The organism is Hyphomonas sp. UBA4494, from assembly GCF_002388935.1.
GTDB lineage: Bacteria > Pseudomonadota > Alphaproteobacteria > Caulobacterales > Hyphomonadaceae > Hyphomonas.
Genome location: NZ_DGNK01000022.1, coordinates 56786 through 147122, shown reverse-complemented (window position 1 = coordinate 147122; position 90337 = coordinate 56786). Strand labels below are relative to the sequence as shown.

The 90337-nt window shown below is 58.2% G+C and carries 82 protein-coding genes (1 of these 82 only partly in view); 31 read left to right on the top strand and 51 right to left on the bottom strand.

What is annotated here, in order from left to right; all coding sequences use genetic code 11:
* Positions 1 to 352: hypothetical protein (locus tag B2P82_RS08835; protein ID WP_290496573.1), on the top strand; the 352-nt coding region annotated here is incomplete at its 5' end.
* Positions 342 to 872 carry a flavin reductase family protein gene (locus B2P82_RS08830; RefSeq protein WP_051607883.1) on the top strand — a complete coding sequence of 177 codons (531 nt, stop codon included), beginning with the start codon at positions 342 to 344 and terminating at the stop codon, positions 870 to 872. The genes B2P82_RS08835 and B2P82_RS08830, both read left to right, overlap by 11 nt.
* Before the next feature lie 42 nt (positions 873 to 914).
* Here the strand turns inward: B2P82_RS08830 and B2P82_RS08825 are convergent, their stop codons facing one another.
* Positions 915 to 1733, bottom strand: coding sequence for an SDR family NAD(P)-dependent oxidoreductase (locus B2P82_RS08825; RefSeq protein ID WP_290496571.1), 819 nt, complete (start codon positions 1731 to 1733; stop codon positions 915 to 917).
* A 167-nt stretch (positions 1734 to 1900) separates the two neighbouring features.
* Between B2P82_RS08825 and rpsD the strand changes: the two genes are divergently transcribed.
* Complete coding sequence (gene rpsD, locus B2P82_RS08820; protein ID WP_034815539.1) at positions 1901 to 2518, top strand: 30S ribosomal protein S4; 618 nt, start codon at positions 1901 to 1903, stop codon at positions 2516 to 2518.
* 76 nt (positions 2519 to 2594) lie between these two features.
* Positions 2595 to 3422, top strand: coding sequence for a PPK2 family polyphosphate kinase (locus B2P82_RS08815; protein ID WP_290479555.1), 828 nt, complete (start codon positions 2595 to 2597; stop codon positions 3420 to 3422).
* Positions 3423 to 3460: 38 nt separating this feature from the next.
* On the opposite strand, the gene B2P82_RS08810 is transcribed toward B2P82_RS08815, so the two are convergent.
* The 3 genes from B2P82_RS08810 to rimO all read right to left on the bottom strand — a co-directional run bounded on the left by B2P82_RS08810 (position 3461) and on the right by rimO (position 6582).
* Entirely contained in the window at positions 3461 to 4111 is a 651-nt protein-coding gene (locus B2P82_RS08810) for a GIN domain-containing protein (RefSeq protein ID WP_290496569.1), read from the bottom strand.
* Between the two features lie 25 nt (positions 4112 to 4136).
* Positions 4137 to 5066 (bottom strand): GIN domain-containing protein, encoded by a 930-nt coding sequence (locus tag B2P82_RS08805; protein WP_290496567.1) that lies wholly within the window; start codon positions 5064 to 5066, stop codon positions 4137 to 4139.
* Between the two features lie 148 nt (positions 5067 to 5214).
* On the bottom strand, positions 5215 to 6582 hold the full coding sequence (gene rimO, locus B2P82_RS08800) for a 30S ribosomal protein S12 methylthiotransferase RimO (RefSeq protein ID WP_290496565.1): 1368 nt from the start codon (positions 6580 to 6582) through the stop codon (positions 5215 to 5217).
* A 172-nt stretch (positions 6583 to 6754) separates the two neighbouring features.
* Here rimO and B2P82_RS08795 point away from each other — a divergent pair, with 172 nt between their 5' ends.
* On the top strand, positions 6755 to 6997 hold the full coding sequence (locus B2P82_RS08795) for a hypothetical protein (protein ID WP_290496564.1): 243 nt from the start codon (positions 6755 to 6757) through the stop codon (positions 6995 to 6997).
* A 3-nt stretch (positions 6998 to 7000) separates the two neighbouring features.
* Here B2P82_RS08795 and grxD read toward each other — a convergent pair whose 3' ends face one another.
* The 3 genes from grxD to B2P82_RS08780 all read right to left on the bottom strand — a co-directional run bounded on the left by grxD (position 7001) and on the right by B2P82_RS08780 (position 9587).
* Positions 7001 to 7339, bottom strand: a complete 339-nt coding sequence (gene grxD / locus B2P82_RS08790) for a Grx4 family monothiol glutaredoxin (RefSeq protein WP_290496559.1) — start codon at positions 7337 to 7339, stop codon at positions 7001 to 7003.
* 81 nt (positions 7340 to 7420) lie between these two features.
* Positions 7421 to 9280 carry a M2 family metallopeptidase gene (locus B2P82_RS08785; protein WP_290496557.1) on the bottom strand — a complete coding sequence of 620 codons (1860 nt, stop codon included), beginning with the start codon at positions 9278 to 9280 and terminating at the stop codon, positions 7421 to 7423.
* A gap of 70 nt (positions 9281 to 9350) precedes the next feature.
* Complete coding sequence (locus B2P82_RS08780; protein WP_034815527.1) at positions 9351 to 9587, bottom strand: BolA/IbaG family iron-sulfur metabolism protein; 237 nt, start codon at positions 9585 to 9587, stop codon at positions 9351 to 9353.
* 135 nt (positions 9588 to 9722) lie between these two features.
* On the opposite strand from B2P82_RS08780, the gene B2P82_RS08775 reads away from it, so the two are divergent.
* Together B2P82_RS08775 and B2P82_RS08770 are read left to right on the top strand one after the other, a co-directional pair.
* The gene (locus B2P82_RS08775; protein WP_290496554.1) at positions 9723 to 10721 is read left to right on the top strand and encodes a M28 family peptidase; all 999 of its coding nucleotides are present in this window, start codon (positions 9723 to 9725) and stop codon (positions 10719 to 10721) included.
* 280 nt (positions 10722 to 11001) lie between these two features.
* Positions 11002 to 11619: a porin family protein gene (locus B2P82_RS08770; protein ID WP_034815756.1), complete on the top strand. Its 618-nt coding sequence runs from the start codon at positions 11002 to 11004 to the stop codon at positions 11617 to 11619.
* A gap of 62 nt (positions 11620 to 11681) precedes the next feature.
* On the opposite strand, the gene purL is transcribed toward B2P82_RS08770, so the two are convergent.
* From purL to gltX, 7 genes are all read right to left on the bottom strand, one after another.
* The gene (purL, locus tag B2P82_RS08765; RefSeq protein ID WP_290496552.1) at positions 11682 to 13958 is read right to left on the bottom strand and encodes a phosphoribosylformylglycinamidine synthase subunit PurL; all 2277 of its coding nucleotides are present in this window, start codon (positions 13956 to 13958) and stop codon (positions 11682 to 11684) included.
* A gap of 48 nt (positions 13959 to 14006) precedes the next feature.
* Positions 14007 to 15185: a DUF3089 domain-containing protein gene (locus B2P82_RS08760; protein ID WP_290496549.1), complete on the bottom strand. Its 1179-nt coding sequence runs from the start codon at positions 15183 to 15185 to the stop codon at positions 14007 to 14009.
* 43 nt (positions 15186 to 15228) lie between these two features.
* Positions 15229 to 16239: an adenosine deaminase gene (locus B2P82_RS08755; RefSeq protein ID WP_290496545.1), complete on the bottom strand. Its 1011-nt coding sequence runs from the start codon at positions 16237 to 16239 to the stop codon at positions 15229 to 15231.
* Between the two features lie 67 nt (positions 16240 to 16306).
* The gene (locus B2P82_RS08750) at positions 16307 to 17503 is read right to left on the bottom strand and encodes a DUF418 domain-containing protein (RefSeq protein WP_290496543.1); all 1197 of its coding nucleotides are present in this window, start codon (positions 17501 to 17503) and stop codon (positions 16307 to 16309) included.
* Between the two features lie 104 nt (positions 17504 to 17607).
* The gene (gene purQ, locus B2P82_RS08745; protein WP_290496541.1) at positions 17608 to 18276 is read right to left on the bottom strand and encodes a phosphoribosylformylglycinamidine synthase subunit PurQ; all 669 of its coding nucleotides are present in this window, start codon (positions 18274 to 18276) and stop codon (positions 17608 to 17610) included.
* A 118-nt stretch (positions 18277 to 18394) separates the two neighbouring features.
* Positions 18395 to 19699 (bottom strand): citrate synthase, encoded by a 1305-nt coding sequence (gltA, locus tag B2P82_RS08740; protein WP_206990612.1) that lies wholly within the window; start codon positions 19697 to 19699, stop codon positions 18395 to 18397.
* 49 nt (positions 19700 to 19748) lie between these two features.
* On the bottom strand, positions 19749 to 21218 hold the full coding sequence (gltX, locus tag B2P82_RS08735) for a glutamate--tRNA ligase (RefSeq protein WP_290496538.1): 1470 nt from the start codon (positions 21216 to 21218) through the stop codon (positions 19749 to 19751).
* Between the two features lie 21 nt (positions 21219 to 21239).
* On the opposite strand from gltX, the gene B2P82_RS08730 reads away from it, so the two are divergent.
* Complete coding sequence (locus B2P82_RS08730) at positions 21240 to 23360, top strand: ComEC/Rec2 family competence protein (RefSeq protein WP_290496535.1); 2121 nt, start codon at positions 21240 to 21242, stop codon at positions 23358 to 23360.
* On the opposite strand, the gene lexA is transcribed toward B2P82_RS08730, so the two are convergent.
* The 3 genes from lexA to trpD form a co-directional block, all read right to left on the bottom strand.
* On the bottom strand, positions 23357 to 24037 hold the full coding sequence (gene lexA, locus B2P82_RS08725; protein WP_034815518.1) for a transcriptional repressor LexA: 681 nt from the start codon (positions 24035 to 24037) through the stop codon (positions 23357 to 23359). The genes B2P82_RS08730 and lexA overlap by 4 nt on opposite strands.
* A 61-nt stretch (positions 24038 to 24098) precedes the next feature.
* Positions 24099 to 24902 (bottom strand): indole-3-glycerol phosphate synthase TrpC, encoded by an 804-nt coding sequence (gene trpC / locus B2P82_RS08720; protein ID WP_290496531.1) that lies wholly within the window; start codon positions 24900 to 24902, stop codon positions 24099 to 24101.
* The gene (trpD, locus tag B2P82_RS08715; protein ID WP_290496529.1) at positions 24899 to 25930 is read right to left on the bottom strand and encodes an anthranilate phosphoribosyltransferase; all 1032 of its coding nucleotides are present in this window, start codon (positions 25928 to 25930) and stop codon (positions 24899 to 24901) included. The genes trpC and trpD overlap by 4 nt, the downstream gene beginning before the upstream one ends.
* A gap of 213 nt (positions 25931 to 26143) precedes the next feature.
* Between trpD and B2P82_RS08710 the strand changes: the two genes are divergently transcribed.
* Entirely contained in the window at positions 26144 to 27151 is a 1008-nt protein-coding gene (locus tag B2P82_RS08710; RefSeq protein ID WP_290479540.1) for a class I SAM-dependent methyltransferase, read from the top strand.
* A 129-nt stretch (positions 27152 to 27280) separates the two neighbouring features.
* Entirely contained in the window at positions 27281 to 27757 is a 477-nt protein-coding gene (locus B2P82_RS08705) for a pyridoxamine 5'-phosphate oxidase family protein (RefSeq protein ID WP_034815510.1), read from the top strand.
* Here the strand turns inward: B2P82_RS08705 and B2P82_RS08700 are convergent.
* Genes B2P82_RS08700 through B2P82_RS08690 form a run of 3 tightly spaced genes read right to left on the bottom strand, consistent with a single transcriptional unit; the run spans position 27754 to position 31660 of the window.
* Positions 27754 to 28338 carry an anthranilate synthase component II gene (locus B2P82_RS08700; RefSeq protein WP_290496524.1) on the bottom strand — a complete coding sequence of 195 codons (585 nt, stop codon included), beginning with the start codon at positions 28336 to 28338 and terminating at the stop codon, positions 27754 to 27756. The two genes, B2P82_RS08705 and B2P82_RS08700, sit on opposite strands and share 4 nt — an antisense overlap.
* On the bottom strand, positions 28335 to 29762 hold the full coding sequence (trpE, locus tag B2P82_RS08695; protein WP_290496522.1) for an anthranilate synthase component I: 1428 nt from the start codon (positions 29760 to 29762) through the stop codon (positions 28335 to 28337). Before trpE ends, B2P82_RS08700 begins: the two co-directional genes overlap by 4 nt.
* Positions 29759 to 31660, bottom strand: coding sequence for a peptidylprolyl isomerase (locus B2P82_RS08690; protein WP_290496520.1), 1902 nt, complete (start codon positions 31658 to 31660; stop codon positions 29759 to 29761). Before B2P82_RS08690 ends, trpE begins: the two co-directional genes overlap by 4 nt.
* Positions 31661 to 31757: 97 nt before the next feature.
* Here B2P82_RS08690 and tpiA point away from each other — a divergent pair, with 97 nt between their 5' ends.
* From tpiA to pyrG, 3 genes are all read left to right on the top strand, one after another.
* Positions 31758 to 32507 (top strand): triose-phosphate isomerase, encoded by a 750-nt coding sequence (gene tpiA, locus B2P82_RS08685; RefSeq protein ID WP_290496518.1) that lies wholly within the window; start codon positions 31758 to 31760, stop codon positions 32505 to 32507.
* Between the two features lie 83 nt (positions 32508 to 32590).
* Positions 32591 to 33064: a preprotein translocase subunit SecG gene (gene secG, locus B2P82_RS08680; RefSeq protein WP_290496515.1), complete on the top strand. Its 474-nt coding sequence runs from the start codon at positions 32591 to 32593 to the stop codon at positions 33062 to 33064.
* A gap of 63 nt (positions 33065 to 33127) precedes the next feature.
* On the top strand, positions 33128 to 34765 hold the full coding sequence (gene pyrG, locus B2P82_RS08675; protein ID WP_034815501.1) for a CTP synthase: 1638 nt from the start codon (positions 33128 to 33130) through the stop codon (positions 34763 to 34765).
* Positions 34766 to 34970: 205 nt separating this feature from the next.
* Here the strand turns inward: pyrG and B2P82_RS08670 are convergent, their stop codons facing one another.
* The 5 genes from B2P82_RS08670 to B2P82_RS08650 all read right to left on the bottom strand — a co-directional run bounded on the left by B2P82_RS08670 (position 34971) and on the right by B2P82_RS08650 (position 40597).
* Positions 34971 to 35657 carry a hypothetical protein gene (locus B2P82_RS08670; RefSeq protein WP_290496512.1) on the bottom strand — a complete coding sequence of 229 codons (687 nt, stop codon included), beginning with the start codon at positions 35655 to 35657 and terminating at the stop codon, positions 34971 to 34973.
* A 134-nt stretch (positions 35658 to 35791) separates the two neighbouring features.
* Positions 35792 to 37015 carry an SAM-dependent methyltransferase gene (locus tag B2P82_RS08665; protein ID WP_290496510.1) on the bottom strand — a complete coding sequence of 408 codons (1224 nt, stop codon included), beginning with the start codon at positions 37013 to 37015 and terminating at the stop codon, positions 35792 to 35794.
* Entirely contained in the window at positions 37012 to 37833 is an 822-nt protein-coding gene (locus B2P82_RS08660; RefSeq protein WP_290496508.1) for a DUF1365 domain-containing protein, read from the bottom strand. The genes B2P82_RS08665 and B2P82_RS08660 overlap by 4 nt, the downstream gene beginning before the upstream one ends.
* On the bottom strand, positions 37830 to 39146 hold the full coding sequence (locus tag B2P82_RS08655; RefSeq protein ID WP_290496505.1) for an NAD(P)/FAD-dependent oxidoreductase: 1317 nt from the start codon (positions 39144 to 39146) through the stop codon (positions 37830 to 37832). The genes B2P82_RS08660 and B2P82_RS08655 overlap by 4 nt, the downstream gene beginning before the upstream one ends.
* Positions 39143 to 40597: a cryptochrome/photolyase family protein gene (locus B2P82_RS08650; RefSeq protein ID WP_290496503.1), complete on the bottom strand. Its 1455-nt coding sequence runs from the start codon at positions 40595 to 40597 to the stop codon at positions 39143 to 39145. The genes B2P82_RS08655 and B2P82_RS08650 overlap by 4 nt, the downstream gene beginning before the upstream one ends.
* Positions 40598 to 40757: 160 nt before the next feature.
* Between B2P82_RS08650 and rfaE2 the strand changes: the two genes are divergently transcribed.
* Both rfaE2 and B2P82_RS08640 read left to right on the top strand, forming a co-directional pair.
* Positions 40758 to 42224: a D-glycero-beta-D-manno-heptose 1-phosphate adenylyltransferase gene (gene rfaE2 / locus B2P82_RS08645; protein ID WP_290496501.1), complete on the top strand. Its 1467-nt coding sequence runs from the start codon at positions 40758 to 40760 to the stop codon at positions 42222 to 42224.
* The gene (locus tag B2P82_RS08640; protein ID WP_206990593.1) at positions 42221 to 42400 is read left to right on the top strand and encodes a hypothetical protein; all 180 of its coding nucleotides are present in this window, start codon (positions 42221 to 42223) and stop codon (positions 42398 to 42400) included. The genes rfaE2 and B2P82_RS08640 overlap by 4 nt, the downstream gene beginning before the upstream one ends.
* 4 nt (positions 42401 to 42404) lie before the next feature.
* Here B2P82_RS08640 and hspQ read toward each other — a convergent pair whose 3' ends face one another.
* Positions 42405 to 42734 (bottom strand): heat shock protein HspQ, encoded by a 330-nt coding sequence (hspQ, locus tag B2P82_RS08635; protein ID WP_349677876.1) that lies wholly within the window; start codon positions 42732 to 42734, stop codon positions 42405 to 42407.
* A 144-nt stretch (positions 42735 to 42878) separates the two neighbouring features.
* Between hspQ and B2P82_RS08630 the strand changes: the two genes are divergently transcribed.
* Both B2P82_RS08630 and B2P82_RS08625 read left to right on the top strand, forming a co-directional pair.
* The gene (locus tag B2P82_RS08630) at positions 42879 to 44042 is read left to right on the top strand and encodes a Ppx/GppA phosphatase family protein (RefSeq protein ID WP_339798088.1); all 1164 of its coding nucleotides are present in this window, start codon (positions 42879 to 42881) and stop codon (positions 44040 to 44042) included.
* Positions 44032 to 44739 carry an RlmE family RNA methyltransferase gene (locus B2P82_RS08625; RefSeq protein WP_290496498.1) on the top strand — a complete coding sequence of 236 codons (708 nt, stop codon included), beginning with the start codon at positions 44032 to 44034 and terminating at the stop codon, positions 44737 to 44739. The genes B2P82_RS08630 and B2P82_RS08625 overlap by 11 nt, the downstream gene beginning before the upstream one ends.
* A gap of 13 nt (positions 44740 to 44752) precedes the next feature.
* Here the strand turns inward: B2P82_RS08625 and B2P82_RS08620 are convergent, their stop codons facing one another.
* Positions 44753 to 45049, bottom strand: a complete 297-nt coding sequence (locus tag B2P82_RS08620; RefSeq protein WP_290496497.1) for a dodecin family protein — start codon at positions 45047 to 45049, stop codon at positions 44753 to 44755.
* Between the two features lie 140 nt (positions 45050 to 45189).
* Here B2P82_RS08620 and B2P82_RS08615 point away from each other — a divergent pair, with 140 nt between their 5' ends.
* Positions 45190 to 45600: a GFA family protein gene (locus B2P82_RS08615; RefSeq protein WP_290496495.1), complete on the top strand. Its 411-nt coding sequence runs from the start codon at positions 45190 to 45192 to the stop codon at positions 45598 to 45600.
* Positions 45597 to 46013: a hypothetical protein gene (locus B2P82_RS08610; protein ID WP_290479526.1), complete on the top strand. Its 417-nt coding sequence runs from the start codon at positions 45597 to 45599 to the stop codon at positions 46011 to 46013. Before B2P82_RS08615 ends, B2P82_RS08610 begins: the two co-directional genes overlap by 4 nt.
* A 1-nt stretch (position 46014) precedes the next feature.
* Here B2P82_RS08610 and B2P82_RS08605 read toward each other — a convergent pair whose 3' ends face one another.
* Complete coding sequence (locus B2P82_RS08605; RefSeq protein WP_290496492.1) at positions 46015 to 46383, bottom strand: PrnB family protein; 369 nt, start codon at positions 46381 to 46383, stop codon at positions 46015 to 46017.
* 73 nt (positions 46384 to 46456) lie between these two features.
* Between B2P82_RS08605 and guaB the strand changes: the two genes are divergently transcribed.
* Entirely contained in the window at positions 46457 to 47914 is a 1458-nt protein-coding gene (guaB, locus tag B2P82_RS08600) for an IMP dehydrogenase (protein ID WP_290496489.1), read from the top strand.
* Positions 47915 to 47977: 63 nt separating this feature from the next.
* On the opposite strand, the gene B2P82_RS08595 is transcribed toward guaB, so the two are convergent.
* On the bottom strand, positions 47978 to 48586 hold the full coding sequence (locus tag B2P82_RS08595) for a GNAT family N-acetyltransferase (protein WP_290496488.1): 609 nt from the start codon (positions 48584 to 48586) through the stop codon (positions 47978 to 47980).
* A 94-nt stretch (positions 48587 to 48680) separates the two neighbouring features.
* On the opposite strand from B2P82_RS08595, the gene B2P82_RS08590 reads away from it, so the two are divergent.
* Positions 48681 to 49583, top strand: coding sequence for an NAD(P)/FAD-dependent oxidoreductase (locus tag B2P82_RS08590; RefSeq protein WP_290496486.1), 903 nt, complete (start codon positions 48681 to 48683; stop codon positions 49581 to 49583).
* A 72-nt stretch (positions 49584 to 49655) separates the two neighbouring features.
* Entirely contained in the window at positions 49656 to 50960 is a 1305-nt protein-coding gene (locus tag B2P82_RS08585) for an RsmB/NOP family class I SAM-dependent RNA methyltransferase (protein ID WP_290496484.1), read from the top strand.
* A 1-nt stretch (position 50961) separates the two neighbouring features.
* Here B2P82_RS08585 and B2P82_RS08580 read toward each other — a convergent pair whose 3' ends face one another.
* Positions 50962 to 52008 (bottom strand): aspartyl/asparaginyl beta-hydroxylase domain-containing protein, encoded by a 1047-nt coding sequence (locus B2P82_RS08580; RefSeq protein ID WP_290496482.1) that lies wholly within the window; start codon positions 52006 to 52008, stop codon positions 50962 to 50964.
* Positions 52009 to 52106: 98 nt separating this feature from the next.
* On the opposite strand from B2P82_RS08580, the gene guaA reads away from it, so the two are divergent.
* The 4 genes from guaA (at position 52107) to B2P82_RS08560 (ending at position 56007) form a co-directional block, all read left to right on the top strand.
* Positions 52107 to 53648: a glutamine-hydrolyzing GMP synthase gene (gene guaA / locus B2P82_RS08575; RefSeq protein WP_290496481.1), complete on the top strand. Its 1542-nt coding sequence runs from the start codon at positions 52107 to 52109 to the stop codon at positions 53646 to 53648.
* A 100-nt stretch (positions 53649 to 53748) separates the two neighbouring features.
* Positions 53749 to 54084, top strand: coding sequence for an ArsR/SmtB family transcription factor (locus B2P82_RS08570; protein WP_290496480.1), 336 nt, complete (start codon positions 53749 to 53751; stop codon positions 54082 to 54084).
* 75 nt (positions 54085 to 54159) lie between these two features.
* Entirely contained in the window at positions 54160 to 54570 is a 411-nt protein-coding gene (locus tag B2P82_RS08565; RefSeq protein ID WP_290496478.1) for a hypothetical protein, read from the top strand.
* 45 nt (positions 54571 to 54615) lie between these two features.
* Positions 54616 to 56007: an alginate export family protein gene (locus tag B2P82_RS08560; protein WP_290496474.1), complete on the top strand. Its 1392-nt coding sequence runs from the start codon at positions 54616 to 54618 to the stop codon at positions 56005 to 56007.
* Positions 56008 to 56367: 360 nt separating this feature from the next.
* Here the strand turns inward: B2P82_RS08560 and B2P82_RS08555 are convergent, their stop codons facing one another.
* Complete coding sequence (locus tag B2P82_RS08555) at positions 56368 to 56877, bottom strand: EF-hand domain-containing protein (protein WP_290496472.1); 510 nt, start codon at positions 56875 to 56877, stop codon at positions 56368 to 56370.
* A gap of 30 nt (positions 56878 to 56907) precedes the next feature.
* Positions 56908 to 57705 (bottom strand): DUF4198 domain-containing protein, encoded by a 798-nt coding sequence (locus B2P82_RS08550; protein WP_290496469.1) that lies wholly within the window; start codon positions 57703 to 57705, stop codon positions 56908 to 56910.
* A gap of 161 nt (positions 57706 to 57866) precedes the next feature.
* Here B2P82_RS08550 and B2P82_RS08545 point away from each other — a divergent pair, with 161 nt between their 5' ends.
* Positions 57867 to 59351: a DUF2271 domain-containing protein gene (locus B2P82_RS08545; protein WP_290496467.1), complete on the top strand. Its 1485-nt coding sequence runs from the start codon at positions 57867 to 57869 to the stop codon at positions 59349 to 59351.
* A 27-nt stretch (positions 59352 to 59378) separates the two neighbouring features.
* On the opposite strand, the gene tolA is transcribed toward B2P82_RS08545, so the two are convergent.
* From tolA to B2P82_RS08495, 11 genes are all read right to left on the bottom strand, one after another.
* Entirely contained in the window at positions 59379 to 60086 is a 708-nt protein-coding gene (tolA, locus tag B2P82_RS17060; RefSeq protein ID WP_414652026.1) for a cell envelope integrity protein TolA, read from the bottom strand.
* A 137-nt stretch (positions 60087 to 60223) separates the two neighbouring features.
* Positions 60224 to 60604: an ExbD/TolR family protein gene (locus B2P82_RS08540; RefSeq protein ID WP_206990574.1), complete on the bottom strand. Its 381-nt coding sequence runs from the start codon at positions 60602 to 60604 to the stop codon at positions 60224 to 60226.
* Positions 60601 to 61002, bottom strand: a complete 402-nt coding sequence (locus B2P82_RS08535; RefSeq protein WP_206990573.1) for an ExbD/TolR family protein — start codon at positions 61000 to 61002, stop codon at positions 60601 to 60603. Before B2P82_RS08535 ends, B2P82_RS08540 begins: the two co-directional genes overlap by 4 nt.
* Positions 60980 to 61630, bottom strand: a complete 651-nt coding sequence (locus B2P82_RS08530) for a MotA/TolQ/ExbB proton channel family protein (RefSeq protein ID WP_290496464.1) — start codon at positions 61628 to 61630, stop codon at positions 60980 to 60982. Before B2P82_RS08530 ends, B2P82_RS08535 begins: the two co-directional genes overlap by 23 nt.
* 122 nt (positions 61631 to 61752) lie before the next feature.
* Entirely contained in the window at positions 61753 to 63747 is a 1995-nt protein-coding gene (locus tag B2P82_RS08525; RefSeq protein WP_290496462.1) for a TonB-dependent receptor domain-containing protein, read from the bottom strand.
* A gap of 272 nt (positions 63748 to 64019) precedes the next feature.
* Positions 64020 to 66329 carry a Tex family protein gene (locus B2P82_RS08520; protein ID WP_290496460.1) on the bottom strand — a complete coding sequence of 770 codons (2310 nt, stop codon included), beginning with the start codon at positions 66327 to 66329 and terminating at the stop codon, positions 64020 to 64022.
* 268 nt (positions 66330 to 66597) lie between these two features.
* Positions 66598 to 67689: an alanine dehydrogenase gene (ald, locus tag B2P82_RS08515; protein ID WP_206990570.1), complete on the bottom strand. Its 1092-nt coding sequence runs from the start codon at positions 67687 to 67689 to the stop codon at positions 66598 to 66600.
* Between the two features lie 44 nt (positions 67690 to 67733).
* Positions 67734 to 69053, bottom strand: a complete 1320-nt coding sequence (locus B2P82_RS08510) for a putative porin (RefSeq protein WP_290496457.1) — start codon at positions 69051 to 69053, stop codon at positions 67734 to 67736.
* On the bottom strand, positions 69053 to 70525 hold the full coding sequence (locus B2P82_RS08505; RefSeq protein WP_290496455.1) for an NAD-dependent succinate-semialdehyde dehydrogenase: 1473 nt from the start codon (positions 70523 to 70525) through the stop codon (positions 69053 to 69055). Before B2P82_RS08505 ends, B2P82_RS08510 begins: the two co-directional genes overlap by 1 nt.
* 1 nt (position 70526) lies before the next feature.
* On the bottom strand, positions 70527 to 71900 hold the full coding sequence (locus B2P82_RS08500) for an aspartate aminotransferase family protein (protein ID WP_290496453.1): 1374 nt from the start codon (positions 71898 to 71900) through the stop codon (positions 70527 to 70529).
* A gap of 121 nt (positions 71901 to 72021) precedes the next feature.
* On the bottom strand, positions 72022 to 72666 hold the full coding sequence (locus B2P82_RS08495; RefSeq protein ID WP_290479508.1) for an FMN-binding negative transcriptional regulator: 645 nt from the start codon (positions 72664 to 72666) through the stop codon (positions 72022 to 72024).
* Between the two features lie 200 nt (positions 72667 to 72866).
* On the opposite strand from B2P82_RS08495, the gene B2P82_RS08490 reads away from it, so the two are divergent.
* A complete protein-coding gene (locus B2P82_RS08490; RefSeq protein ID WP_290496451.1) occupies positions 72867 to 74015 on the top strand; it encodes a serine hydrolase domain-containing protein in 1149 nt (382 codons plus the stop codon).
* On the opposite strand, the gene B2P82_RS08485 is transcribed toward B2P82_RS08490, so the two are convergent.
* Positions 74012 to 74998, bottom strand: a complete 987-nt coding sequence (locus B2P82_RS08485; protein WP_290496449.1) for a LysR substrate-binding domain-containing protein — start codon at positions 74996 to 74998, stop codon at positions 74012 to 74014. The genes B2P82_RS08490 and B2P82_RS08485 overlap by 4 nt on opposite strands.
* A gap of 123 nt (positions 74999 to 75121) precedes the next feature.
* Complete coding sequence (locus tag B2P82_RS08480; protein WP_290496447.1) at positions 75122 to 76204, bottom strand: PepSY-associated TM helix domain-containing protein; 1083 nt, start codon at positions 76202 to 76204, stop codon at positions 75122 to 75124.
* A 246-nt stretch (positions 76205 to 76450) separates the two neighbouring features.
* On the opposite strand from B2P82_RS08480, the gene B2P82_RS08475 reads away from it, so the two are divergent.
* The 3 genes from B2P82_RS08475 to B2P82_RS08465 are packed head-to-tail and all read left to right on the top strand — an operon-like array spanning position 76451 to position 82102.
* Positions 76451 to 79705, top strand: coding sequence for an amidohydrolase family protein (locus B2P82_RS08475; RefSeq protein ID WP_290496438.1), 3255 nt, complete (start codon positions 76451 to 76453; stop codon positions 79703 to 79705).
* Positions 79706 to 79742: 37 nt separating this feature from the next.
* Positions 79743 to 81179, top strand: a complete 1437-nt coding sequence (locus B2P82_RS08470) for a peptide MFS transporter (RefSeq protein ID WP_290496436.1) — start codon at positions 79743 to 79745, stop codon at positions 81177 to 81179.
* The gene (locus B2P82_RS08465; RefSeq protein ID WP_290496434.1) at positions 81179 to 82102 is read left to right on the top strand and encodes a right-handed parallel beta-helix repeat-containing protein; all 924 of its coding nucleotides are present in this window, start codon (positions 81179 to 81181) and stop codon (positions 82100 to 82102) included. The genes B2P82_RS08470 and B2P82_RS08465 overlap by 1 nt, the downstream gene beginning before the upstream one ends.
* Positions 82103 to 82308: 206 nt before the next feature.
* Here B2P82_RS08465 and B2P82_RS08460 read toward each other — a convergent pair whose 3' ends face one another.
* From B2P82_RS08460 to B2P82_RS08435, 6 genes are all read right to left on the bottom strand, one after another.
* Positions 82309 to 84444: a TonB-dependent receptor gene (locus B2P82_RS08460; RefSeq protein ID WP_290496433.1), complete on the bottom strand. Its 2136-nt coding sequence runs from the start codon at positions 84442 to 84444 to the stop codon at positions 82309 to 82311.
* A 192-nt stretch (positions 84445 to 84636) separates the two neighbouring features.
* Positions 84637 to 85887 (bottom strand): CaiB/BaiF CoA transferase family protein, encoded by a 1251-nt coding sequence (locus tag B2P82_RS08455; RefSeq protein ID WP_290496432.1) that lies wholly within the window; start codon positions 85885 to 85887, stop codon positions 84637 to 84639.
* Position 85888: 1 nt separating this feature from the next.
* Entirely contained in the window at positions 85889 to 87067 is a 1179-nt protein-coding gene (locus B2P82_RS08450; RefSeq protein WP_290496430.1) for an acyl-CoA dehydrogenase, read from the bottom strand.
* A 32-nt stretch (positions 87068 to 87099) separates the two neighbouring features.
* Positions 87100 to 88536 (bottom strand): P1 family peptidase, encoded by a 1437-nt coding sequence (locus B2P82_RS08445; protein WP_290496428.1) that lies wholly within the window; start codon positions 88534 to 88536, stop codon positions 87100 to 87102.
* Between the two features lie 98 nt (positions 88537 to 88634).
* Positions 88635 to 89495 (bottom strand): formylglycine-generating enzyme family protein, encoded by an 861-nt coding sequence (locus B2P82_RS08440; RefSeq protein WP_290496427.1) that lies wholly within the window; start codon positions 89493 to 89495, stop codon positions 88635 to 88637.
* A 2-nt stretch (positions 89496 to 89497) separates the two neighbouring features.
* Positions 89498 to 90337, bottom strand: partial view of an amidohydrolase family protein gene (locus tag B2P82_RS08435; RefSeq protein ID WP_290496425.1) — the 3' portion only. 2400 nt of this gene lie beyond the right edge of the window; the window shows 840 of its 3240 coding nt (coding positions 2401–3240); the start codon falls outside the window, past its right edge; it ends in the stop codon at positions 89498 to 89500.

The following is a 90337-nucleotide window of genomic DNA, read 5'->3' as shown; positions in this document are numbered from 1 at the left end:
AACCTTGCCAAGGTTGGGGTCGAGAGTTCGAATCTCTTCGCCCGCTCCAATTTTTCTCAAGACAGCTTGGTTTCAAGCTCGCCATTCTGGGCGCAGCGTGTTGTTGGCGTTGTTTGTGTACCAAGCAAGCCTCACCGCACGTGTGGGCCTCAATAGATTCTTTTTTCCAGCCGGGCTGATGACGAATATTTTGTGCGTCTCGTGTAAAGAGTTTGGCTGCGGCCTGGTCTTCAACCATATCTTGCCGGTCCCTTGCTGCGTCTGTGGTGTAATCAATGCGCTGCAACCTCTTGTCGGCGCCCGTCCACGCCATACTACTGATGTGACCGAAAGTGATGACCATGACAGATGACTTGCAGCCCCTCACAGACCGCGCGCTTCTCAAGCAGCGTTTCCTGGAAGGAATGAGCCTGGTTGCAGCGACCGTGAATGTCATTACGACAGACGGCGCTGCTGGTCGGGCGGGCACGACAGCAACCGCAATGTCCTCAGTCAGCGCCGATACGCCCAAACCGACCTTACTTGTCTGTATCAATGAATCCTCGTCGCTAACGCCGGTTCTGCTGGGCAATGGCACGTTTTGTGTGAACGTCTTGAAGGACAATCAGGCGGATGTGGCAGATGTTTTTGCCAGCCGCATGACCCACAAATTCAAGGACAAATTTGATGGGGCAGACTGGACGCCGGGCAGGTCTGGTCAGCCTGTCATCTCAGGAGCGCTCGTGGCATTCGAGTGCAAACTGGTTTCGCACAATCAGGTCGGCACGCATCATGTCTGCATCGGTGAGGTTGTTGACGCTGTGCTCGGCGACAATGGCAACTCTCTGATCTATGCGAGCCGCGAATACCGCACCACCGTCAAGCCGGACTAGGCTTTTGGGGGCAGTTTCGCGGTTGCGTATCACTACTGGCCGCTAGCGCGCCGTCATGGCGCCATCGACCACGTGCTCCTGCCCGCTGATATAGCTGGAAGCATCCGAGGACAGGAACAGGACCAATTCTGCGACTTCCTCTGGCCGTCCGGCCCGACCCATTGGGCTTGACTGGGTCGCAATCGCCTCAACGTCCATCTGATTGGCGCCCGAATGCGCCGTAAGCGCGGCGACGCGTTCTTCATCCATCGTTTCGGTCATGCGAGTGATCGATTTCTGCCAGATCGGCGTATCGATGATGCCCGGATGCACCGAGTTGACCCGAATGCCCGTACCCATCTGGGCGCACTCGACCGCCGCTGCCTTTGAAAAGAGTCGAACGGCCCCTTTCGATGTGCAATAGGCGCTCGCCCCAGCTGCGCCACGCAGGCCGGCCACCGATGAAATGTTGACTATCGAACCACCTTTGGAACCCATGTACCGCATCGCTGCGCGCGTTCCGAGAAACACGCTGTCGACATTCACGTTCATCTGCTTGCGCCAATCATCCAGCGTAAAATCCGTGATCGCGCCTGCGATGGCGATGCCGGCATTGTTGACCAGCACAGATGGTGTCCCGAATGCGTTCTCGGTTTGGCTGAAGATTGCTTCCCACATGCTCTCATCCGTCACGTCCTGATGCGCGGTGATGATGCGCCCTCCGGCGTCTGTGACGAGTCGCTCGGTGACCCTCAGACCTTCGTCATCAATGTCGGTCGCCATGATGGCGGCACCTTCGCGAGCAAGCACGAGTGCGCATGCCCGACCGATACCGCTGCCTGCACCCGTTATAATTACGATTTTGCCGTCGATCTGGCCCATGTTTTCCTCCCGCTTTTTGCATTGTATGTAGCAGTGGAATGGCTTGACCTGCCAATGGTTTTGAGGTTTACCCCGCGTCTCTAAACGGGATGGTGCAGGGCCGCCGTTGAAATCGTGGGTGCGAATGAGCGCCGCCCACCGACCTGCGTCGATAATGAGGTACTACCATGTCACGTCGCCACAGCGCGAAGTACAAGATCGACCGTCGCGTCGGTGAAAATATCTGGGGCCGTCCGAAGTCCCCCGTCAACAAGCGTAACTACAAGCCCGGTCAGCATGGCCAGAACCGCCGCAACAAAGTCTCTGACTTTGGTCTGCAGCTGATGGCGAAGCAGAAGCTGAAAGGCTACTACGGCGACATCACGGAAAAGCAGTTCCTTCGCATCTATGAAGAAGCGAACCGCATGAAGGGCAACACGTCCGAGAACCTTATCGGCCTGCTGGAATCGCGTCTCGATTCCATCGTCTACCGCGCCAAATTCGTGCCGACGATCTTCGCAGCCCGCCAGTTCGTCAACCACGGCCACGTCATGATCAATGGCCGCCGCTGTAACATCGGCTCCGCGCGCGTGAAGCCGGGCGACGTTGTCCAGATTCGTGAGAAATCTCGCAACATGGCCCTCGTTCTGGAAGCTCTCGGCAGTGCCGAGCGCGACATCCCGGAATATGTGGACGTCGACCCTAAAGCCATGAGCGCGACTTATGTCCGCGTTCCTGAACTGTCTGACGTGCCGTATCCGGTCCAGATGGAACCAGCTCAGGTGGTCGAATTCTACTCCTCGTAAGAGGACTGAATTCCTTGAACATTCTAGAAGGCCGCGCCAGACTGGTGCGGCCTTTGTTTTTGGAGATACAGACCGAATGAACATTCCCGATATCGCGCAAGTCCGCCAGCACCTCATTGCCAAGCCGGGCGAACCCTTCTCGCTGGCAGCGCGGCCGACCCGGGACCCTGATCTCTTTGCTGACAAGGAAGACGCCAAAACCAGCCTGAAAAAGGACGCGGCCGTCATCAACGAATTGAAGGACATGCTCTACGCCCACAAGAAGCAGTCCGTGCTTGTCGTGCTGCAGGGCATGGATACGGCAGGCAAGTCGGGCACCATTCGCAATGTCTTCGCCGACACCACGCCGCTTGGCATGGAGGTGAAGGCGTTCAAGGCGCCAAGCAAGAACGAACTGGCCCGCGACTATCTCTGGCGCGTTCACAATGCCGTGCCCAAAAAGGGCAATGTCGGCATCTTTGATCGTTCGCACTATGAAGACGTGCTGGTCGTGAAAGTGCGTGGCTTCGCCAGCCCGGAAGACGTGGAACGGCGGTACGAGCAAATCAATGCGTTCGAAAAACACATGACGGAGAACGGCGTCGTCATCGTCAAATGCATGCTGAATGTAGGGTATGAGGAACAAGGCGTCCGGCTAGCAGAGCGCCTTGTCGAGCCTCACAAACTTTGGAAATTCAATCCGGCGGATCTGGATGATCGCAAGGATTGGGCAAAATTCATGTCGGCCTATGAGACCGCCGTTGAGCGATGCTCGACACCGCATGCGCCTTGGTATGTTGTGCCCGCAGACAGCCGGACTCGTCGAAATGCCATGATCGCCCGTCTCGTACGTGGCGCGCTGGAAGATTTGAACCTTGAATGGCCAAATCCTGGATTTAACCCGGAAGACTTCGACATCGGGTAGGACCGGAGGGACTTGTTTCCCTCCGATACTTAACTCGATCAGCCGCCATGGAACGCGGTAGATCCGCCGCTCATGGACTTGTTGGCCGAGCGCGACTCGGGATTGCCGTAGATATCGACGCCGCCACCGCTGGACGTCTTGCTCGATGCGGCGTCGCTGGCATATGCCTTGACTGATCCGCCGCTGCTGGCCTTGGCCTGCACAGTTTCACAGGTGAGCCCTTTTGCGTTGGCACTGCCGCCAGACGAGGCTTTTACCTCAAGGCGTGTGCATACGCCGTGGACGGAAACCGCTGCGCCGCTGGAAACGTCTATCTCCATAGGGCCGGACTCCAATCCTTCCGCGAGCAGGGACGAGCCAGAGCTGGCTTCGATCTCGTTGAGCTCCGGGCCGGTCACCGTGAACTTGACGCGCACCTTGTTACCCCACCCCTTTGTGGATTTCCGGGACAGATACAGGCGGTCTCCATCGAGGCGCACTTTGACATCTTCAGGGCCACCCCGTTCAAAGTCAGCGGTGATCGAATGCTGAGGTGCACGCACGAATTTGACGGAGACACCGGCGGAGATATCGAGTTCATCAAATCCGGAAAGATTGTACACTTGGGTTGTGTCGGCGGACGCGCTGTAGAGTGACGCGGACAGAGCAAACGCAGCAATGCTGGATGCGATGATAACTGATTTTCTCATGGTCTGATTCCTATAATGCTCGGTGTCAGGATTTTATGGAAATATCGCCGCCGCTCGACTCGGTGATATCGACCTGGGTCGGTGCGCCGTGAACGTTGATGTCGGCGCCACTGGACGCTTTGGCTTCCAGCGCTTCAGTCACGCTGACGGACACGTCCGCGCTACTGGATGCGTCGATCTCGGCGGACTTGCACAACAGATCCTTGGCTTCAACGTCGGCGGATGACGATGCATCCACAGTAATCTCGTCGCATGTTCCGGTGAGCACAATATCGGTGCTGGATGAGGCATCGACATCGATATCTGTTGTGCTTTCCAGAACCAGCTTAACGTCAGAGCTGGAGGAAGCGTCGATTCTGGCTCGACTATTGGTGACCGCATGGGCGATCACATCCGCGCTAGATGTTGCCTCGATTGTTATTGCCCCGACAATGAAGTCGGATGCGTCGATACTGGAGGAAGACGATGCGTCCATGTCGGCCGAAGCGGCGCGACCGGAAACGATCAGTTTAGCGCTCGAAGAAGCGTCCAGTTCGATTTCTCCCGCATCGATCCCGGAGGCTTCAAGAATTGAGGATTGCGCCACGTCCAGTTCGGAAATGCTCGGCGACGTTACACGTACCGTGTAGGACGGCATGCGCTTTCCGTTCACCTTCACCCGCAAGTCGCCTTCGACGAGATCCACGTGAAGGTTGGCCCGTAAGGATTTCAGGAAGCCGAGGCTTTCACGGCTGATTTGCAGCTCTCCATCATCAGTTTCGATGCTGATATCTGAAAAGTCGCCTTCGGCCTGTTCAACGATGACTGTGGTCTCAGCGCCGGTTTCGTACAGGACCTTGATACCACCATTCACATCAATGCTGGAGAAGGAGCCGACTGGGAAGTCCTTAGTCTCGGCCAGAGCCGGCAAGGCTGCGATGGACAGGGCGGACAGGGATATGAGCGCGCGTTTCATGGGGGTGCCTCCAATTTGATGAGGCAAGTATGATGTATCGAATAACGATAAGTCAACATATTGTTTTTCAATAATACAAAAAACCCGTGCGTGTGCTCTGTTACCCGGTGTCGGCATTGCAGAAGACAAGTTGACGACGATTAAGGGGTTAGCCGTCCTTGCTGGCAAGCTGTCCGAACAGGTCGTAATCATCTGCTCCAGTGATTGCCGCCGAGACGATGTCGCCCGCTTTCAGGTGACTTGCATTTTCCAGATAGACCACGGCATCGACTTCCGGCGCATCAGCCTTGGTGCGGCCTATCATTTCGCCGGTCGAGTCAGATGGGCCGTCAATTATGACGTCCTGAACCGTTCCGACCTGCGCAGCGGCGCGATCAGCAGACACTTTCGCCTGCACTTCCATGAAGCGGTGCCAGCGCGCTTCCTTGACCTCATCTGGCACATGACTGGGCAGGTCACGGCTGTCAGCATGGGCGACGTTTTCGTATTGGAAGCACCCTGCGCGATCGATCTTCGCTTCGCGGATGAAGTCCAGCAAGATCTCGAAATCCTCTTCGGTCTCGCCCGGAAACCCAACGATAAAGGTTGAGCGGATGGCGAGGTCAGGCACATCCCGGCGCCACTGAAGGATGCGTTCAAGTACGCGGTCCTGTTTGGCGGGCCGTTTCATGGCCTTCAGCACCGGCGCGGAGGCGTGCTGGAATGGAATGTCGAGATAGGGTGTAATCAGGCCTTCGGCCATCAGCGGAATAACCTGGTCCACATGCGGATAGGGATAGACATAATGCATCCGCGTCCACACGCCGAGGCTGCCCAGCCCCTTGGCCAGATCGAGGAAGCGCGTCTGGTATTCCGTGCCACGCCAAGTTTCCGGCTTGTAGCGCACGTCCAGTCCATAGGCGGACGTGTCCTGACTGATCACGAGCAATTCCTTCACGCCGGCCCGGACCAGTTGTTCGGCTTCGGTCAGCACATGACGGATCGGGCGGGAGGCAAGATCGCCGCGAAGTTTCGGAATAATGCAGAAGCTGCACCGATTGTTGCAGCCCTCCGAGATCTTCAAATATGCGTAATGGCGCGGTGTCAGGCGCAGGCCACTTTCAGGCACCAGGTCGGTGTGAGGATTGTGCGGCGGGGTGAGGTGCGTGTGGACCGCGTCCATCACGGCCTCATACTGGTGAGGCCCGGTGATCGCGAGCACTTTGGGATGCGCTTTCTCGATCACGTCCGGTTCGGCGCCAAGACAGCCTGTAACGATGACCTTGCCATTCGCTTCAATCGCTTCACCGATCGCCTCAAGGCTCTCATCACGCGCGGAATCCAGAAATCCGCAAGTGTTCACCAGAACCAGGTCTGCGCCGGAATAGTCCGGGGCGATCTGGTAGCCTTCTGCGCGCAGGCGCGTGATGATCCGCTCGGAATCGACCAGGGCTTTCGGGCAGCCGAGGGAAACGATGCCGACCTTGGGGGCCTTGGCAGGCCGGATCGGAGCAGGGGCAAGGGATGTCGTGGTCATGATCGCCCTGCTATAACGAATGCTGCGAACTGGAAAGGTCGGGCGCACATCGGGCCGTTTTTTTCAGTTACCAAACCCTTTCGCTCACTAGAGCAAATTTCCAGCAAATATTTGACACCCGGAAATGCAGGTCGCGTAATCTGGGAACCGGTAGTTAAGGGAGGGGAGACCCATGACGCACCTGATGATTCTTACCGCAGCCTGGGGGGCGGCCATGCTGGGCATCTATCTGGTCATATATACGCTGATTAAGTGGCGTCGAGCCGCGCGGGCCTGCCATCCGATGCCGTTCAGGCGTCGTAAGGGCTATTTGAGCGGGCTAGCCTTCAGCGTCATGTTTGTTGCGTCACCAGCGCTGGTGCATGCTGACGGACACATGATCCAGGCCAGCATCACAGGATTCTTTCAGGCCTGAGCCTCAGGCGTCTTCCAGCTCGACACCCTTGTCCTTCATGAAGTCGCGCAGTTCGCCGCTTTCAAACATCTCTTTGACGATGTCACAGCCGCCAACGAATTCGCCCTTTACATAGAGCTGTGGAATGGTCGGCCATTCCGAATAGGCCTTGATGCCTTCCCGCACGGCCTGATCTTCCAGAACGTTCGTCGAGACATACTCCACGCCAAGATAGTCCAGAACCTGCACCACAACTGATGAGAACCCGCACTGCGGGAACGTCGGTGTACCTTTCATGAAAAGTACGACGTCATTGGCTTTGACGGCCTTTTCGATGGCGTCGAGCGTGGCTTGATCGGTCATTCTGGTATCTCCGCTGTTGTCACAGCATGTGTGGTGGATACCCGGCAGCGTCAAGCTTTGATGCTGCCGGGCATGTTTCTGCTACCAGCCGCAGCTCTCGGTGGCGTTCTGGTCTTTCATATAGAGCATCAGCGGATCGAAATACTCGATGATCGCGCTGCCATCCATTTCGCGAGTGCCGGTGAATTCTTCCAGCGTGTCCGGCCAAGGCTGTGACGCGCCAGCTTCCAGCATGGCATTGAAGCGTTTGCCCACTTCCTTGTTGTCATAGATCGAGCAGCGATGCAGCGGTCCTTCCCAGCCAGCCTGCTCACAAGCGGCCTTGTGGAACTGGAACTGCAGGATGTAGCTCAGGAAGTAGCGCAAATAGGGCGTGTTGCCCGGAATGTGGTACTTCGCGCCGGGATCGAAGGCGTCTGCCGGGCGCGGGGCCGGTGGTACGAGGCCCTGATTTTTCAGGCGGAGATCCCACCATGACGTGTTGTAGGCCTCTGGCGCAGTTTCACCAGACAGGACATCCCAGCGCCAGCCATCAACGGTCAGCGCAAACGGCAGGAAGGCGATCTTGTCGAGCGCGGTCTGCATCAGAAGTGCCGTGTCGGCATCAGCGCCCGGCTTTTCCTCAGCGGTGATCAGATTGATCTGTTCGAGGTATTCCGGTGTGATCGACAGGCCGACAAAGTCGCCGATGGCCTCATGGAAGCCATCATGTGCGCCGGTTTTGTACAAGTAGTCCTGATCCTTGTAGGCGCGATGGTAGAAATTGTGACCCAGTTCGTGATGGACCGTATAGAAGTCTTCCGAGTTCACTTCGGTACACATCTTGATGCGTACATCTTCCTCATCGTCCAGATCCCAGGCTGAGGCGTGGCAAACGACTTCGCGGCCCTCTGGGCGCACGATCATGGAGCGCTCCCAGAAAGTTTCCGGCAGCGGCTCGAGGCCGAGGGAGGTGAAGAAGGTTTCGCCTGTCTCGACCATTTTAATGGCGTCATAGCCCTTTTCGTTGAGGCGTTCGGTCAGGTCGTAGCTTGGTCCCGGCACGTCAGGCTTCACGACGTCATAGATGGATGACCATTGCTGGGCCCACATATTACCCAACAGGTCAGCGCGGATCGGGCCGGTGCGCGGCTGCACATCGTCGCCGTATTCTTCATTCAGTTTGGCGCGGGTGAAGCAGTGCAGCTCTTCATAAAGCGGCTCCACCTGCGTCCACAGACGTTGCACTTCAGCTTCCATCTCTTCCGGTGCCATGTCGTAGCCGGACAACCACATCTGATCGAGGCTTTCGAAGCCAAGCTCATTTGCGCCTTCATTGGCGATCTCGACCATGCGGGCATAATCGTCCTTCATCGGCACGGAGATCGTGCGCCAGCCTTCCCAGACAGCTTTGAGCTCTTCCGGGTCGCGGCTGGTTTCAATGATCGTCGACAATTGGTCGAGGTTCAGCGCGTCGCCCTTATAGGTGAATTTCCCGGTGCCGTAGGTCGCGTCGAGATTGGTGGTGATCTGCGAAAGCTCCTCGGCTGCGCCCGGCGTCGACGGGGCAGGGATCGTGATCCCGGTACGCAACATGGTCATCTTGCGCGCCAAATCAGCTGGCAGGACGCTGACATCGAACTGCTTGGACTCATTCGCGAGTGAAACGGCGAGGATGGTCGATGCCGCACCAGCTTCAGCTGCGAGCGCGTTGGTTTCGGGCGTGATGTTCGTGGCCTGGTTCCAATAGGCTTGCGCGGCAATACGGCTCTGCGCGGCGAGTTCAGCTTCGGCGCGCTCCAGGAAGGCGCGGGCCTCTGCGATTTCTACGGAATGATCAACTTCAGCGACCACTTCAGGCGCGGTGTCGAGAGTTGTTTCATCTGAAGCTTCAGGCGCGGCGCAGGCCGCAATCATGAAGCTCAGCGCGATGGCGCTGGTGGTTAAGGTCAGGCGTTTCATGGGGTCGTTTCCTCATCCTTGGTTGCGGATGAAACAATAACGAACCGACCGTATCGTCAATGCGTCAGATTCAGGAATCCGGTGCCCGCGTTTTCAGGGCCAGCGCATGAAGTTCGCCCCCCATCGTGCCTTTCAGGGCAGAATAGACCAATTGGTGCTGCTTCACGCGGGGAATGCCTGCGAACTGGCTGCTGACGATTTCGGCCTGCCAGTGATTGTCGTCGCCCGCCAGATCGGTCAGCGTGATCTCGGCTTCCGGGAAAGCGTCGGTGAGGTATCCGAGCAGCGTCTCGCGTGACATGGCCATGGGCAGTTCCTTCCAGTTGCGTGGCAGAACTGGCGTTTAGCACCTGCGACGTCAAGCATCCGGCTGAACCGATTGTGACATCAGGAGGGCAACTCTAAAGTGGAGATACCAGAAATCATTATTGGATTCGCCCCCATGACCAGAATGCGCGCCTTCATTCTCGCCGAAGTTCTTTTCATTGTGATGATTGTCGCGGGCGTCTTCTTCTACATGAACCGCGATGACGACGTGGCGGACCGTCTCACGGAGTATCGCGCGATTTATATAGATGGCCCAGCCATGCTGAACCTGACGGAAACACTTTCCTCGGACGCACTGGAAGGCCGTGCTGCGGGATCATCGGGCAATGCCGCCGCACGGGGGTTCATTCTGAAGCGGTTCGAGACGATGGAGCTGCGCAGGTTCCACGGAACATACGAGTACGCCTTTCCAATCCTGCCGGGGCCAATGGACGGGCTATCGGAACCGGCAGACGGTGTGAATATTGTTGGCTGGATCGCCGGGGAGACGCCGGGGCGGGGCCCCATGCTCGTGGTTACGGCCCATTATGACCATCTCGGCATCGTTGACGGAGAAATATATAATGGCGCTGATGACAATGCCTCTGGTGTGGCCGCGCTTGTCGGTGTCGCAGAATATTTCGAGCGAAATCCTCCCACACATGACATCGTCTTTGCCGCGCTGGACGCCGAAGAAATCGGCTATCAGGGCGCAAAGGCTCTGGTCGAATCTGGGCTGATTGATCTTGGGCGGGTCGCATTGAACATGAATTTCGACATGGTTGGGCGATCCGACGCGGGAGAACTCTATGTCGCTGGCACCACGCCTTACCCGCAGCTGAAGCCCATGATTGATGATTTGGCCACCCTAGTGCCGGTAACCCTGCTCACAGGACATGACTCGCCTGAACTCGGACAGGATGACTGGACCAACCAGTCCGATCATGCCGTCTTTCACGAGATCGGCATTCCATTTCTGTATTTTGGGGTCGAAGACCATCCCGGATATCACGCCCCTTCGGATGATTATGGCGATCTGACACATGATTTCTTTGTGCGGGCGGGCGACACGCTTGTTATGGCGGTGAAGGCGGTGGATGCCTGGCTCATCTCGTCCAAGCGGCAGGAAAACTAATCCTCTCAAGGAGGAAAGGGGCGTGAGAACGTCGGCACCGCGGGTTGGTTCCAAACCCACTGTGTGTCACCGATTTGCAATGCTGCACGAAAGTCTCTGAGCACCGTATTTCAATAAATAAAACAACGGTAAGGGTGGTTAATCCGCATTAAGAACATGTGACTTTCCGGCAACTGCTGAGGGTTGCGGATTTGTCATGGGAACAGACACAGTTCAGACACGGTTTTCTTGTGGTCTCGCCGATCTGGCGGGAGCTGAACACGTCTTTAAAGGAGACCACATGTTTAAGTATTTTCTGATCGCATCTGCAGCCACGGGTCTGGCTGTGTCCGCTCAGGCGCAGTCCTATGAGAGCGACACGGGCTTCTATCTTGATGGCGGGTACCAGTACCTGGAAATCGAACCCGATGGTGCAGAGCAGGGTGTTGACACGAACGGCATCGCCGCGCGTCTCGGCTACAAGTTCAACAATGTCTTTAGCCTTGAAGGTGAACTGGCCTCGGGCATCGATGATGGCGAATTCGACTACAATGTTGACGAAGACGAATTCAATCTCGACGACAACAATGATGGCGACTTCAACGACTTGATCGGCGCTTCCGGCGACATCGGCCTGAACTATCTGGTTGGCCTGTATGGCCGCGCAGATGTGCCGCTTACGGAGCGCCTGAGCGCCTTCGGTCGCGCCGGTTATGCATATATCGATCTTGATGCGTCGCTGGCCACGCCGGGCGGTACGCCGATTACGGTTGAGGATTCCGAGGAAGGCCCGGCCATCGGTGCAGGTCTTACCTATGACCTGACCGAAAATTGGGAGCTTCGCGGCGACTACACCTACTATTCGTTCGAAGATACCGACACGAATGGTGTGATGCTGGGCGTTGGCTACAAGTTTTAGCCTGACATAAAGTCACCAGAGTGAGCACCCCTTTTGCAGAATGCAGAAGGGGTGTTTCTCGTTCAGTCCACGGAATTCATATAGGCCGGCAGCCACCCCTCATGGGCTTTTCTTAGCTCTCCGACGGAAACCACGCCGTATGTTCCTAGGACCAACAGGTCATCGTCTGGGGACTCGGTGAGCTGGCCAAGTACGTCTACGTGAACGTCAGCGACTGCCGCTCTTCCAATTAGATCTGATAAACAGTCCTCGGAGACGGAAACGAGGGTTCGCGCCTGATCTTCGCCAAACAACCAAGTGCAATTCGTAAGGTCTTTGTGAATAGTTGGATCAATGATGATTCCAATTCCGGTGGCCAGCGCCATATCGATGGCGGCACATATCAAACCACCCTCGCTCACGTCGTGAGCGGAGGTGACTTTCGCTTGTCGTATCATCTCGCGAACGAATGCTGCATTCTTTGCTTCAATCGCGAGGTTCACTTGCGGCGGAGTACCTAGATCGTCACCCTTGAGTCCGAGCCATTCCCGAGCGTAGAGCGAAGCGCCAAGATGACCCTTTGTTTCGCCGACTACAACCAGGGTGTCCCCGGGCTGCGCGCCGTTGAGCGTCGCCACCTTTGACAAATCCTCAATCAGGCCCACGCCGCCCACAACGGGTGTCGGCGGAATGGCAATGCCATCGGTCTCATTGTAGAGGGACACGTTGCCCGACACGACCGGGAAATCGAGTTCGCGGCAGGCTTCGGCCATGCCTTCGATGGCCTTCACGATATAGCCCATCGTGGCCGGCTTTTCCGGGTTACCGAAATTGAGATTGTCCGTGATTGCAATCGGCGTCGCGCCGACGGCGGAGAGGTTTCGGTAAGCCTCGGCCACGGCGGCCTTGCCGCCTTCATACGGGTCAGCGGCGACATAATGCGGGTTGCAGTCGGAACAGATGGCGAGCGCCTTGTTCGTGCCGTGGATGCGGACAATGGCTGCGTCGCCTTGCGACTGCGAGCTGTCCACCGTGTCGCCCATGACGTGCCGGTCATATTGTTCCCAGATCCAGCGCTTTGACGCCATGTCAGGCGACGAAATCAGCTTGAGCAGCACTTCGCCGTAATCTTCAGGCTCGGGATATTTTGAAATGTCCAAAGGCGCGCGCTTCGGCGGCTCTGTCCAGGGGCGGTCATAATTCGGTGCGTCTTCGGCGAGTGGGGCGACGGGGATGTCACAAACTGTTTCACCAAACTGCGTCAGCACGAGATGGCCGGTATCGGTCGTGTGACCAATGACTTCTGCGGAAAGGTCATACTTGTCGAACACCGCTTTCGCGACATCGATCTTGTCAGGATACAGCACCATGAGCATGCGCTCCTGGCTCTCCGACAGCATGATCTCGTAGGCTGTCATGCCTTCTTCGCGCTGGGGCACCTTGTCGAGGTCCATGACCACGCCGATGCCTTCGCCATTCTCGCCGCCGCTGGCGGCCATCTCGACCGAGGAGGAGGTCAGGCCAGCAGCGCCCATGTCCTGGATTGCCTGAATGGCGTCTGTCGCCATCAGTTCGAGGCAGGCCTCGATCAGAAGCTTCTCGGTGAACGGGTCGCCAACCTGCACGGTAGGGCGCTTCTCCTCGTCGCCCTCGGAGAATTCGGCAGACGCCATGGTCGCGCCATGGATGCCGTCGCGCCCGGTCTTCGATCCGACATAGAAGATCGGATTTCCGGGCGTCGCGCCGCGGGCATAGAAAATCTTGTCCTGATCGGCGAGGCCGACGGCCATCGCATTGACGAGGATGTTGCCATTATAGCCTTCGTCGAACTGGGTTTCCCCGGCCACGGTCGGCACGCCAACGCAATTGCCGTATCCGCCAATACCCGCCACGACGCCCGCCACGAGGCTGCGGGTCTTGGGATGGTCCGGGGAGCCGAAGCGCAATGCATTGACCAGCGCGATCGGGCGCGCGCCCATGGTGAAGACATCGCGCAGGATGCCGCCCACGCCCGTCGCCGCGCCCTGATAAGGCTCGATATAGGACGGGTGGTTGTGGCTCTCCATCTTGAAGATGGCAGCCTGGCCGTCACCAATGTCGATGACGCCGGCATTCTCGCCGGGGCCCTGGATGACGCGGTCATTCTTGGTCGGGAATTTAGACAGATGACGGCGCGAGGATTTGTACGAGCAATGCTCTGACCACATTACCGAATAGATGCCGAGTTCGACGAGGTTCGGCTTGCGCCCGAGCCGCGTGACGAGGCGCTCCCATTCGTCGGCCTTGATGCCATGTTCCAGGCCGGCAGTGTCATCCTGCTCGGCGGTGAGGTGGGCGAGGATCGCAGTTTTGTCAGTCATGACCGGCGCTTTAGCGGCAATTGCCACGAGTCGCCAGCCTCATTGTGCTCACTCTGCGTTTTGGGCGTCCAACCAGGCCTGCCCTTGCGTTCTGGCAAGGCCCACGAGGTTGCCCATTGCGAGATTCATGTCGACAAGGTGCAGGCCCCAATCGGGGACCACTTTGCCGTTGAAAACAAGATCGCCTGGAATGTCATCGGCGCGCGGATCCGCTGGATCAGCGTGAATCGTGACAGCCAGCCAGTCATGGGTGTCGTTGGCCAGGCATTGGGCTGAGAGCAGGCCGGGTAGCGAAACAAAAGGTGTGTCGACCGCGACGCCGTAGTCATTTGGAGCAAGTCTTCCAAGGCTTTGGCGGGGCATGTAGGCTTTCAAATCACCCTGGCCACCGCCGAGCGCCGCCGGATTCGTACAGACCGCGCGTTTGCCGTCCTGCGCCTTGCCGAAAAAGGAATCTTCGGGCGGTGGCGAGGCTCCGCGGAAACTGGCGAAACTCACGATGCATCCGGTTTCGGACGGGGAGGAACAGACTGGCAGACCGGATGCGCGCCCGGTGCTGGGATCGATCACAGTTTCATAGCCGATTGCGTGGACTGCGATCAGCTTTTCCTCGGCAGGCGAGCCGACGATGTCATTCTCCAGCATCTGGTAGATCATGCTGGCACCTTGGGAGTGGCCGATCAGGACGACACCGCGTCCATTGTTCTCTTTGGCCAGGTAGGTGTTCCAGCTGCCGATCACATCGGCGTAGCGCATCGCGTCGTCCGCCCCTGTTTGACCGCTGGTCATCTGCTTTTGCAGTTCCAGCAATGTGGTCTGTCGGTAGATCGGGGCGAAGAGCCGGCACGTTTCGCCGTATCGGGCGAACTGATTGGCAACAACGTTCAACTCTTCAGGCCCGGCAATCATGTCGCTGTTTGGCGTCACGTCGAAAGAGACTGTTGGGTAGATGTAGAAGCAGTCGAAGGCGGGTTCAGCCGCCGGGGTGTGGGGCAATCGGGTCGTGGTGCCGTCCGCCAATATTTCGGTGGCTGTCAGGTCGATGGAGCAGGCATCGTCACTCTTGTCCGGATGACAAAGCCAGTTCGCCGTATCGGAATAGTCATTCACCGCGAAGGCAGACGGCTCAATAGGTGGGTCCGCTGGGGCGTCAGTCACTGAGCCGGCGTCGTTTCCACAAGCGGAAATCGCAAGCGCGGCCGAACCGAAAATGAATTTCTTGAGCATTGCGGATTTCCTTGAATGTTGGAATGGACGGATCGAACCTGGGTTAGCTATCCCGCACCCGGTCGATTTCTGAAAGGTGCCGGCTTTTGTCGGCGTCGCTCAGGAACGAGCCGGTGAAGCTATTGCGGGCCAGCTGGACGATCTGATCGGCCGACAGGTCCAGCGCTTCGGTGATGGCCTCGTAATTCTGGCCGATATAGCCGCCGAAATAGGCCGGATCGTCAGAGTTCACGCACACCAGCAAGCCTTCTTCCAGCTGACGTTTCACCGGGCTCTTGCGCAGGTCGTCGAGCACGCAGAGCGACAGGTTTGACAAGGGGCAGTTGGTGAGCGGCGTTTGGGTGTCGCGCAATACGGCGATGAGCGCGGGATCTTCCATCGCGCGGTTACCATGATCGATCCGGTCCGCACCGATGTCCAGAAGGGCCTCTCGCACATATTCCGGAGGGCCTTCCTCGCCGGCATGCAGGCAGAGTTTGAAGCCAAGCTCGCGGCAACGCGCAAACAGTTTCTGGAATTTCGACGGTGGATGCCCGACCTCGGAACTGTCGAGGCCCACGCCGACAAAATGGTCGTGCCAGGGTGCGGATTCTTCCAGCAGGGCAAACCCATCCTCTTCGCTCAGATGGCGCAGGAAGCTCATGATGAGTTCGGATGTGATGCCCAGCTCTTCCTCGCCGCGCTTCAGCGCCGAGATTGTACCATCAGCGACAGTTCCAAACGCCACGCCGCGCTCTGTATGCGCCTGCGGGTCGAAGAACATCTCGACATGGACGACATTGTCTTCCTTGGCGCGCTTCAGATACGCGAAAGTCATGTCATGGAAGTCCTGCTCGGTGCGCAGCACATTCATGCCCTGATAATAAAGGTCCAGGAATTCCTGAAGATTGTTGAAATCATAGGCCGCCTTGGCCTCTTCCAGCGTCTTGAACGGAATCTCGATCTGATTGCGCTCGGCCAGCGCCATCATCATCTCCGGTTCGAAACTGCCTTCGATGTGCAGGTGCAGCTCAGCCTTGGGCAAGCGCGCGATGAGATCTTTATGGGCGGTCATGGAAGCCTCCTGTCGGGTCAGTCCCATAGAACCGCATCGGACGCGAAGGGCAACCGGTCGAACGCGGCTAACGTGCGCCGAGATAGGTCCAGTTGCGCAGGATGGCCTCCATCGGGCCGCGCTGGAACTTCACCCGCCAGAGGCTGACAAAGGCGACGCTGAAGAGTGCGGTGAGGAAGGCAACGCCAATGGTCTGTGCCGCGGTCAGGCTCGCGAAGTAACCAAAGCCATACGCGGTGAACAGCAACGAGAAGATCAGGCCCTGCATCAGGTAGGCGGTGAGCGAGGACGTGCCGCCCCGTGCGAAGAAAACCGTGACGGGCCCCGGTGTACCTTCGGCCCATTTCGCGATCACGCCGAGATATCCGAAAGTCGAGAACGGACTGCCGATCGTGACCAGGACGAGGCCGAGCAGCATTCTCGGATCGGTCATGCCGTGGCTGTCGACCAGCAACCAGCCGCCTGCGCTGCTGAGCAGCAAACCGACAGGCAGTGCGTAACGGCGCGCAGGTTTCCAGATAGGGGCCGAGGCGCGGGCGATGATGCCGCTGCGTACGGCCGCAAGGCCAAACAGGAAGAAGGCGAACGCACCAAATCCCTGGAACATGATCATGAAAGGGAAGCCTGAGAGATATTCAGACACGCGATAGGCCGCGGTCTCGGCAAAACCGGCAGACCCGAAGATTTCCAGCGCCTTGGCGTCTGCCACTGCGAACTCTTCCGTGACCGCCACCATTTCCTCTGGTGCAAAGGTGACCCCTAGATACATCATGAGCGCAATCGCTGAGACGAGCAGGATCTGGATTGCGTAGATGATGCAGCCCCAGACGATCAGCGTCTTCTGCGACGCATTGCGGAACAGGAACAGGATTGAGCCGAGCACCGCATAGATCACGAGAATGTCGCCGATGAAGAAGCAGGCAATGTTCAACGCACCAAAGGCCAGCAGGCCCACGATGCGACGCCAGTACCGCCCTGCGAACCCGACCCCGCGCCGTTCAGCGGACTGAATCTGATAGGCGAAGCCGACCCCGAACATGAAGGAGAACAGTGAGTAGGACTTCATCAGGAACAGGGCGTTGACGCCGAACCAGGCCGCGTCATCGATGCCGCTCACCGTTGCACCATCGGCATGATAGCTGCTCATCATGGGCCAGGACAGGACGCCGACATTGACCAGCGCGATGCCGAACAGTGCCCATGCGCGCGCAAGGTCAGGAAAGATTTCGCGGCCCGCAGCCTGGCTTTCTTCAAGATATGTCATGGTGTTTCCCAGCAGCCCCAGAATTATTGATTATCGATATATTCATGCGCTTATCGCGTCAAGAATAATCTTGGGTGGGGGCGGGCCGTCAGGGAGGCCCAGGGTCAGGCCGCGCTGAGCAGGCTCTCGAACACGCCAAGACCGTCGGTGCCGCCTTCATGCCCGCCAATGGCGCGCTCTGGATGGGGCATCATGCCGAGGATGCGGCCATTTTCGCTGAGAATGCCGGCGATGTCCCGCGCAGAGCCGTTCGGGTTCTGGCCGCTGGCATAGCGGAAGGCCACGCGGCCTTCGCCTTCCAGCGTATTGAGCGTGGTGTCGTCAGCAAAATAATTGCCGTCATGATGGGCGACGGGGATCACCACATTCGATGCGCCGGAATAGGCGCTTGTATAGGCCGTGTTCGTCGACTCGATCTTCAGGGCCTGAGGGCGGCAGACAAAGTGGAGCGAGGCATTGCGCATAAGCGCGCCGGGCAGGAGACCCGTTTCGCAAAGGATCTGGAAGCCGTTGCAGACGCCGAGCACATAGCCGCCGCGCGCGGCATGATCGTGCAATTGCGAGATCACGGGTGAATTGCCTGCCATCGCGCCGCAACGCAGGTAATCGCCATAGGAGAAGCCACCGGGAACCATGACGAGGTCAGTGCCCTCCGGGATCGTGCCATCCTTGTGCCAGACCATGGCCGGCGCCTGGCCTGTTACCTCGGCGAGGGCGTCATGCGCGTCGCGGTCGCAGTTCGATCCGGGGAAGACAATCACAGCGGTTTTCATGCGCAGGCCTTTAGCAGGGAGTCGGGTGAAAAGGGAACAGGCATTTGCGGTATTGCCTGTCCCGAAACCAAAAAAAGCCCCGGACGCTGCCGGGGCTTTCTGAATAGTGGAGGGCGGATTAACGCTGATCCATTGGTACATAATCGCGCTGGGCAGCGCCGGTATAGATCTGGCGCGGGCGACCAATGCGCTGGGTCGGGTCGACCAGCATCTCGTTGAGCTGGGCAATCCAGCCAACCGTACGGGCCAGCGAGAACAGGACGGTGAACATCTGCTTCGGGAATCCGATCGCGTCGAGAATGATGCCGGAATAGAAGTCGACATTCGGGTAGAGTTTCTTCTCGGCGAAGTACTCATCTTCCAGGGCAATCCGTTCCAGCTCCATGGCGACTTTCAGAATCGGCTGATCCTTCAGACCCAGCAGGTCGAGCACTTCGTGCGCCGACTCGCGCATCACGGTCGCGCGCGGATCGTAGTTCTTGTAGACGCGGTGACCGAAGCCCATCAGGCGGAACGGGTCAGATTTGTCCTTGGCCTTTTCGATGAACTCCGGAATGCGGTCCACGGTGCCGATTTCGTGCAGCATATTGAGGCAGGCTTCGTTTGCGCCGCCATGGCTCGGGCCCCAGAGACAGGCCACGCCAGCGGCCACGGCCGCGAATGGGTGCGCGCCCGACGAGCCGGCAAGACGCACGGTCGAGGTCGAGGCATTCTGCTCGTGGTCGGCGTGCAGGATGAAGAAGCGGTCCATTGCTTTCGCAATCTTCGGATCAACCTTGTAGTCTTCAGCGGAGACCGAGAAGCACATGCTGAGGAAGTTCTCAGCATAGGACAGCTCGTTGCGCGGATCGACGAATTTCTGGCCCATATTGTACTTCAGGATGCGAGCGCAGAGCGTCGGCATCTTCGCGATCAGGCGGATCGAGGCGAGGCGGCGCTCTTCCGGATCTTCGCTGTCCATGGCGCCAGGATAAAATGACGCCATCGCGCCAACCGTTCCGGTCAGCATGGCCATTGGGTGGCTGTCACGACGGAACCCTTCGAAGAAGCGGTCCATCTGGGTGTGAAGCAGCGTGTGCTGCTTGATTTCGTCATTGAAGCTGTCGAGTTCGGCCTTGGAAGGCAGTTCGCCATTCAGGATCAGGTGGCAGACTTCGGGGAAAGTCGCTTGCGCAGCCAGCTGGCCAATCGGATAGCCGCGGTGCAGCAGGACGCCTTCTTCCCCGTCAATGAATGTGATCTGGCTTTCACAGCTCGCCGTGGAGGTGAAGCCCGGGTCAAAGGTGAACTGGCCGGATTGCGCGTAGAATTTGCGCACATCCATGACGTTCGGCCCATGCGTACCGGACAGGACGGGCATGTCATACGATTTGCCGTCAATTTCGATCTTCGCTGTACCAGCGTCTTTGGTCTTGTTTTCCATCAGCTTTAGCCCTTCCAAATCATGTTTTTGTCCAGCGCGGCGTGGGAGTTTAATCCCTTGCCTTCGCCGTTTGATCTTCAATACGTCCCAGCGCCTCATCCTGTCCGAGCCATTCAAGGACCGGTGCAATGTCTGGCGCGGGCAAGCCGCCTGTCAGCGCAGCCCTTAGCGGTTGACCCACCTGTCCCATGGAGAGGTCGTGGTCAGCGCAATAGGAACTTATGACGTGCGATATAGTTTCTGCCGTCCATTGGCGCAATTGCTGCAGTTCGTCGCGCAGACCGGCGAGCCGGTCAAGTCCTTCTTCTGACAGCGGCTTTCGCGCTTTCTTGTTCATCTGGATTGGCCGGATGTCGCGCAGGAACGCGAACGCCTCAGCCAGTTCGGGGAGCGTCGTGCCGCGATCCTTCAGGCCGGCCATCGCAGCGCGGATGCGAACAGTCTCGGCGTCGCTCATTGGGGAATTGGATTCAAGATAGGGCAATAGAAGATCGAAGAGGCGCGCGTCATCGGTCGCGCGCATGAAATGGGAGTTGATCTGACCCAGCTTTTCAAGGTCCAGCCGGGCGGGCGCCTTGTTGATACCCTCGATATCGAAAAGTGCCGTCGCTTCGGCTTCGGTGAAGATTTCCTGGTCACCATGGCTCCAGCCAAGGCGGAGCAGGTAGGCTTTCATGGCTTCCGGCAGATAACCCATCTCGCGATAGGCCAGCGTCGAAAGGGCGCCGTGGCGCTTGGACAGTTTCGCCCCGTCCGGTCCATGGATCAGGGAGACGTGAGCGAATTTGGGGATATCCCAGCCCATCGCCTCATAGATCGGGATCTGGCGGAAAGCATTCCTCAGATGGTCATCGCCCCGGATCACATGCGTCACGCCCATATTGTGGTCATCCACCACCACGGCCAGCATGTAGGTCGGGGTGCCGTCGGCGCGCAGCAGGATCATGTCGTCCAATTCACTCGCCTGAATGGTCACGCGACCCTGAACGCCATCCTCAAGTATTCGGTCGCCGCCATCCGGCGCGCGCAGGCGCACGGTATAGGGCGCATCCTCGGAAGGCGCCGGCGCACCGTTGCGCCACGGAGAGCGATAGGGGGCGAGCAATTCGTTGGCCTCGGTCAGCAGCGCAGCTTTCGCATCTTCTGAAATACCGTCGGCCTTGGCAGCTTGGCGTTTCTCCTCACCGAGGTTGCGGCGCGCTTGCAGTTCTTCGGGCGTCGCATAGCATCGGAAGGCGGTGCCGCGCGCGATCATGTCGAGGGCAATTTCCGTGTGGCGCGCGGCTTGGTCAAACTGCATGACCGGAGGGGCGTCCGGTGTCAGGCCCAGCCACTCCATGCCTTCCAGAATGGCGGTTGTCGCCTCGTCAGATGAACGGGCGCGGTCGGTATCCTCGATCCGCAAAAGAAACTTCCCGTTGTGCCGTTTCGCGAAGAGGTAGTTGAAAAGTGCCGTCCTTGCCCCTCCAATGTGCAGCATGCCAGTGGGAGAGGGGGCAAAACGCGTGATGACGCTCATGGGACAGGCAGGCTCCGATTGATGGACGCGGGTGAGGCTCTTGCGCCGCAGAAACACAACTCCCCTGCCAAAGGCAAGGGGCGCGCCGCGCAGGATGCAGCGCAGCCACGTCAGATATGGTCAATTGCGACCGTCGATGCACTGCCCCTGTTGCTCGCCTTTGCTATGGCAAGCGGCGCTGGGGCGTATTTTCTGGCTCCCGCTGAACCAGACTTTGAACCGGTATTGCTGGCGCCGCTTGCCATGTCGATCCTGATCGCGCTGGGGCGACGATTCCTGTTGCCATCCCTGCTTCAACTTTGCGTGTGGCTTGCCTTCGGCGCGGCGCTTGGGATGAGTTCTGCAGCATTGCGGGCGCGGCTGGTCGCAGCGCCCGTGATCGTTGCAGAGACCGGGCCGGTCATGGTCGAGGGCTGGCTGTCGGAAATCGAGACTGGCGCCAAGGGACCCCGTTTGCGCATCGATGTGCACGCCATCGCAGGGCTGACGCCGGAAACGACACCCAAGACCGTGCGCCTGACGCATCGCTCCCGGCTGGAGGTTTCCTCCGGACGCTTTGTACGATGCTGGGGTGTGCTGAGGCCGCCGCCCGCCCCGAGCATGGAGGGGGAATATGATTTCCGGCGGCAGGCATGGTTCGAACAACTTGGAGGCGTCGGCTATGTGCAGGGCCGCTGCCGGGGTGGCACGCTTGGCGCGCCGGATGGAATACTGCCAGATATCCGGATGAAGGTCGCAGCCTTTCGCAGGCAATTGGCGGCGCATGTAAACATTGCCGCGGGTGATCGGGCGGGTGGCTTCGCGGCTGCGCTCGTTTCGGGCGACCGCAGCTATATGCGCGTGGAGGATCAGGTCGCCCTGCGTAATTCCGGCCTGGCGCACCTTCTGGCAATCTCCGGTCTCCATATGGCGATTGTGGGCGGGCTGGTTTTCTACCTCATGCGGCGACTGCTCGCCTGTATCGAGCCATTGGCGCTGCGCGTGGCGGTGCAGAAACCCGCAGCGATCATCGCACTCGCGGCGAGTTTGGCTTATCTCATCCTTTCCGGCGCGGGCGTTTCCACCCAGCGGGCTTTCATCATGCTGGCGGTCGTGTTCGGCGCGGTCCTGTTCGACCGGGCAGCGCTTAGCCTGCGCTCCTTTGCAATTGCGATGATCCTGGTGATCCTGTTGCAGCCGGAAAGCGTCATGACGCCCGGCTTCCAGATGTCGTTCGCAGCGTCAGGCGCCCTGATCGCCACCTACGAGGCGTGGACAGCGCGCCGATCCGCTTCTGACAAGATGCTGGGCAGCTTCAGCTATAGCTGGGCCTCGCTCGCGGTCACGTCTCTCGTCGCCGGCACGGCAACGGCCCCGTATGCACTCTACCATTTTGACCGGCTCGCGGGGCTCGGCCTGCTGGCCAATCTCGCAGCCATGCCGGTGATCACGTTCGTGAGCGCGCCCGCCGCTGCGGCCGCGCTGATCCTCACACCATTTGGATACGGAGATCTGGGCTTGCGTGTCTTTGGCTATTCGCTGGAGGCCATTCTCTGGATCGCCCAGACGTGTACCGAACAGGCACCAGGCGGGCTGTCTCCCGGCAAGCAGATGCCGGGTGTCTCACTCGTCCTGTTCAGTGCGGCGTTGGGACTGGCTGTGGTTGCAAGGGGCATATGGCGCTGGCTGTTTGTGGTGGCCCTCAGCGGGCCGGCAATCTGGCTCTGGATCGCGGCCCCGGCCATGGCGCTGCATTGGTCGGCTTCGGGCGACGTGTTCGTGCGGCTGGCTGGCGGCGAGGTGCACAAGATCCGCTACATCGATGGCGATGGTTTGTCGCCGATGCGGTTCAGCACGTTGGAGCCGTCAGGCCTGTGTGCAGACTGGCCGTGCATTCTGGATGCCGAGATCGGCCGGATAGCGCTGCCGCGCCCCGACGCCGATGCCACAGCCTGTCATCCTCGCGCCGATGCCGCGTATGAACTTGTCCCACACGCCCTGACGGATACGGGCGAACGATCCGTCAGTTGCGCTGAGCCTGTCTTGTGGTCTGACGTGGTCCGGACAGGTGCCATCACTCTCAACACGAAAGGTGCGCCATCAAAAAAGACCGCGCCTTGTAAAGCGCGGCCCTGGAAACCTTGCGGTGTGGAAACCGATTAGTCGTAGCGACGGATCAGAGCGACGAGGCGGCCCTGAACCTGCACCCGGTCTGGCCCGAAAATGCGTGTTTCAAACGCCGGGTTGGCGGCTTCAAGCGCCACGGAGGCGCCTTTGCGGCGAAGCCGCTTCAGTGTGGCCTCCTCACCGTCGACCAGCGCGACGACGATGTCGCCGGTATTGGCTGTATCCGTGCGGCGGCAGACCACGATGTCACCTTCAAGGATACCCGCGTCGATCATCGAGTCGCCCTGAACTTCGAGGGCGAAGTGTTCTTCCCCATCGGTCAGGCCATCCGGCGCGTTGACGTGACCATTGTCCTGCTGGATCGCAGAAATCGGCAGGCCAGCGGCGATACGGCCGATCAGCGGCACGGTATGTGCGCTCTGAGTCGGGGCGGGCTGACCGGAGGATACGAGTGCCGGCTTGAACTCCTTGCGGCCGCGAGGGGCGCCGGGCGAAACCGATTCCGGTAGTTTCAGCACTTCAAGGGCGCGGGCCCGATGCGCAAGACGCCGGATGAACCCGCGCTCTTCAAGCGCTGTGATAAGACGGTGGATGCCGGATTTGGACGCCAGGTTCAGCGCATCCTTCATCTCGTCAAAGGATGGCGAAACGCCGGTTTCCTGAATGCGCTCATTGATGAAGAGCAGCAATTCCTTTTGTTTACTAGTCAGCACGGGTGACTCCCTTCGGGCGAATCTATGTTCACTTATGTTCTACATGTGTTCATGCTTCGGGTCAATTCGTGCCAGCTACCCTCATTTGTGTAACGCTTTTGTGGCGGTTTATGCCCATTTTCATAAGGCTTTCCCCGATAAGAAAGCGCCGGGCGCCTGTTTCGCGCAATCTTTTGATATGTTCGGGCGATGAGACGCCACTTTCGGAAATCAGCACCTTCTCAGCCGGGACCAGCGGCGCGAGGCGCTCGGTTGTGCCCAGATCGGTGACCATGCGCTTCAAGTCCCGATTGTTGATGCCAATGAGCGGAGACGGCAGATCGAGCGCGCGTGCCAGCTCTTCCTCATTGTGGGTCTCGAGCAGGACGTCCATGCCGAGGTCGAGTGCCGTATCCGTCATCTCGCTGGCCTGAGCGTCGCTGAGGCAGGCCATGATGACCAGGACGCAATCGGCGCCATGCACGCGGGATTCGATCACCTGATAGGGATCGATCATGAAATCCTTGCGCAGCATGGGCAGGCCGACAGCGGAGCGAATTTGAACGAAATCCTCCAGGCTGCCGCCAAAGCTCGGCCCATCCGTCAGGACAGAGAGGCAGGCCGCGCCACCGGATTCATATTCGCGGGCAATCTGGATAGGGTCCGCGCCCGGCAGGATGTCCCCGGCGGACGGGCTCTTGCGCTTCAGCTCGCAGATCAGTGCGTTCTCGTCGAGGCCGGCAATCATGGACATGGATTGAGCGAAGCCGCGCGGCGGGCTGGCCTCGGGCAGGCGTGACTCCAGCGCGGTCAGCGGGGTCTCGCGCTTGGCGGCGGCGACTTCATCGACCTTGTAGGCGATGATGCGATCAAGGGCGGTGCTCATTCCGGGTCCTGCCCGTTGGAGAGGGCGGCCAGTGCTCGCAGGGTTTGCCGGGCCTTGCCGCTATCGATGGCCTCGACGGCCATGGCGGCGCCCTGTTTGAGCGTGTCGGCCTTACCATATATGTGGAGGCCAGCGGCTGCGTTGAGCAGCACGACATCGCGGAACGGGCCTTCCTGGCCCTCCAGCAATTCGGTGATGGCGAGCGCATTGTCTTCCACGCCTCCGCCCTCCAGGGTCGAAAGCGGGCTCGTTTCCAGTCCGGCATCGGCGGGGGTCAGCTCGAATTCGTGTAAATCGTCGCCCGCCACTTCACAGACTTTCGTTGTGCCGGCGATGGAGATCTCGTCGATGCCGTCCAGGCCGTGCACGACCCAGGCGCGCTTGGTGCCGAGACGCGACAGGGTCTCGGCCATTGGTCGCACCCATTCGGGCGCGAATACGCCCAGAACCTGGTATTCGGCGCCGGCCGGATTGCTGAGTGGGCCGAGCAGATTGAAGATGGTGCGGATGCCGAGTTTTGCGCGCACCGGCGCGACATGGCGCATGGCGCTGTGATGGCTGCGCGCGAACATGAAGGCCACACCGCAGCCATTCAGGCAGTCGAGGAAGGTTTCTTCGTCCATGTCGAGATTGACGCCGAGGGCTTCGAGCACGTCGGCCGAGCCGGTCTTGGGCGGCACCGAGCGATTGCCATGCTTGGCGACCCGTCCACCCGCCGCCGCGATGACGATGGCGCTGGCGGTGGAGGTGTTCAGGCTCTTCCAGGGCAGGCCGCCTGTGCCGCATGTATCGAGGACAGGCCCTTCCACATGCACCTTGCGGGCATGCTGTCGCATGATGCGGGCCCCGGCCGCGAGCTCATCAGCTGTCTCGCCCCGCACGGTCAGGCCCATGAGGAACGCACCGATTTCTTCAGGCGCCGCCCCGCCGGACAGGAGCTTGTCGAAAGCCCCCTCAAGCGTAGCGATGTCCAGCGGCTGGCGGCGGGCAATGGCCAGCAGGGCGGTGGTGAGACTGTCTGATGGCATAGGAAGGTCATCCGGGTCTGGTTCGCGTCTGCATAGGGTGTGTGGGGGCGTCAGATCAAGTCTGACGACGCCGCAGGGCGAGGTTTCACTGCATCCGCCACAAAGGCTTCAAGCAGGATACACGAACACGTGATCGCATTTGCAGGAAGATTGGGGTAGGTTCGCCGAACAGGGGAACTTCAAGAGAAAACTGACCTGATTGAGGAGGACATTATGAAACCCAATTTGTTGCTCGCGAGCGTTGCTGGCATGGCCTTGCTGGCCGCCTGTCAGACCGCACCGGCTGACGATATGTCAGACAACCTGACCGCCGAAGAGACGATCGAGGTGGAAAGGGTGATGGAAGCTGAAGGGTCAGTGGAAATTGACCAGTCTGCCGAAGCCGAGATGGCGGAGATGGCCGAGACAGCTGATGAGGCGATGGATGTTTCCTCGTCTGTCGCGCTTGCCGCGGCGCTCGCATCGCAGCCCGAAGACGTTCAGGCCCGCTACGAGGCGCGCAATCCGGGTGCGACGCTGGAGTTCTTCGGCATTGAGCCGGGTATGACGGTCGTCGAGGCCCTGCCGGGCCGTGGCTGGTACTCCAAGATCCTGCTTCCTTATCTCGGCCCTGAGGGCAAGCTGATCGGCGCGCACTATCCGGACGAGATGTGGATCCGCATCCTTCCAGGCGCTGACGAGGAACGCGTCGCGGGCATCCTGGCCCAGCTTGAAGGCTGGACCGAGACCGCAGAAGGCTGGGCTGGCGAGAATGGCGCGAAAGTCTATGACTACAAGCTGACGACACTGCCGGACGACAAGGCCGAGAAGGCCGACGCCGCATTGTTCATTCGCGCATTGCACAATCTCTACCGGACCGAAGCAGAGCTTGGCACGTTTTCAGCTACCATTGCTGAGACGTATCGCATTCTGAAGCCAGGCGGCGTCGTCGGCGTGGTCCAGCATCGCGCGTCGGAAGACACGCCGGATGAGTGGGCCGATGGAAATGCAGGATATCTGAAGACCAGCTTCGTGGTCGAAGCTTTCGAGGCTGCCGGGTTCGAACTGGAAGAGTCGAGTGAGGTCAATGCGAACCCAGCCGACGATGCCGGTCCGGGCGACATTGTGTGGCGCCTGCCACCGAGCTTTGGGACGTCGGAAGAAGGCTCTGCAGAGCGTGCAGCTTTTGCCGAGATTGGCGAATCCGACCGGATGACGCTGCGCTTCCGCAAGCCTGAATAGGCGCGTCATCATCCGTATCGGGAAGGGGCCCTGACCGGGCCCCTTTTTCATTGGAGCGCGAACCGTCTTCCGGAACCGGCTGCCCGGAAAGGCGTTGAGAGGGAAACACTGAAAGGAACTTCCCCTCCCATGACCCAACTCGCTGACAAAGACCTCACCGAAACTTTCTGGGACCGTCTTGAAGACTGCCGCACAGGCATGCTCGTGATTGATGGCCGGGCTGTGCCCATGTCCCACTATGTTGATGAGAACAAGCGCGAGCTGTGGTTCATCACCGCCAAGGGTACGTTCATGGCCGAACATGCCAACGGAACGAACGCGCACTATGTTCTGTGCAATGACAAGGAAGGGCTTTATGCCAGCCTGTCAGGCCGCCTGACGCCTGAGATCAACAAGGAAAAGCTCGACGAATACTGGAGCTTCATTGCCGCCAGCTGGTACGAAGACGGCAAACAGGATCCTGATGTCCTGCTGCTGAAACTGTCGCTTGATGCCGGTGAAGTCTGGACGTCAAAAGGCGGCGCGAAGTTCTTCTACGAAATTGCCAAAGCCAATCTCACCGACGACAAGCCGGACATTGGCGAGCATTTCGAAATCAGCTTCTAGAGCTTGTCGAGCCAGTTCTTGAGCAAGGCGTGGCCGTGCTCGGTCAGGATGCTTTCCGGGTGGAATTGCACGCCATAGATCGGCCGTGTCTTGTGGTGCAGGGCCATGACTTCGCCATCCTCGGTGAAGGCGTCGGCTACCAGAACTTCCGGCAGGTCTTCGGGCTTCACCGCGAGTGAATGGTATCGCACCACTTGATAGGTTTCGGGCAAACCTTCGAAAAGGTCCCCGCCGGTCTGGCGGATCTCTGACAGCTTGCCATGCCGGATTTCCCTGGCGGTGATGACCTCGCCGCCAAAGGCTTGCCCGATGGACTGATGGCCGAGGCAGACGCCGAGGATCGCCAGGTCTTTGGGCGCCTTCTGGATCAGCCCCACACAGATGCCGGCCTCGTTGGGAGAGCAGGGGCCGGGAGACAGGAGAATGCCGTCCGCACCGGTGGCGAGGGCATCCTCGACCGTCATTTCATCATTGCGGACCACGCGCGTTTCCGCGCCCAGCTCTTCCAGATAATGGACGAGATTCCAGGTGAAGCTGTCATAATTGTCGATGACGAGGATCTGCTTCTTTGGCGCGCTCATTGATCATGCTCATATGCGGCGGCCAGTTCGGCAGCGCGGCGAAGTGCGCCTGCCTTGTGGACGGTTTCATCATATTCGTATTGCGGCACGGAATCGAGCACGACGCCGCCGCCAGCCTGGATGTGCAATTGGCCATCCTTCAGCACCGCGGTGCGCAGCGCGATACAGGTGTCGAGATCGCCATTCCAGCCGAAATAGCCGACTGCGCCGCCATAGATGCCGCGGCGATGGCTCTCCATCTCGTTGATGATCTGCATGGCACGGATCTTCGGCGCGCCCGAGACGGTGCCCGCGGGGAAGCCTGCGAAGAGCGCATCCACGCTGTCGAGCCCCTCGCGCAGGTCGCCTTCGACATGGCTGACGATGTGCATGACGTGGCTGTAGCGCTCGACGATGAACTGCTCGGTGACCGTCACGCTGCCATAGGCGGCGACGCGGCCGACATCGTTGCGGCCAAGGTCCAGCAACATGAGGTGCTCGGCGATCTCTTTCGGATCGTTGAGCAAGCCCTCGGCGCGGCGGGCGTCTTCCTCATCATCCCCGCTGCGCGGCCGTGTGCCGGCGATCGGACGGATGGCAACGCGGCCATCGCGGACGCGAACGAGAATTTCCGGGCTGGAGCCGACCAGGCTGACCGCGCCGAGATTCATGTGGAACATGAAGGCCGACGGATTCAGGCGGCGAAGCGCGCGGTAATAGCTGATCGATTGGCGCGGGAAGGGTGTGGAGAAACGTTGGCTCGGTACGACCTGGAAAATGTCCCCGGCGCGGATATAGTCCTTGCACGCTTCGACAATCTCGAAATAGCGCGCCTTGCACGTATTGGACTGCAATTCCACCGGCGCGGGCGCCTGATCCTTCGGTGGCATCTCGGGCAGGCGTTCCAGCCGTGCCTCGACATCATCCAGCAGGGCGTTGATCTCGGATTCGTTGTCGGCTTCGACGCGGCCGATCAGCAGGATTTCCTGATAGATGTGATCGAACACGATGACCACGCGCGGGATGACCAGCAGGGCTTCCGGCACGTTCAGCATGTCCGGCTTTGTAATCTCCACCGGCTCGACATATTGGATCATGTCATAGCCGACATAGCCAAAGGCCCCTGAGGCCATAGGTGGCAGGTCTTCGTCGGCGCTGGCGCGGGCATCGCGGGCAAAGGCTTTCAGGGCCGTAACAGGCTCGGCATCAAGCGTCTTGGCGTCCGAGAAGTCAGCATCGCTGGCCGTCTCGGCCTTGCCATTGAGAATGCGGAACCAGCGGTCAGGTTCAAGCCCGATGAAGGAATATCGCCCGAGGCGTTCGCCACCTGCAATCGACTCGAACAGGAAGCTGCCGGGCGTTTCCGCGCCCAGCTTCAGCATGGCGGCAACCGGGGTTTCTATGTCCCCGATTCGCCGACGGACAATCAGTCTGGCATTGCTCATTGGTCTGACGTGATAGTGGCCTTGTAGGCTCTGAGCGTGCCCTGATTGGTGCGTAGCTTCATGGTGGCCGCGATCTCGGCTTCCATCGCCTGATCAAGATCGGTCTGCAGAGAGGTCAGCAGGCTGGAATTGGCCAATGGTGCCAGTTCCGACATGTCCGCCTCGCTCGGTGGTGTGATGTCGGTGATCTGCATCACCATGACTGCATCACCCGTCCGGCTCGGGAAGGTGAAGACATCGCCTTCCTTGCCGCTGAAGACGGAAGTGACTGCCGCATTTGGCAGGCCGGAATCGGCAGCCGTGCGCCGTGTGATCGGCGCGAGGGGTGTTTCGACCACTTCGTTGGCAGCGCGCGCTTCAGCTTCCAGTGTGCTCTCGCCCGACTTGATCCGGTCGGTCAGATCATCCAGCGCGGCCTGTACGCCGTTGGCTTCACGCTGGCGAACAAGACCGGTGCGCACATCCTCGCGCAATTCTTCAAATTCCGGCGTGTAGCTTTCAAGCACTTTGCGGGGGGATGTGAGATAGGTCGCTTCGCCAATGTCGATGCGGTTGCTGGTTTCACCCACCGGGATTTCAAACGCCTGCTGGAAAGCTTCTCCGGCGCTGATCAAGCCCATGAGTGCCACGCCTTCACGGGTGCGGCCAGACTGGTCGACGGGCGCGAAAGTGATGAGCGGCACGCCAACTTCCTCGGCGATCTGACCGATCGGGTAGCCAGCGCCAATTGCGCGATCCAGCGCTTCCATTTTCTCAAACAGGAGGACGGCGGCGCGTTCGCGGGAGAGTTGGCCGCGGATCTCGCCTTCAACCTGTTCCAGAGGGAAAACCGCGCCGGGCTGGACGGAGGCGAGCCGCGCAACGAGCCATTGGTCGCCGCGCTCAGCCGGGCCAAACAGGGCGCCGCTCTGCTTGCCAGCCCCGAACATGGCTTCGGCGAGCAGGGGATCAGACACGCTTTCACGGCGGCCAGTCTTGGTTTCGCGCGAGGCGACGCCTTCTACGCTTGCCGGGTCTGCGCCTGCGGCGAGCAGGCCAAAGGCCGTGCGGGCCGCTTCGCGGCTGGAGAACATGAGCTCGACATAGGTGCGGGTGTCAGGCTCCGAGTACCGCTCCGACTTGCTGGCCTCGTAGACGGTGGCCACTTCCTGATCAGTCACAGTGACCTCTGACAGGAAGTCTTCGGCAGACATGCGCAGCACATCAATCATCCGACGCTCAGGCTGTTTCAGCGCTTCGAGATTTTCATCATAATAGGCGCGAATGTCTTCTTCGGTGGGCGCGTCAGGCTCTGGCAGGCTGCTCGTATCGAGAATGAACCAGCCGACATTGCGCGCTTCGCCAATATAGCGCGCTTGCAATCCGGAAAGCGTTTTCGGCGGAAAGATCGCGGCGCCGGCTGCGTCGCGCAGCGCTTTCATCGTCAGATCGTCAGACAATTGCTGTTCATAGTCAGCCTGGGTGATGCGGCTGCGATAGAGGACATCGCGATAGGTATCGAGGTCGAGCGCGCCGGTCAGCGGGTTCTTGAAGGCGTCGATATTCTTCAGTTCTTCCACAACGGCATCGGTGGAGGGATGGACGCCGATGGAGTCGGCATAGCCGAGCAAGGTGAGCTTGGCGGCTTCGAGCTGGAAGACCTGGTCGATGACACCCTGTTCCAGCAATTCCGGCTTGGTAACGGGCTCTTCGGAGTCCGCATTGATGTTCCGGATGACGCTCTCAACGCGGCGATCGAAGGTGACGGCATCAAAGCCCCGGCTGCCCGCGGCGGCCATGTTGGAGCCGATTCCGCCCCGCAGCTGAGCGAACATCTGGTCAACACCCCAGAATGCCATCCCCGCAATGATGATCATGACAATAATCTTCCCGACGAAGGAATTCATCAGGCTTTTCATCAAGGCTAGCATATCGGCAGCGTCTTTCTGGCAGGTTGAGCGGTGGTCCAGTGCTTGCTAGGCGACCCCGTTAGGTCTTTCAAGATAGGGATAGCTTATGACCAGAACACTTATCGCCGGGAATTGGAAGATGAACGGCCTCAAGTCCAGCCTTGGGGAAATCCGAGATGCGGCTGCAGGCGTGGGTCAAGGCAAGGCCGGGGTCGAGGCGCTGTTGTGCGTACCGGCAACCCTTCTGACCCTTGCGGCAGAGGCCGCGCACGGCTCAGCGCTGCGGGTCGGTGGCGAAACCTGCCATGCGGCCGAAAGCGGCGCGCATACTGGTGATGTGTCGGCAGAAATGCTGGCAGACGCGGGCGCAACCCATGTCATTGTTGGCCATTCAGAGCGCCGGACAGACCATGCGGAGAGCAATGAAATCGTGGCCGCACAAGCCGCAGCCGCCCTGCGCGCGAGTCTGACGCCGATCATTTGCATTGGCGAAAGCCTCGACCAGCGCAAGGCAGGTGAGACGCTGGAATTCGTGGCCAGCCAGATCGCAGGCTCGATTCCGGACGGGGCCGCGGCTGAACGGATTGTGATTGCATATGAGCCAATCTGGGCCATCGGTACGGGCGAAGTTGCCACGCCAGATCAGATTGATGAAGTTCATACCGCGATCCGCACGCGCCTTGCAGAACGATTCGGTGCTGAGGCCGCAGACCTCATTCCGCTGCTCTATGGCGGCAGCATGAAGCCGGGAAATGCGGCTGAAATCCTTGCGGTCAAGGATGTGAATGGCGGTCTAATTGGGGGGGCAAGCTTGAAGGCGGCGGATTTCCTCGCCATTTACGGTCAAGCAAAGTAATCAAAGACTGAACCCGAAGGCTTGGCGTCTGTCCCCAATGGGGATATGCGGGCCGCTTGAATTTTACTGGAAACGCACCAGCCATGCAGAACGTCATCCTTGTAGTCCACATCCTCGCCTGTCTTATCGTGACAGGACTGGTCCTGATCCAGAAATCCGAAGGCGGCGGCCTCGGTATTGGTGGTGGCGGCGGGGGCGGCGCGGGATCGCTCATGTCCGGACGTGGCGCTGCCGGCGCCCTGGTGCGTTCCACGATCATGTTTGCCGGTATCTTCTTCGTGACCAGCCTGGCGCTGACCACACTGGCCAATCGCAACACGGATACGCGCACCAATGTCGAGCGCGCACTTGGCGCTGACGAAGATGGCGCAACCGGCCCGGTTGACCTGCTGGATCCAACCGCGCCGCTGCTGGAGGGCCAGGACGGCCTGTCCACGCCCGCGCCGGAAGCGGCTGAGCCGGGTGTCCTGATCGATCCTACGGCAGACATGCCACCCGCCGCTATCGAGGCTGATCCTGTGCCGGAAACCGAGCCGGAAACAGGTAATCCCCAGTAATTGCGCCGCGCAGGTGTTTTCCCTGCGTCCCATTTGTCCGAATCACGGCATCAGGGTGATCCCATGATCCGCTATATTTTCATTACAGGCGGCGTGGTGTCCTCCCTTGGCAAGGGTATCGCTTCCGCCGCACTCGGTGCGTTGCTTCAGGCGCGTGGCTACAAGGTCCGTCTGCGCAAGCTCGATCCGTATCTCAATGTCGATCCCGGCACGATGAGCCCCCGCCAACATGGCGAAGTCTATGTCACCGATGACGGCGCAGAGACCGATCTGGACCTTGGCCATTATGAGCGCTTCACCGGCGTCTCGGCACGCCAGTCCGACAATATCACGACGGGGCGGATCTATAGCCGCATCATCGAGAAGGAACGGCGCGGGGATTATCTCGGCGCGACGATCCAGGTGATCCCGCACGTGACCAACGAGATCAAGGATTTCGTCCTGTCCGATCCGGGCGAGGATGTGGAATTCGTGCTCTGCGAAATCGGCGGCACGGTCGGCGATATTGAGGGCCTGCCATTTTTCGAGGCGATCCGTCAGCTCGGCCAGGAACTCGGGCCGGAGCGCGCATGCTTTATCCATCTGACACTGCTTCCCTATATTCCGGCGGCGGGTGAGATGAAGACCAAGCCGACCCAGCACTCGGTGAAGGAGCTGCGCTCGATCGGTATTCAGCCCGATGTGCTGCTCTGCCGGTGTGACCGGCCGATTCCGGAGACCGAGAAGGGCAAGATTGCCAGCTTCTGTAATGTGCGCCTCTCCAGCGTGATCGAAGCGCGCGATGTGGGCCACATCTATGATGTGCCGGGCGCTTATCATGCCGAGGGGCTCGACAAGGAAGTCCTGTCGCATTTCCGCATCGAAGACGCCCCGGAGCCGGACCTGTCCGGCTGGAGCGAGATTGCGCACACGACGCATCATCCGGACGGCAATGTCTGTATCGGCCTCGTCGGAAAATACACCGATGTGCCGGACGCCTACAAATCCGTTGCCGAGGCGCTGACGCATGGCGGCCTTGCCAACAAGGTGAAGGTCGACATCCGCCTGATCAATTCCGAAGAATTCGATGATGAGCATCGGCCGCTGGACATTTTGGAAGGTGTGCATGGAATCATCCTGCCGGGCGGCTTTGGCGAGCGCGGCGCACATGGCAAGATGCGCGCGGCAAGGTTTGCCCGCGAGCGCAACGTGCCGTGCTTCGGTATTTGCTATGGCATGCAGATGTCGGTGATCGAGGCGGCCCGCAACATGGCTGGTATCGAGGACGCGAACACGACCGAGAATGACCCGGACACGTCTGCGCCGCTGGTCGGCCTGATGGAAGAGTGGACCAAGGGCAACGAAAAGGTCCAGCGCGATGCCAATACCGACAAGGGCGGCACGATGCGCCTCGGCGCGTATCCGGCCCGCCTGACGCCGGGCAGCAAGGTTGCCGAAATCTATGGCACGCTCGATATCTCCGAACGCCACCGTCACCGCTATGAGGTGAATGCCGGTTACATCAAGGCGCTGGAAAAGGCCGGTGGGCTATTCTCCGGCCTGTCGCCAGATGGCAAGCTGCCGGAGATTTTCGAGCTTCCGGAGCACCCCTGGTTCATCGGCGTGCAGTATCACCCAGAGCTGAAGTCCCGTCCGTTCGAGCCGCACCCATTGTTTGCAAGCTTCATCGGCGCGGCGGTCAAGCAGAGCCGACTGGTTTAGGATCCTTCCGTCAAGATCCGTCACCCTCGACCGCGAAGCGGTTTGAGGGCCCATCTCTGGTTTTGCCTCATGCACTAGCGGCCCGGTTTTGGGATGGGCACCCAGATGAGCTGCGCTCATCGGGTGTGACGCGGAGGGGGCGACCAGCACTTTTATCCGGCGCGGAAGATTCCGGCCGGGTGCGTGTCTCCAAAAACAATCCGCCTCAGGACGAATTGAAGTGGGGTTGCACGGCGTGCGTTTCAGCCTCGATCAGTTGGGCTGTCTCGCATTGCAGGCGCGTCAGGGGGCCGTGCCGGAAGAGGCGCTTGCCGGTTTTGGCGATCAGTTGTCTGGCTTCGCCAAGGCAGCGGCGGATCTTTTCGATATATAGATCGCGATGATCCATCGCATGGTCGAGGGCCATCAGTCGGCGGACGAGGCGTTTGGCGGGCAGGATGTCGCTCGGGAGTTTATCGTATTCATGGATATCTGGGACGTCGTCCGCATCAAGGAAGCGGATGCGTGGGCCGGTCTTGAATGTCGGCCTGGGCGGCTTTGCATCCGGGCGATGAGCCCGGGTTTCGAACAGACGGAAAGCTGGCTGGGATGCGCGGGCGATGTGTTGCGTGGTTTCTCGCGGGCGCGCCGGACCTGAACTGGCTGTCTCTCGAGGGAATACAGGCAACGCACCCAGTTCGGCCGCGCAGAGATAGAGACAGCGGCGCAGCGCCGGTTCGGCCTGGGCCAGGAAGCGCGACAGGCGCGAAATCGCGTGACGCGACAAGAGCGGCGTATGTGGCGTCAGGCCGAGCCGCTCGCGCAACTGGATCACGCCGAGGCTGATGACATTCAGCATCAGCCAGACGGCGGAGCGGATTTCCTGTGGAGGTGAATAGCGCAGTTCGGACATGGGCTGAGCATCCGGGGTAGGAGTGCCGGTCGGATTGGTCTTTCAACAGTCTTTGATTTTATTGGAGGATTCTGCGGGGCTTGCGGGACTACCGAGCCCGTATCATCGGCATGCGCCGAAAGGCGGATGTGGTTCTAAGGCTTGGACACCTGGAACTGGCCGACATTGATGCGGCCGTCAGTGAAGCCGGCATCGCAATAGGACAGGTAGAAATTCCACATGCGGCGGAAGGGTTCGTCGAAGTCCAGCTTGGCGATCGTGTCCCAGTTGGCATTGAAATCGCGCGCCCATTCGCGGCAGGTGCGGGCATAGTCCTGACCGAAATAGGTGACGCCGTCATGGCGCAGGCCCGCCGTGTGGAACTGTTCCTTCAGAGCGGTCTCGCTAGGCAGCATGCCGCCCGGAAATATGTGGCGCTGGATGAAGTCGACGCGCTTGCGGTAGCGCGGGAACAGCTCGTCATCGATGGTGATGATCTGGAGCGCGGCGCGGCCGCCCTGTTTCAGACTTTCGAAGATTTTCGCGAAATAGCTCGGCCAGTAGGATTCCCCGACCGCTTCGAACATCTCGATGGAGGCGACTCCATCATATTGGCCCTGATGGTCGCGATAGTCTTCGAGGCGGATTTCTACACGTTCACTGAGGCCCTGTTTCTGCATCCGCTGCATGGCGAAATCACGCTGGGATGGCGAGATGGTCAGGCACGTGACTTTCGAGCCGCGTTGCTTGGCGGCATATTCGGCAAAGCCGCCCCAGCCGCAGCCGATTTCCAGGATTTCCGACGATGGCCCAGCACTGATCCGGTCACAGATGTTCCGGTACTTGTTCTGTTGGCCCTGTTCGAGGCTCATGTTCGGGCTGTCGAAGATGGCCGAGGAATAGGTCATCGAAGGGTCCAGCCAGAGACTGTAGAAGTCATTGCCCAGATCATAATGGGCCATGATGTTCTTCTTCGCGCCTTCCCGGGAATTGCGGTTGAAGATGTGGCGGACCATGTTGACCCAGCGCACCACTGCACCGCCCACGGCAAGCTTGCCGATATTGTCGAAATTGGCAGAGAAGAAGCGCAGCACTTCGGTCAGGTCAGGCGTCGACCATTCGCCATCCATGTAAGCCTCGGCAAAGCCGACATCGCCGCCAGCCATGGCGCGTTTCACGAAATTATAATCGTGGACAATGATGGTGGCATGAGGACCGGTATCGTCATGCCTGTATTCGAGCACGCGGTCGCCGGACAAGACAAAGGACACGCTGCCCTTCTGGGTATTGAGCAGCGCGAAGGCGGCCAGACGAAAGCTTGTCGGAACGTCTTTCAGGTTCCGAATGGTCTGGGTGCTGGCTTTGATGACCTCGGTCATGCGGCATCCTTCCGCTTATCAGCATTACGTATTTGTTGGGACAACGCAATTGTTGTGCCGGATTCCGGAGGGGTCGGCTTGGGGCGATAGGCGGCGCCGCGCATCCACACTTTGAGGGCCTGCCAGTGGATTCCGAGGGTCACTCCGAGCGTGGAGAGCGGATTGGTGAGTGCGAGCTTCAGCAGGTTTGCGCTGGTGGCAGGCATCCGCCGGGCGGTGATGTTTGCCATATGAAGGCGCTTTTCATGTCTCAGGCTTTCCACGACCACTCCCAATTTGTCTTCCGGCGAACGCAGGGTGAAGCGGTAGGTTCCGGTGACGTCGAAGAAGGGGGATACGTGGAAAGACTTTGGCGCATTGTGCGCGTTGCGGCCCGGATTGACGGCGGCAACGTAACAATGGGTCTCGCCGAATGTGTTGTTCACTTCATAAATGATCCCCCGCAGGTCACCGTCCGGGCCGTAGCCGTACCAGAGCGAGAGGGGCGCAAATTTGTAGAACAGGTGGCGCGGGAAGGTGACGAGGCGGATGGCGCCGCCGTCCAGTGTGACGCCCGCCTTGGCAAGTTCGGATTCGGCCCAGGGACGTAGCGGCGCGTCTTTCTGCTTGGGGCCGTGGTCTTCGGTGCGGAAGGCGAACAGGCCGGGCGCGTTGACGCTGAACAGGGCTGAGCTGGCCGCGGCCTCGTCCAAGCGATCGATGTCGAGATCAATCAGGACGAGATCATATGCAAACCGCCGCTCGAATGGCTGATAGCGCACATGGACAGTCTGGCCCTTCCAGAGGCTCAGTGCGGGTTGGGGATGCGCATTGGTCAAACAGACACCTCGGCAGCGACTTCCACAGGGCGAAGTTTGCGTGCTGGCTGTACAATGTCCACACCTTCGGCCGTCCACGGCACGGATCCGCCAAGCGAAAGGGCGGCTGAGAGACCGGATTTCAGGCCGTCCTCATGAAAGCCGCGGCCCATCCATGCGCCAGCGATCCAGAGCCCGTTCTGGCCCTGAATACGCTTCAGGCTGCGCACGGCTGCTTCGGCGGCGGCATTGAACTGCGGATGTTCGAAATCATATTCGAGAAAGGTCAGCTCGTCGCGAGGGGGCGTGTCGGGGTTCAGCGTGATGAAGAGCGGGCGCTCATCGGGCAGGCCCTGCAGCCGGTTCATCCAATAGGTGAGGCAGATGTCGCCGCTTTCCTGTTTCAGCACGTTCCAGCTGGCCCAGGCGGCCTTGCGCGATGGCATCAGCGCCGGGTCGCGGTGGAGATAGATACGGTTTGGCCGATAGCGAACCGAGCGGAGCAGGAAGGCCTGATCGTCGAAATGTTCCTCGGTCAGGCGCAGGGCCTGGTCGGAATGGGTGGCGAGAATGACATCATCGAATATTTCGCGACGGCCATCGGTCGTCACGACCGCGATATGGTCACCAAAGGGAAAAATGCGCTCGACGCCCGAGTTGAGGCGAACCCGGTCGCCGAGCGCGTCCGCAACTGTGCGGACATAGTTTTCACTGCCACCGGTGACGGTACGCCATTTCGGGCGTTCCTTGTGCATGAGGCGGTGATTGTCGAAGAACTGGAAGAAGCTCATGGCGGGGTAGTCGAGCATTTTGTCTTCGCAGGTGGACCAGATGGCGGCCCCCATGGGCAGAATATAGTTCGTGCGGAAATCTGTATCGAACTCATGGCGGTCGAGCCATGCGCCCAGAGTTGTATCCGTAATCGTGCCATCGGCGAGTTCTGCGCGCGCAATGTCGTTGAAGCGGAGGATGGTGCGCCAGAAGCGATGGAATTTCGGGCTCAGGAAATTGCGACGCTGGGCAAAGATGCCTTTCAGTGTGGACGCCCACTCCCAGCCTTTCGGATCAGAGACCGCAAAGCTCATGTCGGACGCCTGTGTTTCGACACCAAGTGCATCGAAGAAGCCGATCAGGTTCGGATAGTTGAGTGCATTATAAACGATGAAGCCGAGATCGACCTTCGTTTCGTGGCCGTCATAGTCGAACGCATGCGTGCATGCGTGCCCTCCGGCCCGGCCTGATTGTTCGTAAAGTGTTACGTGTGCGGAATTGCGTAGCGCCCATGCAGCGCCGAGGCCGGATATTCCAGATCCAATAATGGCGATGCGTTTCATGCGGCGTCTCGCTTTTCTTTCAGTGTATCATATGCGTCGAGTGCGCGCTGGCGAGCGCCGGAGTGGTCGACTATGGGTTTCGGATAGGTCTTGCCGAGCTGGATGCCGGCCTTGTTCAGAATCTCTTCGCTGGCTTCCCACGGGGCGTGCAGGTACTTGTGTGGCAGGTTCTTCAGTTCCGGGCAGAAGCGCCGCACATAGTCGCCGGTCTCGTCGAACTTGCTGCCCTGGCTGATCGGATTGAAGACCCGGAAATAGGGCGCCGCATCGGCACCGGAGCCTGCAGTCCATTGCCAGCTGGCGGCATTGTTGGCCGGGTCAGCATCGACCAGCGTGTCCCAGAACCATGCTTCGCCATCCTGCCAGGGCAGGAGGAGGTGCTTGGTCAGGAAGGAGGCGACAATCATCCGTACCCGGTTGTGCATCCAGCCTGTCAGCCAGAGCTGGCGCATGCCTGCGTCAACCATCGGATAGCCGGTCTGGCCCTTGGTCCAGGCGTCAAAGGCATTCTTGTCTTTTCGCCACGGCATGAACTCGAATGAGTCATTATAGTTTTCGGAGGCGAGCGCCGGATTGTAAAACAGGAGTGTATGGGAAAATTCCCGCCAGCCAATTTCTGAAAGGAAGGTGTGACCATCCTTTTCGGGGATCGTGCCGGCTTCCATACCAGCATGAACAGCGCGCCATATCTGCAGTGGTCCGATCTCGCCGAAACGGAGATGTGGGGAGAGACCGGACGTGGATATGTCGAGGTCCGGGCGGTTGCGATCTTCCTTGTAACCATCGATTGGCCCATCAAGGAAATCGGTCAGGCGGGCAATCGCGCCGTCCTCGCCGGGGGTCCAGTCATCAAAGCCTGTGGACCAGTCAGGGTTCGACGGGTGGAGGCCCCAATCATCGAGGGATTCGCTTTCGGGTTTGGGGCCGCTCAACTTCTTGTGGCGGCCATACGTGTCGCGCGCGACGAAGTTGTTGCGGGCCGCGCGCCAGTAAGGAGTGAACACCTTGTAGTAGCCACCCGCATTGGTCTCGACCTGCCACGGCTCGTTCAGCAGCCGCGCATTGTAGCTGGAGACATCCAGGCCCCGCTGGGCCAGGTCTTCCTTGATTGCGGCATCCAGATCGCGTTCGGGCTGGTCATAGCGGCGATTCCAGAAAATGGACTCTGCGCCGGTCTCTTCGATGACGGTGTCCAGCACATCGGCGGATTGCCCGGAGCGAAGGGTCAGCTGGGCGCCCGCCTGTTTGATATCAGCGGCAAGCGCGCGCAGGGATTTGTCCAGCCACCATTTCGAGGCGCCGCCAAGTGGCCGCAGGCCTTTGGTCTGCTCGTCCAGTATGTAGAGCAAGACGAGGGGCCTGCCGGACGAGACGGCGGCATGCAGGGCCGGATTGTCGGTAAGGCGCAGGTCTTCGCGGAACCAGATGATGGCAGGCGCAGATTGTGACACAAGACCTCCGGGCAGGGTTGAACAGTTTTCAAAGCCTCTACGCGCGAGTTCGCGGAATGGATCATGCGGGGCTGAGCCTTGGTCTTCCGCGCCTGCAATTGGGGCGGTATACCCTTTCGATGTTCAAAAGAATCATACGCCCCAGCGGAGTGTAACCGAAATGTCAGGCACACATCTTCCGGGTCTCATCCACGCCGCTGCGGGCAAGCGTGTTGTCTGTGTTGGCGATGTCATGCTGGACCGGTTTATCTATGGCGGCGTCACCCGCATATCCCCCGAAGCACCTGTGCCGATCATGCGGCGCACTCGCGAAGCGGCGATGCCGGGCGGTGCGGGAAATGTGGCCCGCAACCTTGCTTCGCTCGGCTTGTCGGTCTCGCTTATCGGGGTTGTCGGGGATGATGGCGAAGGCCGGGAACTGGCCGCGCTGCTGGGAGACATTGAGGGCGTTGATGCCGATTTGATCGCGATGCGCGACCGGTCAACCACGCTGAAGACGCGCTTTGTCGCCGGGGGACAGCAATTGCTGCGCGTGGACGCGGAAGATACCAGCCCCATCGGGCCGAGCCCGGAAGCCGAGCTGATTGCCTCAATTGCCGACGAGGCGAATGAAGCAAGCGTGATCATCCTGTCCGATTATGCCAAGGGCGCGGTGACGGATGGCGTCATTGCAGCTGCGCTGGCGGCCGGCGATCAATACGGCATTCCGGTGATTGCCGATCCGAAAGGCCGCGATTTCACGCGCTATGGCGCGGTGGACTTGCTCAAGCCGAATGCCAGCGAGTTGGCCGCAGCCATGGGGCTGAGGGTGGAAACGGATCAGGATGTCGGTGAGGCCCTGACGGCTGCGCAGACCTTGCTGTTGGCCAAATCCATAGTCGTGACGCGGGCCGCAAAGGGCATGTCCTATGCCATCGAGGGCGAGCCGGCCGTGCATCTGAGCGGGCAGGCGCGCGAAGTGTATGACGTGTCCGGCGCGGGCGATACGAGCATTGCGGCGCTGGCGCTGGGTCTGGCAGGCGGCGGCTCGGTGGCGGATGCGGTCAGCCTGGCGATCACGGCGTCCGGCATTGCCGTCGGCAAGGCGGGCACGGCTACGGTCTCTGCGGATGAGATGATCACGGCGTTGCAGATGGGTCTGCGCAATGGCGGCGTCAGCTATTTGACGCTCGACGCAGCGAGGGCACAGGTCGCTTCCTGGCGGGATTCCGGGCTGACCGTCGGCTTCACGAATGGCTGTTTCGACATCCTCCATCCGGGGCATTTGCGAGTTCTGGAAGAGGCCAAGTCGCGGTGTGGGCGTCTGGTGGTTGGCCTGAACTCGGATGCGTCCGTATCGCGCCTGAAAGGACCGACGCGGCCGGTCAATGACGCTGACTCCCGCGCGCGGGTCCTGTCGGGCCTGATGGCCGTGGATGCGGTCGTTGTTTTCGAGGAAGACACGCCGGGCGCGCTGATCGAGGCGTTGCAGCCGGACTTGCTGGTCAAGGGCGGGGATTATTCCATCGATACGATCGTTGGCGCTGACACAGTGCAGGCACGCGGCGGGACGGTTCATATCGTGCCGTTGGTGGATGGACAGTCGACCACGGCGGCGATTGCTCGGGCGCAGTCCAAGACAGAATGAGCCCGGCTGCGCAAACAGCCGCCCAATTGCTCAAACAATATGGCGAAGACGCAGAAGTGATTGCCACGCTGCGTGCAGCGGAAGTGGCTGCGCAGGGTGATGTCGAGGCATTGGCGCACTGGGACGCGGTGATCGCCTGCCTGACGGGTGAAGCTCCTGAAGGGCTGCCGAACTAGCGCGTCAGTTGGCGACGCCCTTTTTGAGCTCATAGCGCCCGCGTCCGGTTTCGTTGAACCATTCCTGGATGTCCGGATGGCTCAGCGGTGTGTCGGAATCGTCAATCACCAGGTTCTGTTCCGAGACATAGGCGACGTAATGTGTGCGCTCGTTCTCGGCGAACAAATGATAGAAGGGCTGGTCTTTTGACGGACGCACTTCTTCAGGAATGGATTCATACCATTCATCAGTGTTGGCGAAGACGGGGTCTACATCGAAAATAATGCCGCGAAAGGGGAAGTGGCGGTGGCGCACAACCTGGCCGATCTGGAACTTTGCGAGCAGGGGGGTGATGTCGTTATAACGCTGGTCACGGTCGAGGGGTTTGTCGAGCAGCAGCGCGTCGTCGGCAACCTTACGGCGACCGATTCCCACGCTGCCTAGCAGCTTTCCCAAGAGCGATGCGCGTCTGGTCATTTCCCACTCCTGTGATACACCATGCATCAACTGAAAAACTTGGGCCACACTATGGCTGAAAAAAAATCAGCGGTACGGCGCGGAAAACGCGGCCGACCGCGTCCAGCCAGGGCCTCGGACCTCTATGCGGCCGTGGACCTTGGAACCAATAATTGCCGCCTCCTGGTGGCCACTCCACACGGAAAAACTTTCCGTGTGGTTGATTCGCACTCCCAAATTGCCCGTTTGGGTGAGGGATTGCACGAAACCGGTCGGCTGTCCGAAGCTTCGATAGAACGCGCGATGGATGCGCTGAATGCGATCCGCGGGAAGCTCAAGACGCATGGAGTCGGCAAGGTTCGCTGTATCGCGACCGAGGCTTGCCGAAAGGCAGAGAATGGTCCGGATTTCATCCAGAGGGTGCACGACGAGACCGGCCTGACCTTCAAGATCATTGGCGCAAAGGAAGAAGCGCGCCTTGCCAGTATCGGGTGTCATGACCTGATTGGCGATGATGCACCGTCCGTGCTGGTGGTGGATATTGGCGGCGGGTCGACGGAATTGTCGTGGCTGAACGCCGAACTGGCGCGGGCCAATGGCCTGAACGGCCTGATCCAGCGTGCGCCCATCCAGAACTGGACCAGCCTGCCGCTGGGCGTCGTGACCCTGACCGAAGCCTTTGCTCATCTGCCGGACGCAGAAGCCTATCAGGCAATGCTGGATCATGCCGGAGAAGTTATTGAAGCTTGGCAAGGCACACAGGCGATCCGATCGGCGATGGGTCTGAGAGGGGCGCACCTGATCGGCACGTCCGGGACAGTGACCTGCCTGGCGGGCGTACATCTGAAGCTCGACCGCTATCGCCGTGACAAGGTGGACGGGACGTGGATGAGCCGGACCTCGGGCGAAAAAGTGCTGAACATGCTGCGTGAAGCCGGACCGGACGGACGGGCGGCCCTGCCGACGATTGGTGAAGAGCGCGCAGGACTGATGCTGGCGGGCTGTGCTATTCTGGACGCGCTTTGGCGGGCCTATCCGGCGGGGCGTTTGCGGGTTGGCGACCGTGGCCTGAGGGAAGGCCTGCTGCTCAGCATGATGTATGGCCAGAAGCCCGCGCGGCGTCGTCGCAGAGGCGGGCGCAAACGGCGCGAAGGCGGCAACACGCCTCAAACCCATTCGGCAGCGGAGGCCGGCAATGACGGATGATGGAAAGCGCCGCTGGAAAGGCCCCGGCAAGGAAAGCAAGAACACGTCCGGTCGCCAGATGACTGAGCGCAAGGTCACGGCGCATCGTGCGAAAAATGAAAGTTCCAAACGCTGGATCGAACGACAGCTGCAGGATCCCTATGTGCGCAAGGCCAAGGAAGAGGGCTATCGGGCCCGCGCGGCCTACAAACTACTTGAGATAAATGAAAAGCTGGACCTGCTGCGCAAGGGTCAGCGCGTTGTTGACCTGGGCTGTGCGCCCGGCGGCTGGATGCAGGTCGCGCTGAAGAAGGGCGCGCTGGAAGTGGCGGGCATTGACCTCTTGCCGGTGGAGCCGATTGAAGGTGCGCATATCATTGAAGGCGATGTGAATGAGCCGGAAGATGTTGCGGCCTTGCTGGAAGGGCTGACTGGACCGGTTGACCTTGTCCTGTCCGACATGGCGGCGAACACGACGGGGCACAAGCAGACCGATCATTTGCGGACCGTCGCTTTGGTCGAGATGGCGGTCGCGTTCGCCATTGAACATCTCGCGCCGGGCGGCACATTCTGTTCGAAAGTGTTTCAGGGTGGCGCGACGAAGGATGTGCTGGACACGTTGAAGGCGCATTTCAAGACAGTACGCCATATCAAACCGCCATCAAGCCGGGCCGGAAGTCCCGAAATTTTCGTGGTGGCAAAGGGATTCAAGGGTTAATTCAAGGGCGCTATCAGAGCCGCCAATCGATTGTATTCCGTACGCGGCGGTTGGGGCGTCTGGAGAGAACGGAATTCAGATAAGCGTCTTTTTCGGATTTCTTGGGCTTGGATTCATAGCCCAATTCGACCGACACTTCGTAATGGGTGACTTGTCCCTTGCTGATGAAGCCACGGGCGGTCGAGACTTCGAACCAGTCTGGTTCCCCAAAGAGATCGCGCGCCTGAACCAGGGCCCGATCAATCGCGTCGTCCACCGAAATCGGTGACAGGCCGACGATGCGGCGTAGAGGAGCGTGGGCGCTTGCCATAGGTTAACAACTTGCTTCTGCGTTTTGTGGGTTCTCTTGCAAGTACTATGCAAGACCAGAGTAATTGTTCCGAAAAAACCTTGTATTGCTTTAGATTTGTGTCCGCTCCACTATCCGTCAGCGAGTCAGGGAGAAAGTTAATGGCCATCAAAGGTGGATGTTATTGCGGCGCGATCCGGTATGAGGCGGGAGGCGATGCGATCATGAAGGCAAGTTGCCATTGCCGGGAATGCCAATACTTCACGGGTGGGCAGGCCAATACGATCATGGCGATGCCAACTGCGGAGTTCCGTTACACGCTCGGCACGCCAAAAGGATATCGCCGGGCAGATCTGGAACGTGGAGCGCTACGCGAATTTTGCTCCGATTGCGGAACGCATATCGCAACGCGATCCCCCTCACTGCCGCAGGCGGTGATCCTGAAAGTCGGCACACTGGATGATCCATCCGTGTTCGGTGCGGCCCAAATGGCCATGCAGGTTGCGGATGCGCAGAGCTTCCATCATGTTCCAGACGATATCGCCAGATTTGAAAGGTTTCCGGGCCAATGATCAGGATAATTTCCATCATACTCGCAGGTGCAGTAGTGTCGGGCTGTGCCTATCTGCAGGATGTCTATTCCAGCGACGGCGTGTATGGGTCGGGGGCGGACCCTTATGAAAAGATCCAGTTCGCGGGAGAAAAGGCCACAGGGGCCGAACGTGCCGCATGTGAATCCGCAGGCGGTCGCGTCGCGCGTGACGGCATGCGGGGGTGGGAACAGTGCATTCAGCCCTTCGAAGACGCCGGAAAGGCGTGTGCGGACAATGCCGATTGCATTGGCCAGTGCCGTCTCAGCCTCGGCGACGACATGCCAGAAGCCGGCAAGCCTGTTACGGGCAAGTGCCAAGCGACTGACAGCCCCTTCGGATGCTATGCCACCGTCGAAAATGGACGCGCGACACCGGCGCTCTGCGTAGACTAGCTTACACGGGAAGAAGGTGCGCCTGCGCTTCGTCGAGGCCGCCGTCGAAATGCTGGATCGTATATATATTGGAAAGATCAATCGGGCCCGTAGGGTCGAACCGGCCCCAATTTTCCAGCGTGTAGCTGGAATGGGGCAACAGGGGCGGCTGGCCGGTGGCCTTTCCGATCTGCCAGATCGGCACGGCAAGACAGGCGGGCAGGGATTGGAGATGGGCGCGGACGCGACCTGTTCGCAGAATGCGCGGCAAGGCCAGCGCGACATCGCGGACCGGATGAAGAAATTCCGGCAGGGTCACATTGGCTGGATCGAAAGATGACAGGAAACCTCGGTCGAAGCTGAGGCTATATTCTGCGAAAAGCTCGCACATTGCAGGGATTTTCAGGAGGGGACTTCACAAAGGCTCGCGACTCCCTTATTGGGCCAAAAAGGGAGCTCCCCACATGAAAATCCGGCAAGCCATTACCTTCGACGACGTGCTGCTCCAGCCCGGGGCCAGCGAGGTCATGCCCGCTGACGTCAACGTCTCCACCTTCCTGACCAAAGCCATTCCGCTGAACATTCCGCTGATTTCGGCGGCGATGGACACGGTGACCGAGGCGCGCCTGGCGATTGCCATGGCGCAGTCCGGCGGGATTGGTGTGATCCACCGCAATCTCTCAATCGAACAGCAGGCCGGTGAAGTGGCCATGGTGAAGAAATATGAGAGCGGCGTGGTGATGAATCCCGTCACGATCTCGCCGAGTGCGAGCCTTGGCGATCTGGTTGAGCTTAAACAGCGCACCGGGTTTTCCGGCGTGCCGGTCGTGGACAAGAGCGGCAAGGTGGTCGGCATCATCACCAATCGCGACACACGTTTTGCCGACGATGTCTCGGAATCGGTGGCAAACCTGATGACGAAAGAGGTCGTGACCGTGAAAATGGACACGCCGAACGAAGAAGCCCGGCGCCTGTTACACAAGCATCGGATCGAGCGTCTGGTCATCGTGGATGACGATAATCGCTGCGTCGGCCTGCTGACCGTGAAAGACATGGACAAGGCGGCCGTGAACCCGAACGCCGCCAAGGACGCCGCCGGGCGCTTGCGCGTCGCGGCGGCCTCGACCGTGGGCGATGCCGGGTTCGAGCGCACCGAAGCTCTGATCGCGGCGGGCGTGGATTGTGTCATCATTGACACCGCGCATGGCCATTCGATCTCTGTCGCGCAGGCGGTGGAGCGCGCGAAGAAGATTTCCAATTCCGTCCAGATCATTGCCGGGAACGTGGCGACGGCCGAGGCGACCAAGGCGCTGATCAATGCGGGCGCGGATGCGGTGAAGGTCGGCATCGGGCCGGGCTCGATCTGTACGACGCGGATCGTGGCCGGAGTTGGCGTGCCGCAATTGACGGCCATCGAGGCGTGCGCGAACGCTGCGCAGGCGAGTGGCGTGCCGGTGATTGCCGATGGCGGCATCAAATTCTCGGGCGATTTTGCCAAGGCGCTGGCCGCTGGGGCCTCGACCGCGATGATGGGCTCCATGTTCGCTGGCACCGAGGAAGCGCCGGGCGAAGTGTTCCTCTACCAGGGTCGTTCGTACAAGGCCTATCGCGGCATGGGCAGCCTCGGCGCAATGGCGCGCGGCTCGGCCGACCGCTATTTCCAGAAGGACGCCGCGCAGGAGAAGCTGGTGCCGGAAGGCATTGAAGGCCAGGTGCCGTTCAAGGGCCCGCTCGGTCCGATCATTCACCAGATGGTTGGCGGCCTGCGCGCGGCGATGGGCTATGTCGGCGCCAAGACGATCGACGAGCTGCACGAGAAGGCCGAATTCGTCCAGATCACCGGCGCGGGCCTGCAGGAAAGCCACGTCCACGACGTGCAGATGACGCGGGAAAGCCCGAATTATTCGCTGAGCAGGGGGTAGGCCGATTGGGCGGGCTTGATGCGAGTCGGGCCTCGTCCTTCGACTTCGCTCAGGATGAGACCCTCATTGAACCAATGGGGCCCGCCACATAGCTTCCATCTGCGGTGAGCCTTCTCCGACCTCGAACAGTTTCATGCGTTCGAAGCCGTGGCTCATATAGAAGCCGGAATTGGCGGGGTTCGAGTTTTCCAGATAGCAGGGCAGGCCCGCGCGGTCGGCGGCGTCCAGCATGGGGCGCAATATCGTCTTGCCGAGGCCTTTGCCACGCGCAGCCTTCCGTGTGCCGATTGTGAAGAGGTAGAGGTGGCGTTCGGTCGGATGATATTGCTGCATGATCTCGCCGGCCTTCAGCGCCCGTTTCACGGTGCCTTTTGATCCTTTGCTGAGAAGCGAAAGGACCAGCCGGAAGGTCTGGAATGATGTCAGGCCATGCCGCGTTTCGGACAAGGCCCACATCGTGGCGGCATCATCGCCAATCTGGTGGCAGATACCCTCAGGAAGATACATGTCTCGCGCCAGTTGTCGGAAGGTGGCCCGGATGGCGGCGTCGGTGCCGAATATCCAGCGATTGATGGGATCTTCGGAAAACGCTTCAGCCGTGATGTCGCCGATCTGTCGCCAGTCAGCCGGGCTTGCAGTTGTCACCTGCGGTGGCAGGTCCAGTTTGAGCATCGATTACCTCTCCAGCCACGCTATCCAGCCACTATTTACGGGACTTGGCCAGACCGCGCCCTAGCTTGAACTGTAATTGATACAGGGAATCAGCATGACGGACAGGATCGCAATCATCGGGGCAGGACTGGCTGGGCTCGCCGCCGGACGGGCATTGGCGGAGGCGGATATGACGCCGGTCATATTCGAGAAGAGCCGCGGACTGGGCGGTCGTCTGGCGACGCGGCGCACAGATTTCGGGCCGATTGACCATGGTGCACCTGGGGTTCCAGCCAGCGTGCCGGGCGGCGGTGAGGTTTGGCACACCGCACCGGTCAAGATGTGCCAGACGGGGCTGCCCGGCATGAGCGCGCTCGCCCGTGCTATGTCTGGCGGACTGGATATTCGCAAATCAGTGGAAGTTCAGCCGCTGATCCGCGCGGAACATGGTTGGAGGCTGAGCGACCAGCAGGGCGTAGGTCTGGGTGTCTTCGACCGGGTGATCGTGACGGCTCCGCCCATACAGGCTGCAACGCTCACTGCGGCGGATGCCACGCTATCAGCACAGATCGCCAAGGCAGGCATGTCGCCGCTCTGGACGCTGTTGATGGCCTTTGCAGACCCGACCGGGCTGGAGCAGGAGGTTCTCACGCTGGACGGTGCGCTTGCAAAAGCGATCCCCATGCTGGCAAAGCCGGGCCAGACGGGCCTAGAACGCTGGACAGTGCATGCGAGCCCGGATTGGAGCGCAAAGAATCTGGAACTGGAAAAGGATTACGCGGCGGCGCGGTTGCTGGAAGCCGTCCGGGAGCAGGTGGATTTGCCTGGCGAACCTGACTACCTGGCCGCCCATCGCTGGCGGTATGCACGCGTGCGCACGCCGCTCGGGATGCCTTTTGCCGCGAGTGCCGATGGACGGCTGATCGCCGGCGGAGATTGGGCGCTCGGACCGCTCGGGAGTGATGCGGTCGAGAGTGGCCGCGCCATGGCGGCGCATGTGATTCAGACCGCCGGTTAAGCTATTGCCGGTTTCCCTTGCCCATTTTGCGGGGTAACAGGGCGGTTTGCAGAGACTTGAGGGGCAAATCCCATGCGCAATGGCGGACGCATCGCAGCGGCAATAGACGTGCTGAACGACGTGCTGACCCGGCACCAGCCGGTGAAATCGGCTGCGCGGGACTGGGGCAAGCGCGCGCGCTATGCCGGATCGAAAGACCGGGCATGGGTCAGCGGCCTCGTGCTGGACGCGCTGCGCAAGCGCAATTCGATTGCGCATGCGATGGGCGATGACAGTCCGCGCGGCCTGATCCTCGGCGCGTTGGCACATGCCTGGGGCTGGAACATCAAGGAAATCGACTCGGCCATGGATGAAGACCATGCGCCCTCCAAGCTGACCCTGCAGGAGCGCGAACGCCTCGTCATGGCCCCTGACCCGGTCGCGCCGCCGCATGTACAAGGCGACTATCCCGAATGGATGGCGCCGATGATGGCGCGTGTGTTCGGCGAGGAAGCCGCTGTCGAGGCACAGGCAATGGCCGTGCGCGCCGATGTGGACCTTCGCGTCAACACGCTGAAAGTGGACGCAGAGAAAGCGTCCCAGCCGCTGCGCAGCGCGAAAGCCGAAGCATCGCCGCTATTGCTCAACGCGTTCAATATTCCCGCCCGCGACCCGAGCGAGCGCGAAGCCTCTCTGGAGAGCATTCCGGCCTATTCCAAGGGCTGGGTCGAAGTGCAGGATGCGGGCAGCCAGATCGCGTCTGCAGCGGCGAATGCCCAGCCGGGCGAGCAAGTCATGGATTATTGCGCAGGGGGTGGCGGCAAGACGCTGGCCATGGCCGCGCAGATGCAGGGCAAAGGCCAGATATTTGCCTATGACATTGACGGGCGGCGTCTGTCGGCGCTGATCCCGCGCCTCAAACGTTCCGGCGCACACAATGTGCAACTGGTGCATCCGAGCGAGCCGACTCAGCTGGAAGACCTATCCGATCAGATGGACCTCGTTTTCGTGGATGCGCCCTGCACGGGGACCGGCACATGGCGTCGGCGTCCGGACGCCAAGTGGCGGCTGAAAGAACGCCAGCTTGAAAAGCGCATGGGCGAGCAGGACGAGATCCTCGCCGCCGCGAGCGCCTATGTGAAGCCGGGCGGACGGCTGCTCTATGCGACTTGCTCTTTCCTGATGGAAGAAGACGAGGACCGAGTAGCGAAGTTCCTGTCGGCGCATTCCGAGTTCTCCGAGGAAGACGCGGCCGAGTCTGCCATTGCTTCCGGTTTGCTGACCGACGATGGCGCAGCACTCGTTCGCAAATATCGCGGCCCCACCGGCTGCGTGCGCCTGACCCCGCGCCGGGCCGGCACGGATGGCTTCTTCTTTGCGGTCTTGCGGCGGGCCTAGGTCAGCTCTCGCTGAAACTGTCGATCGCCCCCAGCAAGGTGGCAACTTCGCGCCGTTCCTGGTCGCTCAGTTCGGGCCGCCAGACGTCAAACAGGAGCACGATGCGGGTCTCGTCCGCTTCGTTCTTCGCTTCATGCTCGATCGTGTCGTCGAAGATGACCATGCGCCCTTCCTGCCAGTGATGCGTCTCACTGCCGACGCGTAGCCAGGCCGGGCCGGGCACGATCAGCGGCAGGTGGCAGATCAGGCGCGTGTTCACCATGCCATTGTGCGGCGGGATGCGCGCGCCGGGCTTCAGGACCGAAAACAGGACGGATGGGCACTTGCCGTCTGCGAAATCAAGCGGGACGCGTTCCAGCGCGGCCGTGGTGATCGGGCAACGGGCGCAGTTGGCTTCGATCTTCTGCCCGTCTTTCCAGAGATAGAAGGCGCTCCAGTCTGTATTGTCGAGCAGGTGATGGTCCTGTCCGCCAAGATGGCCTGCGCCGCGCTCGATATAGGGACGGAAGCTCGCCTGGTCCTCGGCGAGGACGGTGCGGAGTTCGGCCTGTATGTCAGGGGTTCTGTCTTCCATATCCTGCACCCAGTCGAACTGAGCCGTGTCGTAGAACTGGATCTGGGGCAGGCCGGGGAAATAATAGCGGCGCGGTTCCTGAAGATAGACGGGCTGGCGTCCAAGCAGGATATCGAGGGACTGGTTGAACCGGACCGAGCGTTCGGAAGGCGGGATCAGACCGTCCAGCCGGGCGGCATAGTCCGAGGCATAATCGGCGAGCCGGCTCTGGGCGCGCTGCAGGCCGGCCTGAACCGTAGCGGGAAGGTTCGGCATCTGGGCGGCGAGGGCGAGTGCGGCGCGATACCCGTCACTGGCGGCCTGGCTGTTGCCGCCCGAATGGCTGACATCGCCGAGCAGGAGCAGGCTGCCAAGATCGTTCGGGGATTGTGCCAGCACGGTGTGCAGCGTGTCGGCGGCCCCGTTCCAGTCTCCGGCGCGGGCCCGGTCGAGGGCAGCCTGTTTCAATTGGCTGAGTGAAGTCGTGTCAGTCATGACCTGATCGTCGTCCAGTTTCGGGCGCAGCGTCAATAGTGACGCGGGAACCGCCCGTAGCCTGTGGACGAATCCCTCAAGCTCGGCTATCGGGCGCCATGACTGAGCAGAGACACGAACGCGCCCTCATCGTCGATTTCGGCAGCCAGGTGACGCAACTGATCGCACGACGCCTGCGCGAGAGCGGCGTCTATTGTGAAATCCACCCTTTCAACAAGGTCGATGCGGCGTTTCTCGGCGAGTATGATCCGCAGGCCGTGATCCTGTCGGGCGGACCGTCCAGCGTGACATGGGACGACAGCCCGCGCGCCGATGATGCCATTTTTGAGCTCGGCGTGCCGGTGCTTGGCATCTGTTACGGCCAGCAGGTCATGATGCAGCAACTGGGCGGCAAGGTAGAAAGCGGCACGAGCCGTGAATTCGGCCGGGCTTTCATCGAGAAGGTCGTGGACGACCCTATCCTGTCAGACCTGTTCCATTCAGGTGATAGCGAGCAAGTCTGGATGAGCCATGGCGACCATGTCGCCGATATGGCACCGGGTTTCGGCGTGATCGCGAAATCACCGGGCGCGCCCTATGCGATCATCTCCGATCCCGAGCGCAAATTCTATGGAACGCAATTTCATCCGGAAGTCGTTCATACAGTGCATGGGCGTGAATTGCTGCGCAATTTCACGCATGGCGTCGCGGGCCTGAAGGGCGACTGGACAATGGCTGCCTACCGGGCCGAAGCCATCGAGAAGATCCGTGAGCAGGTCGGCAAGGGCCGGGTGATCTGTGGCCTGTCGGGCGGGGTGGATTCCTCGGTCGCCGCTGTGTTGATCCATGAAGCTATCGGCGACCAGCTGACCTGTGTTTATGTTGACCACGGATTGATGCGGCAGGGCGAGAGCGAGCAGGTGGTGACGCTGTTCCGCGAGCATTACAATATCCCACTGGTTCATGTGGACGCATCGGACCTGTTCCTCGGCAAGCTGGAAGGTGTGTCCGACCCTGAGCGCAAGCGCAAGATCATTGGCGGCCTGTTCATCGACGTGTTCGACGAGGAAGCCAAGAAGATCGGCGGCGCGGATTTCCTCGCGCAGGGCACGCTCTATCCGGATGTGATCGAAAGCGTCTCNNCGATCAAGAGCCACCACAATGTCGGCGGCTTGCCGGAACGCATGAACATGAAACTGGTCGAGCCGCTGCGTGAGTTGTTCAAGGATGAAGTGCGCGCGCTGGGCCGTGAGTTGGGCTTGCCGGAGAGCTTTATCGGGCGGCACCCATTCCCCGGACCGGGTCTCGCGATCCGCATTCCCGGCGAGATCACGCGCGAGAAGGCCGACACGCTGCGCAAGGCGGACGCGATCTATATCGACGAGATCCGCAAGGCGGGACTGTACGACGAAATCTGGCAGGCCTTCAGCGTTTTGCTGCCGGTCAACACGGTCGGCGTGATGGGGGACGAACGCACCTATGAGGCCGTGCTGGCCCTGCGCGCGGTGACCTCGACGGATGGTATGACGGCGGACTATTATCCGTACGAGCACGACTTCCTCGGCCGTGTCGCGACCCGCATCATCAATGAGGTAAAAGGCGTCAACCGCGTCGTCTATGACGTGACCTCAAAGCCACCCGGCACGATCGAGTGGGAATAGTGACTTTGCCCTGGGTGCCGGCTGTTGCCGGCCTGTGGCCCTGAAAGTCCAATTTCACGCCGCTCTGTACACGCGGCCCAAACGCAGTAGAATCGCCCGTATGACTGATCTGACCGACACGCTGAAACAGCTCTCCGCGCTTGGACAGGAGACCCGGTTGCTGACGTTTCGGGCGCTCATGGAGGCGGGGCCGGACGGTTTGCAGGCAGGCGCCATTGCCGAACATCTGGACGTAGCGCCTAACAAGCTGTCGGGACATCTCAACATATTGGTGAATTCCGGGCTGGTCAGCGTCGCGCGTGACGGGCGCCGGATGATCTATACGGCCAGGATTGACGGCGTGAACCAGTTGCTCTCGGTGCTTGTCGACAATTGCTGTCACGGTCATCCGGAAGTGTGTGATCCGCTCGCCAGGAAATCGAAGATAAATTGTTAAATCAATATTCGGTAGAATATTGAAATAAAGTCTGTATAGCGCTAAGGTCTTCCCAGAGTCGCACGGGAGGATGACATGCGAACTGGACTGAGGACGTACGCTATAATCGCTTTGACCGGTATGGGACTGGCGGCCTGCGCGGGCGCACCGGACTCGGTCCGGGCGCCGACCGAAACTTCTCCCAAAACCGGTGACCTGGAGCTGCGCGCAAGCGGCTCTGGACACTGGGATATCGACTGTGTCGCGGTCACCGGACGGGGTGAGGCGAATGCCAGCGTGAAGGGGCGAGGGTCAACCAGTACGGACATGTTGTTTGTGCGCGATGTCTCAAACGCCGCGTGTACCTATCAGACCGGGGCCTCGCCGGTCACCTTGAAACTGATGGAGGAAGGCCTGGTATGCCCGTTCGGCGCGTTTGAAAGCGGGATTTGCCAGACAATTCTTCCAGCTGAGACCAGCGGAACACTTCAATTCTCGGTCAAATAATGTTTTAGAACCGCAACGTGACTCGGGCGCGAAGCGGGAGAGAATATGCGACGAATTTTGTGGGCCTTCGCGCTGATGGCGCACATATGCTCTGTTGCCGAGGCGGAGGAGGCTTTTCGGCTCAGGGATGCCGTAGACACTCCGGCCTGGCTGACGCTCAAGGGAGAGACCCGCGTCCGCTATGAGACGCTGCAGGGGCAGTTTCGGGCCGGCGGTGAGGGCGGCGACCAATTGCTGCTGTTCCGCAGCCTATTGCTGGCTGAAGCAGACACCGGGCCGATCTCTTTCGGGGTCGAGATACAGGACAGCCGGACCTATCTGGCCGATACCGGCACGCCGCTCTCCAGCAGCATCGCCAATCCGCTAGACCTTCTCCAGCTATATGCCCGTATCGACGAGTTGCCGGGCGTCTTCGGGGAGGGCTCGTCCAGCAAGCTGACCCTTGGGCGGCAGACGGTCTCCATCGGCTCGAAACGCCAGATCGAGCGCGTTGATTTTGCCAATGTCATCAAGAGCTATACCGGCGCGCATTTCGTCTCCACGGCTGAGCGCGGGGACGAACTCCATCTGGTCTATGTCGTGCCGACCGCGCGCTATCCGGATGCGCGGCCTGCGCTGGATGACAATGAACTTTCAGGGGATGAGGAACAGTGGGAGCGGCGCATCTGGGGCGTGCATTATCGCCGCGCGGATATCTTGCCGGCTTTGGCGCCGGGCCTCTGGGGCGAAGTGTTCGCCTACGGACTGGAAGAGCGGGATTCCGGCGACTTCCCGACGCCTGACCGGTACTATTTCGCGCCGGGCTTTCGTCTCTACCGGAAGCCTGTTTCCGGACAGTGGGACATTGACCTTGAGGGCGCCCTGAGACGCGGCAGCCGCTACGCCTCAAACGATCCATCGGACACGCAAAGCCTTGAGGTGGAAGCGTCCATGCTGTTTGCGGCGTTCGGGTATACGTTTGATATGCCGTGGCAGCCGCGCTTTGCGTTGGAATATTATCATGCCAGCGGCGACGAGGACCCGTTTGACCTCAATTACGACCAGCATGAGCGCCTGTTCGGGTCCCGGCGGACCGATCTCAACAATACCAGCATTCACGGGCCTCTGACTACCGCCAATTTGAATGCGCCGGGCTTTCGGGTGGAAGTGAAACCGAATGCCCGATGGGACGCCCGTTTCTACTATCATGCGGCGCATCTGGCGTCGAAGACTGACAGCTGGGTCATTGCCAAGCTGCGGGATCCGTCCGGCCAATCCGGCGATTTCATCGGACACACGCTGGACGGGCGGGCACGCTACTGGGTGCTGCCGGACAGTCTCCGCCTGGAACTCGGTGCCTCCGCCCTGATCTATGGCGAATTTGCCAAAGACGTACCGGGTGGTCCAGATGGGGACGAGACACTGTTCGGATACGCACAACTTACCTTTACCTTCTAGAGGGAGCCATCCTGGACAGATTTGAATGCTATCTCGTCGTCCGGGAAGCGCTCCCATCGGGTCAGCATGCATGTAAATGTCTTCGGTATGTTTTTATTCTAGGACTTCAAGCTCGCGGGATGTTTGCGTCTGGCGGGTACCGAGTGTGCAGAAGTTGGTCGCAATACATTCCTCGGTGTGGATTTGCGTCAATTTCGACGGCGGATCGACCCGGTTACGATTCAGACGATGGCGAATTCAAGCGATTGCGGGTCTCGAAATAGGAAATCGTCAGGATGCCATCCAATGGAAGGGGGCAGGCGCCTCCTTCCATTGGATTCCAGCAAGAGGGTTGGTTGTTTTTGTTCAGCACTGTCTGGACTAGTAATTATCTTTGTTGTCCAGATCGTCGACCGATCCGTCCTTGTTCGTGTCGAGGGTCGAGAACATGCGCTTGCCGGAGGCGTGGAATTCGTCGAGCGAGAGATTTCCATCTTCGTCTGTGTCAAGCACGGTAAACCGGAAATCTGCCTGGTCGATTTGGCGTTTGCGCTGTGCCTCAAGTTGCTCGAGCAAGCGGGTTTCATACTCGGAAACATATTCTTCAGACTGGACATTTCCGTCTCCGTTGGCATCGCGTCTGAGATAGCCGTTCGCGCGCTCTGACATGAATTCGGCTTCGGTGACTTGCCCATCTCCATCGAGGTCATACTTTTGGAAGAATGCATCCTTGCTATGTCCGTCAGCGGAACGACGTGGAGTTTCGGACTCAGGCGTGACTACGGTCGCGCTTGCAGTCTCGGCTTCAGCCGACGCTTTGGTGTCATGGGTGGCACACGCGGCGAGAGGCGCGAGCGCCAGGGTCAACAAGACCGGGTAAATGGATTTCATGTTTGGGTTTCCGTTCTGGTGGAAGGGTTTTTACCGAGCAACTTCGAAAGTCAGGGAGGTTGTGTAGCTGCGTTCATCAGTCTCTGCGCCTTCTGGCGCGTCCACCGCGTGACGGGTCATGAGGAGGTATTTGCCTGGCTTGTCGAAAGACAGGCTCACGGTTCCGGAGTCATCTGCCTCTACATGGCGTTCGTATTTCGGCGTTTCATAAGTTCCGCCCTGCCGTTTGATTTCCACAGATTGGCCAGCAAGCGGCTGGCCATCGAAGAGGAGCTTGAATTCAAATCCCTCTCCTAGATAAATCTCGTTTGGGTGGGTGACGGGCGTGATAAGCAAGCGACCGATTGGCAAGTTGACCGCCTCCCACGTGGAAGCTCCTTTCGTCACATAGACGTCAGCAACCGTTTCGGTCTGACTGGTGATGACCTCGGTTGTATTTTGAGGAACTTCCGCATCGGGTCCGAAAACCGCCTGCCATTCACCATCAACAAGGGCCTTCTTGCTTTTTCGACCCAAGCGGACACCGGTGGTAAATCGATAGGTTCCCTCGGTGTCCAGATCACTTTCAAGAACAACCACCTGGCGCAACTGGGTTAGGGTCTTGAAGTCTTCCCGCGAGCCATCCGGAAGAATGACATGATAGTCCTCCGAAAGAACGGCGATCTCTGGCACGAAGGGGTCCTCACTAAAGGATGCCTGCACAGTGACGTGATCGCCTTCCGTCGTGACGAATGCATTGGGATACATAAAAGATGTATGAGCGTAAGCGGCTGCGCAAAGCGTGGTAGCCGACAAGATTCCGGCTGCGCCAAATTTCAGAATTGTCATAAAGACCCCTCAGTCACGTTATTGAGAATAATTATCACTTGCATGTACTGAGAATGCGATTTAGTTGCAAGTAGAGATTTTTGATTTTTGCGGCGGCCGTCGTGCTCAGCGCCTTTTAAGTGCAGACAGCGCGTCTGCACGCTCAATCCACGGAGATTTTGATGCGAAAGACCTTGTCAGGCATGGCTTTGACATCCGTTCTGCTGGCCATGTTACCCGGTGTCGCGACGGCGGATATGTTCAAACGACATCATGATCATGTTCTCGGAACGTCCCTGGATATTGTTGTGAATGCCCCCTCAGAGATAGATGCCGACAAGGCAGAGGAGGCGATTCTCAAGGAGATCGAACGTTTGCGCGGCGTATTCAGCACGTATGACAACTCCAGCGAGATATCACGTCTAAATCGCTCCATCGACACGACAGTGTCTGACGATATGGTTCGTGTACTGGAGCGCTGTGAAGCCTATCGGATGCAAACGTCGAATGCGCTGAGCTGTCGTATTGGCAGCTTGATCGATACATGGGCCGTCGCCGAACGTGAGAACAAATTGCCAAACCGTCCCGCCATGCGAATAACTGCTGGAGAGATACGGCGCGCCAGCGTTGAAATTGATGCAGGGAAGGGAACCGTCAACCGACCGGATGAGGTGATTTTCGCTACCGATTCTTTGGCAAAGGGGTATATTCTGGACACGGCAGTCGAGGCGGCCATTGCCGCGTCCCCAAAGGTCTCAGGACTGTTGATGAACATTGGGGGTGACATACGGACCTGGGGCGCAGGCCCTCAAGACGGACAATGGGCCGTCGCGATCACCCGCGGCTCTGAGCTTGGAGAAGGCGGATCAGCGTTAGAAGGCCGTGTGCAGATAAATGAAGGGGCAGTCGCAACAAGCGGTTCGGGACATCGTGATCGTTTGGTTGGGGGGCAGCCCTATAGCCATGTCATATCCCCCGCAGATGGCTGGCCAGTCTTTCACGCTCTCACGGCGACGGTCTATGCGTCAGATGCCATCACCGCAGACGCACTTGCAACGGCACTCCTGGTGATGGACCTCAAGAGAGGATTGAATCTCGTGGAGAGTCTGCCGGGCGTAGAAGCGGAGATCGTGACGGAGGATGAAAGACATCATCAGACTTCAGGTTGGGGTGGCTTGAAGCCTGAGGGGAAGGCGACCAGCGAGATAGAGGCAAGCTGGCCGACGGGCTATGAATTTTCCATTGAGTTCGAGATTCCCGATCAAGATATTGCAGACTATGAGCGCCCCTATGTGGCGGTATGGATTGCAGACAAAGACAGAAATTTGGTGCGGATTCTCATGCTTGCCGGTCAACAAGCGCGCTGGATGGAGGAGAACTATTACTGGCACCGACGATTTGGCCGAAAGGCCGGGAGCCTTGTCGATGCGATCTCAGGTCCAACCCGGCGCCCCGGACAATACAAACTTGTATGGGATGGCCGGACAGATGATGGCCACACAGTTGGTCCAGGCGAGTACATCTTGCATCTTGAAGCTGCTCGCGAACATGGCGAGCATCAGCATGAGAGCGTTACTTTCACCCTTTCCGCTGATGCGTTCAATCACGAGATTGAGCCTGGGAATGAGCTTGGACACGTTTCGGTTCGGTTTGGCTCGACGGACTGATTTTCAAGTTGTTCCCTCGGAATATCCTCAAGACCCCTCAATCTCGACGGTAAAGCTGTGGCTGATGCCAGTTGGCGGAGCGGGAAATGGCGATGCTTTCTTCACAAAGATCAAGGCCTGACGATCAAACCTGGATGAGCCAGAGCTTTGGGAGACTTCAATGTGTTTGATCGTACCACGAGGGGAAACCGTGAATCGAATATGAGCGGATCCGGGACCGGAAGCGCGCGGTCTACGCAGTTGGGACAAGTGTCTCATCACCTCTCCCGAATAGTTCGAATGCTCCGAATTTCCTGCTGCTGGGGACTTTGCGCTTGCAGCAGAGTCGCCGCCAGATTCCTTGGTAGCTGGACTATTCGCATTGACAGACGTTTTGGCTTTTCGGTGTGAGTTGTTGCCAGCTGGCTTGTACTCGGCGGGTTCTGTCTGGGGTGCCGCTGAGGTCGCAGAGGAAACTGCCGTGGTTGGCGCTGTCTGAGCTGCCGGTTTAATTTGACGGTCTACAACGGCCGGCTCGTCAGTGTTTTCTTCAGGCAAAAGCGGGTCAGCGTCTGCAACGAGAGTTTCGGATTTGGGCTCATCCGGAGCTGTCTTCTCGACTTTGGGGGCTGCCTCCGGTGATTGAGGTGACGGTGAGGAGCGGGTGGCGGGCGGCTGTTCTGATTGTGCTGGGCTTGGTTCAGGTTCGTCCGATGGCGGGGCTTCGTGCTGGAAAGCATTTGTCGACGAGGCCATTGTTCCAAACTGCACGCCGAAGCTGTTTCCTGCCACCAATGCCGGCGGAGCGTGAGGGACTGTATACGCCAACACACTCAAGTGGGCCGCTGCCGCTGCTGACAGCGCAATCGAGAATTTGACCACATTCGCTTTCGTCATCCTGTGGTGTCCTCCGTCACGACAATGATGTTGGTCCTACCGCTCGCTCGAAGCTCTTTCACCAGCTTGAGGAGTTGCACTGCTGGCAGTTCGCGATCGGGAAGAAGGCGTAGGGAAGACGTATCTGCCGCCGGGCTGTCGAGAAGACTCTCCAGGCTGACCGGAGCGCCTCCCCGGCGTAGTTGACCGGTCTTGTCGATCGACACCGCGTCTGGAGGGACGCAGCATTCGAGATCTTGGGTCTGAACAAATCTTACAGATGGATCAGGTGGGGAGGCGAGCGTTCCTGCAATCATGAAGAAGATCAGGATCAGGAATACGATGTTGATCAGTGAGATCACGGGATCGCGGCGGGTTTGCAGTTTGCTACGCTTCACGTCGGCTCCACCACGAGCACCTCAATCCAGGGCGTACGTTTCAGTTCAGCGAGGACGTCAATCAGTGTTTGCGTGGTAACATCGTCTGTTAACTTCACCGCCACTGTCGGTACGCTTTCATCATTTTCATGTATTTCGAGCCTGTAAGCGAGATGACTCAGCGGGACCGCCTTTCCGTCCAGCAGAAGGGTATCAGTCCCAATGGTTAGTATAAGGATGGGGTTGTCGGAGGTCTTACCGGCGGCTGCAGTGGTTGAGGCTATCTCGACCTCGGAAAACTTTGAGAAACTAGAAGCCAGCATAAAGAAAAGCAGCAGCAGAAAGATCACGTCGATAAGGGACGTGATCGACGCGCGACGGCGTGGACGGGTGCGCTTAAGTGCCATATCCAGCAGCAACTATTTCTCTGGCTGACGTCTCGCGCGTCTCCGGTGTAACGAGGACTGTGAATGCATGCTCGGCGAAAGCGCGTTCGCGGTCAGTCTGAGCTTCAAACCAGGACAGCGCAATGGATGTAGGCATGGCGACGGAGAGGCCTGCGGCGGTGGTCAGCAGGGCGACCCAGATACCGCCAGCAAGGGCTGCCGGATCTACCTGTGATCCCGCAGATTGCAGGGCCTGGAACGCCTCAATCATCCCCAGCACCGTTCCGAGAAGCCCTAGCAGGGGGGCCAATTGAGCAATCGTATCAAGGACGCGAAAGCCACCTTCATAGGGTTGCAACGCGAGGTCGGCTTCGGCTTCGAGTCGGGCAACAAGGCCTTCTCGCCCGCGTAGCGGCAAAGCGGACAGAAGAATGTTCGCCAGCCAATGTTTCGATGCGCGGAGCTGATCCGATGCATCTTGCTCATCGCCAGCGTCCAGAGCGCGGATGGCAGATTTGAGCGGCTTCAGGCGTCCGATCTGATCCGACCGAAATTGCCAGTATTTGAAGCCTGTCAGGGCGAGCGTGAAAATGGATGCAAGCAGAAGGATGGTAAGGATGGGACCGCCGACATCATATAAGTTTTGAAACATTGTGAGCATGCGGGTTTCCAATCAGATTTCGCTTTGAAATTCAGTTCGCTGCGGGAATGTTTGGCGAATTGTTGCGAGCACCATGCAGCTGTTGGCAGCCGCGCATGGTGCTCGCATCGGTGGGGTACTGTCTAAAAGGCTTTCGACACCGTGAACTTGATGTTCCGCCCAGCCGCCGGACGCGTAGAAAGGAGCGGCGTGTAATTATGATCGAACAGGTTTTCAAACCCGAAGCGGAAGGATGTGTCCTTCAGGACACCTTCCTGCGGAGTGATCGTTGCGCGCAAATTGACAGTGGCAGAGCCCGGGGTCGTCGTGCCATTGCGGTCTGCTTCATCTGCCAGCACGAACTCGCTGGACAGATCGGCCAATCTCGATAAGCGCTTGCCGAGCGTGAGGCGCAGCGTGTTGGCTGGAGCATTCGTCCAATCCGCGACAGTGCTGTCTGTGCGGGTCTGTTCTGCATCAACGATATTGGCGTTGAGGTCAGCATAGTAGCCGTCGCGGCGGGCGTACGATCCTTCAAGCTCCAGCCCCTGGATTTCGATCGAGTCCACACCTGAGTAAGACGTGTTATCTTCCTGATCCGTGTGATAATAATTGGCCTTCATGGAAAGCGTATCATCCTGTCCAAGGACACCGATAAGGTCGTAGGATGCGCCGAACTCATAAGTCTTTCCGATCTCTGGCTGGCTCATATAGACCTCGTTCTCGAGGTCATCGAGAATGGGGAGGCTTTCCGTGTAAGCATAGCTTCCGAAGAGGGCGATGCCATTATCAAACTGATAACGGAGCGATGCCCCGCCCATGAGCGCGTCATTGTCATAGCTCGCAGCGCTGCCATCATCGAGGGTCCCCTCGACTTCTGAGCTTACAAACCGAAGGGCTGGTGCGAATGTCCATCCATCCAGAAAGTCGATCTGGTCGACTACGAACAGGGCGATGCGATTGTCTTCACCGCCTGGGGCCGAATTTGCATCAAGACGTTCTTTCTGGATGAACTCGATGCCCGTGCGCAAATCATGCACCAGAGCGCCTGTTTCAATATAGGCTGTGTTCTTCACGGTGAACTTCGTTGTCTCGTAGCGATGGTCGGCATCGACCGTGGCGAAGCATCCGAACGGGCCACTGCCGACAATACATTCCTGATCAATTTCCTGATTGGCGTAGGAATACACCGCATCAAGGTTCACCAAATCATTCGTGATAGGATTGAAATTGTAGGCAAGCGATATCGTTTCGGACTTGGTGTCTCGATCCACATTTCCAAATGCGCCGCCGGTCGTACCGAAGGAGTCGTATGGTTTGTCCCGTTCGGTTGTCTCAGAATTGGTATAGCTGGCGCGCATGCTGTGGTCCCCGACCGTATAGCGGGCCTTCAGCAGATAGGAGGGCAGTTCAAATTCGCTGTTCTCAATGACATTGTCATTACCATCTTCCTGATTGTGTTGCTCGCGCCAGGAATAGTTCGCAAGGAGCTCAAGGTTTTCCGTGGGTTGGACTGCGAGCGTGCTGGAGGAGTTGAATCCGTCCATATTGGTTGCGCCGCCGAGGGTTTGACGGAAGGCGAGCCCCGTTTCGCCGCCCGTGAGGTCTGACGCATCGATCGTCTCAAGGCGCACAACCCCACCGATAATGCCAGATCCGTACTCAAAGCTTCCGACAGTCCCACGGATCACTTCGACGCTCTTGTAGAGATACGGATCGGTATAGAGCTGGGTGCCAATACGATAGAGTTCTTCCGAGCCCACGCTCGCGCCATCGACCTGAATAGCTACTTTCTGGTCAGTTCCGTAAGTGCCGTTGGCGCCAAAACCACGAATATTGATCCCGGATCCGGTCGGGGTGGAGCCGTTTACGAGGGAGACGCCAGGAACGGAGTCAATCAATTCCGCAACAGTGCCAGCTTGGCGGTCTTCTATTTCTTCCTGATCGACGACCGTGACTGGTGTGGCGGTGTCGGTCTGGACTTCCCTTTTACTCTCGCCGAGCGTCAGCGTGCCGAGGAACTCCTCACTGTCAGTGTTCGCGTCTTCCTGCGCGGAGGCTGGTGCCTGAAGCATAATGATCGATACGATCGCTGTGGCCCCGAACAGGGCGGTTTTACGGTTTACGATGTGGTTCATGGACCCCTCCAGATAATACGTTAATGCAACTCAGTCGCAATGTGGGGTCGGGATAGCGCGTGGTAATCTGTTTTGCAAATGAAAATTATTCGCAAAATGAGTCTTTTAGATCGTCACCTGCCAATTCGGGGTGCCGGCCTATCTGCCTGGAGGCAGATATTCACTCATATGCCGGCCATCTGGCGGCAACCCTGCCAGTCAATGAGGGATTGAGGCTGACATGTTGCGAATTGGAGTGGAGGGCTAACTTTCGAATACGTTATGCAAGTGGGCTAGCGCTTGAGAGATTTCAGCACGTCGAATGGGCTGCTCGGGGGTGCTTCAGCTGCCGGCTCGGGAGTTTTCCGAGGTGGCGCCTTGGGCGCCGGTTTGGGACGCGTGCCCGCTTGCGAGTCGGCGGACGACTTCATGCTCAGGCTGATCCGCTTTTGGTCTATATCCACTTCCAGCACGCGAACGCGCACAATGTCGCCAGCTTTGACCACGTCGCGCGGTGACTCCACGAAGCGGTCTGCCAGTTGAGATATGTGAACGAGGCCATCCTGATGAACGCCAATATCTACAAAGGCGCCAAAGGCGGTGACGTTTGTCACGACGCCTTCCAGATTCATGCCGGGATTGAGGTCGCCGATTTCGTTGACGCCTTCCTGGAAGCTCGCGGTCTGGAAGTCAGGTCTTGGATCGCGGCCTGGCTTTTCCAGTTCGGCGATAATGTCCCGGATTGTAGGAACGCCAAATGTCGCATCAGCGAAGTCAGCTGGGTTGAGTTGTGACAGGACTGCCTTGTTGCCGATCAGGGACTTCACTGATTGTTTCGTTGCCTTGGCGATGCGTTCGACAATTGGGTAGGACTCCGGGTGTACGGCGGATCCATCCAGCGGGTCTTTGCCTCCAACGATGCGCAGGAATCCAGCCGATTGCTCGAAACTCTTTGCGCCCATGCGCGGGACTTTCTTCAACTGTTTGCGTGTCAAGAACGGTCCATTCTCGTCGCGGAAAGCGACGATGTTGCTGGCCAGCGTCGTGTTAAGTCCGGAGACATGCGTGAGGAGGGGAGCGGAGGCTGTGTTGACGTCGACGCCAACCGCATTCACGCAATCCTCCACAACCGCGTCGAGCGAGCGGGCGAGTGCAGCCTGATCGACATCATGCTGGTACTGGCCGACGCCAATCGCTTTCGGTTCGATTTTGACCAGTTCGGCCAGCGGGTCCTGAAGGCGCCGTGCAATGGAAATTGCCCCACGCAAGCTGACATCCAGATTGGGAAACTCGTCAGCAGCTAGCTGTGAGGCCGAATAGACGGAGGCGCCAGCTTCCGACACCATGATGCTGGCCAGTTTCAGCTCCGGTGCTGCCTTACCCAACTCAGCAACCAGAGCGTCCGTTTCCCGGCCGGCTGTGCCATTGCCAACGCCGACAAGATCCACGCCGTGCTTGGAGGCAAGTCGCGTTATGATGGTCAGTGCGCCCGCGCGATCATTGCGCGGCGCATGAGGATAAATGGTGGCGGTATCGAGCAATTTGCCAGTCGCATCGACTACGGCAATCTTGCACCCGGTTCGGATGCCGGGATCAATGCCCATGACCGTTTTCTTTCCGGCCGGCGCGGCGAGAAGCAAATCCTTGAGATTGTTGGAGAATACTTGGATCGCTTCTGCCTCGGCACGCTCCTTCAAACGGGCCAGCGAGTCAGAGGCACCGGATTTGGCAAGCTTGGTCGACCAAGCCTTTTCGGCGGTTTCCCGCATCCAGCGATCACCGTTGCTACCCGATGCGTTAATGCCAAATTCCTGGCAGATTCGAGCGATTGCCTGACGCGGCGTATCAGCCTTGCGTGTCTGGATTCCGACCCCGACTTTCAGTACGCCTTCTTTCTCTCCGCGCAACATTGCTAGAGCGCGGTGGGACGGCATTTTCTCGAGCGGTTCAGCGAAGTCCGCATAATCCCGAAATTTGTCAGCCTGTTTGCCTTTGACCAGCCGTGAACTCAATTCACCCGCCTCCCAGACCTTTTCCCGGACGTGGCGGACGATGGATGGAGTTTCGACCATTCGTTCGATCAGAATGTCTCGGGCACCTTCGAGAGCTGCCGATACCGTTTCCACATCCTTGGTACTATCAACATAGGCAACAGCCAGTTTTTCAGGATCGCCTGCACATTTCAGGAGTGTTTCGGCCAAAGGCTCGAGCCCCTGTTCACGTGCAATTGTCGCCCGCGTTCGACGTCTCGGCTTGTATGGTCGGTACAGGTCTTCCAACTCAACCTTGGTTTCAGCATTCCAGATCGCACGCTCAAGCGGGCGCGTGAGTTTTTGCTGCTCACCAATGGACGACAGGATTGTTTCACGCCTTGCTTGTAGCTCTGTCAGATAGGTGTAGCGCTCTGCCAATTGCCGCAATTGAGTGTCGTCCAGGCCGCCCGTACGTTCCTTCCGATAGCGTGCGATGAAAGGTATGGTCGCGCCCTCTTCAATGAGCGCAATCGTCGCCGCAACCTGCGCTTCGCGGACGCTGAGATCGCGGGCAATTATTTGAGCGATGGAAAAGGAAGCGGCGGATTCAGACAGCTTGACTGCAGGCATGAACACTTGGGCCTTCGTAATTAAGACAGTTCCAGAAAAAGAGGTGGTAAGCCGAAGCGATACCGCTGCCTTGCATCTTGGAGATCAAGGTTAACCAAATGTTGCGAAGAGCGGAATGGGATGTCATTCGCGCCATCTTTCGCAGCGCTCAAGTCTTGCTCTACAATTTGCCAAACCCGGCCTTGTTCAGGCCGGGTTCGTATGGGGGGCAAGTTCCGCGACGATGGTCGCCATAAGTGCCGTAAATCTCAGGATATCCGGCTTGACGTCATATGAGGCCAGCCATCGCCGCGACAATTTCGGGATGGACAATGTCACCATGGGCTACATTGATGCCGGCATGCAGATGTGGATCGGTCTTCACGGCTTGTTCGGTGCCCAAATCGGCCAACGCCATCGCATAGGGCAGGGTGGCGTTTGACAGGGCGATTGTGGATGTTCGGGCAACTGCTGCTGGCATATTGGTAACGCAATAGTGGCAGACACCATCAACATTGTAGACGGGTTCGTCATGTGTGGTCGGACGGCTGGTTTCGAAACAGCCGCCTTGATCAATGGCGATATCCACAACCACTGATCCGGGCTTCATCATCGAGATTTGTTCGGCTGAAACGACCTTTGGCGCAGCCGACCCGGGAAGCAGGACAGCCCCGACCACCAAATCAGCGGTCAGAAGTGAAGCTTCGATCGCAGCCGATGTGGAGTAAAGACATCGGGCGCGACCCGCGAAGAATGCGTCCAGTTCCCGAAGACGATCAAGTGAGCGATCGAGGATGGTGACATTTGCTCCCAGCCCGACGGCCATTTCCGCCGCATTCCGTCCTGCGACGCCACCTCCGATGACGAGTACCTTGCCTGGAGCGACGCCGGTAACGCCACCCAATAGTGTACCCGAGCCACCTTGAGCTATTTCAAGATACTTGGCGCCAGCCTGAACTGACAAGCGTCCGGCCACTTCACTCATTGGGGTAAGCAAAGGCAAGCGTCCAAACCGGTCGGTTACTGTTTCATAGGCAATGCAGGTAGCGCCCGACTTCAAAAGTCCGCGGGTCTGTTCAGGGTCTGGTGCCAGATGAAGATAGGTGAACAGCGTGTGTCGTGGTTGCAGGCGCGCGATCTCAACTGGTTGAGGTTCTTTCACCTTGATGATCATATCGGAAGAGTCGAACAATTCGTCCGCATTCGTGGAAATTGTGCAGCCTGCCGATTCATACAGTTCGTCAGAAAATCCAACCATTTCGCCCGCGCCGGTTTCGACGAATACAGAGTGACCCGACCGTACGAGTTCCTGGGCGCCTTGTGGCGTCAGGCCCACGCGATATTCACGGTTCTTGAGTTCTTTTGGGGTGCCAATACGCAAGTCAACAATCCTTTGAAATGTGGGTCCGATATATGAAGGAGGGTCTAGAAGTTCGCGACCAGATTTACGCGAAGTCGCTGTTGCCAGTCGTCGGTGGCGAACGGGATGAGGATTTCATCCTTGAGCCGATACGCATACAGGCTCGTATTCATCTGGAGGTGCTCGCTGAGTGCGTAGGAGAACGAGTATGTGTGCTGAAGATAGTTGCTGGCATATGGTATGTTATCTTGCGCAAAGGCCGCGAATACCGAGTCGGCTTCTGCGACATGATAGCCATATCCGAAACTATAGGTTCCTGGCGCGCTCGCCTGTCCAAGCGATGCGGAGACTGAATAGCCTGTATCATAGTCGTCCGCACCGAGATTGCGAACATATTCAGCCTTGATTTCCAGTGGCCAGCGATCTCCAAAGCCGGAAAAGGACGCTTCCGTCATGATATTGAGAAGATCAAAATCGGACAGATAAGCGCCTGAACCATCAAGCAAGTTGGTGCGTGTATCACCGGAGTCTGCCGTGCCAACCGCCTCGATTTCATAGTCGTAATATCCGGCTGCAAATCCGAACTCCCACGCTTCGCTGGCTTTTTGATCGAGGGTGAGCTGAAATCCGGATGCTGTGCTGTCTTGGGCGGCGGTCGAACGCTCAATCGGGAAAAACAGCGCGCTACCCCCGATACGAGTCGAACCATTGTCGAGAGCCACGTAGCGGGCTGCCAAGCCTTGCGGGTTCACATCGCCATCCCAGACGAGATCCGTGCGCCGGAATGGGTTCGCAAATTTTCCGCCCAGAACGGACAATTTTCCGAACGTCTTGATGCCGTAAATTTGGTCCAGGCTTACCTGAAGATCGTCATTGAAGTTGGAGAGCGAAACGTCGGCTGAATTTGGATCGTCAGGATCTCCAGTGACGAGCCTGGCACCAAGTTCGAGAGTAGGTGACGCGGCATATGTGGCCGCGATACGCCCACGCACGACGCCGCGCGCATCATCGCGTTCGTCGCCATCAGACGAGTTATGCTCATATCTGAGGCGCATATCGCCACTTATGTTGAGATTCCCAGTCGGGGCGGCAGGACGCGTATCTGCGACCGTGGCTTCTGCCACGACGACGCGGGACGTGTCCCGGTCGCTTGTTGCAAGCTTGGCTGGCACATTTGTCGCGTCTTTCAGCATCCGCTCAAGGCGCGCCAGTCGTTCGTCCTGTAAGCGTAGTTTTTCCTGCAGCTCGGCGATGAGAGCTGCTGGATTATCCGTTGCGGCGTCCTGGGCCAGTGCGGCCATTGGCACCGTCGCAGAAGCGATAGCCATGATAGCGCTGGCTTTCAGGAGGTGAAATTTTGTCGAAACCGTATTCGGGTAGAACATCAGATTCCCCCCATCGCGATATACTTCACATTCAGATAGTCATCGAGGCCGTAGCGAGACCCCTCGCGCCCGATGCCGGATTCCTTGACGCCTCCGAAAGGTGTTGCCTCTCCTGAGATCGCAATATCGTTCAATCCAACCATGCCGACTTCCAATTGCTCAGCGACACGCCAGGCGCGCGAAAGCTTTCGGGTCCAGAAATATGCGGCGAGCCCATAAGGCGTATCATTGGCCAATGCGATGGCGTCTTCGTCGTTTTCGAAAACGAGAACCGGCGCAACTGGGCCAAAAATCTCAGTGTGTGCGATGTCCATATCCGTTGTGACATCGCACAGGATGGTAGGCGGCATGAAATTTCCGACGTCTGAGGAGTGACGAGACGTGGACACTGTCGCGCCCTTTTCGACAGCGTCTGCTATCAGGGCCTGAACCTTGTTCTTAGCGGCGGTGTTGATCATTGGCCCCATGTCAGAAGATGGATCAAGTCCGTCCCCAACATTCATGGCCTCTGCCGCTGCCACGAATTTATCAAGGAATGCGTCCTTGATGGACGTGTGTAATAAAATGCGATTGGCGCAGATGCATGTTTGTCCAGCATTGCGAAACTTTGCGACCAGCGCGCCTGCAACGGCTGCATCGATGTCTGCATCATCGAACACGATGAGGGGCGCGTTCCCACCCAGTTCGAGTGACATGCGTTTTACGCTGTCCGCGCTCTGTTGCATGAGCAGTTTCCCCACGCGCGTAGATCCGGTGAAGGAGATCTTGCGAACGAGTGGATGGCTGGTCAGTGTCTGGGCAACGGGCGCTGGATCTTTCGAAGTGATGACCTGGAAAACGCCGGCTGGGAAACCGGCATCCTCTGCCAGGCATTCCAGTGCCAGCGCTGACAAGGGCGTTTCATCGGATGGCTTCAGGATGATCACGCACCCGGCGGCCAGTGCAGGCGCAGCCTTGCGGGTTATCATGCCGCTCGGAAAGTTCCAGGGCGTAATGGCGCCGACAATTCCCACGGGCTGCTTGATGACGAGCTGTCGCCGGGAGGACGCGCTGGTCGGTATCACATCACCGTAAGCGCGTTTGGCCTCTTCAGCGAACCATTCAATATAGCTGGCATTAAACGTCACTTCCCGGCGGGCTTCTGCCAAAGGCTTGCCCTGTTCGAGTGTCAGTATTTCGCCAAGTTCTTTTTCTGATGCGAGAATAAGGTCATGCCACCGCCGCAGTATCGCTCCGCGTTCTCCCGCCGTCAGCCCGGCCCATGCAACCTGTGCATCATTTGCCAGCGCAATCGCTTTTACCGTTTCCGGCGCGCCCAGATCCGGCACTTTTGCCACAATGGATCCGTCTGCGGGATTGGTCACGGTAAATGATTTTGCCACAGACGATGCGGCTATGCGCTCCTTCAACCGGTGCAGCAGAGCATTCGACGTCGCTACGAAGTCCGCAGTCGAGACTTGCATGACGGACATATCATGCGACTCCCAAGCGGGCAGCCGTTTCCGAAAGGCCGGCAGACGCGATGTCGATCAGTTCGTCTATTTCCGCATGCGTGATAGTAAGCGGAGGGCAGATCACCATTGCCTGTCCGACGGCACGCATGATCAGGCCTTTATCGAGGCATATGTCACGACAGATATTCGCCGCATTGTCTTCAGCCGTGAAGTGTTCGCGTGCTTCCCGTGACTTGATGAGCTGAAGACCGGCAATCAGGCCAGCTCCGCGTACTTCACCAATGATTGCATGTTCATTAAATAGCTGCTGGAGCCGTGCGTGCAGATAGGGGCCGACATCATTCTTTACGCGATCCACCAAGTCTTCGCGTTCGATAATGTTGATATTGGCATGCGCAACCGCGCAAGCGACGGGGTGCCCGGAATAGGTGTAGCCATGAGAGATGGGACCACCTTCATTGATGGTCTCAAATATCTCATCGCTGAAAGCCACCGCAGAAATCGGCAGATAGCCGGATGACATGCCTTTGGCCATCGGCATGATGTCAGGCTGGACACCATAGTGCTGGCATCCAAACCATTCCCCCAGACGTCCAAAACCACAGATGACCTCGTCTGATACCAGAAGGATATCATGCTTGCGGCAGATCTTCTGAATCTCGGGCCAGTAATTGGGAGGTGGGTCGATGACGCCACCAGCGCCCTGAATTGGTTCGCCGATGAATGCGGCGATATTGTCTGCTCCAACTTCGAGAATTTTTTCTTCCAGTGCATGTGCTGCCCGGAGACCGAACTCCTCGGGGCTCATATTCCCTCCGTGAGCGTACCAGTGGGGTTCCATGATGTGCTCGAAGCCAGGAAGCATGGATGATCCCATGTCATGCATGTGCTTCATGCCGCCGAGGCTGGTCGCGGCAAGCGTGCTGCCATGATATCCGAGATGACGGCCAATGAATTTGTGTTTCTTTGGCTTGCCGCGGACGTGCCAATAATGGCGTGCCATGCGGATTACGGTGTCATTCGCCTCGGATCCGGAATTGGCGAAAAAGAAATGGTTGAGGTTCCCCGGTGCGATCTCTGACAGTTTTTGCGCAAGTTCGATCTGGCTAGGCGTCGAGCTTTGAAAGAACGAATTGTAGAATGGCAATTGCTCCATCTGCGCGGTCGCAACATCAACCAGTTCCTGGCGACCATACCCGACATTCACACACCAAAGGCCAGCCATCCCATCTAGGATCTTGTTGTTGTCGCTGTCATAAACATAACAGCCGTCTGCGCTCGTTATGACGCGCACGCCACGTTCTGCGAGTGTTTTTGGATCGCAGAACGGGTGTATGTGGTGAGAGGCGTCCATGGCCTGCCACTGGGCTGTATTCCGATGCGCGATCGCCATTGTGCGTCCCTTTCAATTGTTTGAACCCATGTTGGGCTCAGGCGGCGGAAGGGAGAAGATGACTAAACCGATTGGAGTGGTGCGGTTTCAGCACCGATGGTGCATGACCAATGCGATGTGACTATTTTGGCCAAAGATTGCGCATGTGCCGCGCGATTTCCTGATCCTGAACGTTGCTGTGAGTTTCGAGGGCGTCGACAACCCGCTTCTGATCCGCGAGCGGATGGGTCTGACTCAACTTTGTCACCGCATCGATATTTGAAATGGTGATCCGGAAGGAGCGGATACGGGGAACCAGGCTGTCGACTTTGCCATTGGGTGCGTGCTCCATACGCCACGCGGATTGGGACGCCGCTTCGCTCTGGGCAATCGTGGTCCGCATGATCTCCAGTTGAGCCTCGGCATCATCAATCGGATGAAGCGTCCCTCGTACTTGCGCAGCAATGTAGTTCCAGGTCGGAACGGTTGGCTGGTCCTTGTACCAGCTTGCCGAGATATACGCGTTCGGGCCATGAAAGGTCGCAAGCGCTTTTTGGCCGGCGGCCAGGGTGGTGGCGTGTGGATTGTTCCGTGCCATGTGCCCGACCAGCTCAGTGTGACCAGTTGATGTTGTCACCACGTACATGGGGACCGAGGTCGCATAGGGCAGGTCGCCGCAGCTGGTGATTATCTGGCCAAAGGGGTAGGCGGCTATGATCGAGAGCGGGTCAGACGCCCGATAAGGTTTCGGCACATACATGTGCCACGTCTCATTTGCATCGGTCATACTATATCCCTTGTATTTTCTGGGGTCAGTCTTCGCGTCGACAGACAGAAATGTGAGGCGCGAAATGTATAACAGCTGGTGCGGCAGGGGCACCAGAATACCTTTGCTTGGCACCTGAGTCTGCCGGTATCGAAATGTATTGTCACCACAAAGCGCGCGCCACCTCCTGATTGTCGCTGCGCTAACCTAGGAGACTATTCGTGACAGCATTCTCTCAGCGCGAACCGCAGTTCGGTGACATCGTGACGGCTTATGCTGGCAAATTGATGCCAGATGTTCAGATGCATACGTTCAGCCATACACACGAGATTTTCCCCACTCGCACCATCAAGGCTGGTGACACGGTGTCTGCCTTGCCATATGCGGCGACGCCGCTGAGCGATATGCCTATTCAGGCGAATGGTAAATCCTACGATCTGTTCGACTACGTATCCCAGAACCGCCTCGTCGGACTGTTGGCGATCAAAGATGGGCATATCGTTCACGAATACTATGATCAGGGCATCGGGCCGGATACGCGATGGATGTCGATGTCCATGGCCAAGTCAGTATCAACCACGCTGGTTGGTGCGGCGATCAAGGATGGCTTCATCGACAGCGTTGATGACCAACTCGTGAAGTACCTGCCTGAACTGTCCGGTAGTGGCTACGATGGGGTCTCCATCAAGCATTTGCTGCAGATGACGTCAGGTGTGAAGTGGGACGATACTCACACGGTGGCGGAGTCTGAGCGCCGCACCATGCTGGATCTCCAGGTTGGACAAAAACCGGGTGAAATCATGAAATTCATGGCCTCTTTGCCCCGCATTGCCGAGCCGGGAACGGTCTGGAACTATAGCACGGGCGAGACCCATGTTGTGGGTGCACTGGTCAAAGCCGCAACCGGGAAGTGGCTGTCTGACTATTGTTCCGAAACCATGTGGTCGCGTCTTAGCATGCAGGCGGACGCCGCATGGTGGCTGGAGTCGCCGGATGGGCTTGAGGTTGCCGGCAGTGGCATTTGCGCGAATTTGCATGATTATGCCCGATTGGGACTCTTCGCGTTGAATGGCGGGGTGATCGACGGGGAATCGGTCGTACCGGAAGGTTGGTTCACGGAAGCTACTGAGCCACGTATGGCGGGATCCGACCCATTGAACTACGGGTATATGTGGTGGCCCGTGCCTGACCGCGACGGTGATTTTAAGGAAGGCGCATTCAGCGCACGGGGAATCTTCGGGCAATATATCTACGTCAATCCCAGTCGTGGAATTGTGCTGACCGTCCTGAGTTGCCGGTCGAAGCCAAAATTCTCGGAAGCGATCCTGGATAATGATTTCTTCAATGCCGCTGTGGACGCGCTGAGCTAGCTGCCTGGCTTGAACTGAGGCGTGTCCTTGGCGATCGTGTTGGTCAGCCATTGACGGAATTTTCGCAAGCTTGGTTCGTTCCAACGATCGTGACGGGCGATCAAAACATAGTCGCCCCGCCTTGCTGGAAAAGCCGGATTATCCTTGCCGATCCAGACCAGGTCGCCTCTTGTAAGGTGCTTTTCGGCGAGCAAGGGGTTGGTCAGGGCAATGCCCCGTCCGTGGCGGGACGCATCGCTCGTCAAGTTGCCCTGCCACAGGCGAGGACCTTTGAGCCCATCGGCACAATCGACGCCAAGAGAGTTCAGCCAGATTTCCCAAGTTTCGGTTGTATTCTCATGAAGCAACTGATGATTGAGCAGGTCTTCAGGTTTTTGGATTTCAGGGGCGCTCTCGAGATAGTCCGGGCTTGCTACCGGAATGATAGGAGATTGTGCGATCACCTGGCTTCTCAGGTGGGACGGAAGCTCATCAAGATCTTCGTAGGATGCCCAGTAGCGAATATCAGCAGTGGCCTCATGGGAGAGAAAGTCCGGAGCACTGACGGACGGCTTGAGCTCGATTTCCACACCTTGGTTTGCGCGCTCAAGCGATGCCAAACGGCGCGACAGCCATTGCTGTGCAAATCCGGGCGTACTCCATATCAGAAGCTGGTGATGGATGCCCTGATTGAGCAGGTCCAGTGTGGCGTGCGCCACCATATCAAGGGCTTGAGCAATTGAGCGATGATAGTTCTTGCCAGCTTCGGTCAGGATCAGGCCCGTCGGAACGCGTTCCACGAGGGTTATTCCGACCCATTCCTCAAGAGCCCGCAAATGTCGGCTTAGAACTGCATGGTCCCGGTCCAGCCATTTTGCCGCTTTTCGAACGCCGCCGAGCCGGGCGATGGCGTCGAACGCCCGCAATCCTTCAAATGGTGGAAGCGCTTTTCTGAGTGGGGGTTGTTGCCCGGTCTTGATCAGGTCGTCCTTACGGTCGGCCATTCTGGTTTCCCTATCATGGTGTGTTTGTCGCGGGATTGACCTTCCGGCGGGTTCGTAAGTCAAGCTTTGCGCTGATTCCAGTGGGACCATGTGTTTGTCGCGCCTGATTTCATAGCGTGTCACTTATTCACCACCGGGTGACGATTTCGTTGCGCCTTGCCCGCGACGACGGGCTAACCAAAGTTGTACGCCCAAAGCGATCATGAACAACAACCAGATGCCGGCGGCGGCATTTATGAGGCGCCCAAACAGTCCACCTATCTGTCCGGTGTGGAGTGGATAAAGAGATTCAATTACGCGCTCTTCCGGAGCGCTGTTGGCAGCATCATGGTCCAGCAGAACCGTGCCGTCCAATCCGACGAATACGCGGGTTGCACCATAAAGGCGCGGCATTTCTCCGGGTGCCTTAAGGCGAAACTTGTACCATTGCCGGTTTTCGGTGGGCAAATTGATCGCGACGAGAGACGATCCGGGATACTCGCCGAGTGCAACATCCATCGCGGTGCCTAAGTCCACGATGTGCGGGGGAGCGGGCTTCTGACTTTCAGGGGTTTTCTGTTCCACGCTCAGCCCATTTGCCAGCAGATCAGACTGTGTGAGGGCAGTACCCGCCAAGATGATGCAGAGCGCAGGAATTGCCCCCCAGATTCCCACGCGCCAATGCCAGCCTGACAATGCCGCAGCTGCCGGGACGGAGGAGGCTTTTGTAAACGCTCTAAGGCGTTTGCGTTGAGACCATCCAGCCATCAGCCCAAGGCTGATATTTGATATCAGAAGGAGACCGGAGATTGTGAGGAAGAGGTACCCCGTTGAGCCCAACATCAGCGATTTGTGAAATTGCGTCAGGGTTTCGAAGATAGCGCCGTCTGAAAATCGATTGGCGTCGGACCGATCACGGATGCGTGCACCGCTACCGTCAATTCGCACTGTGCGGCTTTCGCCATCGCGGTCCAAATAGACATCATATTGACCGTCCCGACCACCGGATATCCAGATTGACGAGATTTCGTCGCCTTCCGATTGAAGCGTCTCGATCATTTTGGCCAGGGCGGCAGTTTCGGCTTGAACGCTCTTCTGCCCGAGGAAGAAATCATCGATATCGGCTCGAAAGCTAATCGCCAGGCCGGATGCGGCCTGGAGTGCCCACAAAGCGAGGAAGCTGAGGCTGACATATTTGTGGATGGACCGGACTCTCGGAAAACGCATGAAACCTCCAGTACCAAAGAGCGAAAAATTGCCAGTCTCATGTATCGCAAAGAATTCAGAGCACGTGACAGATGCGAAGTGCGCGACCAGTGGTGCGCTTGGCGCACCTCTTCATGCGTCGTAGGCCCCTTCGCCGATGCGGTCGCGACATGGTCAAGTCGAAGCTGCAGGAAAGCCTACCCGCCGGACCGGCGAACGCGCATTCTACTGGCTTGAGCGCTGCAACACAGAGGGGAGAAGGCATTCATGAGAGTGACGACTATAGCTGCCGGACTGTTGGGCCTGGCTTTGTCAACTGGATGTACATCCAACGCGCAGGAATGGGATATTACCCAAACTGGGCAGCCCTATCAGGAGGTCGAACTCTCCCTGACAGAAGGAACCTGGATAAGTGTTGCTGTCAGTCCGGTTGGCAACACGATCGTGTTCGACGTGTTGGGAGACATTTACTCAATGCCAGCAACAGGCGGTGCAGCTGAATTGGTACATGGCGGGCCTGCCATTCAGCATTCGCCGGTATTCAGTCCGGATGGCGCACGCATTGCGTACATCAGTGATGTCGACGGGTCCGATAATATCTGGACGTCGGACCCAGACGGCAGCAACCCCGTTCAGGTCTCGTCCGGGAGCACGCGTGCATTGGTCGATCCATCCTGGAGTGCGGATGGCCGAACCATTGTTGCGGCCCGCATGTTCGATACGGCGAACCGGCTCCATTCCTCTGAATTGGTAACCTATCCTGCTAGTGGGGGTGATGCAGAACAGATCGTCCCGATGCCAGAGAATGGCGAAAACGTGCATGATGCCGTCTATTCACCTGATGGTCAGTTCCTGTATTTCGTCGAGAAAATGACCCCGCCGCATGCGTCCACTGTATATGTGGATGCCAACCACAAGAATTTTGCCATTCGTCGGAAAAGTCTCGAAACCGGCGAGACCAAAACCGTGGTGGGAGGTTTTGGTGGCGCCATGACTCCGTCCATGTCGCCTGACGGCAGTAAAATGGCCTTTGTCCGCCGGGTCAAAGATCAAACAATGCTGTTCACGTACGATTTTGCGACACGCGCCCAAATACCGGTGTTTGATGGATTGGACCGGGATGGGCAGGCTGACTTTTTGGGACAGGGCACATATTATCCCCGATTTTCCTGGTTTCCCGACGGCAAGGCAATCGCGATATGGGCAGGCGGAAAAATCATGCGCGTCGATATCGACAGTGGGCGCGCGAATGAGATTCCATTTTCGCTGACGGCTAGGCATCGTTTGATCGAGCCGGCGCGATTCACACAAGACCTCGATCCGGATACGTTACGTGTGAAGGCGATTTCGCGACTGGCCCTGTCGCCCGACGAGCAGATGCTTGCGTTCAGCGCGCTTGGACGCATATGGCGACAGGACGTTTTCGACAACATGCCGGAACACTTATCGGCGACGAAGGCTTCGCAATCGGAGCCAGCCTTTTCACCCGATGGGCGATCCATCGCGTTCATCGAATGGGATGACGTATTGGGCGGCACCCTGAAGGTGAAATCCGACGATGGAAAAGTGTCCGCACTGTTCAAGTCTACCGGTATTGTGCGTGAACCTTCATTTTCGCCGGACGGATCGGTGATCATGTTCCAGATTGCATCGGGCGACGATTGTCTCGGCGGTCACTTGGCGGACCCTGGGATTTACTGGATTCCTGCCGAGGGAGGCGAAGCAACCCCATTAGGCGTCGTCGGTGGCAATCCGAGATTCTCTCCCGATGGAGAGCGTGTGTACTTCACGACAGAGGCTTATATCGACGAGACGCTCGTTACGACACTCGAAAGCGTGTCGATCAATGGGGATGACCATGAAGTGCATGTGCGAACAAAGGATTCAGACACGAGTGAGTTGAAGCTTAGCCCGGATCTGAACTGGATCGCTTATCGGCACTATCAAACGTATTACGTGGCATCCTTTGACCCGGCCGTAGAGGGCGGTGTGTTCGATGCTGATAGCGGCACGCGACTGACAGATGCGGGAGGGTATGAGCTGATCTGGGCTCGGGACTCAGAAAGCGTGTTTTGGGCGTTTGGTCCTGATGTGTATCGAGCCTATGTGAACGCGGATGGCGCCGATCCCACTCTGTTTGCGAGGGTGGATTTGCGCGTTCCTGTGGACCGCCCCATCGGCAAGACCGCTTTCGTGGGTGGTCGGATTATTACCCTGGATCAGGGCGGTATCATCGAGCACGGCACACTTGTGGTGGATGGAAATCGGATCGTTGCGGTCGGACCTACCGCCGACGTCGGTGTTCCCAACGATGCACATGTGATTGATGCGACCGGAAAAACCTTGATGCCCGGCCTTGTGGACATGCATGGACATCTGGATGGATGTTACTATGCGTCGGCAGGGCTGTTGCCGCAGCAGCAAGCATCTCGCTACGCAGCACTCTCTTTCGGGATTACCACGAACTACGATCCCTACACATCGGAGCTTCCGACCTACGGAGTTACCGAGATGACCCAGACTGGTGCGATGGTGGGCCCCCGCACCATTGCGGTCGGGAGTGTTATTTTCGGCCGCAAGCGTAAATATGACCCGGTCTATGTTCCGATCGAGACCTATGCAGATGCCGTGGCGGTGATGGACCGTAAGAACGCATTGGGGGGGACAATAATCAAAAGTTACCGACAGATCCAGCGCAAGCAACGACAAATGCTGGTAAAGGCAGGACGCGAAAAAGGCATCATGGTGGACGTTGAGGGAGAGAGCCACTTTTTCAATGGCATTACGGCCATTCTGGACGGCAATTTGAACCTTCAACACAATGTCCCGGTTGAGACGCTCTATGATGATTTCATCCAGTTGATGGCGAAATCTGATGTGGCGCACACACCCACTCTGATCGTGCTCTTCGGGGAGTTGATGGGAGAAAACTATCTCTACAATTCGTCTCGGCTTTGGGAAGACCCGCGGGTGGATGCCTATGTTCAGACGACGACGAGTTCTTACAGCCCATTGGCAGTCCCGGTCGGGGCGCCACCGTATGTTCGCGGCATGACAAATATACAGGCAGCGGACGAGATTTGGGACTTGGGGTTCCGCGCGGCTGCGCGTTCCATGAAGGCGTTGAACGATGCCGGTGGCCGGGTGAATGCCGGATCGCATGGCCAAGTCTACGGGCTCGCCATGCATTGGGAACTTCAATTGCTTTCAGAGGGCGGGATGAGCAATCTTGATGTTCTCAAGGCTGCTACGATCAACGGCGCCACGACGTTGGGACTTGAGGAGCAAATCGGTTCAATCAAGGCCGGAAAGTTCGCCGACATTATCGTTCTTGATGAAAATCCGCTGACGGATATCCGGAATACCGAAACGGTCTCGCGAACAATGGTGAATGGTCGTCTCTATGATTCTGTGACCATGAACGAAATTGGAAATCATGATCGTCCACGGCGACCGTTCTACTGGGAAGTAAATGATGTGCCCAAACATATCAACTGGAAGCCCGCCTGGGGCGAGCACTGAGCGCTTTGTCACAGTTATCCAATGAAAGACCTTTTTGATGAGTGATCTACCAAAAACCTCCGGAGCTTCGGATGTGGCGGACGTGAATGCCAAAGGCGCAGACGATGCGGTGTTCTTCGGTCACCCCAGGGGGCTGGCCTATATCGTGTTCACTGAGGCGTGGGAGCGGTTTTCCTTCTATGGCATGCAGGCATTGTTGATCCTGTATATGGCTACATACCTTTTCCTGCCGGAGAATTCCGGGAATGTTGCGGCATTCGAGCCCTTTCGGAGCTTGTTTGAGGCGGTATTCGGGCCACTGAGCATACAAGCATTGGCATCCCAGGTATTTGGGGCTTATGTGGGCCTCGTCTATTTTGCACCTGTTCTTGGCGGGCTGATTGGAGACCGGCTTCTGGGCCGGACAAAGGCCGTTCTTGCCGGGGCCTTGTTCATGGCGGTTGGCCATTTCCTCATGGCGTTTGAGGCAAGTTTTCTCTTGGCATTGGCCGCCCTGATACTCGGATCGGGGCTCCTGAAGGGAAATCTCGCGGCTCAGGTTGGCGGTCTCTACAAGAAGTCTGACCAGAGAAGGGATTCCGGCTATTCAATCTATGTTTTCAGCATAAATGTCGGTGCCTTTATCGCACCCTTGATATGCGGCACGCTGGGCGAGGTGTATGGATGGCATTATGGTTTCGGCGCCGCCGGAATTGGCATGTTGATTGGCCTCGCTGTTTACCTGTCCGGCCGAAACTATCTGCCGTTGGATACGGTTGTGGAGAGTAAGGATCGTCCGAAGCTGGAAAAGGGAGACGGCGTTGTTATTCTGGCAATCCTTGTGATGTTGGGCCTCACTTCCTTGTATTGGACGGCGCAATCGCAAGTTTGGAACGCCTATCCATTATGGTTGAGATCAAATGTGGATCGTACCGTCTTCGGAATGGAGGTTCCGGTGACATGGTTCCAGTCTCTCGACTCGTTGGCGGTTCTCCTGCTTGCGCCTCTGGTGCTGTGGTATTGGCGCCACCAGTCTCGTCGGAATGCAGAGCCAGGAGATCTGATCAAACTTGCCCTTGGCTGCGCTGTGTTCGCAATTGCGTTCGCACTGCTCGGGTTGGGAGGCGTGTTATCTGCCGGGGGTTCCGTCGCTTTGATCTGGCCCATTATCTTCCATTTTGTCTGCGCCGTCGGGTTTTTGTATGTTGGACCAATTGCGCTGGCGCTGACGTCTCGCGCTGCTCCGGATTCGGTGAACTCCATGATGGTGGGATCCTACTATCTGGCCATATTTGTCGGTGGACTGTTCAGCGGTTGGCTCGCCCGCTTTTATGAAGTGATGTCGGCCTCCGAATTTTGGCTGATGCATGCCGCGATCGTAGGGTCGGCGGCAGTACTCCTGATTGTGTTGAGACCCGTCCTCAGTCGATTGATGCGTCTTGACAGGGATTTGTCCGCCAGTCCCAAGGCACCTTTCCAGCAGGAGGCACTCTAATGCTCGCTCGACTTCTTAAGACTGTTTCGTTTCCGGCTGTGCTTGCGGTGGTCGCCTGCGCGACGACTGGCCAGTTCAAGGATGACGAAACCACTGCCGTACAAGTCTGTTCACAGAGGGATCCTGTCGATAGTTGCGATTACTTCGGTTTGGTTGGACTGCAGGAGGCCATTGATCAATCCACCTCAGATCGTCGAATTCTGATTAAGACCGGGACATACACGCCGACATCCTACCGGGATGTTCCGTTTCAGGATCTCCATGTACGCGGAGCGGTGGTCGTTCGGGATCGAAAGCTGAGCATTGAGGCGGAGCAAGGAGCAAGGCTCGTTGGCAGCGCAGGTTTTCCCTTGAGCGCGATCGTAATTGAGGACTCAACTGTTCAGATCTCAGGCCTGACCATTTCTGGATTCCACTATGCAGTCGCTGAAGATGATATATATGATGGGCATGGTATTTTCACCATCAACAGTGATGTGAGCTTGGACGGGGTTGTAATCGAAGGCGTTGCCAAGATGGCGCTGACGGGTCGCGAAGCAGGTCGGATTGTTGCGCGCAATTTGACTATCAACAAGTCCCATCTCGGCGTCTGGCTTGAGGAGACTGCAGCGATAGACCTGATAGACAGTGAAATTATCGCCAGCGAATCTGCAGCGGTTGCTGCTTATGGCGCGTCGTCTGCAAGAGTAGAAAACAGCTTGATCAAGGGTAATCAGGATGATGGCCTCTACACTGAGGACACGGCCAGGATCATAAGCCGCGAGACCACCTTGCAGGACAATTCACCCTTTGGTGCCCGCGCATCTGGCGAAAGCGTTATCCTGATCTGTGGCGGCGAAGTGTCCGGCAATGCTGAAGATTACGGAGAAGAAGACGCGGGTCGCGTATATCGCAATGAGGTTGATATGTGTTTGCCGGGCTGAGGCCTGCGAAAGACTCCTCTACACCCCTATTCGCCAGAATTGTGTGCCGGCAATCCGTCGTCACACATTTTTTTGTAACTTGGTCGCATTCCTTCATGCGCAATCAAAAAGGCCCGACCTCCATAGGAGATCGGGCCAGTTACGGGGTGGAGGTGAGATGATCGGGAGTCTACCAGAGTTTCCAGATCATCTCATTCCCATGGCCTCTAGAAATTATAAGCAGCGCTGACGCCGACAACACGGGGACGCGTGCGGTTTGCGTTGGCCCAGCCCTGGTAGGGGTCAATGGATTTGTTTTCGTCGGTGAGATTTGTGGCGAAGATCTCGAGATCGAAGTTGCCGACGACGACACCTGCGCGCGCGTTTAGCAGGTTCAGGGCGTCTGAACTTTGCGGAAGCGCGGAGGCCACGAAGCTTGACCGGTCGATATAGGTGACTTTGTCCCTATGGTTGAAATCGACCCTGACGAATGCCGGATTGTCAGGCGTCAGGTCGAAGTCATAATTGACGCCCAGTGTATAGCTCAATTCCGGAGTGTAGTCGGTTGGATCACCAACCTGGTTCACCTGGTCGGTATCCGCTGTTTCCACGATCTCGCTGTCGAGATATGAGGCGTTGGCCGAAAGGGTGAGACCGGACATGGGTTGATATGCAAGGCCGGCCTCGATGCCTTTCACTTCCACCTTGCCGATATTGCTGGATTCTCCGAGGAACGCTCCATTCACCTCGGTCAATCGACGGCGAACCATATCCTTGTACTCGGTGAAGAAGGCCGCAACATCATACTGGAAGTTGCGAGTATTTCCTTTCGTGCCGATTTCATATGTAAGAATGTTTTCTGGCTCATACGGATCGAATGGCGCGGAGTTGAAGCCGCCGCTTCTGAATCCCGATCCTACACTCGCATAGATCGTCGCGTCTTCATCATACTGGTAGGTCATGTAGGCACGTGGGTCCACCGACTGGAATGTATCTGCCAGTTCCGTGCCCGTGCCGGGTGCATATTCAATCAGGCTGGTCTGCTCATCGTGGAAATAGCGCATGCCGGCGCCGAGGGTCAGCTTTTCCGTTACATCGAATGAGCCGTCCGCAAACAGAGAGTATGATTCGGACGACGAAGCGGAATAGTAGAACAGATCGTCATACAGAACGCCGCCACCTTGATACAGGTCGCCGCCAGGTGCGTATGCGTATTCATAGTCCGCTGTCAGGGAGCGTTCGCCGTCGCTATAGTATGCGCCGACCGTCCAGGCGTAGTGGTCTGATGCATCCGAAAGCCGAACTTCCTGAGAAAACTGTTCAGCTTCTACAAAGCGATCATCATTCCCTTCAACAAATCCGTACGAGTAATTTCCTTCGCGCGCGATATACGAGAACGGGTACTGGTGGTCATGGTCGATCTGCGTAGTTGAGGAGGCCAGTTCCGCAAAGCCGAAATCATAGGACAGTTCCAGATTGTAAATGTTGAAGTCGAATTTCTTCGGGATCATCACCTTGCTGCGGTCAGGGCCCACATCGACCGTACGATCAGCTTCTTCATACCCCATGCCGAGTTCAGTTTCTGCGCGCTGGATCTGGACCATCGCCTTGGCCGAAAAGTTTTCCGTAGGCACCCAGAGGATTTTACCGCGAGCGTTCAGGAGTTCGGTGCCATTGCCATCCTCAATGCCTGCCTCTGGTTGGTCGATCCAGCCACCGCCATTTTCGACCCCTACTGCCAGACGGACAGCGAGTTTGTCTTCGATGATCGGTGTGTTGAAGATGAATTCGCCCTTTTGACCGATCTCACCTTCAGAGACGGTGTAGAGTTCACCTTTGACCTTGCCTTCGACCTGATCGAGCACAGGATCGGCCGTGATGTAGCGAATGACACCCCCAGCGGCCCCTTGGCCGTAGAGTGTACCTTGAGGCCCCTTGAGGACTTCCACACGTTCAAGATCCAGGGCCACAGGGCTGAGTTGGTCATAGCCGCTGAGTGAAAGAGGTGCCTCGTCCATGTACATGCCGACGAGGGCGCCAGATCCTGACTGGTTCGCCAGTCCACGGATGAATATTGTGTAGCTGCCCGGACCATCTTCCCGCATGGTCAATCCAGGTACGCTAAAGGACAAGTCCTGCACGCTTGCTACGCCCAATTTTGCCAGTTCATCCCCAGAGATGGACTCGATGGCCATTGGAACGTCGATCAGACGTTGTTCCCGTTTCTGGGCTGTTACCATAATGGCAGACTGCACCAGTTCTGCATCATCGGCCGGAGTGTCAGCTGTTTGAGCATGCGCGCTCGCCGCATGCATCAGCGCAATAATAGCGCTCCCCGATGTCCAAAGATATTTACGTTTCATGTGTTCTCCCGCTCGCTTTTGCTACATTGCCTTCGAGTAAGACGGACAAACAAAAATTTGTGCAGATGCTAAAAGTGAATTGCATGGTGCGGAATACGCACCTCTGGTGGCTTGGCTGGGACAGAGACCAGTTTTGAATGCTCGGAGGCGTTGCAAAACTGAGATCGCCTCAAACGAGTATTGCTTCGCCTGTCAGCGGGGTGTGACAACCGCCGTTCGAGCACCGACCTGGCCTTCCGAACGCAGTCGTTCAACTGTATCCGGAGAATAACCAAGCACAGTGGTCAACACGTTGAGCGTGTCTTGTCCAAGGGTCGGTGCAGCAGATCTATATGTTACGGGTGTGTGGCTGAGCCGGATTGGGCAAGCGATTCCGGGCACGGTTCCGAGAGTAGGGTGTGACATGGTGATGCGTGAGCCCCGCGCCCGAACTTGAGCGTTTTCAAACACATCAGACATTCTGTTGACAGGTCCTGCTGGAACTTTGCTGTTCTGTAGCAGGTTCATCCAGTGTTCGGTTGACCGCGTTCGCAACTTTTCAGTCAATAGGGAGGTCAGGGATATCCGGTTGGCCACGCGTGCACCATTGGTTGCGAATCGATGGTCGCGGAGCAATTCGGCACATCCAATTCGTTCGCAAAGGTCCATAAACTGAAGATCGTTTCCGACCGCCAGGACAATGTGTCCGTCGAGGGTACTGAACACGTCATAGGGTACAATACTTGGATGAGCATTACCCATCCGTTCCGGATTTTCTCCTGTTGAGAGAAACCCCTGTGACTGATTGGCCATTGCGGCGACGAGGCAATCAAGCAGCGAGATGTCGATAATCTGCCCTTGGCCAGTCCGCTCCCGATGCAGAAGTGCCGCCTGAATGGCATTGGCTGCATAAAGACCAGTCACGATATCGACCAATGCGACACCGACCTTCAGCGGTCCGCCTCCCGGCTCATCATCTGGACCGCCCGTGACGCTCATCAGACCGCCCATAGCCTGAATCAACAGGTCGTATCCTGGTTGGTCGGCATAGGGGCCCGTCTGGCCAAAGCCTGTTATGGAACAATAGATAAGACGGGGGTTGATAAGTCTGAGAGAGGCGGCATCCAATCCGTACTTTTCCAACGTACCCGTCTTGAAGTTTTCGACGAGGACGTCGCTTGAAGCCGACAGCTCACGAATTACACTCTGGCCAGCCTCCGTCGAAATGTCGACACAGACCGATTTCTTGTTGCGATTGGCACTTAAAAAGTATGAGGCTTCACGGGTATCGCCATCCTCACCGAATTGAAAAGGCGGTCCCCAGCTTCGTGTGTCATCCCCACGGACTGGGTGCTCGATCTTGATGATTTCAGCTCCCAGGTCTCCCAGGAGCTGGGTCGCCCATGGCCCGGCAAGAACTCTGCTCAGGTCCAGAACTCGCAGCCCGTCAAGTGCGTTCGCCATATCAATTGAACGCCGCAATTCCGGTTTGTGCCCGGCCAAGGATCAATGCATGAACGTCGTGGGTGCCCTCGTACGTGTTGACCGCTTCGAGGTTGCACATGTGGCGCATCACATGGAATTCGTCCGATACGCCGTTGCCACCATGCATGTCGCGTGCTGCCCGTGCGATATCAAGGGCTTTTCCGGTACTGTTTCGTTTGATCAAGGAAATCATTTCGGGCGTGGCAGAGTTGGTTTCGAACAGTCGCCCGACCTTTAGGCATGCTTGGAGTCCTATCGAGATTTCCGTTTGCATATCGGCCAATTTCTTTTGAATGAGCTGGTTCGCCGCAAGTGGTCGCCCGAACTGGTTCCGATCCATTGTGTATGAGCGCGAAGACATCCAGCAGCTACGCGCGGCGCCAAGTGCTCCCCAAGCAATTCCGAATCGGGCCTTGTTGAGACATCCGAATGGACCAGACAAACCTTGTGCATTCGGGAGCAAATGGTCATGCGGCACGAATACGTCGTCCATGACGATTTCGCCCGTGATTGATGCGCGCAGGGCTAGCTTTCCCTGGATCTCCGGAGTGGAAAGGCCCTCCATACCACGCTCGAGCACAAAACCGCGGATCGTGCCATCCAGCTTCGCCCATACGATTAGCACGTCAGCAATAGGACTGTTCGTGATCCACATCTTCGCGCCGTTCAGGCGATACCCGCCCTCTACAGCAACAGCGCGAGTTGACATATTACCAGGGTCGGAACCATGGTCTGGCTCTGTGAGCCCGAAACACCCGACCAATTCGCCCGACACAAGCCCCGACAACCAGCGCTGGCGTTGTTCTTCGGTCCCGTAAGCGTGAATGGGATGTATCACCAAAGATGACTGTACGCTGAGAGCAGACCGATAGCCGGAGTCTACGGCCTCTACTTCGTGAGAGACCAATCCGTAGGCAACGTGACTGACTCCGGCTCCACCATACTCTTCAGGCAATGTTGGACCGAGCAAGCCCAGAGACCCCATATCCCTCAGGATTTCTCGGTCGAATTGTGCGTTGCGATTGGCCTCGACAATACCCGGCAGGAGGCGCTGCTCAGCGAAGTCGTGCGCGGTTCGTTGCACCGAGCGTTCATCCTCGGTCAGATCGGAGTCGAGCGAAAGGGCGTCGGCCCAGTCAAAGGCAGAATACTTGGTCATCTGAATTCCTGATAGATAGAATGAAGTTGGGCCTACTCGTGTCCGACACGGTGTCCGATCTGCTGCCATCGCCCGGGGTTCACGATCACGGTGTCGTCGGTGAATTTGACGCTGAAAGGGTAGCGGCCGCGGTCTACAGTGAAAACATCCTGCATTGCAGCCAGCAGTCTTCGTGGTCCGGCTTTGGTAATCTGAAACACGTCGCGCTCTCCGCTAGCTTCCGCCACCAGGTTTCCGTCTTCCAAACGTACTGTGAGCGATGCAAAATCGCTGAACTTGTATGTGCCGACATATTCTCGCAGTGTCGAATATGGAACGACCAGGTCGGGGTCAGCCTGGGGCTGAGTGACCTGTTGGGGAGGAACAGCAGCCAGAATGGCATCCCACATAAGTTCAGATGCAGCCACGCCAATTTCCATGCTGGGCAGGTTCACGCCCGGCCCAGCTTCAACTTCATTGGTTGAAACAGCGTACAGGACATCGCCATCGAATTCACTTGCAAAGGGTTGAATGCCACGCGCCATGGACGTGTGAACTTGAACAGCGAGGCGTTGAAGCTCTGCAGGGGACATCGTGCGATTGGTGACCACGACACTGATCGTCGTGTTCTTCCGCTCAAATTCCTGAGTGTCCTCATCGCCATTCCAGTCCGGCTGCAGACTGGCAGGTGCGGCCCCCATGAGGTCGGAAGCTTTCAGGGTTTCGGGCCAGTTTGTCCCTTTATGGCAGGCGACGACATTGCCATCCCGGTCGGTAACGGCACCCAATGCGTTGACGACGGTGAAGACGGCAATCTTTACGTCGCCGATCTGCCGAAAGGCGCTGCCTTGTCCGGATCGTGCGTTGCACCCGAATATCCCGCCATTCATTGCCGAACGCCCTGCGCCAAACGCGCCGTTCGGAAACACCCCCGGCTTTGCAGCGCGCAAGGCAAGTTGCGCGAGGCGTTTGTCCGGATAGATTTCGTTTAAGCGGCGCCCTCCAAAATCATAAATGATTGATCCAACAACAAGGCCGACATTGTTCCAATGGCCGCCTCGATAGCCATCATCCAATAGTGCGGTGTTTACTGCAGTGGCGGCCTCCAAGCCGTACCAGGAACCACCGGACAGAACGATCGCATCCAGCTCAGGCTGCGTATAGCCAAGTTTGAGATACTCTGCATTTACAGTGCCCGGACCACCTCCGCGCGCATCCACGGCGGCGTTCACCTTCTTGCCAAATCTCAGAACGGTCAGGCCCGTCGGCCCATCTTCATACTGCCCCGTGCCGATCTCCAGCATAGGCCAGTCAAACTTCAGAGCACTTTCTCCCTCGAAGCCATCATTGATCAAGGCTGGAAGAGTATTTTGGCCGTCAGGTTCTGCGGAAGCGTTTAGCGCACTCGTGGCGCAGGCCGCCAAGGTGAGAACGGAGATTGCAGCACCAATCGCGCGCAGGCCACGAAAATTGTCTCTCTTGATGCGCATGGTGATCCTCGATTGCTGGCTTTGAAAATAGATTACTTATGCAACTGAATGGCGGAAAGATGCGATTTGGGAAGAGTGTGGTGCGAAAACCGCACCTGCTAGCGCGCTTGGTCCACATCCTGTGCAACGCGAAATCCGACTGTGAAATAGCCTTGCGATTTTGGACCTGGTAGTCGGTAGTGCGGGGACAGGTAGTCGCCAGCATCGCCATAAGAGCCGCCGCGTATTACGTGCTTTCCGGGCGTTGTGCATGTCGTGCGCGCAGAGCCATCCAGCGGCGCACCGTCATAGGTTTCCTGATGGCAGTCTGCTTGCCACTCCCACACATTGCCACGCATGTCGTGGATGCCGAACCGGTCAGCCGGGAAGCTGGCGACGGGCGCGGTTTCCATCCATTGATCGCGTCCTTCCACGACGCCGCCACAGCAATCGACCAAGCCGATATTCGCTTCGTCATGGCTGACATGCCCATCTTCACCTTCGATGCCACCGGTTGAAGCCACGTATTCCCATTCGGCCTCCGAAGGCAGCCGGAAGGCCTCTCCCGTCTTTTTGCTCAGCCAAGCTGTGTAAGCTTGCGTGTCGTCCCAACTGACGCAGACCACGGGGTGATCGTCGTCTTGCGCAAATCCGGGGTGTTCCCAATTCCTATCAGGCGCAATGTGCCAGGACTGGTTGTCTGTATAGATATTGCAGATGCCTTCCGACACGTAGCCGGTATCCTCAACGAATGATCGAAAGTCGCCGACGGTCACTTCGGTGACAGAGAAAGCAAATGGACTCTCAATGCTGACTTCATGTCGTGGGCCGTCGATCTCGCCATACCCATAGTCAACCGTTTCGCCCATGAAGAAGCTGGCTGCCTGAACTGTTGCCATGTCTGGCCGGACGCTCGCTGCGGTATCATTGGAGCATGCCATGAGTGCGAGACTTCCTGCGATCAATGCTGCGAATTTCATGCCTAGTCTCCTGACCATGTCCATTTCCAGTCGATTCCGTTTGTGGGTTGGGTCTCCCAGTAGAATTCCTTCCGGGGGCGGTCATAGTTGCCGATCTCATTCATGGTGTGCGCATCATAAAGGCGCCCGTTGACCATCGTGTAGCGGACGCTGTTCGCATTGCGGATGTCGACGGTAGGATCCTTGTCCAGGATGATGATATCGGCCAGTTTGCCAGCTTTGATGGAGCCGAGCTGGTGATCAAGTCCATAGGTCTTCGCGCCGTTCAATGTTGCTGCATGCAATATATCCAGCGGGGCCATGCCGCTTTCAGCAAACAGCAACATTTCCCAATGCATGGCTATGCCCGATGCTTGCCCGTGCGAACCGACATTTACAGTAGCGCCAGCTTCGGCAAGTTTGGTGAGTGATCTTCCGACTGACCGGAAGCCGATATCATAGATTTCATCGGAAACGTGAATCGAATGCATGCAGCGTACGTGCAATGGGGCGCCACCTGGGCCTGCAATCGGATTATAGGCATTGTTCACATCCGGAATGAAAGTCCTGACCTTGTCCTCCTTCCAGGGATCTTCATTCTCATAGATAAAATTCTCGCCAAACAACTCCCCGAAAGTCACGATCAAGGTTGGTGTCATCGACACATCAGAAGCGGCAATGAGCTTTTGAAGATCCTCGTAATAAGTGGCCACGGGGAGGTTGTGTTCGAGATTTGTGTGCCCGTCGATAATCATACCAATATTGGTATAGAACTGACCGGCACCCTCCCCATCAACCATGTATCCGTATTCACGAGCGGCTTGAAGCAACCGCTGACGTTGCGCCCGAGTTGATAGTTTGTA

Excerpts from the sequence above, each read along its gene's own strand:
- B2P82_RS08475 (WP_290496438.1), top strand. The coding sequence starts at position 76,451 with ATGAGAGTGACGACTATAGCTGCCGGACTGTTGGGCCTGGCTTTGTCA.
- B2P82_RS08555 (WP_290496472.1), bottom strand. The coding sequence starts at position 56,877 with ATGAAATCCATTTACCCGGTCTTGTTGACCCTGGCGCTCGCGCCTCTC.
- B2P82_RS08665 (WP_290496510.1), bottom strand. The coding sequence starts at position 37,015 with ATGACCGAGGTCATCAAAGCCAGCACCCAGACCATTCGGAACCTGAAA.
- B2P82_RS08700 (WP_290496524.1), bottom strand. The coding sequence starts at position 28,338 with ATGAGCGCGCCAAAGAAGCAGATCCTCGTCATCGACAATTATGACAGC.
- B2P82_RS08590 (WP_290496486.1), top strand. The coding sequence starts at position 48,681 with ATGACGGACAGGATCGCAATCATCGGGGCAGGACTGGCTGGGCTCGCC.
- B2P82_RS08455 (WP_290496432.1), bottom strand. The coding sequence starts at position 85,887 with ATGGCGAACGCACTTGACGGGCTGCGAGTTCTGGACCTGAGCAGAGTT.
- B2P82_RS08570 (WP_290496480.1), top strand. The coding sequence starts at position 53,749 with ATGACTGATCTGACCGACACGCTGAAACAGCTCTCCGCGCTTGGACAG.
- B2P82_RS08625 (WP_290496498.1), top strand. The coding sequence starts at position 44,032 with ATGACGGATGATGGAAAGCGCCGCTGGAAAGGCCCCGGCAAGGAAAGC.
- B2P82_RS08830 (WP_051607883.1), top strand. The coding sequence starts at position 342 with ATGACAGATGACTTGCAGCCCCTCACAGACCGCGCGCTTCTCAAGCAG.
- B2P82_RS08795 (WP_290496564.1), top strand. The coding sequence starts at position 6,755 with ATGACGCACCTGATGATTCTTACCGCAGCCTGGGGGGCGGCCATGCTG.
- B2P82_RS08565 (WP_290496478.1), top strand. The coding sequence starts at position 54,160 with ATGCGAACTGGACTGAGGACGTACGCTATAATCGCTTTGACCGGTATG.
- B2P82_RS08560 (WP_290496474.1), top strand. The coding sequence starts at position 54,616 with ATGCGACGAATTTTGTGGGCCTTCGCGCTGATGGCGCACATATGCTCT.
- B2P82_RS08825 (WP_290496571.1), bottom strand. The coding sequence starts at position 1,733 with ATGGGCCAGATCGACGGCAAAATCGTAATTATAACGGGTGCAGGCAGC.
- B2P82_RS08480 (WP_290496447.1), bottom strand. The coding sequence starts at position 76,204 with ATGCGTTTTCCGAGAGTCCGGTCCATCCACAAATATGTCAGCCTCAGC.
- B2P82_RS08580 (WP_290496482.1), bottom strand. The coding sequence starts at position 52,008 with ATGACTGACACGACTTCACTCAGCCAATTGAAACAGGCTGCCCTCGAC.
- trpD (WP_290496529.1), bottom strand. The coding sequence starts at position 25,930 with ATGCCATCAGACAGTCTCACCACCGCCCTGCTGGCCATTGCCCGCCGC.
- B2P82_RS08750 (WP_290496543.1), bottom strand. The coding sequence starts at position 17,503 with ATGACATATCTTGAAGAAAGCCAGGCTGCGGGCCGCGAAATCTTTCCT.
- secG (WP_290496515.1), top strand. The coding sequence starts at position 32,591 with ATGCAGAACGTCATCCTTGTAGTCCACATCCTCGCCTGTCTTATCGTG.
- rfaE2 (WP_290496501.1), top strand. The coding sequence starts at position 40,758 with ATGTCAGGCACACATCTTCCGGGTCTCATCCACGCCGCTGCGGGCAAG.
- B2P82_RS08630 (WP_339798088.1), top strand. The coding sequence starts at position 42,879 with ATGCATCAACTGAAAAACTTGGGCCACACTATGGCTGAAAAAAAATCA.
- B2P82_RS08465 (WP_290496434.1), top strand. The coding sequence starts at position 81,179 with ATGCTCGCTCGACTTCTTAAGACTGTTTCGTTTCCGGCTGTGCTTGCG.
- B2P82_RS08500 (WP_290496453.1), bottom strand. The coding sequence starts at position 71,900 with ATGGCGATCGCGCATCGGAATACAGCCCAGTGGCAGGCCATGGACGCC.
- B2P82_RS08785 (WP_290496557.1), bottom strand. The coding sequence starts at position 9,280 with ATGAAACGCCTGACCTTAACCACCAGCGCCATCGCGCTGAGCTTCATG.
- rimO (WP_290496565.1), bottom strand. The coding sequence starts at position 6,582 with ATGACCACGACATCCCTTGCCCCTGCTCCGATCCGGCCTGCCAAGGCC.
- B2P82_RS08495 (WP_290479508.1), bottom strand. The coding sequence starts at position 72,666 with ATGACCGATGCAAATGAGACGTGGCACATGTATGTGCCGAAACCTTAT.
- gltA (WP_206990612.1), bottom strand. The coding sequence starts at position 19,699 with ATGGAAAACAAGACCAAAGACGCTGGTACAGCGAAGATCGAAATTGAC.
- grxD (WP_290496559.1), bottom strand. The coding sequence starts at position 7,339 with ATGACCGATCAAGCCACGCTCGACGCCATCGAAAAGGCCGTCAAAGCC.
- B2P82_RS08485 (WP_290496449.1), bottom strand. The coding sequence starts at position 74,998 with ATGGCCGACCGTAAGGACGACCTGATCAAGACCGGGCAACAACCCCCA.
- B2P82_RS08610 (WP_290479526.1), top strand. The coding sequence starts at position 45,597 with ATGATCAGGATAATTTCCATCATACTCGCAGGTGCAGTAGTGTCGGGC.
- purL (WP_290496552.1), bottom strand. The coding sequence starts at position 13,958 with ATGACTGACAAAACTGCGATCCTCGCCCACCTCACCGCCGAGCAGGAT.
- B2P82_RS08510 (WP_290496457.1), bottom strand. The coding sequence starts at position 69,053 with ATGTTCTACCCGAATACGGTTTCGACAAAATTTCACCTCCTGAAAGCC.
- tpiA (WP_290496518.1), top strand. The coding sequence starts at position 31,758 with ATGACCAGAACACTTATCGCCGGGAATTGGAAGATGAACGGCCTCAAG.
- B2P82_RS08595 (WP_290496488.1), bottom strand. The coding sequence starts at position 48,586 with ATGCTCAAACTGGACCTGCCACCGCAGGTGACAACTGCAAGCCCGGCT.
- tolA (WP_414652026.1), bottom strand. The coding sequence starts at position 60,086 with ATGGCCTCGTCGACAAATGCTTTCCAGCACGAAGCCCCGCCATCGGAC.
- B2P82_RS08520 (WP_290496460.1), bottom strand. The coding sequence starts at position 66,329 with ATGCCTGCAGTCAAGCTGTCTGAATCCGCCGCTTCCTTTTCCATCGCT.
- B2P82_RS08760 (WP_290496549.1), bottom strand. The coding sequence starts at position 15,185 with ATGCTCAAGAAATTCATTTTCGGTTCGGCCGCGCTTGCGATTTCCGCT.
- B2P82_RS08605 (WP_290496492.1), bottom strand. The coding sequence starts at position 46,383 with ATGTGCGAGCTTTTCGCAGAATATAGCCTCAGCTTCGACCGAGGTTTC.
- gltX (WP_290496538.1), bottom strand. The coding sequence starts at position 21,218 with ATGAGCGTCATCACGCGTTTTGCCCCCTCTCCCACTGGCATGCTGCAC.
- B2P82_RS08775 (WP_290496554.1), top strand. The coding sequence starts at position 9,723 with ATGACCAGAATGCGCGCCTTCATTCTCGCCGAAGTTCTTTTCATTGTG.
- B2P82_RS08770 (WP_034815756.1), top strand. The coding sequence starts at position 11,002 with ATGTTTAAGTATTTTCTGATCGCATCTGCAGCCACGGGTCTGGCTGTG.
- B2P82_RS08710 (WP_290479540.1), top strand. The coding sequence starts at position 26,144 with ATGAAACCCAATTTGTTGCTCGCGAGCGTTGCTGGCATGGCCTTGCTG.
- B2P82_RS08815 (WP_290479555.1), top strand. The coding sequence starts at position 2,595 with ATGAACATTCCCGATATCGCGCAAGTCCGCCAGCACCTCATTGCCAAG.
- B2P82_RS08655 (WP_290496505.1), bottom strand. The coding sequence starts at position 39,146 with ATGAAACGCATCGCCATTATTGGATCTGGAATATCCGGCCTCGGCGCT.
- B2P82_RS08585 (WP_290496484.1), top strand. The coding sequence starts at position 49,656 with ATGCGCAATGGCGGACGCATCGCAGCGGCAATAGACGTGCTGAACGAC.
- B2P82_RS08670 (WP_290496512.1), bottom strand. The coding sequence starts at position 35,657 with ATGTCCGAACTGCGCTATTCACCTCCACAGGAAATCCGCTCCGCCGTC.
- B2P82_RS08810 (WP_290496569.1), bottom strand. The coding sequence starts at position 4,111 with ATGAGAAAATCAGTTATCATCGCATCCAGCATTGCTGCGTTTGCTCTG.
- B2P82_RS08620 (WP_290496497.1), bottom strand. The coding sequence starts at position 45,049 with ATGGCAAGCGCCCACGCTCCTCTACGCCGCATCGTCGGCCTGTCACCG.
- B2P82_RS08530 (WP_290496464.1), bottom strand. The coding sequence starts at position 61,630 with ATGCTCACAATGTTTCAAAACTTATATGATGTCGGCGGTCCCATCCTT.
- pyrG (WP_034815501.1), top strand. The coding sequence starts at position 33,128 with ATGATCCGCTATATTTTCATTACAGGCGGCGTGGTGTCCTCCCTTGGC.
- B2P82_RS08470 (WP_290496436.1), top strand. The coding sequence starts at position 79,743 with ATGAGTGATCTACCAAAAACCTCCGGAGCTTCGGATGTGGCGGACGTG.
- B2P82_RS08755 (WP_290496545.1), bottom strand. The coding sequence starts at position 16,239 with ATGACCGCCCATAAAGATCTCATCGCGCGCTTGCCCAAGGCTGAGCTG.
- B2P82_RS08440 (WP_290496427.1), bottom strand. The coding sequence starts at position 89,495 with ATGAAATTCGCAGCATTGATCGCAGGAAGTCTCGCACTCATGGCATGC.
- trpE (WP_290496522.1), bottom strand. The coding sequence starts at position 29,762 with ATGAGCAATGCCAGACTGATTGTCCGTCGGCGAATCGGGGACATAGAA.
- guaB (WP_290496489.1), top strand. The coding sequence starts at position 46,457 with ATGAAAATCCGGCAAGCCATTACCTTCGACGACGTGCTGCTCCAGCCC.
- B2P82_RS08615 (WP_290496495.1), top strand. The coding sequence starts at position 45,190 with ATGGCCATCAAAGGTGGATGTTATTGCGGCGCGATCCGGTATGAGGCG.
- B2P82_RS08445 (WP_290496428.1), bottom strand. The coding sequence starts at position 88,536 with ATGCGCATCAAGAGAGACAATTTTCGTGGCCTGCGCGCGATTGGTGCT.
- B2P82_RS08545 (WP_290496467.1), top strand. The coding sequence starts at position 57,867 with ATGCGAAAGACCTTGTCAGGCATGGCTTTGACATCCGTTCTGCTGGCC.
- B2P82_RS08525 (WP_290496462.1), bottom strand. The coding sequence starts at position 63,747 with ATGAACCACATCGTAAACCGTAAAACCGCCCTGTTCGGGGCCACAGCG.
- B2P82_RS08550 (WP_290496469.1), bottom strand. The coding sequence starts at position 57,705 with ATGACAATTCTGAAATTTGGCGCAGCCGGAATCTTGTCGGCTACCACG.
- B2P82_RS08730 (WP_290496535.1), top strand. The coding sequence starts at position 21,240 with ATGGACGCGGGTGAGGCTCTTGCGCCGCAGAAACACAACTCCCCTGCC.
- trpC (WP_290496531.1), bottom strand. The coding sequence starts at position 24,902 with ATGAGCACCGCCCTTGATCGCATCATCGCCTACAAGGTCGATGAAGTC.
- B2P82_RS08690 (WP_290496520.1), bottom strand. The coding sequence starts at position 31,660 with ATGAAAAGCCTGATGAATTCCTTCGTCGGGAAGATTATTGTCATGATC.
- rpsD (WP_034815539.1), top strand. The coding sequence starts at position 1,901 with ATGTCACGTCGCCACAGCGCGAAGTACAAGATCGACCGTCGCGTCGGT.
- B2P82_RS08780 (WP_034815527.1), bottom strand. The coding sequence starts at position 9,587 with ATGGCCATGTCACGCGAGACGCTGCTCGGATACCTCACCGACGCTTTC.
- B2P82_RS08460 (WP_290496433.1), bottom strand. The coding sequence starts at position 84,444 with ATGAAACGTAAATATCTTTGGACATCGGGGAGCGCTATTATTGCGCTG.
- B2P82_RS08505 (WP_290496455.1), bottom strand. The coding sequence starts at position 70,525 with ATGTCCGTCATGCAAGTCTCGACTGCGGACTTCGTAGCGACGTCGAAT.
- B2P82_RS08705 (WP_034815510.1), top strand. The coding sequence starts at position 27,281 with ATGACCCAACTCGCTGACAAAGACCTCACCGAAACTTTCTGGGACCGT.
- B2P82_RS08450 (WP_290496430.1), bottom strand. The coding sequence starts at position 87,067 with ATGACCAAGTATTCTGCCTTTGACTGGGCCGACGCCCTTTCGCTCGAC.
- B2P82_RS08640 (WP_206990593.1), top strand. The coding sequence starts at position 42,221 with ATGAGCCCGGCTGCGCAAACAGCCGCCCAATTGCTCAAACAATATGGC.
- B2P82_RS08805 (WP_290496567.1), bottom strand. The coding sequence starts at position 5,066 with ATGAAACGCGCGCTCATATCCCTGTCCGCCCTGTCCATCGCAGCCTTG.
- purQ (WP_290496541.1), bottom strand. The coding sequence starts at position 18,276 with ATGAAAACCGCTGTGATTGTCTTCCCCGGATCGAACTGCGACCGCGAC.